Source organism: Pseudomonas cistanchae (assembly GCF_054483635.1).
Map to the genome: position 1 here is coordinate 1 of NZ_JBTLWN010000002.1, position 113765 is coordinate 113765.

The 113765-nt window shown below is 59.4% G+C and carries 98 protein-coding genes, 4 tRNA genes, 1 rRNA gene and 3 pseudogenes; 42 read left to right on the forward strand and 64 right to left on the reverse strand.

Annotation, left to right across the window (positions count from 1 at the left end; translation table 11 throughout):
- Positions 1 to 81 (forward strand): 5S ribosomal RNA (rrf, locus tag ACX0MV_RS06955); the annotation flags it as partial.
- Positions 82 to 227: 146 nt separating this feature from the next.
- On the opposite strand, the gene queD is transcribed toward rrf, so the two are convergent.
- From queD to ACX0MV_RS06980, 5 genes are all read right to left on the reverse strand, one after another.
- Positions 228 to 584 carry a 6-carboxytetrahydropterin synthase QueD gene (queD, locus tag ACX0MV_RS06960; protein WP_458981784.1) on the reverse strand — a complete coding sequence of 119 codons (357 nt, stop codon included), beginning with the start codon at positions 582 to 584 and terminating at the stop codon, positions 228 to 230.
- 101 nt (positions 585 to 685) lie between these two features.
- The gene (locus ACX0MV_RS06965; protein ID WP_458981785.1) at positions 686 to 1831 is read right to left on the reverse strand and encodes a catalase family protein; all 1146 of its coding nucleotides are present in this window, start codon (positions 1829 to 1831) and stop codon (positions 686 to 688) included.
- A 47-nt stretch (positions 1832 to 1878) separates the two neighbouring features.
- Positions 1879 to 3750: a di-heme-cytochrome C peroxidase gene (locus tag ACX0MV_RS06970; RefSeq protein WP_458981786.1), complete on the reverse strand. Its 1872-nt coding sequence runs from the start codon at positions 3748 to 3750 to the stop codon at positions 1879 to 1881.
- A 149-nt stretch (positions 3751 to 3899) separates the two neighbouring features.
- Positions 3900 to 4505, reverse strand: a complete 606-nt coding sequence (locus ACX0MV_RS06975) for a hypothetical protein (protein WP_458981787.1) — start codon at positions 4503 to 4505, stop codon at positions 3900 to 3902.
- Between the two features lie 15 nt (positions 4506 to 4520).
- Positions 4521 to 6155 carry a methyl-accepting chemotaxis protein gene (locus ACX0MV_RS06980; RefSeq protein ID WP_458981788.1) on the reverse strand — a complete coding sequence of 545 codons (1635 nt, stop codon included), beginning with the start codon at positions 6153 to 6155 and terminating at the stop codon, positions 4521 to 4523.
- A 291-nt stretch (positions 6156 to 6446) separates the two neighbouring features.
- Between ACX0MV_RS06980 and ACX0MV_RS06985 the strand changes: the two genes are divergently transcribed.
- Together ACX0MV_RS06985 and ACX0MV_RS06990 are read left to right on the forward strand one after the other, a co-directional pair.
- Positions 6447 to 7277 (forward strand): undecaprenyl-diphosphate phosphatase, encoded by an 831-nt coding sequence (locus tag ACX0MV_RS06985; protein WP_458982328.1) that lies wholly within the window; start codon positions 6447 to 6449, stop codon positions 7275 to 7277.
- Positions 7278 to 7332: 55 nt separating this feature from the next.
- A complete protein-coding gene (locus tag ACX0MV_RS06990; protein WP_458981789.1) occupies positions 7333 to 8298 on the forward strand; it encodes an alpha/beta fold hydrolase in 966 nt (321 codons plus the stop codon).
- Positions 8299 to 8371: 73 nt separating this feature from the next.
- Here the strand turns inward: ACX0MV_RS06990 and ACX0MV_RS06995 are convergent, their stop codons facing one another.
- On the reverse strand, positions 8372 to 9958 hold the full coding sequence (locus ACX0MV_RS06995) for an ABC-F family ATPase (protein ID WP_458981790.1): 1587 nt from the start codon (positions 9956 to 9958) through the stop codon (positions 8372 to 8374).
- A gap of 477 nt (positions 9959 to 10435) precedes the next feature.
- Here ACX0MV_RS06995 and ACX0MV_RS07000 point away from each other — a divergent pair.
- The 5 genes and pseudogenes from ACX0MV_RS07000 (at position 10436) to ACX0MV_RS07020 (ending at position 23453) form a co-directional block, all read left to right on the forward strand.
- Positions 10436 to 12585: pseudogene (locus tag ACX0MV_RS07000) on the forward strand (type I secretion system permease/ATPase).
- The gene (locus ACX0MV_RS07005; RefSeq protein WP_458981791.1) at positions 12582 to 13997 is read left to right on the forward strand and encodes an HlyD family type I secretion periplasmic adaptor subunit; all 1416 of its coding nucleotides are present in this window, start codon (positions 12582 to 12584) and stop codon (positions 13995 to 13997) included. Before ACX0MV_RS07000 ends, ACX0MV_RS07005 begins: the two are co-directional and overlap by 4 nt.
- Positions 13998 to 14124: 127 nt before the next feature.
- Positions 14125 to 14568 (forward strand): hypothetical protein, encoded by a 444-nt coding sequence (locus ACX0MV_RS07010; RefSeq protein WP_458981792.1) that lies wholly within the window; start codon positions 14125 to 14127, stop codon positions 14566 to 14568.
- 203 nt (positions 14569 to 14771) lie between these two features.
- On the forward strand, positions 14772 to 18815 hold the full coding sequence (locus ACX0MV_RS07015; RefSeq protein ID WP_458981793.1) for a calcium-binding protein: 4044 nt from the start codon (positions 14772 to 14774) through the stop codon (positions 18813 to 18815).
- Positions 18816 to 18833: 18 nt separating this feature from the next.
- Positions 18834 to 23453: a calcium-binding protein gene (locus tag ACX0MV_RS07020; RefSeq protein ID WP_458981794.1), complete on the forward strand. Its 4620-nt coding sequence runs from the start codon at positions 18834 to 18836 to the stop codon at positions 23451 to 23453.
- 236 nt (positions 23454 to 23689) lie between these two features.
- On the opposite strand, the gene ACX0MV_RS07025 is transcribed toward ACX0MV_RS07020, so the two are convergent.
- Complete coding sequence (locus tag ACX0MV_RS07025) at positions 23690 to 24694, reverse strand: LacI family DNA-binding transcriptional regulator (protein ID WP_458981795.1); 1005 nt, start codon at positions 24692 to 24694, stop codon at positions 23690 to 23692.
- 302 nt (positions 24695 to 24996) lie between these two features.
- Here ACX0MV_RS07025 and ACX0MV_RS07030 point away from each other — a divergent pair, with 302 nt between their 5' ends.
- Genes ACX0MV_RS07030 through ACX0MV_RS07040 form a run of 3 tightly spaced genes read left to right on the forward strand, consistent with a single transcriptional unit; the run spans position 24997 to position 28486 of the window.
- Positions 24997 to 26124 (forward strand): Gfo/Idh/MocA family protein, encoded by a 1128-nt coding sequence (locus tag ACX0MV_RS07030; protein WP_458982329.1) that lies wholly within the window; start codon positions 24997 to 24999, stop codon positions 26122 to 26124.
- Positions 26125 to 26158: 34 nt separating this feature from the next.
- Positions 26159 to 27217, forward strand: a complete 1059-nt coding sequence (locus tag ACX0MV_RS07035; RefSeq protein WP_458982330.1) for a sugar phosphate isomerase/epimerase family protein — start codon at positions 26159 to 26161, stop codon at positions 27215 to 27217.
- Positions 27218 to 27247: 30 nt separating this feature from the next.
- Entirely contained in the window at positions 27248 to 28486 is a 1239-nt protein-coding gene (locus ACX0MV_RS07040) for a nucleoside permease (RefSeq protein ID WP_458981796.1), read from the forward strand.
- 75 nt (positions 28487 to 28561) lie between these two features.
- Here the strand turns inward: ACX0MV_RS07040 and ACX0MV_RS07045 are convergent, their stop codons facing one another.
- The 4 genes from ACX0MV_RS07045 to ACX0MV_RS07060 form a co-directional block, all read right to left on the reverse strand.
- Positions 28562 to 29752, reverse strand: coding sequence for an MFS transporter (locus tag ACX0MV_RS07045; RefSeq protein WP_458981797.1), 1191 nt, complete (start codon positions 29750 to 29752; stop codon positions 28562 to 28564).
- Positions 29753 to 29841: 89 nt separating this feature from the next.
- Positions 29842 to 30783, reverse strand: coding sequence for a LysR family transcriptional regulator (locus ACX0MV_RS07050; RefSeq protein ID WP_458982331.1), 942 nt, complete (start codon positions 30781 to 30783; stop codon positions 29842 to 29844).
- A 63-nt stretch (positions 30784 to 30846) separates the two neighbouring features.
- Complete coding sequence (locus tag ACX0MV_RS07055; RefSeq protein WP_458981798.1) at positions 30847 to 31194, reverse strand: MmcQ/YjbR family DNA-binding protein; 348 nt, start codon at positions 31192 to 31194, stop codon at positions 30847 to 30849.
- Positions 31195 to 31199: 5 nt separating this feature from the next.
- Positions 31200 to 31478 (reverse strand): peptidylprolyl isomerase, encoded by a 279-nt coding sequence (locus tag ACX0MV_RS07060; RefSeq protein ID WP_458981799.1) that lies wholly within the window; start codon positions 31476 to 31478, stop codon positions 31200 to 31202.
- Positions 31479 to 31625: 147 nt separating this feature from the next.
- Between ACX0MV_RS07060 and ACX0MV_RS07065 the strand changes: the two genes are divergently transcribed.
- Complete coding sequence (locus ACX0MV_RS07065) at positions 31626 to 32840, forward strand: PilT/PilU family type 4a pilus ATPase (RefSeq protein ID WP_458981800.1); 1215 nt, start codon at positions 31626 to 31628, stop codon at positions 32838 to 32840.
- A gap of 15 nt (positions 32841 to 32855) precedes the next feature.
- Here ACX0MV_RS07065 and ACX0MV_RS07070 read toward each other — a convergent pair whose 3' ends face one another.
- Complete coding sequence (locus ACX0MV_RS07070; RefSeq protein ID WP_458981801.1) at positions 32856 to 33263, reverse strand: bleomycin resistance protein; 408 nt, start codon at positions 33261 to 33263, stop codon at positions 32856 to 32858.
- A gap of 27 nt (positions 33264 to 33290) precedes the next feature.
- On the reverse strand, positions 33291 to 33764 hold the full coding sequence (locus ACX0MV_RS07075) for an OsmC family protein (protein ID WP_458981802.1): 474 nt from the start codon (positions 33762 to 33764) through the stop codon (positions 33291 to 33293).
- A gap of 136 nt (positions 33765 to 33900) precedes the next feature.
- On the opposite strand from ACX0MV_RS07075, the gene ACX0MV_RS07080 reads away from it, so the two are divergent.
- Both ACX0MV_RS07080 and ACX0MV_RS07085 read left to right on the forward strand, forming a co-directional pair.
- On the forward strand, positions 33901 to 34830 hold the full coding sequence (locus ACX0MV_RS07080; RefSeq protein WP_458981803.1) for a ZIP family metal transporter: 930 nt from the start codon (positions 33901 to 33903) through the stop codon (positions 34828 to 34830).
- Between the two features lie 91 nt (positions 34831 to 34921).
- Positions 34922 to 35359: a hotdog fold domain-containing protein gene (locus tag ACX0MV_RS07085; RefSeq protein WP_458981804.1), complete on the forward strand. Its 438-nt coding sequence runs from the start codon at positions 34922 to 34924 to the stop codon at positions 35357 to 35359.
- An 18-nt stretch (positions 35360 to 35377) separates the two neighbouring features.
- Here ACX0MV_RS07085 and ACX0MV_RS07090 read toward each other — a convergent pair whose 3' ends face one another.
- The 3 genes from ACX0MV_RS07090 to ACX0MV_RS07100 all read right to left on the reverse strand — a co-directional run bounded on the left by ACX0MV_RS07090 (position 35378) and on the right by ACX0MV_RS07100 (position 37593).
- On the reverse strand, positions 35378 to 36415 hold the full coding sequence (locus ACX0MV_RS07090) for an RNA methyltransferase (RefSeq protein WP_458981805.1): 1038 nt from the start codon (positions 36413 to 36415) through the stop codon (positions 35378 to 35380).
- Between the two features lie 78 nt (positions 36416 to 36493).
- Positions 36494 to 37102 carry a hypothetical protein gene (locus ACX0MV_RS07095; protein WP_458981806.1) on the reverse strand — a complete coding sequence of 203 codons (609 nt, stop codon included), beginning with the start codon at positions 37100 to 37102 and terminating at the stop codon, positions 36494 to 36496.
- Positions 37103 to 37119: 17 nt separating this feature from the next.
- Positions 37120 to 37593 carry a hypothetical protein gene (locus ACX0MV_RS07100; protein WP_458981807.1) on the reverse strand — a complete coding sequence of 158 codons (474 nt, stop codon included), beginning with the start codon at positions 37591 to 37593 and terminating at the stop codon, positions 37120 to 37122.
- Positions 37594 to 37739: 146 nt separating this feature from the next.
- On the opposite strand from ACX0MV_RS07100, the gene ACX0MV_RS07105 reads away from it, so the two are divergent.
- Positions 37740 to 38042 (forward strand): DUF1883 domain-containing protein, encoded by a 303-nt coding sequence (locus ACX0MV_RS07105; protein WP_411185349.1) that lies wholly within the window; start codon positions 37740 to 37742, stop codon positions 38040 to 38042.
- 286 nt (positions 38043 to 38328) lie between these two features.
- Here ACX0MV_RS07105 and ACX0MV_RS07110 read toward each other — a convergent pair whose 3' ends face one another.
- Complete coding sequence (locus tag ACX0MV_RS07110; protein ID WP_458981808.1) at positions 38329 to 38982, reverse strand: potassium channel family protein; 654 nt, start codon at positions 38980 to 38982, stop codon at positions 38329 to 38331.
- Between the two features lie 75 nt (positions 38983 to 39057).
- Entirely contained in the window at positions 39058 to 42774 is a 3717-nt protein-coding gene (gene metH, locus ACX0MV_RS07115; RefSeq protein WP_458981809.1) for a methionine synthase, read from the reverse strand.
- 216 nt (positions 42775 to 42990) lie between these two features.
- Here metH and nfuA point away from each other — a divergent pair, with 216 nt between their 5' ends.
- The 3 genes from nfuA (at position 42991) to ACX0MV_RS07130 (ending at position 45871) form a co-directional block, all read left to right on the forward strand.
- The gene (gene nfuA / locus ACX0MV_RS07120) at positions 42991 to 43575 is read left to right on the forward strand and encodes a Fe-S biogenesis protein NfuA (protein ID WP_275962763.1); all 585 of its coding nucleotides are present in this window, start codon (positions 42991 to 42993) and stop codon (positions 43573 to 43575) included.
- A gap of 332 nt (positions 43576 to 43907) precedes the next feature.
- Positions 43908 to 44906 carry a response regulator gene (locus tag ACX0MV_RS07125; RefSeq protein ID WP_458982332.1) on the forward strand — a complete coding sequence of 333 codons (999 nt, stop codon included), beginning with the start codon at positions 43908 to 43910 and terminating at the stop codon, positions 44904 to 44906.
- Positions 44907 to 44908: 2 nt separating this feature from the next.
- Entirely contained in the window at positions 44909 to 45871 is a 963-nt protein-coding gene (locus ACX0MV_RS07130) for a sensor domain-containing diguanylate cyclase (RefSeq protein ID WP_458981810.1), read from the forward strand.
- Here ACX0MV_RS07130 and ACX0MV_RS07135 read toward each other — a convergent pair.
- The 7 genes from ACX0MV_RS07135 to ACX0MV_RS07165 form a co-directional block, all read right to left on the reverse strand.
- Positions 45868 to 47052, reverse strand: coding sequence for an MFS transporter (locus ACX0MV_RS07135; protein WP_458982333.1), 1185 nt, complete (start codon positions 47050 to 47052; stop codon positions 45868 to 45870). The two genes, ACX0MV_RS07130 and ACX0MV_RS07135, sit on opposite strands and share 4 nt — an antisense overlap.
- A gap of 12 nt (positions 47053 to 47064) precedes the next feature.
- On the reverse strand, positions 47065 to 47310 hold the full coding sequence (locus ACX0MV_RS07140) for a DUF1272 domain-containing protein (RefSeq protein ID WP_458981811.1): 246 nt from the start codon (positions 47308 to 47310) through the stop codon (positions 47065 to 47067).
- Positions 47311 to 47334: 24 nt separating this feature from the next.
- Positions 47335 to 48330 carry a GlxA family transcriptional regulator gene (locus ACX0MV_RS07145; protein ID WP_458981812.1) on the reverse strand — a complete coding sequence of 332 codons (996 nt, stop codon included), beginning with the start codon at positions 48328 to 48330 and terminating at the stop codon, positions 47335 to 47337.
- Between the two features lie 109 nt (positions 48331 to 48439).
- Positions 48440 to 49477, reverse strand: coding sequence for a DNA topoisomerase IB (locus ACX0MV_RS07150; protein WP_458981813.1), 1038 nt, complete (start codon positions 49475 to 49477; stop codon positions 48440 to 48442).
- A 13-nt stretch (positions 49478 to 49490) separates the two neighbouring features.
- A complete protein-coding gene (locus ACX0MV_RS07155) occupies positions 49491 to 50183 on the reverse strand; it encodes a DUF421 domain-containing protein (RefSeq protein WP_458981814.1) in 693 nt (230 codons plus the stop codon).
- A gap of 329 nt (positions 50184 to 50512) precedes the next feature.
- Positions 50513 to 50782, reverse strand: coding sequence for a hypothetical protein (locus ACX0MV_RS07160; protein WP_458981815.1), 270 nt, complete (start codon positions 50780 to 50782; stop codon positions 50513 to 50515).
- Between the two features lie 355 nt (positions 50783 to 51137).
- Positions 51138 to 52217: a patatin-like phospholipase family protein gene (locus tag ACX0MV_RS07165; protein WP_458981816.1), complete on the reverse strand. Its 1080-nt coding sequence runs from the start codon at positions 52215 to 52217 to the stop codon at positions 51138 to 51140.
- Between the two features lie 192 nt (positions 52218 to 52409).
- On the opposite strand from ACX0MV_RS07165, the gene ACX0MV_RS07170 reads away from it, so the two are divergent.
- Genes ACX0MV_RS07170 through ACX0MV_RS07185 form a run of 4 tightly spaced genes read left to right on the forward strand, consistent with a single transcriptional unit; the run spans position 52410 to position 55037 of the window.
- The gene (locus tag ACX0MV_RS07170) at positions 52410 to 52718 is read left to right on the forward strand and encodes a PepSY domain-containing protein (protein ID WP_458981817.1); all 309 of its coding nucleotides are present in this window, start codon (positions 52410 to 52412) and stop codon (positions 52716 to 52718) included.
- On the forward strand, positions 52718 to 53035 hold the full coding sequence (locus ACX0MV_RS07175) for a PepSY domain-containing protein (RefSeq protein ID WP_458981818.1): 318 nt from the start codon (positions 52718 to 52720) through the stop codon (positions 53033 to 53035). The genes ACX0MV_RS07170 and ACX0MV_RS07175 overlap by 1 nt, the downstream gene beginning before the upstream one ends.
- Entirely contained in the window at positions 53035 to 53703 is a 669-nt protein-coding gene (locus tag ACX0MV_RS07180) for a response regulator transcription factor (RefSeq protein ID WP_458981819.1), read from the forward strand. Before ACX0MV_RS07175 ends, ACX0MV_RS07180 begins: the two co-directional genes overlap by 1 nt.
- Positions 53700 to 55037 (forward strand): sensor histidine kinase, encoded by a 1338-nt coding sequence (locus tag ACX0MV_RS07185; RefSeq protein ID WP_458981820.1) that lies wholly within the window; start codon positions 53700 to 53702, stop codon positions 55035 to 55037. The genes ACX0MV_RS07180 and ACX0MV_RS07185 overlap by 4 nt, the downstream gene beginning before the upstream one ends.
- Positions 55038 to 55051: 14 nt before the next feature.
- On the opposite strand, the gene ACX0MV_RS07190 is transcribed toward ACX0MV_RS07185, so the two are convergent.
- The 3 genes and pseudogenes from ACX0MV_RS07190 to ACX0MV_RS07200 form a co-directional block, all read right to left on the reverse strand.
- The gene (locus ACX0MV_RS07190; protein ID WP_458981821.1) at positions 55052 to 55648 is read right to left on the reverse strand and encodes an NADPH-dependent FMN reductase; all 597 of its coding nucleotides are present in this window, start codon (positions 55646 to 55648) and stop codon (positions 55052 to 55054) included.
- Between the two features lie 85 nt (positions 55649 to 55733).
- On the reverse strand, positions 55734 to 56489 hold the full coding sequence (locus ACX0MV_RS07195) for a methyl-accepting chemotaxis protein (RefSeq protein ID WP_458982334.1): 756 nt from the start codon (positions 56487 to 56489) through the stop codon (positions 55734 to 55736).
- Between the two features lie 102 nt (positions 56490 to 56591).
- Positions 56592 to 57878 (reverse strand): annotated as a pseudogene (locus tag ACX0MV_RS07200) (methyl-accepting chemotaxis protein); the annotation flags it as partial.
- 231 nt (positions 57879 to 58109) lie between these two features.
- On the opposite strand from ACX0MV_RS07200, the gene ACX0MV_RS07205 reads away from it, so the two are divergent.
- From ACX0MV_RS07205 to ACX0MV_RS07220, 4 genes and pseudogenes are all read left to right on the forward strand, one after another.
- Positions 58110 to 59426 carry a Na+/H+ antiporter family protein gene (locus ACX0MV_RS07205; protein WP_458981822.1) on the forward strand — a complete coding sequence of 439 codons (1317 nt, stop codon included), beginning with the start codon at positions 58110 to 58112 and terminating at the stop codon, positions 59424 to 59426.
- Between the two features lie 111 nt (positions 59427 to 59537).
- Positions 59538 to 60062: pseudogene (locus ACX0MV_RS07210) on the forward strand (cache domain-containing protein); the annotation flags it as partial.
- A gap of 78 nt (positions 60063 to 60140) precedes the next feature.
- Positions 60141 to 61220 (forward strand): methyl-accepting chemotaxis protein, encoded by a 1080-nt coding sequence (locus tag ACX0MV_RS07215; RefSeq protein ID WP_458982335.1) that lies wholly within the window; start codon positions 60141 to 60143, stop codon positions 61218 to 61220.
- A 190-nt stretch (positions 61221 to 61410) separates the two neighbouring features.
- Complete coding sequence (locus ACX0MV_RS07220) at positions 61411 to 62469, forward strand: AI-2E family transporter (protein ID WP_458981823.1); 1059 nt, start codon at positions 61411 to 61413, stop codon at positions 62467 to 62469.
- 50 nt (positions 62470 to 62519) lie between these two features.
- On the opposite strand, the gene nuoN is transcribed toward ACX0MV_RS07220, so the two are convergent.
- From nuoN to ACX0MV_RS07340, 24 genes are all read right to left on the reverse strand, one after another.
- The gene (gene nuoN / locus ACX0MV_RS07225) at positions 62520 to 64013 is read right to left on the reverse strand and encodes an NADH-quinone oxidoreductase subunit NuoN (RefSeq protein ID WP_458981824.1); all 1494 of its coding nucleotides are present in this window, start codon (positions 64011 to 64013) and stop codon (positions 62520 to 62522) included.
- A gap of 14 nt (positions 64014 to 64027) precedes the next feature.
- A complete protein-coding gene (gene nuoM, locus ACX0MV_RS07230; protein WP_458981825.1) occupies positions 64028 to 65563 on the reverse strand; it encodes an NADH-quinone oxidoreductase subunit M in 1536 nt (511 codons plus the stop codon).
- Between the two features lie 38 nt (positions 65564 to 65601).
- Positions 65602 to 67449: an NADH-quinone oxidoreductase subunit L gene (gene nuoL / locus ACX0MV_RS07235; protein ID WP_458981826.1), complete on the reverse strand. Its 1848-nt coding sequence runs from the start codon at positions 67447 to 67449 to the stop codon at positions 65602 to 65604.
- Positions 67446 to 67754 carry an NADH-quinone oxidoreductase subunit NuoK gene (nuoK, locus tag ACX0MV_RS07240; RefSeq protein WP_458981827.1) on the reverse strand — a complete coding sequence of 103 codons (309 nt, stop codon included), beginning with the start codon at positions 67752 to 67754 and terminating at the stop codon, positions 67446 to 67448. Before nuoK ends, nuoL begins: the two co-directional genes overlap by 4 nt.
- Positions 67751 to 68260, reverse strand: a complete 510-nt coding sequence (gene nuoJ / locus ACX0MV_RS07245; RefSeq protein WP_458981828.1) for an NADH-quinone oxidoreductase subunit J — start codon at positions 68258 to 68260, stop codon at positions 67751 to 67753. The genes nuoK and nuoJ overlap by 4 nt, the downstream gene beginning before the upstream one ends.
- 11 nt (positions 68261 to 68271) lie before the next feature.
- Positions 68272 to 68820, reverse strand: a complete 549-nt coding sequence (gene nuoI, locus ACX0MV_RS07250; protein WP_458981829.1) for an NADH-quinone oxidoreductase subunit NuoI — start codon at positions 68818 to 68820, stop codon at positions 68272 to 68274.
- Between the two features lie 10 nt (positions 68821 to 68830).
- Positions 68831 to 69823 (reverse strand): NADH-quinone oxidoreductase subunit NuoH, encoded by a 993-nt coding sequence (gene nuoH / locus ACX0MV_RS07255; RefSeq protein WP_458981830.1) that lies wholly within the window; start codon positions 69821 to 69823, stop codon positions 68831 to 68833.
- Positions 69820 to 72549 carry an NADH-quinone oxidoreductase subunit NuoG gene (nuoG, locus tag ACX0MV_RS07260; RefSeq protein ID WP_458981831.1) on the reverse strand — a complete coding sequence of 910 codons (2730 nt, stop codon included), beginning with the start codon at positions 72547 to 72549 and terminating at the stop codon, positions 69820 to 69822. The genes nuoH and nuoG overlap by 4 nt, the downstream gene beginning before the upstream one ends.
- A gap of 94 nt (positions 72550 to 72643) precedes the next feature.
- Positions 72644 to 74005: an NADH-quinone oxidoreductase subunit NuoF gene (nuoF, locus tag ACX0MV_RS07265; protein ID WP_458981832.1), complete on the reverse strand. Its 1362-nt coding sequence runs from the start codon at positions 74003 to 74005 to the stop codon at positions 72644 to 72646.
- A complete protein-coding gene (nuoE, locus tag ACX0MV_RS07270; RefSeq protein ID WP_458981833.1) occupies positions 74002 to 74514 on the reverse strand; it encodes an NADH-quinone oxidoreductase subunit NuoE in 513 nt (170 codons plus the stop codon). The genes nuoF and nuoE overlap by 4 nt, the downstream gene beginning before the upstream one ends.
- 1 nt (position 74515) lies before the next feature.
- Positions 74516 to 76297: an NADH-quinone oxidoreductase subunit C/D gene (gene nuoC, locus ACX0MV_RS07275; RefSeq protein ID WP_458981834.1), complete on the reverse strand. Its 1782-nt coding sequence runs from the start codon at positions 76295 to 76297 to the stop codon at positions 74516 to 74518.
- 60 nt (positions 76298 to 76357) lie between these two features.
- Positions 76358 to 77035, reverse strand: coding sequence for an NADH-quinone oxidoreductase subunit B (locus ACX0MV_RS07280; protein ID WP_458981835.1), 678 nt, complete (start codon positions 77033 to 77035; stop codon positions 76358 to 76360).
- A 10-nt stretch (positions 77036 to 77045) separates the two neighbouring features.
- Positions 77046 to 77459 (reverse strand): NADH-quinone oxidoreductase subunit A, encoded by a 414-nt coding sequence (locus ACX0MV_RS07285; RefSeq protein WP_458981836.1) that lies wholly within the window; start codon positions 77457 to 77459, stop codon positions 77046 to 77048.
- A 456-nt stretch (positions 77460 to 77915) separates the two neighbouring features.
- Positions 77916 to 79907: a PhoX family protein gene (locus ACX0MV_RS07290; RefSeq protein ID WP_458981837.1), complete on the reverse strand. Its 1992-nt coding sequence runs from the start codon at positions 79905 to 79907 to the stop codon at positions 77916 to 77918.
- A 193-nt stretch (positions 79908 to 80100) separates the two neighbouring features.
- Positions 80101 to 81696 (reverse strand): isocitrate lyase, encoded by a 1596-nt coding sequence (locus ACX0MV_RS07295; protein WP_458981838.1) that lies wholly within the window; start codon positions 81694 to 81696, stop codon positions 80101 to 80103.
- 501 nt (positions 81697 to 82197) lie between these two features.
- The gene (locus tag ACX0MV_RS07300) at positions 82198 to 83007 is read right to left on the reverse strand and encodes a secretin N-terminal domain-containing protein (RefSeq protein WP_458981839.1); all 810 of its coding nucleotides are present in this window, start codon (positions 83005 to 83007) and stop codon (positions 82198 to 82200) included.
- Positions 83004 to 83645 carry a DUF7931 domain-containing protein gene (locus tag ACX0MV_RS07305; protein WP_458981840.1) on the reverse strand — a complete coding sequence of 214 codons (642 nt, stop codon included), beginning with the start codon at positions 83643 to 83645 and terminating at the stop codon, positions 83004 to 83006. The genes ACX0MV_RS07300 and ACX0MV_RS07305 overlap by 4 nt, the downstream gene beginning before the upstream one ends.
- A gap of 17 nt (positions 83646 to 83662) precedes the next feature.
- Positions 83663 to 84088, reverse strand: coding sequence for a GNAT family N-acetyltransferase (locus ACX0MV_RS07310; protein ID WP_458981841.1), 426 nt, complete (start codon positions 84086 to 84088; stop codon positions 83663 to 83665).
- Positions 84081 to 85247, reverse strand: a complete 1167-nt coding sequence (locus ACX0MV_RS07315; RefSeq protein WP_458981842.1) for a ribosomal protein uL16 3-hydroxylase — start codon at positions 85245 to 85247, stop codon at positions 84081 to 84083. The genes ACX0MV_RS07310 and ACX0MV_RS07315 overlap by 8 nt, the downstream gene beginning before the upstream one ends.
- A gap of 78 nt (positions 85248 to 85325) precedes the next feature.
- Positions 85326 to 86696 (reverse strand): adenylosuccinate lyase, encoded by a 1371-nt coding sequence (gene purB, locus ACX0MV_RS07320; protein ID WP_458981843.1) that lies wholly within the window; start codon positions 86694 to 86696, stop codon positions 85326 to 85328.
- A gap of 86 nt (positions 86697 to 86782) precedes the next feature.
- Positions 86783 to 87640: a DMT family transporter gene (locus ACX0MV_RS07325; protein WP_458981844.1), complete on the reverse strand. Its 858-nt coding sequence runs from the start codon at positions 87638 to 87640 to the stop codon at positions 86783 to 86785.
- Positions 87641 to 87642: 2 nt separating this feature from the next.
- Entirely contained in the window at positions 87643 to 88263 is a 621-nt protein-coding gene (gene hflD / locus ACX0MV_RS07330; RefSeq protein ID WP_458981845.1) for a high frequency lysogenization protein HflD, read from the reverse strand.
- Positions 88260 to 89378, reverse strand: a complete 1119-nt coding sequence (mnmA, locus tag ACX0MV_RS07335) for a tRNA 2-thiouridine(34) synthase MnmA (RefSeq protein ID WP_458981846.1) — start codon at positions 89376 to 89378, stop codon at positions 88260 to 88262. Before mnmA ends, hflD begins: the two co-directional genes overlap by 4 nt.
- A 69-nt stretch (positions 89379 to 89447) precedes the next feature.
- Complete coding sequence (locus ACX0MV_RS07340) at positions 89448 to 89888, reverse strand: NUDIX hydrolase (protein WP_458981847.1); 441 nt, start codon at positions 89886 to 89888, stop codon at positions 89448 to 89450.
- Between the two features lie 320 nt (positions 89889 to 90208).
- On the opposite strand from ACX0MV_RS07340, the gene icd reads away from it, so the two are divergent.
- Complete coding sequence (gene icd / locus ACX0MV_RS07345; protein WP_458981848.1) at positions 90209 to 91465, forward strand: NADP-dependent isocitrate dehydrogenase; 1257 nt, start codon at positions 90209 to 90211, stop codon at positions 91463 to 91465.
- Positions 91466 to 91535: 70 nt separating this feature from the next.
- On the opposite strand, the gene cspD is transcribed toward icd, so the two are convergent.
- A complete protein-coding gene (cspD, locus tag ACX0MV_RS07350) occupies positions 91536 to 91799 on the reverse strand; it encodes a cold shock domain-containing protein CspD (RefSeq protein ID WP_458981849.1) in 264 nt (87 codons plus the stop codon).
- 225 nt (positions 91800 to 92024) lie between these two features.
- On the opposite strand from cspD, the gene clpS reads away from it, so the two are divergent.
- Complete coding sequence (clpS, locus tag ACX0MV_RS07355; protein ID WP_458981850.1) at positions 92025 to 92387, forward strand: ATP-dependent Clp protease adapter ClpS; 363 nt, start codon at positions 92025 to 92027, stop codon at positions 92385 to 92387.
- 29 nt (positions 92388 to 92416) lie between these two features.
- Positions 92417 to 94687 carry an ATP-dependent Clp protease ATP-binding subunit ClpA gene (gene clpA, locus ACX0MV_RS07360; RefSeq protein WP_458981851.1) on the forward strand — a complete coding sequence of 757 codons (2271 nt, stop codon included), beginning with the start codon at positions 92417 to 92419 and terminating at the stop codon, positions 94685 to 94687.
- A gap of 111 nt (positions 94688 to 94798) precedes the next feature.
- On the opposite strand, the gene infA is transcribed toward clpA, so the two are convergent.
- From infA to trxB, 4 genes are all read right to left on the reverse strand, one after another.
- Positions 94799 to 95017: a translation initiation factor IF-1 gene (gene infA, locus ACX0MV_RS07365; protein ID WP_002553999.1), complete on the reverse strand. Its 219-nt coding sequence runs from the start codon at positions 95015 to 95017 to the stop codon at positions 94799 to 94801.
- Between the two features lie 100 nt (positions 95018 to 95117).
- Positions 95118 to 95825, reverse strand: coding sequence for an arginyltransferase (locus ACX0MV_RS07370; RefSeq protein ID WP_458981852.1), 708 nt, complete (start codon positions 95823 to 95825; stop codon positions 95118 to 95120).
- Between the two features lie 54 nt (positions 95826 to 95879).
- On the reverse strand, positions 95880 to 96560 hold the full coding sequence (aat, locus tag ACX0MV_RS07375; RefSeq protein WP_458982336.1) for a leucyl/phenylalanyl-tRNA--protein transferase: 681 nt from the start codon (positions 96558 to 96560) through the stop codon (positions 95880 to 95882).
- Between the two features lie 50 nt (positions 96561 to 96610).
- Positions 96611 to 97561 (reverse strand): thioredoxin-disulfide reductase, encoded by a 951-nt coding sequence (gene trxB, locus ACX0MV_RS07380; RefSeq protein ID WP_458981853.1) that lies wholly within the window; start codon positions 97559 to 97561, stop codon positions 96611 to 96613.
- A gap of 239 nt (positions 97562 to 97800) precedes the next feature.
- Here trxB and ftsK point away from each other — a divergent pair, with 239 nt between their 5' ends.
- The 6 genes from ftsK (at position 97801) to cysG (ending at position 105470) form a co-directional block, all read left to right on the forward strand.
- The gene (gene ftsK / locus ACX0MV_RS07385) at positions 97801 to 100212 is read left to right on the forward strand and encodes a DNA translocase FtsK (protein ID WP_458981854.1); all 2412 of its coding nucleotides are present in this window, start codon (positions 97801 to 97803) and stop codon (positions 100210 to 100212) included.
- A 42-nt stretch (positions 100213 to 100254) separates the two neighbouring features.
- On the forward strand, positions 100255 to 100881 hold the full coding sequence (lolA, locus tag ACX0MV_RS07390) for an outer membrane lipoprotein periplasmic chaperone LolA (RefSeq protein ID WP_458981855.1): 627 nt from the start codon (positions 100255 to 100257) through the stop codon (positions 100879 to 100881).
- A 19-nt stretch (positions 100882 to 100900) separates the two neighbouring features.
- Positions 100901 to 102226, forward strand: coding sequence for a replication-associated recombination protein A (locus ACX0MV_RS07395; protein WP_458981856.1), 1326 nt, complete (start codon positions 100901 to 100903; stop codon positions 102224 to 102226).
- A complete protein-coding gene (gene crcB, locus ACX0MV_RS07400) occupies positions 102223 to 102603 on the forward strand; it encodes a fluoride efflux transporter CrcB (protein WP_458981857.1) in 381 nt (126 codons plus the stop codon). Before ACX0MV_RS07395 ends, crcB begins: the two co-directional genes overlap by 4 nt.
- A 104-nt stretch (positions 102604 to 102707) precedes the next feature.
- The gene (gene serS, locus ACX0MV_RS07405; protein WP_458981858.1) at positions 102708 to 103988 is read left to right on the forward strand and encodes a serine--tRNA ligase; all 1281 of its coding nucleotides are present in this window, start codon (positions 102708 to 102710) and stop codon (positions 103986 to 103988) included.
- Between the two features lie 78 nt (positions 103989 to 104066).
- Positions 104067 to 105470 (forward strand): siroheme synthase CysG, encoded by a 1404-nt coding sequence (gene cysG / locus ACX0MV_RS07410; protein WP_458981859.1) that lies wholly within the window; start codon positions 104067 to 104069, stop codon positions 105468 to 105470.
- On the opposite strand, the gene ACX0MV_RS07415 is transcribed toward cysG, so the two are convergent.
- The 7 genes from ACX0MV_RS07415 to ACX0MV_RS07445 form a co-directional block, all read right to left on the reverse strand.
- A complete protein-coding gene (locus ACX0MV_RS07415; RefSeq protein WP_458981860.1) occupies positions 105457 to 106467 on the reverse strand; it encodes a glutathione S-transferase family protein in 1011 nt (336 codons plus the stop codon). The genes cysG and ACX0MV_RS07415 overlap by 14 nt on opposite strands.
- 85 nt (positions 106468 to 106552) lie before the next feature.
- Positions 106553 to 107536 carry a glycosyl transferase family protein gene (locus ACX0MV_RS07420; RefSeq protein ID WP_458981861.1) on the reverse strand — a complete coding sequence of 328 codons (984 nt, stop codon included), beginning with the start codon at positions 107534 to 107536 and terminating at the stop codon, positions 106553 to 106555.
- Positions 107533 to 107868 (reverse strand): TusE/DsrC/DsvC family sulfur relay protein, encoded by a 336-nt coding sequence (locus ACX0MV_RS07425; protein ID WP_458981862.1) that lies wholly within the window; start codon positions 107866 to 107868, stop codon positions 107533 to 107535. Before ACX0MV_RS07425 ends, ACX0MV_RS07420 begins: the two co-directional genes overlap by 4 nt.
- Positions 107865 to 108164, reverse strand: coding sequence for a sulfurtransferase complex subunit TusB (gene tusB / locus ACX0MV_RS07430; RefSeq protein ID WP_458981863.1), 300 nt, complete (start codon positions 108162 to 108164; stop codon positions 107865 to 107867). The genes ACX0MV_RS07425 and tusB overlap by 4 nt, the downstream gene beginning before the upstream one ends.
- A complete protein-coding gene (gene tusC / locus ACX0MV_RS07435) occupies positions 108164 to 108523 on the reverse strand; it encodes a sulfurtransferase complex subunit TusC (RefSeq protein ID WP_458981864.1) in 360 nt (119 codons plus the stop codon). Before tusC ends, tusB begins: the two co-directional genes overlap by 1 nt.
- Before the next feature lies 1 nt (position 108524).
- Complete coding sequence (gene tusD, locus ACX0MV_RS07440) at positions 108525 to 108917, reverse strand: sulfurtransferase complex subunit TusD (protein ID WP_458981865.1); 393 nt, start codon at positions 108915 to 108917, stop codon at positions 108525 to 108527.
- A gap of 109 nt (positions 108918 to 109026) precedes the next feature.
- On the reverse strand, positions 109027 to 109695 hold the full coding sequence (locus tag ACX0MV_RS07445) for a Bax inhibitor-1/YccA family protein (protein ID WP_458981866.1): 669 nt from the start codon (positions 109693 to 109695) through the stop codon (positions 109027 to 109029).
- Positions 109696 to 109829: 134 nt separating this feature from the next.
- On the opposite strand from ACX0MV_RS07445, the gene ACX0MV_RS07450 reads away from it, so the two are divergent.
- From ACX0MV_RS07450 to ACX0MV_RS07480, 7 genes are all read left to right on the forward strand, one after another.
- Positions 109830 to 109919 (forward strand) — tRNA-Ser (locus tag ACX0MV_RS07450).
- A gap of 149 nt (positions 109920 to 110068) precedes the next feature.
- On the forward strand, positions 110069 to 110713 hold the full coding sequence (gacA, locus tag ACX0MV_RS07455; RefSeq protein WP_458981867.1) for a response regulator transcription factor GacA: 645 nt from the start codon (positions 110069 to 110071) through the stop codon (positions 110711 to 110713).
- A complete protein-coding gene (gene uvrC, locus ACX0MV_RS07460; protein ID WP_458981868.1) occupies positions 110700 to 112538 on the forward strand; it encodes an excinuclease ABC subunit UvrC in 1839 nt (612 codons plus the stop codon). The genes gacA and uvrC overlap by 14 nt, the downstream gene beginning before the upstream one ends.
- Positions 112539 to 112571: 33 nt before the next feature.
- On the forward strand, positions 112572 to 113132 hold the full coding sequence (gene pgsA / locus ACX0MV_RS07465) for a CDP-diacylglycerol--glycerol-3-phosphate 3-phosphatidyltransferase (protein WP_458981869.1): 561 nt from the start codon (positions 112572 to 112574) through the stop codon (positions 113130 to 113132).
- A 65-nt stretch (positions 113133 to 113197) separates the two neighbouring features.
- Positions 113198 to 113273: transfer RNA gene (locus ACX0MV_RS07470), tRNA-Gly, on the forward strand.
- Positions 113274 to 113312: 39 nt separating this feature from the next.
- A tRNA-Cys gene (locus ACX0MV_RS07475) sits at positions 113313 to 113386 on the forward strand.
- 112 nt (positions 113387 to 113498) lie between these two features.
- Positions 113499 to 113585, forward strand: a tRNA-Leu gene (locus ACX0MV_RS07480).
- The last annotated feature ends 180 nt before the right edge of the window (positions 113586 to 113765 follow it).

Consider the following 113765-nt stretch of genomic DNA (forward strand, 5'->3'; position numbering starts at 1 on the left):
CATACCGAACTCAGTAGTGAAACGATGCATCGCCGATGGTAGTGTGGGGTTTCCCCATGTGAGAGTAGGTCATCGTCAAGCTTCTAACACCAAACCCCCCATCTGCTTACGCAGATGGGGGGTTTGTCTTTGGGCTGCGAAAAAATGCCGCAATAGATTCGACTACACTTAGCTATTTCCGAGGCGTTAAAAAGCCACCCTTGGGTGGCTATTGTTTTGCTGTGCCATCAGTCGCCGCGGTATTCGCATCCACTGGTGCATGTCTCATGTATTCGGATGCGTGAAAGCTCTGGGAGCAGAGGCTTGAGCTCCTGCCATATCCACTTTGCAAGCACCTCACTGGTCGGGTTTTCCAGGCCGGGAATGTCGTTCAGATAGTTGTGATCCAACTGCTCGTAAAGCGGTTTGAAGATTGCTTTAATCTCTGAAAAGTCGCGAATCCAACCCGTGTAGGGATCAACTTCACCTTCGATATACACCGCAACGCGGAACGAATGACCATGCAGGCGCCCACATTTGTGGCCTGCGGGGACATGAGGAAGGCGATGAGCTGCCTCGAAAATAAACTCTTTGAACAGTTCCACAATGGTCTCTCTGCAAATACGCCTCTCACTAGAGGCAGCTCGATAGACCGCAATATTACCAGCTAGGGCGCTGCTTTAACCAATGGATGGGCTTACCGCGGTCAGTCAGATGCGCCTTGGCTGTTTCTGTCGAGCCGATAGGCACTCACTGCTTCATAAACAGCCTTCCTTAAGCGATTTATACCGCCAATTGGTCGGTGTTCTGGTAACGAGTGCCAAGGGTTGAAGGAGAGGTTGTCGCAGAAGAGATTTTGCTCGCGACTGTCGAAGTCTTGGCCTGGGAGTCGAATGTCGGCGACTGTCTGGTAATCGGAAATCGATTCCTCCCATTCAACGCTTGGGTCTTCGATAGGCATGTAATGAGCGGCGTTTTGCCGCTGCACTTGCAGAGCAAAACAGGCCGGCATCCGATCAAGAGAGAGTTGCTGATACAGCGAATTGCGCAAGAAATTGGGTAGATCCCGGTTTTGTTCTGCCAGCTCGTAGCGTGGGCAGTTTTCCGGAGTCGGGATGACTCGATACTTGATATTAAGAGGACCGAGTTTAAAGGGTGCGATGGAATTGTAGGTTGTCAGAACAGGGCTTTCAGGTGCGGGTGACAGGGTTTTCAACGCAATGATCAAGTGGCGAATTTCCCAGCTACGCGGGTCCCAGCTAGGCAAAAAGGCGAGAATCTTCTTGCCTTCCGCTTGAGCAGCAAAGTTGCTCTTGTACTCCGCGACATCGCGAACGAAGAATGTCGGGTGATTGAACATGACAAAGTCTTGTTCAGTAGCATGGCGAGCGCTTTGAGTGAGTTTTAAAGCAGGCACATCCAGCAGCTTGATAGCCATGCCCCGAGCATCTCGCGCGCGATCAAATTGCGGGTACGCATTGCCATTGGACAAGCGGACCCAGGCTTGCCAGGTTTTGCCGGGTTCGCTGAAAACACCATGTCGTAACGCATTGTCTATGTCAGCGCTAACGGTTACCTGCGCCTTTACGCAACCATGCGCCTTGGCGTGGGCATCGCGTAGTACCCGGGTGTTATCGCGGTGTTGTTCCACGACGCGAATGGCGTCTTCGATGATGCTTTGTGTAAGCGCAGGCTCTTCCGGTGGAATCTGTTCCTCGCTTGAAACAGGCCCGGAGAACTTCCAGGCGTAGTAGGCTGCCCCGATGGCCCACCCTGCTAAGGCGATAAAAAGAAGCACCAGTAATAATTTGCCGAGCAAGCGGCCGAACGAGAGCCAGAGCTTTTTGATCATGTCGAGCAATCCTTGTGGTTGTCCGTTACGCCAACTGTTGAGTTGCGCTACTGACACGCTGGGCCTGGAGACCAGGCTTTCCCTTCGATATTTGCCAATTGCGCTTCTAGCTTGGCATCGCCCAATACTTTCAGATACTCCACCAGCGCCCAGCGCTCATGGGGCTGTAGCGCCCTGCCAATAACGCCATCCTGGCGACAACCTGCACGAAACTCATGGCCGCGATTGCTGTTACCGGTAATCGAGGTGTCGAATAAGAAGGCACCTTTAAAAGGTCCGGTATCGAAGCCGACTTGGCGGGGGTTGAATTCAAAATTGCCAACCCAGAATTGCGACTGTCGCTCGGAAACAGGGGAGAGCAACTGAAACAAGGTAGGGACCGAGCCATTGTGCAGAAATGGTGGAGTGGCCCAGATACCGTCCAACGGGCGAGCTTTGTATCCGCGCTTTTCCTGTACGCCGATGGGCAGGCCGAAGCCGTCCATGCGCGCGCGTTCATTAGCTTGAATACCGGCATCCCGATAGGCACGGTTTTCAACATAGGCAGTGATGTAAGCCAAGCCCTTCGCGCTCGAAACATTTCGCAGATCGACATCATCCAACGTCGACCCGAACAAACGTACATCCAGATTGCTCAGTTCACTTTTGCTCCAGCCGAGTCGGCTGATGTCGAAGCGATGATCGGCGATATTGTCTGCGGTGGTTGAATCCGTGCCCACGATAGTGGTCGGTACAACGCGCATCTGCCACTCGGGATCGCGCTGCGGGGCGTAGCGCTTATCGAGAGGCTTCGGGTTCGGCGCATGGCAATAGGCGCAGTTTTCATTGAATAACGCTCGACCCTGGCTGGCCAGTTCAATATCGACCTTGCCAAAAACCGCCTCCGGCCAACTCGGCGGTTTGAGCTGCTTAAGCGTTTCTTCCAGCGTGTACAAATCCCGCAGGCGTACGCTGGAGACGTAACGGTCCGCTTCGGCGACAGGTTTCCCATCGGCAGTGAGCAGGTGGACAGTCGCGCCAACCCCGAGCGCTTCGCCAACATTGCGTGCCATGGGCTGCATGGCCGATCCATTCCACTGGACCCAGTCAAATTTCCAGATGTCCCAGATCTGCGGGTAACTCACCGGCGCATTGGCGACGCGGTAGTTGCTTTGATCTATTGCATCGCCAAACACCGTATTGGCGATGCGACCAAAGGCATCGGTGCGGCCAAAGCCTTCTTCGGTAGGGTACAGCCCGCGATGCCAATCGTTGAATGCGGTACCCAGCATACGATCCAGCACCACCTTGAAGTCGCGTCTGAGCTGGGCGTGGCCTATCTCGTACTGATCACCCAACACCGCTTTGGCGAAGCGTTTGAACTTGAACGGGTTGTAGTACGTGAATGCCATGCTCATGCCGAGTGCCTGGCCGAAACTGCCGCCTTTCAAGGTCGGCACGGTGGACGCCAGGGAATGCAGCGCTGCACCGCCATCAATGCGTACTGCTTGACCTTGATAGCGCAACTGTCCTGTATGACAGGCCGCGCAGCTTATGTCGAGGTACTCGATGCCGCTCTCGTTGTCTGCGTGACGGGTGAAGCCGACAGGCAGATTGGCAGGGTTGAGCGCGGACGCCTGTTGTTGTGGATCAACGAGAAAGCCGAAACGGGCCAGGTACGCAGGGTCGGCAAATTTATCTGCACTCATCGGCATTTCAAGAGCTGCGAACCACTCATAGTGCAACCCTTTAACCTGAGTTCCTTGGGGGGTGTAGTAAAACGTTTCGCGCGCCTCAGAGCTCCATTGATCCAGGTAATGGAGTTTTTCCGGTTGTTGGTAAGTGGGCAGGTTGGGGTTGGCCACGAAGTACAAGGCAACACCAAGAGCTGCAACCACGAGGAATATGAGCCCATAAAGGGCCGAGCGAAGCACGCGCATATAAACATCCTTGTAGCTTTTTATTGTTGGTCTTTATGCCAATAGAAGCGCGCAATGGCAAGCTGCCATTATTTGGCGGCGGTGGCCTTTGATTGAACCCGCTTGGCTTTCATCGACGCTTAATCAGCCCCTGAACCACGCATATCCACTCAGCAGTTAAGGCTGTCTGCCTGGCGGTACAGCATGAGCAGTTTATGGGTGATGCTTTGCTGAATATCGTCGCGCTCGAAGCTGGAAAGTCGTGTAAGGGCACTGACCTGCAGGCGGTGAAGGTGGATATAAGGCATCTGTTGATCGAACTCGCGCAAATCGCCCTTCATCATGATGGGCAGAAAGACATCTCCGGCCTTTTTCTGATTGCTGATGATCTGTGCAAGCGCAGCTTTGAACGGCATGGTCTTGGGGGCGGGGCCGCCACCTTTTATGTGGGTGGTCAGCAACAGGCCCGGTTTACCCAGCACCGCGCCGGGCAATACGCACAGTCCGGTTTTGCGCACAGCGTGCATTTCTATGCCATGCAGGGTGTCGTGGAAGGCATAGGGGTTGGGCAACACCACCATCTTGCGGCCCATATCGCTTGGGAAGTGCAAGTTGTAGTTGGTGTAGAGCTGCCGCACCGACTCCGAATATACGCAGAGGCGATTTTCGAACAGCTTGATAAAGCGCTCGGCGAGTTCGCGTCGAGCGATGTTGTCCATGTCCCAAATAAGATCCTGGTTTTGCGGCTTACTGAGGTCAACTTCTTGATGTTCCATGCTGCAGGCTTTTCCCTAGACGCGAAATTGACCGAGTAGCTTGTTGAGTTGCTCAGCCAGTTGCCCCAACCGCTGGCCGGCCGTGCTGGATTGTTCGGCAGCCATGGCATTGTTATGGGCCAGGCCGGCCGCCTGGGTAACATTCTGGTTGATATCTTCGACCACGTGGGACTGCTCCAGAGTGGCACTGGCGATGGAAGCATTCAAGCCAGTCAGGTTGCGCAGCGACTGGGTGATCTGGCTGAGGCTTTGCCCGGCCTGGCTGGCCTGCTCGATGGTCAGTTGTGAAGCACGGCTGCTTTCATTGATGACTTTCACCGCTGCCTCCGAGTTGCCCTGCAGGCGCTCGATCATGCCATGGATTTCTGCCGTGGATTGCTGCGTGCGCTGGGCCAGCAAACGAACCTCATCGGCCACCACTGCAAAGCCTCGCCCTTGGTCGCCCGCGCGGGCGGCCTCGATGGCGGCATTGAGGGCAAGCAGGTTGGTTTGTTCGGCAATCGAGCGAATCACCTCGAGGACGCTACCGATTTGCGTGCTTTCCTGGGCCAGGGTCTGGATTACCTCAACCGCCTGATCGATGGTGCCGGACAACTGAGTGATCTGCCGCAGGCTGGCGTCAATGTTCTGCTGGCCCTGGGCCGCTTGCTCTTCAGCGGTGCGCACCTCGGTCGATGCGTGCTCGGCGTTCTTCGCCACGTCTTGCACGCCGTAGGTCACCTGGTTGACGGCAGTAGCGACCAATTCCATCTGCTGGGATTGTTGTTGGCTGTGTTGCCGGGCCTCGTCTGCAACGGTGCCCAGTCCCCGTGCCGCCTGATCCAGCGCACCGGCGGATTCCAGCGACTGGCGAATGACGTATCGCAGCTTCTCGGTAAAGGCATTGAAATGGCCCGCAAGAGCAGTCAGCTCGTCGCGTCCTGCGCTGTCCAGGCGACGGGTGAGGTCGCCTTCGCCGCTGGCGATACTGGCCATGGCGTCGACGGCTTCTTGAAGGGGGCGAGCAATGCTGCGGGCGATCAGCGTTACTAGCACGCCCATTAGCAATGCGATCGCGAAGCCGATGCCAAGCGCACGCAGCGCCTGCGCCTTGAACTCGACGTCTACGTTATCAGTGTAAACGCCGGAGCCAACGATCCAGCCCCATGGCTGGAACAGCTCGACATAGGAAATTTTTGGCACCGGTTCGCTGGAGCCCGGTTTTGGCCAGCGATAATCAACCTGCCCAGCGCCTTTTGCTTTGGCGATCTGCACCATGTCGTTGAACAGCGCCTTGCCGTCCGGGTCCTTGAAGCCGGAGAGGTTCTGCCCATCGAGCTTGGGATTGGTCGGGTGCATGATCATCGTGGGCGTCAGGTCGTTGATCCAGAAGTATTCCTGGCCGGCGTAACGCAGCCCCCGGATGGCATCTTTCGCCTGCTTCTGCGCGTCGTCACGGCTTAGGATGCCCGCCGTTTCAAGGCTGTGGTAGTGCTTGAGAATGCCAGCTGCGCTTTGCACGACATGCTGGGTCTTTTCCGCTTTGGCTGCGAACAGATCGCCATGGATTTGCTGCAGCATCAGCGCACCAAGACTGAACAGCATGACAATGGCGACGACCAGAATGAGCAACAGGCGGCGACTGATAGCGAGGTTGCGAAGGCTGTTCATAGGGGCGATTCCCAGTTTTTATTGTTCGGGGGCAAGCTATTTGTAGATCAAGCGGCGCCAGGATCGGCCCTTGGTGAACGCCTGTGTTCGACTACCGACGGCATGAATGACGCGGTTACGCCGAAAGAGCCTAGTTCTCTGATAGCATTTCGGCCCGAAGTCGGCAAACCTGAGCGCTATTCGACATTGCCGTCGATTTGCTCCTTGGTATTAGCTGAAAGAAAAATGCGGTACGTCGCCGCGCAGTCGTTAGATTTTCCGTGCGGTGATGCTGCGCGTAGAGGAGTTTTGATGGATTTGTGGGCGGCCATGCAGGCCTTTATTTTGGGCGTGGTGGAGGGCATCACCGAGTTTCTGCCGATTTCGAGCACCGGACACCAGATTATCGTCGCGGACCTCATCGGCTTCGGCGGCGAGCGGGCGATGGCGTTCAATATCATCATCCAGCTCGGAGCGATTCTTGCGGTGGTCTGGGAGTACCGGCGCAAAATTCTGGAAATCGTGATTGGCCTGCCGAAAGAGCGGCAGGCGCAGCATTTCACCCGCAATCTGTTGATCGCCTTTTTCCCCGCCGTGATCCTTGGTGTCGCATTCGCCGACCTGATTCACGCGTACCTGTTCAACGCCGTCACGGTTGCGACCGCGCTCGTGGTCGGTGGCGTCATCATGCTGTGGGCCGAGCGACGGACCCACCTCGTGAAGGTTGAGACGGTCGACGATATGCATTGGAGCGACGCCCTCAAGATCGGCTGCGCACAATGCCTGGCGATGATTCCCGGAACCTCGCGTTCTGGCGCGACCATCATCGGCGGCTTGTTGTTCGGGCTGTCGCGCAAGGCCGCCACCGAGTTTTCGTTTTTCCTGGCGATGCCGACCATGGTCGGTGCAGCGGTGTATTCCGGCTATAAGTACCGGGATCTGTTCCAGCCTGCCGATCTGCCAGTGTTCGCCATCGGCTTCGTTACATCCTTTATTTTCGCCATGATCGCCGTGCGCGCGCTGCTCAAGTTCATCGGCAACCACAGCTACGCGGCTTTTGCCTGGTACCGGATCGGCTTTGGTTTGTTGATTCTGGCCACCTGGCAGTTGAACCTGATCGACTGGAGCACGGCCCAGGGCTGAACAGGGGCAAGCAGGCTCGCTGTTGTCGCTTAAAAGCTCGACCCAAGGAGGCTCTATGAGCGGCTTCGACCACCAATTGCTCGACGTCAACGGTATTACTCTCAGCCTTTACAGCGCCGGTCCTGCTGAAGGTCGGCCGCTTTGGCTGCTGCATGGTTTTCCCGAGTGCTGGTACTCATGGCGCAAGCAGGTCGGCCCTTTGGTGAGTGCCGGCTATCGGGTACTGATTCCGGAGATGCGTGGCTATGGGCAGAGCGGTGCGCCGCATGAGCCAGCGGCCTATGATGTGGTGACTATCTGCGCCGACATCCAGGGCGCGATGGATCAGCTGGGTCAGCGGCAGGTCTGCGTCATTGGTCACGATTGGGGCGCCCCCATCGCCTGGCACCTTGCGCTTCTTGAGCCCGAACGGGTCAAAGCCGTGGTCGGCATGGCCGTGCCCTTTGCAGGGCGACCCAAGCAGCCAGCCATTACCACCATGCGTCAGCTGTATGCCGGGCGCTTTCATTACATCCTGCATTTTCAGCAGCCCGGCGTCGCCGAGGCAGAAATGGACGCCGACCTGCCGCGGACGCTGCGCATGATGATGCACAACACCTCGGCCGCTGTGCCTCGAGACTTTTTCCTGCAGGAGAAACCCGCTGACGCCGGATTGTTCGATGGCATGCAGGACCCCGGCCGGTTGCCTGACTGGTGCGATGAAGAAGCGTTTGCCCGCTACCTGGACACCTTCCGTGGTCGTGGCTTTTACGGTGCGCTGAACTGGTACCGGAACTTCGAGCGTAACTGGCAGCGCACCGAGATTCTGGCGGATCGCCAGGTCGAGCAACCGGCATTGTTTCTGCTTGGCGACCAGGACCCGGTTGGGACGCTGGAGGCTTACACACTCAAGCAAATGCCCAAGCGCGTGCCACACCTGGAGCAGCATGTGGTGAAGGCGTGCGGGCACTGGATTCAGAGTGAGCAGGCGGGTCAGGTCAATCAGCTGCTGCTGGATTTTCTGAGTCGCCATTACCCCTGAGCAACGGCTCGAGCGCATACGAAAACGCCCCGTTCACATCGCTGCGAACCGGGCGTTTTCATAAGTGCAGCGCTTAGACGATCACGCCCTGACTGCGCAGGTAATCATCGTAGGTACCGCTGAAGTCGGTGATGCCGTTGGCCGATAGCTCAATGATGCGGGTGGCCAGGGAGCCGACGAACTCGCGGTCATGGCTGACGAAGATCAGCGTGCCCGGGTAGTTCTCCAACGCCAGGTTGAGCGCCTCGATCGATTCCATGTCCAGGTGGTTGGTCGGTTCGTCCATCACCAGCACGTTGGGCTTTTGCACGATCAGCTTGCCAAACAGCATGCGACCTTGCTCACCGCCGGAGATGACCTTGACAGACTTGAGGATCTCATCGTTGGAAAACAGCATGCGCCCGAGGGTGCCGCGCACCATCTGCTCGCCCTGGGTCCACTGGCTCATCCAGTCGAACAGTGTCACGTCGTCTTCGAAGTCGTGGGCGTGGTCCTGTGCGTAGTAGCCCAGCTCGGCGCTGTCGGTCCATTTGACGCTACCGGCGTCCGGGGTCAGTTCGCCGACCAGGGTGCGCAGCAGGGTGGTCTTGCCGATACCGTTGGGGCCGATGATGGCCACACGCTCGCCGGCTTCAACCTGGAAGCTGAAGTTCTTGAACAGCGGCTTGCCGTCGAAGCCCTTGGCCATTTTCTCGACCATCACGGCCTGGCGGTGCAGCTTCTTGTTCTGCTCGAAGCGGATAAACGGGCTGACGCGGCTCGAAGGCTTGACCTCGGCCAGCTGGATCTTGTCGATCTGCTTGGCCCGCGAAGTGGCCTGCTTGGCTTTCGAGGCGTTGGCCGAGAAGCGGCTGACGAAATTCTGCAGTTCGGAAATCTGCGCCTTCTTCTTGGCGTTGTCCGACAGCAGCTGCTCGCGGGACTGGGTCGCGGCGGTCATGTACTCGTCGTAGTTGCCAGGGAACAGGCGCAGCTCGCCGTAATCCAGGTCGGCCATGTGGGTGCAGACCGAGTTCAGGAAGTGACGGTCGTGGGAAATGATGATCATGGTGCTGTTACGCACCGTCAGAATGTTTTCCAGCCAGCGGATGGTGTTGATGTCCAGGTGGTTGGTCGGCTCGTCTAGCAGCAGCACGTCCGGATCGGAGAACAGTGCCTGCGCCAGCAGTACGCGCAGTTTCCAGCCAGGGGCGACTTCGCTCATCGGACCGAAGTGCTGCTCCAGCGGAATACCCAGGCCAAGCAGCAGCTCGCCGGCGCGTGACTCGGCGGTGTAGCCGTCCATCTCGGCGAACTCGCCTTCGAGCTCGCCAACCTTCATGCCATCTTCTTCGCTCATCTCCGCGAGGGAGTAAATGCGGTCGCGTTCGGCTTTGACCTTCCACAGCTCTTCATGACCCATGATCACGGTGTCGATCACGCTGAATTCTTCGTAGGCGAACTGATCCTGGCGCAGCTTGCCCAGGCGTACGTTCGGCTCCAGCATCACCTGGCCGCCGGACGGCTCCAGATCACCACCGAGAATTTTCATAAAGGTCGACTTGCCGCAGCCGTTGGCCCCGATCAGGCCGTAACGGTTGCCGTTGTTGAACTTTACGGACACGTTTTCAAATAGCGGCTTGGCGCCGAATTGCATGGTGATGTTAGCGGTGGAGATCACGAATCTGAGTCCAGATAAACGGGCGCACGTGCGCGAAAGGGGCGCGATTGTAGCGGTTTACGGCCAGGAAGGGCAGCGGATGGGACAGGCGGCGAGCTGACAACGTGCTAAGAATTTACGCGCTGAGCAGTGAATGGCGGCTTCTTTATAATCAACTTTATACAACTGATCACAAGGACCCTTAAAGTTCGACGTAGAGGAGTAGCGATTTTCATCGCTGTGTACATCAAGCGATAAAGCATACTCAGAGTCTGCCAGTACGATCAGCCCCTCCGTCGAGGATCGCGGTGATATAGCGCATATACCAGCTCTGAAGACGTTAATGCTTAAGGCCCCACTTACAAATGAGACCGCTTTCACAATTGCTCGGAGACGCTCTATCTCGGTACTCACGTAACTTGCAGGGGTCTCTGTGATGCGCTAGTTTCTCGGGTCAAACGACCGTTTGCCTAACGGTATCTGTGCCAAGGATTGCTAATGACAGATGAACACCCGGGAATGGGTGCTACTCCTACCGTGGATAGCGGCCTTGCTTGCTTGGTCATGCTCGCGCGTTTCCACAACGTCGCTGCGTCACCTGAACAACTCGCCCACGAATACGCCGAAGACGGCCGCCTGTTTGGCCGTGCCAAATGCTGTTGGCTGCCAAGAAACTCGGTCTCAAAGCGAAGTCTGCACGCAGTTCTCTATCTCGTCTGAGCCATACACCACTGCCGGCGATTGCCGCAGACAGCGAAGGGCGCTTCTATATCATTGCCCGCCTCGATGATGGCAAAGCGCTTATTCACGACCCGCGGGCACAGCGTCCCGAGGTGTTGAGTTTCGAGGAGCTGGAGGCGCGCTGGACCGGCGAGCTGATCCTGATCCGCTCCGAAGCCTCACTTGCCGGCGACCTGGCGCGTTTCGATTTCAGTTGGTTTATCCCCGCCATTGTTAAGTACCGCAAGCTGCTCGGCGAAGTGCTGCTGGTGTCGTTCGTGCTCAATATTTTCGCCCTGCTCACGCCGCTGTTTTTCCAGGTGGTGATGGACAAGGTGCTGGTGCACCGCGGCCTGACGACCTTGGATGTGATAGCCATCGGCCTGCTCGGCATCATGATCTTCGAGACGCTGCTCAGTGGTTTGCGCAGTTATGTTTTTGCCCACACCGCCAGTCGCATCGACGTGGAACTGGGCTCGCGCTTGTTCCGCCATCTGGTAACCCTACCGCTGGCCTACTTCCAGGCGCGCCGTGTCGGCGACTCGGTTGCACGCGTACGCGAGCTGGAAAACATCCGCAGCTTCCTCACCGGCAACAGCATCACCCTGATTCTGGATGTGCTGTTCTCGGTGGTGTTTATCGCCGTGATGTTTATGTACAGCGGTTGGTTGACCCTGGTGGTGATTTTGTCGCTGCCGCTGTACTTCATCGTCTCTCTGCTGATCACGCCGGTGCTACGCGCCCGCCTCAACGAGAGCTTTACCCGTGGTGCAGAGAACCAGGCCTTTCTGGTGGAAACCATTAACGGCATCGACACCCTGAAGTCGATGGCAGTTGAGCCGCAGATCAACCGCAAGTGGGACAACCAACTGGCCGGATATGTGGCTGCCAGTTTCAAAACCCAAACCCTCTCGACCATCGCCAATGAAAGCGTTGGCTTTATTGGCAAGCTGGTGACCGTGACCACTCTGTGGCTGGGCGCGCGCTTAGTGGTTGAGGGTGATCTAAGTGTCGGTCAGTTAATCGCGTTTAATATGCTCGCTGGCCGGGTATCGCAGCCGATCATGCGCCTGGCTCAGCTGTGGACCAACTTCCAGCAGACCGGCGTTTCCGTACAGCGCTTGGGCGATATTCTGAATACCCGCACCGAGTTGTCTCAGGATTCACGCAGCGCGCTGCCGCCCCTGCGTGGCGATGTTGAATTCGACCAGGTGCACTTCCGCTATCGTCCAGATGGTTCCGAAGTGCTGCGCGGTATCAGTCTGACCATCCAGGCGGGTGAAGTAATTGGCGTAGTGGGGCGCTCCGGCTCCGGCAAAAGCACCCTGACAAGACTATTGCAGCGCCTCTATACCCCCGAGCGCGGCCGGGTGCTGGTGGACGGCATGGACCTGGCCCTGGCCGACGTGTCTTCGCTGCGCCGGCAGATCGGCGTGGTCCTGCAGGACAACATGCTGTTCGCCCGCAGCATCCGCGAGAACATTGCCCTGGTCGATCCTGGTACGCCCATCGAAGCGGTGATGCATGCCGCCAAGATGGCCGGCGCCCATGACTTTATTCTGGAGCTGCCCGAAGGCTACGACACCGTCGTTGGCGAACATGGCGCCTCGCTGTCCGGTGGCCAGCGCCAACGTATCGCCATCGCCCGCGCGCTGATCGGCAATCCACGCATCCTCATCTTCGACGAAGCGACCAGTGCTTTGGACTACGAGTCCGAGCGCATCATCCAGCAGAATATGCAGGCCATCTGCAAAGGTCGCACGGTGATCATCATCGCCCACCGACTGTCTGCCGTACGCGATGCCAACCGTATTCTGGTAATGGATCGCGGCCAGATCGTCGAGCAGGGCAACCATGCCGAACTGTTGGCCCATCAAGCCGGGCACTACTCACGTCTTCATCGCCTACAGCAAGGCGGTGCGGCATGAGCGCCAAACGCGACTTGATGAACCGCTACCGGCAGGCCTGGCGACATTCCTGGAAAAACCGCAAGGCCATGGACGCACCTGCACGGCTAAATCATGAAGTGCAGTTTCTGCCGGCTGCCCTGGCGCTGCAGGAGCAGCCTGTTCACCCGGCGCCACGTATCATCCAGTGGACGCTTATGGTCTTCGCTGCCCTGGCCCTGCTGTGGGCCTGTGTCGGCGAAATTGATGTGGTGGCCACCGCCAGCGGCAAGATCGTGCCCAGCGGTAAGAGCAAGGTTATCCAGCCTAGTGAAGTGGCGGTGGTTAAAGCCATTCACGTGTACGACGGCCAGCAGGTGAAAGTCGGTGACCTGTTAATTGAACTGGACACCAGCATGACCGGCGCCGATGTCGAGCGTCTCAACAGCGACCTGCTCGCCGCTCAGGTCGACAGCGCCCGCGCCCAGGCACTGCTCGATGCCATTCAGCATAACCGTGCTCCGACAAGCTTGGCGCAACTGATCCCTCAGGCCAGCGCCGAACAGCAACTGGCGGCGCAGCGCTGGCTGCAAGGCCAGTACCTGGAACTGCAAAGCACTCTCGAGCAAAGCGCCGCCACCATCGAGCAACGCACTGCCGAGATCCAGGCTGCACAGAGCACGGTAGCTTCACTTGAACTAAGCCTGCCTATTACTCGCGAGTTGGCTGCTGACTACAAGCGCCTGCTCGAACGACAATTTGTCGCCAAACACGCCTACCTGGAAAAGGAACAGATCCGCCTCGACCAGGAGCGCGAGTTGAGCATCCAGCAATCGCGTGTACGCGAACTCACCGCGGCGAAAAAGGCTGCGCAGAGCCAACAAAACAGCGTAATCGCCCAGACCCGCCGCGCCATGCTCGACCTGCAGCATGAGTCTCAACAGCGCGCCGCTGCACTCACCCAAGAGCTGAAAAAGGCTCAACAGCGTGACAGCCTGATGCGACTGACCGCCCCAGTGGATGGCACCGTGCAGCAATTGGCCATACATACCAATGGCGGCGTAGTCACCGAAGCCCAGCCGCTGATGGTTATCGTCCCCAGCGACCAGCCTGTGGAAGTGGAAGCCATGCTTGAGAACAAAGACATCGGCTTTGTGAGGCCAGGTCAAACCGTCGAGATCAAGGTCGAGACATTCAGTTTCACCAAGTACGGCGTAATTGATGGCGTCGTGCAAAGCATCTCCAACGACGCCATCGAAGATGAACGCTTGGGGTTGGTGTATAGCGCGCGGATACAGCTAAAGAAGAACACGATTCAAGTGGGTGAGAACTTGATTTCGTTGTCACCGGGTATGGCAGTGAGGGCAGAAGTGAAGACGGATAAGAGGAAGGTGATTGATTACTTCCTTAGTCCGTTACAGCAGTACATGGACGAGAGTTTGGTTGAGCGTTAAGTAACGATGTCTTTCTATCTGCTCTTTATGGTTAATAAGGCAGAAGTTCAGTCTGCAAAGCAGTCTTAATCGGATTAAGAGATTTAACTTGAGATTTTTAATTAGTTAATATGGGGTGTTGGGAAATATGGACTTGGTCTATCAATACAGGGTCTGGTTGCGCTTTGTACTGACTGGAGTGCTGTTTGCATTTTGGGTTATACAGTACGAACCATCTGGCTCTCTAAGATCTCAAAGAATAGTCACTGAGCGCGTCGGGTTTGCTAGCTATCAAGCTATCTACATAATTACTGAGACCGATAAATATGCAGTTCTTTTTGCAGACGATAAAGTTAGAAGCTTTCTTCGAAGCCTAAAAAAAGGCGATGTTTTGAATGCCGTTGTTAGGCAGGACAACGGAATAGTTGAGGCTCACTTCAATGGGGAAAAAATATACGGGCAAGAAAGTTATAGAAGAGCCAAGGATGTCGACAAGAAAATTGGGCAGCAAGGGATGTCTATAACTTTCCTATTGTTACTCCTCACCTTTCTGATTAAGAGCAGGGCGCCAAATGAGCGAAAAGCTAACTAATTTTGCAGATATAGTAACTTCTGTTGTTAAATTTGAAGTCTGGGACTACAAGTATGAGGGTGGTGTTTATTCTGGCACATCTGATAGAGCGGTTGTCGATCTAGCGGATGTAACCCTTGGGGTCGCTAACGCACTCAAAGACTCAGATTGGTTGAAAAAAATGGGGGGGGGCAGCGTCAGCTGCATCTTTCGCGTATTCTTCGATGGACGCTGTCAAGAAGGCACAGGCTGGCACTCTGACTTCTATGGAGCTTGGGGCGTTTATTATAGAGGCAGCATCTTTTGCTTCGGGTTTATATACGCTCGTTATGAGTTCAGCCTCGAAGGTGCCATTGCCCTATGCGCGCACTCTTAGCGTTGCATTGGCATTTGCTTCAACGGCTATGGATTACATTGTAAACACTGGCACGGTTGATGAAAACGCAAAGCAGAAAGCTGCGGAGATTGCTCAAAAGCAGGCTGAATTTGAAGCAAAGATTGAGCAGCTAAACCAAATTCAAACCGCAGCTATTACAGAGCTAAATGAGAATGTTATAGATATATTCTCCAGTTTTGCGGAGCTTTATGATCCTGCGAAACAGAAATTGGAAATTCTATCCGACTACCACGAGGGGGCTGGTAGAACCTCGTCTCTTATTGATAAGTTTACTCGTGACATGGTGGCAGAGATCAACGATTCCGGGATTCTTACCAAGGGAGAGACCGCGAATTTGCTGGCAATGTTCTATCAGGACTTCGATTGGCTTAATACTCTGCGTGGTGAGGGAGTTGAACTTGGGCTTGCTGAGGGATGGTATAACTTCATTGTTGATGATATTTCCGCAAAACTAGAGTCCATAGTTTCAGTATATAGAGATAAATTCGAGACAATTCTTTCGCGGGACGGCTTTCTGTTGGGGTCTTACTCCAGTGACGGTAACGACTTCATTCTCGCCTCTGGCGCAGCGGATGTGCTAGACGGTGGAAAAGGCGACGATACCTTCGTGCTGGATGGTATCGCTGAGCACAAGTTTATCTACGACCCCCAAGGTAACAACAGAATTCAAGTAAATGGGTCTCTAGTATCTGAGATTAAACGATCAATTGGAAATGATGCTGCTGGGGGCCTGTCTTATTTGGACGATGCGCGTAACGTTTACACCTTGGTGCCTTCTAGTCGAGGTGCGGCTTTCGATTTAGTTATCTCTCTCGCATCGGGCGGTAAAGTCACCATAATTCGCTGGAGCGAATCCCAAGGATCATTCGGTCTACGCCTTAGCGGAGCCGAAGAGACTGAAAAACCTGCCCAGCCGGAACAATCTTCATCTGCATTCGTTGTAGGTAACGGCGTGCTTGATAAGCACTCTTGGTTTGATTCAGATGGCAATGAGATTACCGATAAGCTTAAGGTTTTATTTACATATGATGAGCGTGAGGATTCTGTCGGCGAGAAAGATGATGGTGATTTTGATCACGATCAATCTTATATAAATGACAAGGAAATTGTGTTTGACGTCACTGCTTTGGAGGGAATGGGGCCTGCAAGTAACATTGATTTTGAGGGGGCTGATCATAATGACCGCCTGACTGGTAGTAATGGTGCGAACCGTTTAGTTGGGCGTGATGGGGATGATTTTATAGACGGTCGTGGCGGCGTAGATCTACTTGTCGGTGATGATGGGGACGATTACATACTTGGCGGTGAAGGGAAAAACTTTATCTTCCTTGACAAACTTGATTCGAAAGACACTGGGGATGGTAGTGACTTTGGCCAAGGCGGATCAGCGCAAGACTATATTAGTGCTGGTGGTGGGGATGATGTTATTGATGGTGGAGAAGGCGAAAATTTCCTTGCTGGGGGGGCAGGTAAAGATACCATTAGGGGGGGGAGTGGGGTTGACCGGATCTTTGGTGACGGGTACTTGGAGTATATTGAAGGCACCAATGAATATGGCGTCACTAGTCATTTACAACAGGATCAATCATCTTCTAAAGAAAAGTACGATGATGTAATTGATGCAGGTGATGGTGATAATGAGGTAGTTGGAGGTGCTGGTTCTGATCGGATCTTAACTGGATCCGGTAACGACTTGATCCATGCAGATCTCGCGTTGATAGATAGTTATGGAGAGCTTCTACGGGATACCTATGTCGCTTTGCCCGCCAATTTGCATGGAGACGATATTGTCGACTCAGGGGCTGGCGATGATCGGGTCCAAGGGGGGGGCGGCAACGATGTCATTGCCGGAGGAGAAGGCAGGGACCTGCTCTGGGGTGACGAAATCGACGGCGATGATTCGCAGATCGTTGGTAATGATGTGCTTTATGGGGGGGGCGGGAATGACCAACTCGTGGGAGGTGGTGGCCAAGACCATCTCTACGGCGAAGACGGCCAGGATAACATCTGGGGCAATGCGGGCGATGACGTTCTCAGTGGTGGGGCGGGCAATGACAATCTGTTAGCTGGTGACGGAGACGATTCACTAGATGGGGGCGCTGATAGTGATGAGCTTCAGGGCGGCAATGGTGATGACTCCCTCAAAGGCGGTAGTGGTGATGACCGTCTCTTTGGGCAGAACGGCAACGATGTGCTCCACGGCGACGCTGGCAATGACGAACTGGTAGCCGACAAAGGTGATGACACCCTCTATGGTGGTGATGGTGATGACCGCCTCTTTGGCATGGCGGGCAGCGACTCCCTGCACGGGGGAGAAGGAGATGACTGGATTCAGGACTGGATCGATGCCAGCACCTCCGATGAAAACGTGCTGCGTGGCGATGGCGGTAAAGATGTACTGATCAGCAGCAAGGGGCAGGATACGCTCTACGGGGGAACGGGAGATGACCACCTGCAGGGCGGTGCCAGTAACGACGTGCTCTATGGCGGGACCGGCGGTGATGTTCTCTTTGGAGAGTCCGGTGAAGACAACTTGGTTGGTGGAACCGGTGACGATCGCATGTATGGCGGCTCCGGTGACGATACCTATGTGTTCGATAGGGGCGACGGGTACGACTACATCCTCGACAATACCGGAGAGTTGGTTCTCGTCTTCAACAAGGGCGTCACTAAGGACAATCTTATTGTTCAGCAAAGCCCGAACACGACCTATATCCACTATGGCCTGAACGACAAGATCGCCATAGCGAACTCTTCCTTGATCAATCTGCGAGAGGTTCGCTTTGTCAACGGTGAAACCCTTGATATCGAAGGCATTGGCCAACTGATCCAGTCTTCGCGGCGCAAAGGGGCGACCACTCTGTCGGAACTCGTATCAACCGGATTCAGTCTCGGAATTTCCGCTGATACGTTCGGCTGGTTTGGCGGGCAGCTACTGGGCGTTAGCTCCAGTGGTGGTGTGCTAGATCTGAATAACCCCGCCAGTTGGTTGGCCAGTGGCGCCATCTCTCTGTCGGGCCCGCTGCTCTATTACAAGGATGCGAATGGAAACATTCTCGCGCCCGTTCCTGACGCCAACGGCAATCCGCAGGTTCCCGCCAATGCAGTCACCGAGTACGTCCTTTGGCCAGATGGATCTGTAAGCACACAACAGGCCATTAAAACCGGTGAAGGCGACCTTAAATCCGCAGACCCTAATGCGAACCAGCCTAGCCCAGGCGGTGCAGCGGGTGACACTTCCGGTGTCGACACCCAGGATGAGGTAATCAAGGGCAGTGAGGGGGACGACAACCTGTCAGGCAATGCTGGCAGTGATCTAATTCGAGCTGGTGCCGGCAATGACAACGTATCGGGTGGCTTAGATCACGACCTGATTTTCGGAGAGGCCGGTGACGACACTCTCAATGGAGACTCCGGTGATGATGTGATCAATGGCGGTCAAGGCAATGACATCGTCAACGGCGGTGATGGTCATGACATCCTCTCCGGCGCTGATGGAGAGGACCAGCTTGTTGGTGGTGCAGGAGATGACCAGCTCGCGGGTGGCAAAGGCACTGACATTTTGAAGGGCGGTGCGGGAAATGATACCTACCAGTTTTCTCTAGGGGATGGCACTGAGTCCATTGACAACTTCGACCCGTCCAACGGCCGCGATACCCTGGCATTCCAAGAAGACATCTACCCAGAAGATGTGAGCGTTCGTCGGATCAACAACGACCTGATACTGAGGGTGGTCGGCACGAGTGATAGCGTCACCGTGCAAGGCTTCTTCGAGAACGACGCGACCACCTCTAAGTCCATAGACCAAGTGACCTTTGCGTTTACCGGGACTACTTGGTCGATTGAGGACCTCAAGCGCATGGCCCTTTAGGGCACTGCCGAATCCGAAGTGCTGATTGGTTATGAGTCTTCTGGAGACATCATCAATGCCCGCGGAGGAGATGACCGTGTGCTCGGCGGTGCAGGCGCCGATACACTAAATGGTGGGCAGGGAAGTGACGAACTAAACGGCGGATTGGGCAACGACACCTACTTGTTCGGTGTGGGGGACGGTGCAGATCGCATCATCGATATCGCTGGAGAGTCGAATATACTGCGCTTCCTGGAGAGCGTCTCAGTAGATCAAGTCAAGGTCCGACGAGTAGCCAATGATCTGGTCCTGAGCCTTTCAGGAGGCTCTGATTCGGTGACGATGACGGGTTTCTTCGCCAACGGAGCAGCGAACCTTTCCAGGGTTGAGTTCGCCGATGGCACATTCTTGGATTCGGAGGCACTTAAGGCCCTAGCCCTGATCGGTACCGATGCTTCCGAAGAGTTGATCGGTTATGAGAGTAACGATCTTATCCAAGGCGGGAAAGGCAATGACCACCTGCAAGGACTGGGCGGCAGCGATACTTATGTCTTCCAACAGGGTGACGGGCAAGATGTGATCGTCAACCAGGACGCAGGATCAGCTTCGGTGGATAGCCTGAAGTTCGGTGCCAGTATTCAGCCTGCCACACTAACGGCAAGCCGAACTGGCCAGGACCTCGTACTGGCGTATAGCGCCACTGACATGCTCACCATCAGAGGCTTCTTCGATAATGACGGCGATTCGCCGGCCTCGATCGATCGCGTTGAATTCGCTGATGGCACGCTGTGGAATAAGCAAGACTTGCTCAACTTGGTCCTGCAAGGCACGGTTGGCGACGACACGGTGTTGGGTTATGGGAGCGGCGACCAGTTGGTCGGTGGCAAGGGCGACGACCTGCTCAAGGGCCAGGGTGGCAACGATACCTATGTCTACCGAGCAGGGGATGGCCATGATGTGATCGACGAACTGGCCGGCTTCGATACATTGGTGCTCGCCGATCTGAAGCCCAACCAAGTCATTTTGCGCCGCGAAGGCAATGATCTACTGGTGAAGAACCAGGCCGATGGCCAAACCATTCGAGTCCTGAATCATTTTTCCTCGACTTCCAAGGCTGCTACCGCTGCAGCGCTGGAGCAGGTCCGCTTCGCCGACGGGACGACTCTGGATACAGACGGCATTGCTCTGGCCACCCTGGCTGGAACTGATGGCGATGACGTGCTCAACGCCCACCCGGACGCCGACTTTATTGAGGCCTTGGGCGGCAATGATAAAATTCACGGACTTGATGGGGATGATGAAATCGACGGCGGGGCTGGCGACGATCAGATCCTTGGCGGGGATGGCAACGATCTCATGTTTGGCGGATCGGGTATCGACGTTCTCGACGGTGAGTATGGCGATGACGAACTTCGCGGTGGCGAGGACAACGACACGCTGAATGACTTCTCCGGCGATAACCGACTGTTTGGCGAAGGTGGTGATGACACGCTCAGCGGATACGGTCTTCTGGACGGTGGCGACGGCAGCGACGTGCTGGAAGGTTCGGGTACCCTGATTGGTGGCGCAGGCAACGACACCCTAAAAGGCCAAGGCTTCGACACCCTGCAGGGCGGCGCTGGCGACGATCTGATTGAGGCATACAGCAATGCGTGGAATCAGGGCACTAATACTATCGAGGGCGGTACTGGTAACGACACCATCTACGGCTCGTTCGGTGAAGACACCTATGTCTTCAACTTGGGCGATGGTAACGACCTGCTGATCGAACGTCGTGCAAACGAAGCTTTTAGCAACGTTGAGCCGACTGCCGATACCCTGAGCTTCGGTGAAGGTATTGCCGCCAGCGATTTGAGCTTCCACCGTCGTGGCCTGGACATGATTATTGAGCATGCCAACGGCACTGACTCGATCACTGTGCAGAACTGGTTCAAGGAGCCCAACGATCACTTCAAGCTTGAGCATTTCGTGTTTGCCGATGGCAGCGAATTGAGCCAGGCCGAAGTAGAAGGGCAAGTGATCTGGCACGGTACCGAGGTTGCGGACAGCTTTATCGGTTACCGCGACCTCAACGACAGCATGCGTCTTGGCGCGGGTGATGACAAAGCCTGGGGCCGCGCCGGTGATGACGTGATCCATGGTGAGGGTGGTAACGACTATCTGGACGGTGAGGCTGGTGACGACACTGTCTATGGTGGTGCTGGAAACGACCAGTTGATGGGCGGTGTTGGCAGTGACCAGCTTTTCGGCGGCACTGGCGACGACAAGTACGTCTACAAGTTGGGCGATGGTGTCGACACTATCGACAATACCGGTGGCGGCAATGATGGCGTGTTCTTCAGCGGTGGTATCGATGAGGAGCGTCTGACGTTTACCCGCGATGGTGATGACTTGTTGATTCTGGTGGACGGCGATGCAGAGCAATCTGTGCGTGTGCAGGGTCACTTCCTGGGCGGCGACAAGGCCATCAGCTATGTTCAGCCCGATGGCGGTTTCCTGATTAACGCCACACGTATCGCCCAGATCGTTGCAGCCGGCAACGTGCCTGGCGGCTTCGATACTCTCGTAGAAGGCACTGCGGCAGGCGAGCAATTGGCCGGCGGTCAGGAGCGCGATTTGGTACGTGGTCTCGCGGGTAACGACACCCTGTTTGGTATGGGCGGTAACGACCAAATTGAAGGCGGTGACGGCAATGATTACCTGTCCGGCGGCAACGGCTCGCAGAGCGGTTCGGGTGATGACATCCTGATCGGCGGCATTGGCAACGACGTGCTCGACGGTGAGGATGGCGATGACCAACTAACCGGCGGCGCAGGTGATGATAAGTACTACTACCGTGCCAACGGCGGTGTCGATGTAATCGACAACTCCGGCGGCGGTTTCGACGGCGCCTTCTTTATCGGTATCGCCCGCACTCGCTTGAGCTTCCATCGCGAGGGCGACGATCTGCTGATTCTGGTGGATGGTGATCTTGAGCAGCAGGTAAAAGTAACTGATCACTTCTTGGGTGGTGATTTCGCCATTGATTATGTTCAGCCTGATGGTGGTAGCTACATCACGACTGCTCAGATTGTCGGCCTGTTGACTGCGCTGCCTGATGGCGGCACTGGTGAGCCGGGCGATGGTGGCAATCCCGGTGATGGGGAAGAGCCGGGTGATGGCGGTACCAATCCAGGCGGTGGAGACCAGCCTCCAGTTGCAGGTGTTGGCGGTGATGATGTTCTCACCGGAACTGCAGCCAATGAGGTGCTGATTGGTGGTGCCGGTAAGGACACCCTCAACGGCGGCGCAGGTAATGACCGGTTGCTGGGTGGCGTTGGTGACGACACCTATGTCTACACAGCCGGCCAGGATGTGCTTGAAGAACTAGGTGGCGTCGACACTCTGCGCTTCGCGAATGGCATTACCTTTAACCAGGTGGCTTCTGGCTTGGGCAAGTCGGGTAACGACCTCGTCCTCAAAGTGAATGGCAGCACTGCCAACCAAGTGACCCTGAAAGACTTCTTCCTGGGTGGCGACAACCTGGTTGAAACCATCAGCTTCGAAACGGGCGGACAGTTGACTGCATCGCAGATCTTTGGGGCATTTGGGCTGCCTGTACCGACAGCACCTGCTGCAGCGTTTGACAGTGTTGTGCAGGGCACCAGTGGCAACGATGCTGCACTGAATGGCACTGCTCAGCGTGACTTGCTGCAGGGCTTCAATGGCAATGATCAGCTTTCTGGTGCTGCCGGTAATGATCGCCTTGAGGGTGACAACGGCAACGATACGCTCAACGGTGGTGCCGGGAACGACACCCTGTTCGGTGGCCGTGGCGACGACACCTATGTGTTCGCTGCGGGTGGTGGCCAGGACGTTATCGATAACATCGGTGGCGGTTTCGACACCTTGCGCTTCGACGGCATTGCCTTCAACCAAGTCTCCAGTGGGCTGATGAAAAGCGGCAACGATCTGGTGCTTAAGGTCAGCGGTGGCAGCGATCAGGTCACCCTGAAGAACTGGTTCTTGGGCGGTGACCATGTTGTTGATGTGATCAGCTTTGCCTCAGGCGGCCAACTAACTGCAGCTCAGCTGTTTGGCGCGTTCGGCCTGACTAACCCTGATACCGCGGGCTCGCCGAACTACCAGGGAGTGCCGGATGAACGTGCCTTCGGCACCATCCTGGCGGGGCAGGCGGGCGATCAGAGCATCATGGGTTCGTCCGATGCTGATCTGATTGACGGTGGCGCCGGTAACGACAAGCTGCGCGGCGGCAAGGGTAATGACTACCTGCTCGGTGGCGACGGCAGTGATACCTACTACTTCGCTGCGGGTGATGGTCAGGACAGCATCAACAACTTGTCCAATACTCCGGCTGACAACGACATCCTGAGCATCGAAGGTATCACTCGTGACAACCTCTGGTTGTCGCGCCAAGGCGACAGCCTGGTGATTGACGTCCGGGGCTCGGAAGACAGCGTTACCGTGCAGGATTGGTATGCAAACTCGGCCCAGCGTCTGGATGCCGTCCAGGCAGGCGGTTCGACTTTGTACGCCAACCAGGTCGACAACCTCGTCAGTGCTATGGCCGCCTTCGGCGCGCCAGCAGGCGGGGAAATCAACCTGAGTCAGGTGCAGCGTGACCAACTCAACGCGGTCATCGCAGCAAACTGGCAGTAGTACAACGCGCTAACAAACAGCCCGCCTTAATGGCGGGCTGTTTGTTTGTGGTAGTTATTAATCTTGTTATTGAGTTGCTGTTCGCCAACGCCACCAGGCAGCCCGAGAACCTCAGGCTTTGAGTGTTATTGTCGCTGCGATTGTTATCCCCGACATGGAGTCACTTAGAGACTCGTAAAAATTGGGCTGGCGGCTATCGCGCCTACTACCGGTTATCACCTTGAACTTACCCCGGACTAACGGACCACAGCTGCAGTGCTAGCGCGTATCACCAATTCAAAGGGCAGGACCAGGTGCCGCGAGGGGAGGGGCAGGTTTTCCGACACGGCCACCAGCATCTCTACGGCATGCCGGCCAAAGTCCTCGGCGGGTTGGGCGATGGTGGTCAGCGGTGGGTCGCAATAGGCGGCGAATGAGATGTCATCGAAGCCTGCCACCGAGATGTCCTGAGGAACGCGCAGCCCGGCCTGGCGGATACGCTGGATTGCGCCAATGGCCATTTCATCGTTCTCACAGAAGATCGCTGTCGGCCGGTCCGGGTGTTCAAGTAATGCGGTGGCGGCGGCGTAGCCCGACTGCAGGCTGAAATTTCCGCGACACAGCAGGCTTGGATCCGGCTCGATGCCGGCGCAGCGCAGCGCGTCTTCGTAGCCGGCGATCCGTTCGCGAGTCAGCGGGCTGCCCTGCGGCCCCTTGATCAAGCCGATGCGTTGGTGGCCCAGGCTGAGAAGATGCTCAGTCATGGCGCGGGCGGCGGCACGGTTGTCCAGGCTGATGGTTGGGCAGGGCGCATCGTCGAGCACTTCGCAAGCGTTCACCATCGGTGGCAGGCCTTCGCCATGCAGACTTGCCTCTTGGAACGGATTGAAGGCCCGCAACTGGATCACGCCGTCGGCCTGGTGCGCATGAACGAGTTCGGCATATTCCGTTTCCACTTCTTCGCGGCCGAGGGTGTTGCACAGCAATACGCGGTAGCCGAATGCCTGGGCTTTTTCCTGAATGCCGCTTATCACCCGGGCAAAGAACACGTTGGCGATCGCCGGTACCAGAACCACCAGATTGCGGGTTTTACGCGAACGGAACTGAACGGCCATCAGGTTCGGCCTGTAACCGGCCTTGTCGACGGCGGCGAGAACTCGTTCGCGAGTATCCGGCGACACTACATCCGGTGTTTTCAGCGTGCGCGACACCGTGGCGACAGAAACGCCGGCAAGTTCGGCAACCTTGCGAATGTTTGACATAGCCCCTCGTCATCGAACCTTGGTCAAGCTCACTGCCGGCATAGATAGAACGCTGTTCGGTCAGCTCAGCGGTATTGGCGGCTAGCTTACCGCAGCTAGATTCAACCACACGCATGGCTGTCGAGCGCGCTCGTGCACTGCCAGAAGATTCAGAATGACGCCCTGCACGAGCCCCGTTCGGTTGACATCACATTTCACTCTGCTAGATTCACGCTCAATGTAACCGGTTACATACGCTTATGTTCAAGGTTTAGCAGCGAAGAATTGGAGCATTTTTTATGGCGTCACCCCGTAAAGTCCGCATGGCGATGGTCGGTGGCGGCGAAGGTGCGTTTATTGGTCAGGTGCATCGCCAGGCCGCAGGTCTGGACGGACAGATCGAGCTGGTGTGCGGCGCCTTCAGCCGCGACCGGGAAAACAATCGCCGCACCTCTGACGCACTGGGATTGCCGGCGGACCGCTGTTACGACTCCTGGCAAAGCCTGCTGGATGAAGAGCGCAAGTTATCGGCGGATGAGCGCGCGGAATTCATTGCCATCGTCACGCCCAACCATCTCCACGCGCCGATCGCCGAGGCTGCGTTGCAGGCGGGTTTTCATGTGTTTTCGGAAAAGCCGGCCGCGCTATCGCTTGAAGAGGTTCGGCGTCTAGCGCAGACGCTGGCAGGTAGTGACCGGCTGTATGGCCTGGCACATACCTACCTCGGCTACCCGATGATCTGGCAAGCGAGAGAGCTGGTCAGTTCCGGCGCGCTGGGGCGATTGCGCAAGATCTTTGTCGAATACTCACAAGGCTGGCTCAGCGAGGATCAGGCCGCCCAGGGCAACAAGCAGGCAGGCTGGCGTGGCGAGCCGCAGCAGGCCGGGCCGAGTGGCTGTATGGCAGACATCGGTACCCACGCATTCGGCCTCGCCGAGTTTGTAAGCGGCCAGCGCATTCAACGCGTTTGCGCAAGTCTCGGGACGCATGTGGATGGTCGGCGGCTGGACGATGACGGCGCCATGTTGTTTGAAACAGCAGAGGGTGCAACCGGCGTCTTGTTGGCCAGTCAGGTTTGCGCAGGCGAGGAGAACGCATTGAGCATCCGCATCTATGGCGAAAAGGGCGGGCTCGAATGGCGTCAGGAAGAACCCAATAGCCTGATTCACCGATCGCTTGGCGAACCGATGCGCGTGCTGCGCGCGGGCGCTGGTCAAACCTGGTTGTGTAGCGAGGCCCGTCGGCGCCTGCGCCTGCCCGCCGGCCACCCCGAGGGGTATTTAGAGGCAATGGCCAATCTCTACCGCGAGTTCGCTGGGGCGATTCGTGGGTCAGGCAACCACGGTTATCCAGGTATCGAAGCCGGCCTTCGTGGCATGGCATTTATCGAGGCGGTGATCGCCAGCCATCACAGCGACAGCAAGTGGACGCCATTGGCGGACATTGGCTAGGAGAAATCCCATGCAGCAAACATCCACCGGCAACATGCGCGGGCCAGGCATCTTCCTTGCGCAGTTTCTGTCTGCCGAAGCACCGTTCAATAACCTCACCAATATCGCCCAATGGGCTGCTTCGCTGGGCTATCGCGGCTTGCAGCTACCGACCCTGAATACCCAGTGCCTGGATCTGCGTCTGGCGGCGCAAAGCCAGACCTACTGCGACGAGCTCAAGGGGCTCTGCGCCGAGGCCGGCGTCGAGATAAGCGAGCTGTCGACGCACCTGCAAGGCCAGCTCGTTGCGGTGCACCCAGCGTTCGACGCGCTGTTCGACGACTTCGCGCCGGTCGAGTTGCGTGGCAAACCCAAGGCGCGCACCGAATGGGCGATTGATCAGTTGAAGCTCGCCGCACGTGCCAGTCAGCGGCTCGGGCTGCAGGCCCATGCGACGTTTTCCGGTGCGCTGCTCTGGCCTTATATGTATCCGTGGCCGCAGCGCCCGCACGGGCTGGTGGACGAGGGGTTCAAAGAGCTGGCGAGGCGCTGGCGACCGATTCTCGATGCGTTCGATGACGCAGGCGTCGACCTCTGCTACGAGATCCATCCTGGCGAGGACCTGCACGACGGCGCCACCTTCGAACGCTTCCTCGACGCCGTTGGCGGCCATCCGCGGGCGAAGATTCTTTACGACCCCAGCCATCTGCTCCTGCAGCAGATGGATTACCTCGGTTTCATTGATCGCTACCACGCGCGCATCGGCATGTTTCACGTCAAGGATGCCGAGTTCCGCCCGGATGCCCGTTCCGGGGTGTATGGCGGCTACCAGAGCTGGATCGACCGTCCCGGGCGTTTCCGCTCGCTCGGTGACGGGCAGATCGACTTCAGGCAGATATTCAGCAAGCTCACCCAATACGGTTACCGGGGCTGGGCGGTGCTGGAGTGGGAGTGCTGCCTGAAGGATGCCGCGCAAGGCGCCGAAGAGGGCGCGCGTTTTATCCAGGAACACCTGATCGACCGCGTCACCCGAGCCTTCGACGACTTCGCCGGCATTGCAGCAAGCGACGCGCGCAACCGCCAACTGCTGGGTCTGGATGACGCTTCCCATTGACCTGATGTGCACTAAAACAAGGACAAGATAATGAGCACTCTGAATGCACGGCTGAGCCTGATGATGTTTCTCCAGTTCTTTATCTGGGGCGGATGGTTCGTCACCCTCGGCACCTTTCTCGGCAGCACATTGGGCGCCAGCGGCGGGCAGATCGGCATGGCCTTCGCTACGCAATCCTGGGGCGCGATTCTGGCGCCTTTCATCATCGGGCTGATCGCCGACCGCTACTTCAACGCCGAGCGCATCCTCGCCATTCTCCATCTGGCTGGCGCCGTGCTGCTGTACCTGTTGTATCGCAGCGAGGACTTCAGCACCTTTTACCCTTACGTGCTGGTTTACATGATTCTCTACATGCCGACCCTGGCACTGGTGAACTCGGTGGCTTTTCGGCAGATGCGCGATCCGGCGCTCGAATTCTCGCGGATCCGGGTGTGGGGCACGGTGGGCTGGATTATCGCCGGTCTGGTGATCAGCTTCGTGTTTGCCTGGGACTCGCAGAAGGCCATTGCGGCCGGTGCGCTGCGCAACACCTTTTTGATGTGCGCGATTGCGTCCTTGCTACTTGGCCTGTACAGCTTCAGCCTGCCAGGCACGCCGCCGCTGGCCAGGAGCGGTCAGCGAAACGGGCTTAGCCAGGTGCTGGGGCTCGATGCGCTGAAGTTGCTGAAGGACCGCAGCTTCGCGATCTTCTTCGCCTCTTCGGTGCTGATCTGCATTCCACTGGCGTTCTATTACCAGAACGCCAACCCCTTTCTCGCCGAGATCGGCGTCGCCAACCCCACCGGCAAAATGACCCTCGGGCAGATATCCGAGGTGCTGTTCATGCTGTTGCTGCCATTGTTCATCCAGCGTTTCGGGATCAAGAAAACGCTGCTGCTGGGCATGCTGGCCTGGGCGCTGCGCTACGCGCTGTTCGCTTACGGTAACAGTGGCGACCTCATGTTCATGCTGATCACCGGCATTGCGTTGCACGGCATCTGCTACGACTTCTTCTTCGTTTCAGGGCAGATCTACACCGATGCCAAAGCGGGGGAGCACTTCAAGAGTTCGGCGCAGGGGCTGATTACGCTGGCCACCTACGGGGTTGGCATGTTGGTCGGCTTCTGGGTGGCTGGGCGGATTACCGACCACTTTTCAACGAGTGCCGGTCACGACTGGCAAGGCATCTGGCTGTTTCCCGCAGTGTTCTCGCTGGGGGTGCTGCTGGTATTTCTGTTCGCTTTCCGCGAGCGGCGCGAGGTCAAGTTGCCTTCGGCCAAATATTCCTGAGATTGGCAAAGCGCTGCTGGTGGACCGCTGTTTGCCAATGATGTCAAGTGCTCGCAGGTCGCACTTGTCACGACGTCACCTGCGGGCTGCCAGGCGGTTCACCAGCGGCATCACCAGCAACGCAAGACCCGCAACGGCCGCCGCTACATAGCCAACGCTGGCTATGCCGGCGGTTTGGATGGTCAAACCGCCGATGATCGCGCCGATACCTATACCGGCGTTGGCCGCCGAAACGTTGGTCGTCCCGGCAAGGGCTTGGGAATGGCTCACCGAGTTCATGACTCGCACCTGGCAGATCGGATACAGCGCTGTATTGGCAATGCCCCACAGTGCGAGCGCGATACAGACGAGTAGACCTGAACTCGCTAACGGTGTGACGGCAGCCATGCCCGCCGCCAGCAGCACCACAAACAGGGCCGTGGCCTTGAGGGGCGAGCGGTCCACTGCTTTGCCGCCAATCCAGTTGCCAACCAGGCCTATGGCGCCGAAGCCCATCATCCACCAACCCACATGCGCGGGGGCCACGCCGGCGATGCGCTCCAGCATATCGGCCAGGTAGGTGTAGGCAACGAACATGGCGCTGAAGATGATGATCGACAGCGCGACGTTGGCCAGAAACAGCGGCTCTTTGAAAATGCGCGCTTGCTTGAGGAAGTCGACCCGAGCGCTGCGAGCGATTGTGGGCATGTAGAGCGCGATGGCAATCGCCATCACCAGTGACAGGCCCGCCAGCAGCCAGAACGCTCCCCGCCAGCCGATGCCGTTGGCAGCCAGTGTGCCAAGGGGGATACCCAGCAGGAGCGCGGCAGTGATACCCAGATAGACCCGGGCAATCGCCTGGCCGCTCTTTGCCGGGCCGGCCAGCTGGGCTGCCGTTTCACTGGCGGTGCCCCAGAAGACAGGCAGCATCAGCGCCGGGATAAAACGCGCGATGGCCAGTACCCAGATGTTTGACGACAGCGCCGCCAGGCCATTGGCGAAGGCGAACACCAGCAGGATCGCGATAAACAGCTTCTTCCTGTCCAGGTGGGCGAGGGCGGCGGTCAGCGGTGGGCCAAAGAGCATGACAGTGAAGGCAAACAGCGTGACCAGCTGACCGGCTGCGGCAATCGAAATGCCAAGGTCTCGGGCCAGGGCCGGCAGCAGGCCGATAATCAGGAATTCTGTAGTCACGATCAGAAAGGCCGAGATGGCCAGGATGGTGATGCTCAGCGTGGAGCTACCAGCAGTGGAAACCAGTGGCCGGGGTAATTCGATAGCACTCATGACGCCGCTCTTTAGCAAGGAAGGCGTCATGGTATTGGTTCTTTCTATTCCTATTTCTGGCGTTTTTTCTGGCTATTGCTGAGCTGAATTCACTTATCTGTTTGCGTAGGCAAACTGTGGCCTGCGGGAACTAGGCAGGCCGCGAGCGCTTCCAGCAGGACGCTGACCTTGGGCAGCGCCTCGCGTTTCTTCAGCCAGACCAGGTTCATCGGCAGGCCATCGGTGGCGAGCTGAGGCAGCACTTCGACCAGTGCTCCGCTATCCAGATGCCCCTGCACCAGCCAGGTGGGCAGTTGCGCGATGCCATAACCCGCCAGGACAGCCAGTACTTCTCCTTCGCCATCGCCGACAGCGATTCGCGCCGGCATGATTCGCCGCTTCTTGTCGCCAGGCTCAGGGCCTTCCCGATACCAGGGGCTGACTTGTCCATCGCTATGGCCGTAGAGCACGCAGTCATGTTGCTCAAGCTCCACTTCGTTTGCCGGCGTACCCCGCCTGGACAGGTACTCGGGCGCAGCGCAGTAGATCAGGCGCTCGGCGCCCAGGTAGCGGTGGCCCAGGGTAGCCGGCCAAATATCCGAACCGCCGATGCGCACCAGAATGTCGATGCCCTGATCAGCGGGGTCGACAAAGCTATCGGTAAAGGAGATATGCGGCATCAGCAGCGGGTGCTGCTTGGCCAGCTGCAGAATCACCGGTAGCACGTGCATACGGCCGTAGGAGGCCGGCAGATCGATACGAATCCGCCCGCGAGGCTCGAAGAGCTCGGCATGCAGTGACAGCTCCGATTCTTCCAGGTCGTCGAGCACTCGCGTGCAGGTTCGGTAGAAGGCCGTGCCCGCATCCGTCAACACCAGCCTGCGCGTGGTGCGTTCGAAAAGGCGTATGCCCAGGCGGGTTTCCAGGCGCGCAATGCCTTTGCTCACCGCCGAGCTGGTGAGGCTCAGGCGTTCGGCCGCCGCGGCAAAGCTGCCGAGTTCGGCGACGCATACGAATACATCGATGCCTTTCAAACGCTCAGAGGAGAACACGGCATGGCCTTGAATAACTGTGTGAGTCACAAAATAACGAGTCTTGTTGATCCTGAATGCTGCTTAGAGCAACAGGCCGAGTTTCAGCCGTTTAGGCAGTTTGGCAACTACCAGTTGATGGGAGCGCGTCAGCAACTCTTGCAGCTCGTCATCGCCCAGCGGGTAGGGCGCCGCCATGCTGACCCAGCGCGCACGTGCCAGATAGGGCGCCGGGCGGATGCCGGGGCGGTCGCAGTAACCGAGAAACAGATCGGCATCGACTTTGAAGGCCAGGCCGTTCTGGGTACTCAGATGGAACAGGGCAAACATTTTGCTCTCGGCCACGGAAAATACCCGCACGCCACCCCATTTTATGTCCTCGCGGGCCCCAGGCAGGCTCAGGCAGAACGCAGCAACTTGGTCAGGCGTCACGGTGCTTACTCGCGGTAGAAGACTTGCACCAGATGATAGCCAAACGTGCTCTTCACCGGGCCGTGTACTTCGCGTACCGGCTTATTGAAGATGACCTGGTCTATAGCCCGGACCATCTGTCCTGGGCGCACTTCCCCTAAATCACCGCCACGTTTACCGGACGGGCAGGTCGAATACTTGCGAGCCAGTACATCGAAGGCTTCGCCTGCAGCGATACGCTGTTTCAACGCAGCCGCTTGCGCTTCGGTCTTGACCAGAATGTGGCGGGCCATCGCCTTTGCCATGACAGGTTCCTCACTGTGATCGAGGCGCTATTGTGCCGCGAATGCATCGCCAACAGAATGGCGTCAGTTTTTCGTTGGATCGGTAAGCGGAAGCAATACCGATCTTGACCTAACGTATTAACTCCAACTTGAACGGATCGGCTGCCCATGGACCTTCCCGCAATGCTGAAAATACTGTCCAGCCAGGACGGTTCAGATCTCTACCTGTCTACCGGCGCGCCGCCTTGTGCCAAGTTCAACGGCGTGCTCAAGGCCATCAGCGGCGAACCTTTGAAAGCCGGGGAAGTGGCCGACATTGCCGCCTCGGTAATGGACAGTGCTCAGCGTGACGAATTCGAGCGCGAACTGGAGATGAATCTGGCGATTTCGCTGCCGGGAGTCGGTCGTTTTCGGATCAATATTTTCAAACAGCGCAACGAGGTGTCTATCGTGGCGCGCAACATCAAGCTCGACATTCCCAAGTTCGAGGACCTGAAGCTGCCTGAGGTGCTGCTCAAGACCGTCATGGAAAAGCGCGGCCTGGTGCTTTTCGTAGGCGGCACCGGGTCGGGGAAGTCCACCTCGCTGGCCGCGCTGATCGATTACCGCAACCGTAACAGCGGCGGACATATCATCACCATCGAAGACCCGGTCGAGTACGTGCACCGGCACAAGAAGTCGATCATCAACCAGCGTGAGGTCGGCGTGGATACCCGCAGCTTCCATGCTGCGCTGAAAAACACCCTGCGCCAGGCGCCTGACGTGATCCTGATCGGCGAAATCCGCGACCGCGAAACCATGGAGCACGCCTTGGCCTTCGCCGATACCGGTCACTTGGCGATCTCGACGCTGCACGCCAACAACGCCAATCAAGCACTGGATCGCATCATCAATTTCTTTCCGGAAGACCGCCGCCCGCAACTGCTCAATGACCTGGGCAACAACCTCAAGGCGTTCGTTTCCCAGCGCCTGGTGAAAACCGTCGACGGCAAGCGTCGCGCCGCGGTGGAAGTCTTGCTAGGCACGCCCACCATTCGCGACCTGATCAAGCGCAGCGATTTCGGCGATATCAAGGAGATCATGGAGAAGTCGAAAAACCTGGGGATGCAGACGTTCGACCAGGCGCTGATCGATCTGGTCAACGAAGGCGTCATCGACGAAGAGGAGGCGGTGAAAAACGCCGACTCGGCCAACAACGTGCGTCTGAAGCTCAAGCTCTATCGCGAAACGCCACCTGCTGCCACACCGGTAGCGGCGACTCCGGCGGCGCCAGCACCGGTTCCGCTGAAGCCGGCCGAAGCCGCCGACTGGGGGTTGGAGCTCAAGCTGGAAGATCTCGAAGAGGACACACCACCAGAGGACCCTGGGCGCACCGGGATCTGACCGCAGGGCGCTGCGTCACGCCACGGCGCGTTCGCCGATGTATTCATAGAAGCGGAACAAGTAGCCGTCGGGGTCGGCAACGAAGAACTCGCGCTGGCCGTATTCGATGTCGTCGGCTCGGTACCAGGCCTCGGTAACCGGCGCCTGCAGTTCAATCGAGGCCGCCATCAGTCGCTCAAGCACGCCGGTGATCGCCGCGACCTCGACCTGAAAGTGCAGGCCGCTGCCGGCGCGACTGAGCGCCTGGTGTTGCGACGCATCCGCCTGCAGCAGCATGACTTGAGCGCCATCGAGGTCGAAGTAACCGAAATTGTCTTCGGCACGCTCGAAGTGCAACTTAAAGCCAAACAGGTTCTGGTAGAAGTCCTTGGAGCGTGGGTAGTTCGCCACCAGCAGTTCCGGGACCAGTTTGTTCCATTCCATGGGCAGTTTCCTTTTTGAGCGCAACGATCAGTCGTGCGGCAGCACCGGCTCGCAGCGCAGGGTGGTTTTGACCGAGTTGGCGATAAAACATTCCTCGTGCGCCAGGTGATGCAGCGCGCGCAGCTGTCGCTCATCTGGGCGGCGGGTGCCGCCGAAGCGGACCCGCGGGCGTAACAGCACCTCCGTCATGGCCAGGCGACCTTCGTCGTTGCGGGCCATGGTGCCAAGGGCATGGTCGACATACTCATCTACCTGGAATCCCTGTTTCGCCGCCAGTGACAGAAACCACAGCATGTGACAGCTCGACAGGGACGCGACAAAGGCTTCCTCCGGGTCGACCGCTTCAGCGTCGGACCAAGGCAGCGGCACCACATGGGGCGAAGAGGAGGCGGGTATCTCCACACCGCCGTCGAAGCGCCAGCGGTGCGCGCGGCTATAGCGGTTGGCGAGAAAATCCTGCTCGCCGCGCTGCCAGAGAATTTCAGCAGAATGTTGCGCCATGGTGGTGGTCTCTAACAGGGGGTAGCAAGGGTAATCATGGCCGAGAAGCCATGGATCCTGATCGCCCCTATAGCTTGTTCCAACATGCAGCTCATTGGATAGTCTGCGCCACCGCCAACCTGCGAAGCGACACTCTATGGATACGTTACAGAACCACTACGCGACTTTTCGCAGCGCCTGGGTTGCCCAGGCGCGCGCCAATCCGGTCATCGCATCGGGGCTGGGCATTGCCGTACTGGCGATCCTTGCGCTGTTGATCGGCAGCGCCATCAATGCCTTTGAAGGGCAGACGTCGGAGCGCCTGCGGTACGCCTTCTACGGCGGCAGCGCAGGCTTTGCCGCGACCGCGCTGGGCGCGCTGCTGGCGTTTGGTCTGGGCAACATCAGCGTACGCACCCAGGACAGCATGCTCGGCTTTGCGGCAGGGATGATGCTCGCCGCGAGTTCCTTTTCGCTGATTCTGCCTGGCCTGGCAGCAGCCGAAACGATCGTGAACAGCAGTTTTCTTGCCGCTGCAACAGTGGTGCTGGGACTGGGACTCGGTGTGTTGCTGATGCTGGGGCTGGACAAATTCACCCCGCACGAGCACGAAAGCACCGGGCCCTGTGGCCCGGATTACGAGCGCTTCAACCGGGTCTGGCTGTTTGTCTTCGCCATCGCCTTGCACAACCTGCCCGAAGGCATGGCGATTGGCGTCAGCTTTGCGGGGGGCGACCTGAATGTCGGCATTCCCTTGACGACCGCGATCGCCATTCAGGATATCCCCGAGGGCCTGGCGGTTGCACTGGCGTTGCGCACCACCGGTTTGTCTGCGCTGTCCGCCGCGCTTGTTGCGGTGGCGAGCGGGCTGATGGAGCCAATTGGCGCGCTGGTGGGATTGGGCATCTCCAGCGGGTATGCGATCGCTTATCCGGTGAGCATGGGGCTGGCGGCCGGCGCGATGATCTTCGTCGTTTCCCACGAAATCATCCCCGAAACCCATCGACATGGTCATCAGACCTCAGCCACCGTCGGCTTGATGGGTGGCTTCGCGGTGATGATGTTCCTCGACACGGCCCTGGGTTGATCTGTTTATAGAAATATATTCTAGAAAATACTTCTGAGGTGTTTCATACTGGCTCGGCGCGCAAAACCATTCCAGCCAGTAGGAAAATCCGATGAGCCAAACCTTGCAGCTATACAAATCCGTGGGCGCAAAGCAGTTCAGCGCCATGATCCGTCAGGTCGCCCCGTACTTCGCCAGCATCGATCCGCTGTTTGTCGAGTTGCGTGCGGGCTACGCGGAGGTCACTTTCGCCAAGCGCCATGAGGTGCTCAACCACATCGGCACCGTGCATGCCATCGCTCTGTGCAACGCGGCCGAGCTGGCTGCCGGCACCATGACCGACGCGTCTATCCCTAAGGGATGTCGCTGGATTCCGAAAGGCATGAGCGTGGAATATCTGGCCAAGGCCGATGGCGATGTTCGCGCGGTTGCCGATGGCAGCGCAGTGGACTGGGCAAGCCTCGGTGACGTCAAGGTGCCGGTGATGGCGTATGTTGGCGACAAGCCGGTGTTTCGCGCTGAAATCAATATGTACGTCAGCCAGGCCTGATCGCGGTGTTTGTGCTGGTCAGGACGGCGATGGCGCTTTTCGGTTGTTGAGCAGGTGGGCCGCCCTGGCCCGCAACTGCCCACAACCGCCGTCGATATCCTGACCGGCGGAATTGCGCACCTTGGTCAGCAAGCCGCGGCTGTGCAGGTAACGCACGATCTGCACGATACGGTCGCCATCAGGCCGCTGGTATTCATCGGCTTCCATGCTGTTGTAGGGGATCAGGTTCAACAGCGCGTACTTGCCTTTGAGCAACCGCAGGATGGCGTCCATTTCTTCCTGACTGTCGTTGATGCCCTTGAGCAGCGTCCATTGATACTGGATCGGGTAATCGATGAGGCGGGCATAGCGCTCGCCCAGCTCGACCAGCTCTTCGGGATCGATCCGAGGCGCACGTGGCAGCAACTGCTGACGCAGGTCGGCATTGGTGGTGTGCAGCGAAAGGGCCAGTGCCGGCTTGATCTGCTGGTGCGGAAGACGCTCGAACACCCGCGGATCGCCAACGGTGGAAAACACCAGATTACGCTGGCCAATGCCGCCGTCAGTGCCAAGCAGGTTGATCGCGTCCAGCACGTTATCCAGGTTATGCGCCGGTTCACCCATCCCCATGAATACCACTTTCTTTACCGGCCGGAAGCGTCGCGCCAGTACCACCTGAGCGACGATTTCCGCGGTGCTCAACTGGCGCAGCAGGCCGCTTTTGCCGGTCATGCAGAATACACAGCCTACTGCGCAGCCGACCTGGCTAGAAACGCACAGACCGTCGCGCGGCAGCAGCACGCTTTCCACCATCTGCTGGTCAGCCAGTTGTACCAGCAAGCGCGCCGAGCCGTCAGCCGCAGGGTGCTCGGAACTGAGACGGGCGAGGGCGTCGAGCTCTGCCGTCAATTGCGGCAGCGCCTGCCGCACGGCAAGCGGCAGAAAGTTCTCGGTCTTCTGATTGCGTGTGCCGGTATCGAGGGGCAGGCCGCGAAGCCAGAAACGGCTGATCCGCCCGATATGCATAGGCTTGGCGCCGAGATCGGCTAGGCGTTGGTGAAAGTCGTGAATATGCATGGGGCGCGCATGCTATCACTGTGAGCGGGGGCGGCGTAGTGGGTGGCTCGGTGGCTCTACGCCCGCCGAGCGGGCGAATTACTGTGCTTGTACGCGGATGGCAAGCGCCGAGCTCAGACGAATCACTACCTGGCGATTGAGGTAGTCGGTTTCGAGTTGGACGTCCGGACGTACCTTGACGACCCTGCGGGTGCCATCGAGGAACTCGAGCGTGGCGGTATGTAGGGTGGTATCGATGGCTTTCACCACTGCGATGACCTCGACGCTGTCGGCAACCACCATGCCCGGTTTGGCGCCGACAGGCGTTGCGACTAGCACGCCGGTGCGGCTGGCCGTGCCGGCTGCCCCGGCCTCTCGCAGATACACCACCTGTTCGAGAACGACGGTAGCATTGACCCGGTCGCCCACTTTCAATTGCGGGAAGTTGATCATTTCAGGACTGGCTTTGAAGCTGTGCTGATTGCTCAGCGCATCTTCCAGGGTAACGCTGTTGGTGGCGTAGTTGATGGCGCTGACGACGGCGTTGATCTCTTCAACTTGGGTTGCCACGCCACCGGGGATGCCTTCCTGGGTGACTTGAACGGAGCGCGCGTCGCTGGTTAGCGCTTTGTTCTGCTCCTGAGTGCTGCAGGCGGTGAGCAGTGCAAAACTGAACACCAGAAGCCCCAGACTTTTGATTGTGCGCATGCCGGTTTTCCTAAGGGTTATTGTGGCTTGGTATGGCGAATCTCGTAGACCGCGTCTTCGTTGCACATCGGGGTCAGGTGGATGCTGTAGCGGGGCTCGGGTTGGCCGAGCATCATTTCATCCAATTGATACTGCACATTCAGCTTCAGGTATGCGATTTGCGCCGGTCTGAGCGTGAGCGATTGCTCGATATCACGCGGCTCCCATTTGGCTCCCGGAGTTAGGCCGGTTATGCGCACGCTGTGTTTGCCCGGTGCCAGTTCGACATGCTGGTGGCTGTTGAATTTCAGCGTGCCAATGCTCTGACCATCGATGAAAACTTCCGGGTAGTTGTAGCGCAGTGGCTGCATTAGGCCGGGATTGCTCGCTTCCGGGCGATACAGATAGAGCATCGAACGTTGCGGGCTGGACGGTTGTACTGCCTCAAAATAGCTGGGCGAGCTGCAACCGGTGATAAACAGGGGTAACAGCAGCAGTTCGCGCAGGTGCATGGGGCATCCTTGTCCGGGCATGGTTGATAGAGAGGGTATCGCCGCTAAGGTACTACCGACCAACTAAGGTTAGCTGGCAATCCTTCAGCTTGCCTGGGCGTGGCTGTGCTATGGTCGCGCCCCGGAAAAATGTGTGGGGACACACTATGAAATTCATACACCAGCGCGAGCACCTCAACGAAGACGACGTGGTTGTCATCGAATGCTCGCAGACCTGCAATATCCGCCTGATGAGCGATGCGAACTTCCGCAGCTTCAAGAATGGCGGCCGGCACACCTATCACGGTGGTGCGTTCGACACCTTTCCGGCGAAGATCACCGTCCCCAGCAGCGGTTTCTGGAATATCACCATCGACACGGTCAGCCGCAAGGCTATCAGCGTGACGCGCAAGCCGACGCTCAAGCACTCGATCAAGATCATCCGCAAGTCGACCTCGCGCCTGAGTTGAGTGCGCCACGCCACGCCACGCTAGGCGTTGCGAGTTGTGATTGCCCTGGCGAACTGGTCCTTGCCGCGGTTCTGGTCTACAGATCACACTTGAGTGATCGGCGCCATGCGCCGTATAGCTGGCGGGCGCGCGCAGGAAAACCGTTAGCCATCCGACAGATCCTCGTGCGGGACTCGCTTTTTCGGCTACCCGCAGTTGCTCAAAGTCAAGACCGGCGACGGTGGCAACGTGCACCACAAGCATAAAAGTCCGCTTCTGCAGGCTTCTTTCGTCCTGAACCAAGGGTTCAGCGTTTGCTGACTGACAGGGCAATCAGGCGCGATACCACCAGCGCCAGGTACATGACCCCGGCGAACTCCTCGATCATTACCAGGGAGCGGGCCATGGGCGTGACAGGTAGGATATCGCCCAGGCCGACCCCAGAAAGGGTGGTGAAACTCAAGAACAGCAGTTCCATCCAGGTGCGCGCCGCCTGCGGTTCGATCATTGCCACGAAGCTGCCAGGCAGTAGCAACTGACAAACACTGAAGAGATAGGCAAAGGCCCAGGCCAGCAGGGTGAAGGTCGCACCGGCCGCGTACAACTCATCGGTGGTGGCGTGCTGGTCGGCCGTCATGTAGGCAATCAGGCTGGCCGCCGCATAAAAGTAGAACGCCGCTTCCACCATAGCGATCAGCCATTCCAGCATGGGGGTGGGGCGCAGCATATCGATTGCGGACAACGTCAGTACCAGCAGGGCCAGTAACATGGCTACCCAGCTCTGTACCGGACTGCGCTTGACCACATGCAACGCAAGGCCAAGCACCACCAGACCGAATGCACCGAACAGCGCCCTGCCGAGTGGTGTGCCCTCCATCCAGGGATAGAGCAACACCCCCAGCAACTGCACAAACAGCAGGCCGGCGGAGGGATGGCGTGTGATATAGGTGATGGGCGACATGCAGTCCTTGTTTATCAGTGGCTGTCTGTTTTTAACAAAAAAGCCCGCGTCTGCGGGCTTTTATCTGTCGAAGCCTTAGTTGTCATACCCCAGATTAGGCGCCAGCCAGCGTTCGCTGACGTTGAGATCCTGTTTCTTGCGCGCGGTGTAGCTTTCTACCTGATCCTTGTCGATCTTGCCGACGGCGAAGTACTGCGCCTGTGGGTGGGCGAAGTACCAGCCGGACACGGCTGCCGCCGGGAACATGGCGTAGTGCTCGGTGAGAAACACACCGCTGGCACCCGTCTTGTTGAAATCGGCCGCTGGGTCGAGCAGGGTGAACAGGGTCTTCTTCTCGGTGTGATCCGGGCACGCTGGGTAGCCGGGAGCGGGGCGGATGCCTTTGTAGGCTTCCTTGATCAGCTCATCGTTGGAAAGTTGCTCTTCCGGGTCATAACCCCAGTAGTTGGTGCGCACTTCGCGGTGCAGCCATTCGGCGCAGGCTTCGGCCAGGCGGTCGGCCAGGGCCTTGACCATGATCGAGTTGTAGTCGTCACCAGCGTCCTGATAGGCCTTGGCCACTTCCTCAGCGCCGATGCCGGCGGTGGTGATAAAGCCGCCGACGTAATCGGTAATGCCGCTGTCTTTTGGCGCGACGAAGTCGGCCAGGGAGTAGTTCGGCTTGCCGTCAGGCTTGATGGTCTGCTGGCGCAGGTGGTGCAGGGTGGCCAGCTTCTCGCCGTTGTCGGCGTAGACGTCCAGATCGTCATCGTTCACCTGGTTGGCTGGCCAGAAGCCGAAGACGGCGCGGGCACTGATCAGCTTCTCGTCGATCAGCTTGTTCAGCATTTCCTGGGCGTCGGCATGCAGCGCGGTGGCGGCTTCGCCCACTACCTCGTCGGTGAGGATGCGCGGGAACTTGCCGGCCAGGTCCCAGGAGATAAAGAACGGCGTCCAGTCGATATATTCGGCCAGCACCTTGAGGTCGATATTTTCCAGCACCTTGACGCCGGTAAAGCTCGGCACGGTCGGCTGATACGTCGCCCAGTCGAATTTAGGCTTGTTGGCGACCGAGGCGGCGTAGCTTAAGCGTTCGGTGCGGGCGCTGCGGTTGGCGGTACGTTCGCGCACTTCGATGTAGTCGAGGCGGGTGCGCTCGACAAAGTCGGCCTTGAGTTCCTTAGACAACAGCTGAGTGGCCACACCCACAGCGCGCGAGGCGTCGGTGACGTAGACCACTGCGTCGTTCTGGTACTTGGGCTCGATCTTCACCGCGGTGTGGGCTTTCGAGGTGGTCGCGCCGCCGATCATCAGCGGCAAGCTAAAGCCCTGGCGCTGCATCTCGCGGGCGACATGCACCATCTCGTCGAGCGACGGTGTGATCAGGCCGGACAGGCCGATGATGTCGCACTTCTCGGCGATCGCGGTTTGCAGAATCTTCTCCGCCGGCACCATCACGCCCAGATCGACGATGTCGTAGCCGTTACAGCCCAGCACCACACCGACGATATTCTTGCCGATATCGTGCACGTCGCCTTTTACAGTGGCCATCAGGATCTTGCCCTTGGCTTCCGGCTTGTCGCCTTTTTCCAGCTCGATAAAGGGGATCAGGTGGCCGACCGCCTGCTTCATCACTCGGGCGGATTTCACCACTTGCGGAAGGAACATCTTGCCGGCGCCGAACAGGTCGCCGACCACGTTCATCCCGGCCATCAGCGGCCCTTCGATGACTTCGATAGGCCGCGCGCATTGCTGACGGCATTCCTCGGTGTCTTCGATGATATGGCTGGTGATGCCCTTGACCAGCGCGTGCTTGAGGCGGTCGACCACGTTCCAGGTGCGCCACTCTTCGGTTTCGACTTCCTTGACGCTGCCGTCGCCCTTGTAGTTGTCGGCAATCGCCAGCAGCGCTTCGGTGGCGCCTTCGTGGCGGTTGAGCACCACGTCTTCCACCGCATCGCGCAGCTCTTTGGGAATCTCGTCGTAGATTTCCAGCTGACCGGCGTTGACGATGCCCATGGTCAGGCCGTTCTGGATCGCGTAGTAGAGGAACACCGAGTGAATGGCTTCACGCACCGGGTTGTTGCCACGGAAGGAGAACGACACGTTGGACACGCCGCCGCTCGACAGGGCGTGAGGCAGGTGGTCGCGGATATAGGCGCAGGCCTCGATAAAGTCGACGGCGTAGTTGTTGTGTTCCTCGATGCCGGTGGCCACGGCAAAGATGTTCGGGTCGAAGATGATGTCTTCCGGCGGGAAGCCCACTTCATTGACCAGAATGTCGTAGCTGCGCTGGCAGATCTCGCGCTTGCGCGCGGCGGTATCGGCCTGGCCAGCTTCGTCGAAGGCCATTACCACCACGGCGGCGCCGTAGCGCTTGCACAGTTTGGCGTGGTGCTTGAACTGCTCGACGCCTTCCTTCATCGAGATCGAGTTGACGATGCCCTTGCCCTGGATGCACTTCAGGCCGGCTTCGATCACTTCCCATTTGGAGGAGTCGATCATGATCGGCACGCGAGAGATATCCGGCTCGCCGGCGATCAGATTCAAGAAGGTAACCATGGCCTTCTGCGAATCGAGCATGCCCTCGTCCATGTTGATGTCGATCACCTGGGCGCCGGCTTCCACCTGCTGCAGGGCGACTTCGAGGGCTTCGGTGTAGTTGTCCTCGCGGATCAGCCGGGCGAACTTGGCCGACCCGGTGATATTGGTGCGCTCGCCGACGTTGATAAACAGCGAGTTGCGGTCGATGGTGAAGGGTTCCAGACCCGACAGGCGGCAGGCTTTGGGGATATCCGGTATGGCGCGCGGCGGGTATTTGCTCACCGCTTCGGCAATCGCCTGGATATGCGCAGGCGTGGTGCCGCAGCAGCCGCCGACGATGTTCAAAAAGCCCGAGGCGGCGAATTCTTCAACCACCACGGCCATTTCCGCCGGGGTTTCGTCGTATTCGCCGAAGGCATTCGGCAGGCCGGCGTTGGGGTGAGCGGAGACGTTGGTTTCCGCCTTGGCTGCCAGCTCTTCCAGGTACGGGCGCAGGTCCTTGGCGCCGAGGGCGCAGTTCAGCCCCACGGAGATCGGGTTAGCGTGGCGCACCGAGTTCCAGAAGGCTTCGGTGGTCTGCCCCGACAGGGTGCGGCCGGAGGCGTCGGTGATGGTGCCGGAGATCATGATTGGCAGCTCGAAACCTTGCTGCTCAAAGACTTCCTGCACGGCAAAGATCGCCGCCTTGGCGTTCAGCGTGTCGAAGATGGTTTCGATCAGGATCATGTCCGCGCCGCCTTCGATCAGGCCGCGGGTGGCTTCCACATAGTTTTCCACCAGCTCGTCGAAGGTGACGTTGCGGTAGCCGGGGTTGTTTACGTCCGGGGAGATCGAGCAGGTGCGGCTGGTAGGGCCGAGCACGCCTGCAACAAAGCGCGGGCGATCTGGGGTTTCCAGGGTCTTGGCATCGGCCACTTGACGGGCCAGGCGTGCGCCTTCGACGTTCAGCTCATACACCAGGCTTTCCATGCCGTAGTCGGCCTGGGAGACCTGGGTCGCGTTAAAGGTGTTGGTTTCGAGGATGTCCGCGCCGGCATCCAGGTAGGCCTTCTCAATCGCGCCGATCACGTCCGGGCGGCTAAGGATCAGCAGGTCGTTGTTGCCTTTTACATCCTGCGGCCAGTCGGCGAAGCGCGCGCCGCGGTAGTCCTCTTCTTCCAGCTTGTAGCTCTGGATCATGGTGCCCATGCCGCCATCGAGGATCAGGATGCGTTCCTTGAGGGCTTGCTGAAGTGCTTGGAGACGGGCGCTGCGATCGGACAGGGACATGGACGCGATTACCTGGGAGAAGCCAATACAAGAGGGCGCGATAATAACAAAGCTGCAAGCTTTTGCAGCGACCGGAGGGTTTGCATGAATTTCGCTCACGTTGAGCGCAATGCAATGTTCTTATTTCGATTCCAACCCTTTTCCGACTAAAACACTAGGACTTTTCCGTCTTGGCGGACTGGCGTACACTGCCGGCATGTTTTGCGAGGAGTTGCCATGAGCACTATCACCATTACCGATGCCGCCCACGATTACCTGGCTGATCTGCTGAGCAAGCAGAGTACCCCCGGCATTGGCATCCGCGTCTTTATCACCCAGCCTGGCACCCAGTACGCGGAAACCTGCATCGCCTACTGCAAGCCCGGCGAGCAAAAAGCCGAAGACACCGCGTTGGGGTTGGCCAGCTTTACTGCCTGGATCGACGCGGTCAGCGAGCCATTCCTGGAAGACGCGGTGGTCGATTACGCCACCGACCGGATGGGCGGCCAGCTGACCATCAAGGCACCGAACGCCAAGGTGCCGATGGTCAATGAAGACAGTCCGATCAACGAGCGCATCAGCTATTACCTGCAAACCGAGATCAACCCCGGGCTGGCCAGCCATGGTGGTGAAGTCAGCCTGATCGACGTGGTCGAAGACGGTATCGCGGTATTGAAGTTCGGCGGCGGTTGCCAGGGCTGTGGTCAGGTGGACCTGACGCTCAAGGAAGGCATCGAGAAAACCTTGCTTGAACGCATTCCCGAACTCAAGGGCGTGCGCGATGTGACCGATCACAGCATCAAGGAAAATGCCTACTACTAAGCAACAGGCGTATTAAACAAGGCACCCTCGGGTGCCTTTTTTTATGGCTGGCAATGATCAGCACGCCTGTCGCTTATCTGGTTCGAGATAGAACATGCAGATAAACGTTGATTAAAAACATAGTGTTGAAGATCAGTGGCTAGACTCAGTCTAGGAGTGAGTCGGCGATAGCCGATGGCCTTGCCTTCAGGGGTAGTATTTTTTCGCAGTATTTCCGGGCGCGCGTGGTCGAAGTTCAATCGGCGCTCGCCCGCCTGAGTTTTGCTGCGATCAAACCGTGAAGCCCTAACCGCTGGCCGTACAGCGTGAAAAAACAACAAGACGTGGTGCCAATGACCGTCATTTCTCTGCTTATCTGTGACGACTCGAACATGGCGCGCAAGCAGTTGCTGCGCGCGCTGCCCGCCGACTGGCCGGTTTCGGTGGCGCAGGCCGCCAATGGCTCTGAGGCGATGGATATCCTGCGCCAGGGCTCGATCGACGTGATGCTGCTTGATCTGACCATGCCGGAAATGGACGGCTATCAGGTGCTGGCTGCAATCAGGGCTGAAGGCCTGGTGTGCAAGGTCATCGTGGTCTCTGGTGATGTACAGGCGCAGGCAATTGAACGGGTGATGGGGCTTGGCGCGATGGCGTTCGTGCAGAAGCCGGCAGATCCCGATCAATTGAAGAACACCCTCGACGAGTTGGGCTTGCTACAGGGTAGTGCGGCCAAGGCTGTCGCCCGTTCCCAGGCTGAAAACGCGCCCATCAGCTTTACCGATGCGTTTCGCGAGGTGATCAACGTCTCCATGGGCCGCGCGGCGGCGTTGCTGGCGCGCGTGCTGGGGGTCTTTGTGCAGCTGCCGGTACCGAACGTGAACGTATTCGAGGTCGGCGAATTGCACATGGCCTTGGCGGATGTCCAGCGTGGCAGCGGGCTCACTGCGGTATGTCAGGGCTTTATCGGCGGCGGAATAGCCGGCGAGGCGCTGCTGATCTTCCATGACTCGGAAGTGGGCGACATGGCCAAGCTCATGCACTGGTTCTCCCATGATTATTCCGAAATTGAAATGCTGCTGGACCTGTCCACGGTGCTCATCGGTGCATGCCTGAGCGGCATTGCCGGCCAGGTAGACGTCAATTTCTCCCAGAGTCATCCCACTGTGCTGGGCGAACACAGCTCGATCGAAGAGCTAATCTGCCTCAATCAGTCGCGCTGGAAAAGCACCCTCGCCGTGGAGGTCAGCTACAGCATCGAAGGGCATGTCATTCATTTCGATCTGCTGTTGCTGTTCACCGAGGATTCGGTAGAGCTGCTTACCAAAAAACTTGATTACCTGATGAACTGACCATGAGCAATAGCCTTGATTTGACTGAATTCCACTGGCTGCTGGCGATCGTGCAGAGCATCGACGTCGGCGTGGTCGTCCTGGACCGCGAATACCGCGTTGAAGTCTGGAACACCTTTATGGAGAACCGCTCCGGCCGCCAGCCTGGCGAAGTCCACCAGCAATCGTTTTTCAGCATTTTTCCGGAAGTCGAGCAGGAATGGTTTCGCCACAAGGTAGAAAGCGTCGTCACCCTGGGCACTCCGGCGTTTACCATCTGGGAGCAGCGGCCGTATCTGGTGCGATTCAAGAACTACCAGCCGATCACCGGGCAGGAGGAGTTCATGTACCAGAACACCACCATCCTGCCGCTGCGCTCGACCAACGGAAAGGTCGAACATATGTGCCTGATCATCTACGACGTCACCAACGTGGCGACCAACAAGCAGCAACTGCAGACGCTCAACCAGCAGCTTAAGCACCTGTCTCGCACGGATCGCCTGACGGGGCTGAACAACCGCGGCTACTGGGAGGAATGCCTGCAGCATGAATACGCCAGGCACCGACGTTATCAGAGCATGGCAGCCTTGGTGATGTTCGATATCGACCACTTCAAGAAGGTCAACGACACCTTTGGTCACCCGGCCGGTGACAAGGTGATTCAGGTCGTGGCCGAGGTGGTTCGCGAGCAGATTCGCGATACCGATTACGCCGGGCGTTATGGCGGCGAGGAATTCGTGATTCTGCTGCCGGACATCGACAGCTCGGGCGCGATGCTGTTTGCCGAACGCCTGCGCGCGCGCATCGAGTCGCTGCTGGTGACCTACGAGGGGCAGAGCATCCCGTTTACCATCAGCCTCGGCGTTGCCGACCTGAGCCACCAGACCGATGAACACAAGCAGCTCATCGAGCGCGCCGATCAGGCGCTGTACCTGTCCAAGCAGGGCGGTCGTAACCGCGTGACCTGCTACCAGGGCCCGAGCTAGGACGTCTGGTTCGGCTCACGGGCAGCCGCCTTGCCGCGTAGGGGCAGCAGCATCAGCAGGGCAACTGCCACCATCGGCAGAATGACAACGTTGACCGCGCCCCAGCCCACCGAACTGATCAGCGCCCCGGACGCGAATGATGCGCTTGCCGCGACCGTGCCGTTGCTGAGCTCCATCAAACCCTGCGCATTGCCCCGTTCGGCGCTGCGGTGTGCAGCGGAGAGCAGGGTGGTACCGGCGATCAACATCAGGTTCCAGCCCAGGCCGAGGAAAAAGGAACTCGCCAGAAAATGCCCCTGGCCTAGGCCGCTCAAGGCGATGCAAGCGCTGACCAACAGAATCAGACCTCCCAGCACCGCAACTCGCCCACCACCAAACCTGTCGACCATGGGGCCCGCCACAAATGCAGGCAGGAACATGCCGAGCATGTGCCACTGGATGACTCGAGAGCCGTCGGCCAGCGAGAAACCACACCCCTGCATCGCCAATGGCGTGGCGTTCATCACCAGAATCATCAGGCCATGGCCGATGGCCGTAGTCGCAATAGCGGCACGGATTGCCGGGCGCCCCAGCAATTCGCGCATCGCCGCGAAGCTGCCTCCGTTGGGCGCAGGCACGCTGCCTTCGCGCAATTGCGCCATCAGCGGCACCGCCGCGGCGGCAAGGGTTGCAATGGCCAGGTAAGCACCGACAAACGGCGTACTCACAGCGTTTTGCGACCAGAGCGTGAGGCTCGGGGCGAGCAGGGCGGCAACCACGCCGCCGCCGATCACATAGGCAGTCGCCCGTCCCTGTTGCTCGGCAGGCACCGCCTCAAGCGCGGCAAAGCGGTAATACATCGCCGATGCCTGGTAGGCACCCAGTGGCAGCGCCCCCAGGCAGAACAGGCTGAAGTCGCCCAGCCACACCCCCAACGCGCTGATCAGACCTCCGGCGATACCGCAGCCGGCGCCCAGCACCAGCCCCGGCCGACGGCCATGGCGCTGCATGAACATCGACAAGGGCTGTACCGAAAGGAGATTGCCCAGGACCAGCAAGGCCAGTGGCAAGGTTGCCAGGATGTTCAGCGGGGCCAGTTGCAACCCCACCAAGGAGGTAAGGGTGATGCCGATCATGTTGCAGCTCCAGTACAGAGCCTGGCCGATGAACAGACGCAACACGGTGGTATTGGTGAGCAGCAACATGAGGATGACCTAAGCCGAGGTGCAGGGCAGGGCCGCGTGAACGCGGGTGGTGGATGCGGGTGCATTCAGCAGTTTCGCGGCGGGCCGGCGTGGGCGCTGGAGCAGCTCGCCGCCGCAGTTCGGGCAGCGCCCTGACAGCCGTTGCTCGGCGCAGTCGCGGCAAAACGTGCACTCGAACGAGCAGATCAGCACATCGGGCGAGTCGGTGGGCAAGTCGCGGTCGCAGCATTCGCAGTTTGGGCGTAATTGCAGCATGGGGGTCGCTCCGTACGGTGGGGTTCAGGCAAAGCGATCGGCGTATTCCTGAGGGCTGATCGCCAGGTGTTTGTGAAAGGTGCGACGTAGATTTTCCGGATGGCCGAAGCCGGTCAGCCGCGCTACCGTGCTGATCGAGGCATTGGCGCTCTGCAGCAGGTTGCGGGCGGCTTCCAGGCGCACCCGTTCGACATAGCGTCCTGGCCCCATGCCAAGCTCCTGAGCGAATACCCGGGACAGGGTGCGCGGGGTCATCTTTGCCTGCTCAGCCAGCGCTTCGAGTGAAAGCTGATCGCCCAGGTGATTGGGAATCCAGTCGAGCAGAGCGGCCAGGCGGGGCACCCGGCTCGGCTCTGGCGCCAACAGTGCGCTGAACTGCGCCTGGCCGCCTGGGCGGCGCAGGAACATCACCAGACGCCGCGCAACCGCCAGCGCAATGGCTCGGCCGAGGTCGGCTTCAACCAGGGCCAAGGCCAGATCAATCCCGGCGGTAACCCCGGCCGAGGTAAAGATATGGGCATTGCCGCCCTCGTCTGCAGGGTCGTAGGTGTGCAGGCAGTCGGCGAGCACCTCGACCTGCGGGTAGTCCTGGCGCAGGGTTGGCGCATCGGCCCAGTGGGTGGTTGCGCAGCGACCGTCGAGCAATCCGGCTGCCGCCAGGATCAACGCGCCGGAACAGACAGAGCCGAGGCGACGGACCTTGGGCTCGGCAGCGCGCAACCAGCCCAACAATTGAGGGTTTTTACACTGCGCTTGCTCGCCAACGCCGCCAGGCACCAAAAGCGTATCGAGTGCGCCTGCATCCAGATGCGGCCATGTCTGCTCGGCAACCAGCTGGAAACCGGCCGAGGTCGTGACCGGTCCCAAGCATTCGCCAAGCAGTTGCAGGCGATAGAAGGGTTGCAAGCCCTGCCGCTGGCGTTCGACGTTCGCCGAGGCGAACACCTGCAGCGGCCCGGTTACATCCAGGCTCATGACATCGTGATAGACCAGGCAGGCCACCGTGCGCAATGCATCCATCCGCGTATCTCCAGGAACGTTTCACCAGAAACAATGGAGGCAGTCTGCACGCGACGCGCTTATGGCGACAATGACAATAAACCCACAGATATAGCCACGCTGGCAGCGGCTAAGAGGCTTCGAGCTGCTCAGTGCGGCGTTGCAGAAACTGCAGCAAGGCCACCTCTTCGCGGTTGAGGTGTTTCCGGCTGCGGCTTCTCGGCAACTGCGCCAGCTCGCCATTGGCAAAGGCTTCCAGAATTGCCGGGTGGATGTAGCAGCTGCGGCAGACCGCAGGGGTGTTGCGCAGCTGGCTTGCAACCTGTTTGACCATCTCGACGGTGTGCTTCTTCGCAGTCGTCTCCGGCTGCCATTCCAGCTCCTGCAACAGCGCCAATGCCAAGGCGCTGCCGGCCCAGGTGCGGTAATCCTTGGCGGTGAAGTCGGCGCCGGTCATTTCGCGCAGGTAGGCGTTGATGTCGGAGGAGGTCACAGGGTGGCGCTGGCCCTGCTCGTCGATATACTGAAACAAGTGCTGGCCCGGTAATTCCAGGCATCGCCGGATGATGCGCGCCAGCCGCGGGTCGGTGACCTTCACCTCATGTTCGACACCGCTTTTGCCGCGGAAGTGAAACCGCACCGCGTTGCCCTTCACATCGACATGCCGGTTACGCAGGGTGGTCAACCCATAGGATCGATTTTCCTTGGCATAACGCGCGTTGCCGATGCGTATCAGGGTTTCGTCGAGCAGGGTGATCACCGTCGCCATGACTTTTTCCCGACCGTGGTCGGTCAGCGCCAGGTGCAGCTGCAAGGTTTTGCGCAGCTTGGGCAGGGCCAGGCCGAACTGGATCATCCGCTCGTATTTGTTGGTATCGCGAATCTCGCGCCAGCGCGGGTGATAGCGGTATTGCTTGCGCCCACGGGCGTCCCGGCCGGTTGCCTGAAGATGGCCGTTTGGGTCGGTGCAGATCCAGACGTCGCGGTAGGCAGGCGGAATTGCCAGGGCATTGATGCGAGCAATCTGCTGTTCGTCGCGAATGCGCTGGCCCTGGGGGTTGAAATAACAGAACTTGCCGCGCAGCAGTCTGCGGCTGATCCCAGGTTGACTGTCGTCGACGTAGTGCAGGTCACGGGGAAGCTCGGGTAGTTGCCGGACATCAGCCATCGAATACTCCTGATCAGCTAATGCGCTGGGTGTGCAGGGCTTCGGCCCATTCGTTCTTGCCACAACGCGGACACTCCAGCTGTTCCTGTGCATGCAGCTGCTGCAGCGCGCCGCAATGTTCACAGGCGCACAGCGCGTCGCGTGGCGCCTGGGTAAACACTGACTTGTAGTTGCGCGGCATTACCGAACGGCCGGGCCGAGTGTATTCCCGGTCATAGAACAGCAGGCTGATGTCGCCGTTGACCTCGACAATGCCCAGGCGCACCTGCCCCAGGTGCTCGACGCCATGCTGACGAAACTCCATGAGAAATTCGTCTTGAGCGATGTTGCCTTTCGTCAGGGTTTCCAGTTCGAATTGCCCGTCGCGCACCAAGACGAAGGGCTCTCCCTCGACCCAATCTTGAAAATGCCGACTTTTGCCCATCAGGGAGGTGGTGGCACGATAGAGAAGACTCATCGCGATAAAGACCATCAGTACCGGCAACAGCGGGACGTCTTCGTAGAAGGTCATGTCCCCGGCGGCGGAGCCCAAGGTCAGAATGATGACCAGCTCGAACAGCGACAGCTGGCGGACGCCGCGACGCCCGGCAGTCTTGAGGAAAAGGAATACGACGATAAACGCGAGGAGGGTACGAAAGGCGACTTCGCCAAGAAAACCCAGGGTGACTTCATCCAATAGCATCCGCTGCCAGTCAAACGCATTCATAGGAATTATCCCAATGTCGATGACTCAATTGGCTGCTGAAGGCGCGTAGAAGTTCCGCCTCTTTCGTGTCGGCAGCTGTAGCGAACGGGAGAAAGGGCGTGCGCAAAGTCCATGGCAGAACGCATGGCTTTAACGCATGGCTTTAATGTGCGGGAAAGAGGATGGGCAGTTGAAGAGGATATGAAAGGGCTGCGAATAGCCGCAGTTAGTTGCGACGCCCAACTCTAAAAACTGGCTGCCCCTAAAACTACTCCGGAAACTTGCAGCAGGTCAGGCTGTGCCGCTAACAACGATAATGAAGTTGCACAGCCTATGACCCGAGCTGCGAGTTACTCCGGCATGCTCCAGGGTTCCAGATTAAAACCTTGTTGGCTTAGTTCATCCCGGGATTTTTTTAGAACGCTCGCCAGCTTGATAGGGTCGCTATAGGTATTGCAGGAAAGCTGGGTCCGCCCGAGCAGGCGCGTCGTGGTGCGATCCATGACGGTGAGACTCAGCTCTCCGCTACCATCCTGGGGAGCCCAGGCCACGCACTGAAAAGGTTGAAAGGCGCGATCGGCGATCAGTAATGCTTCATTGAAACGCAACGGGGCGTCCATGGGGTGGGTTTCTCCGAGTAATCCCAATATCGTTTTGGCCTGCAGTAAACACATGCTGGCCCGTCGTAAGTGTTGATGGTTCGGTCAGACAGTTAAGTCACATCGTTTGCGAAAAAAATAACTTATTTAAGAAAATAAGTTGCAGACGGTGAACTGCGTAACGATGGACAAGCAAATTCCGCGATCATTCCGCACAGCCTGAAAGTATTAAACGAAGAAAAGAGTCAGCGCATCGGGTGCGTTTTTTCTACTTGGGCTCGGCTTAGTTCGGGACGCCCGGCAAAACGATAGGCGATCTGCTTGCCAGATCGCACTTGAACAGTATTAGAACGTGGACCGTTATCCGCGCTGCGTTTTAAAGCGGTTGCATACGGTCGGCCAAGCGGCCGCTGTCAGCCAGGTCGAGAAATTCGTCGCCAAGTCGGCGGCTTTCATCCATGGCCTTGCGCCAATACCGCTCGCGCCCGGCATCATCGCCGAGGTAGCGGCTGAAATCCTTGCGGTCCGGCAATTTGCCGTGGGGCAGGCGCGCCAGATAGTCGGTCGAGGGCGCCAGCAACAGCACATTCTGCAGGCGTGTGTTGCAGCCACGGCGCCAGGGCATGCCTTTATCGAACCAGCCCGGGATGACCCTGTCGGTGAAGTGCGGATACAGCACCACGTCATCGCCGCTGTAGGGCAGGTCGAGGTGATAGTCGAGCAGGCCGCCATCGCGGTAAGTGCCGGGCCCTGCGCCCGGCAGATCGCGCACGCCTTGCATGACCATCGGGATCGAGCCGGATGCCAGCAGCGCCTGGCGCAAGTTACCGGCATCAAGCGCGAGGTAGCGCGAGGGAAAGTCATTGAGCGCGCCAAGCGGCGGTGGCAAGCGCGAGTCGTGCAGGATCACCCGTTCGAAATGCCGTGCCAGGCGTGGTCTGCCAAGCAGGTTGCTGCCGATCACCGACGACAAGCCGATGCCCAGTGCGCCACGGTGATCGTGCTGGAGCAAACCATGGCTTTTGACCACGACGATGTTCAGACGGTAATGGGTGTTGGCCAGGACCTGGCTGTCCTGATCTTCGAGAAGCTGTTCGAGCATCAGCCGGCAGCTGACGGTCACCTGCGCCATGCTGACGCCTTTGGCAAAGCGTTGTGCTGTATACAGTTCGCCCAGGCGGCGAATGCCGGCTGCCGCGTCAGGCAGACAGGCACTGGCGAAACGCCAGGAACCGATGGACGCGCCGATCAGCGAACGCTCGCGGGGCGCCCGCGGCAGCCACTCGCCAAACAGCGCGAGGTCTAGGCCCTGAATGCCCAGCGCCTTGGGGCCACCCGCAGCACCTGGCAGAATGCCGACATCCGCTGGCCGCAGGCCATGCTCGCGAATATGCTTTAGCGCACGCGGACCGGCTTTGATCGTCAGGGCAGGGGACTTGATTAGGATGGCGCTCATGCTGCTCTCCAACTCGCGAGGCAGCGATTATAAAGGGCGGTAGCCCCACGCCAAGCCACTTCAAGCCGTGAATGATGCGCCTGCGCCTGCTTAGGTGCGGGGCATGCCTGGCGTGGCCTTCAGCAAATTCAGGTTGGCTTAAGTCCGCTGAAGTAACGTAAGGGGCGTCAAAGCAATCGCAGGAGATTGAACATGAACGCAGTTACGTCGCTCGTTACCGCCCTGGCACTGACCTTCACTGCTGTCACCGTTCAGGCGCGCGACCTGGGCCCGGATCAGGCGCTTGAGCTTCGCGATGCGGGCACCATTCAGTCATTCGAAAAGCTCAACGCCACCGCGCTGGCGCTGCATGCTGGCGGTACCGTGAAGGACACCGAGCTGGAAGAGGAATACGGTCGCTACGTCTACCAGGTGGAAGTGCGCGATGCTCAGGGCGTGGCCTGGGATATTGAACTGGATGCCACCAATGGCCAGGTGCTGAAGAACCAGCAGGACGATTGATGAAGAAAACCCTCATAGCTACCCGCAGCCTTGTCGCGCTGTCTCTGGTCGTTCTGACGTTTGGCAGCGCTGCACGCGATCTGGATCAGGACGAAGCCCTGAGCCTGCGCCGCGATGGCTTGATTCTGCCGCTTGAGCGCCTGATGCAGAGCGCGCTGGAACGCTACCCCGGTGCGGTGCTGCTGGAGGTCGAGCTGGAGGAAGAGGACGACGTGCTGATGTACGAAGTCGAGCTGGTGACGACCCAGGGCATCGTTCGCGAACTGGAACTGGACGCCAACAGCGGCCAGATACTCAAAGATGAAGTGGAAGACTGATGCGCCTGTTACTGGTTGAAGACCACGTGCCGCTGGCGGACGAGTTGACCGCCAGCCTGACGCGTCAGGGCTACGCGGTCGACTGGCTGGCCGACGGCCGCGACGCCGCCTACCAGGGCGCCAGCGAACCCTACGACCTGATCGTGCTGGACCTCGGCCTACCCGGCAGGCCGGGGCTCGAAGTGCTCAAGGAGTGGCGCGCTGGCGGCTTGCTCACGCCCGTGCTGATTCTGACCGCACGCAGCTCCTGGGCGGAGCGCGTCGAGGGGCTCAAAGCTGGCGCCGACGACTACCTGAGCAAACCCTTTCATCCGGAGGAACTGCAGCTGCGCATCCAGTCGCTGTTGCGGCGCGCCCGCGGCTTGGCCAACCAGCCGCAGTTGCAGACCGCAGGGTTGCAGCTCGACGAGGGTCGCCAATGCGTATCCCGCGGTGCAACGGAGATACAACTGACCGCCGCCGAGTTCCGGCTGCTGCGCTATTTCATGTTGCACCCTGGTCAGCTGCTTTCCAAAAGCCATTTGGCCGAGCACCTGTATGACGGCGAAACCGAGCGTGACTCCAACGTCATCGAAGTGCACGTCAATCACCTGCGCCGCAAGCTCGGCCGCGAGGTGATCGAAACCCGCCGCGGCCAGGGTTATCGTTTTGCCGGAGATGGCGCTTGAGATCGATCCAGCGCCGGCTGAGCCTTGGCCTGGTCAGCGTGCTGCTGGTGATCGGCTTGTTGTTCGCGCAGACCAGCGTGTGGTTGTTCGACAACAGCCTGCGCCGCTACCTGCAGGCCGGTCTCAAGGATGACGCCGAAACGCTGCTGACCGCCTTGGTTCGTGGGCCCAACGGCGTCCAGTTGAATGAGCAACGGCTCAGTGCGGCCTATCAGCGACCCTATTCGGGGTCGTATTTTCGTATCGAGTTCAGCGACGAATCCTGGCGCTCACGCTCGCTGTGGGACCGCGAGCTGCAACTCGCCAATACTCCTGGGCTGCAAGCCGAGCTGGGCGACGGGCCTCACGGCCAACTGCTGCTGACCTATCGCGCCGACTACCGGCGCTTCGGCCAGCCGTTGTCGATCTACGTGGCGCGCGACTATCGCCCGGCGCTGGAAAGCTTTCGTCGCGTTCAGCACATTGCGCTGGCGCTCGGGGTCGGCGCCCTGATTCTGGTACTGCTGCTGCAACGGCTGACCGTGCGTCGCGCGTTGCGCCCCCTTGAGCAGGTACGTCGGCAGATTGCCCAGCTCCAGCAAGGCCAGCGCAGCGACCTCGACACCCAGGTGCCCGAAGAGCTCGAGCCGCTGGTGCAGCAGGTCAACCACCTGCTGGCCCATACCGAAGAAAATCTGAAGCGCTCGCGCAACGCCCTGGGCAACCTTGGCCACGCCCTGAAAACGCCACTTGCGGTGTTGGTCAGCCTAGCCTCGCGCGATGCGTTCGACGCGCAACCTGCGTTGCGCGCGAGCATGATCGAGCAGTTGCAGCAGATCGAACAGCGCCTGGCGCGTGAACTGGGCCGTGCCCGATTGGCCGGCGAGGCGCTGCCGGGTGCGCATTTCGACTGTGCGGCGGAGTTGCCGGGGCTGTTCTCGACCTTGGCCATGATCCATGACCGCGGTTTGCAGCTCGACTGGCGGTCCGCGCCTGGCCTGCGCCTGCCGTGGGACCGCGAGGACTTGCTGGAGCTGCTTGGCAATCTGCTGGACAACGCCTGCAAATGGGCGAGCGGGCAGGTGCGCCTGGATATCGAACGCCGGGAAAAGGCCTATGTGCTGAAGATTGAAGATGACGGCCCCGGTATTGATGCTGAACTGCGCAGCGAGGTCATGAGCCGGGGCAGCCGTCTGGACGAACAGGTCGCCGGCCACGGCCTGGGCCTGGGTATCGTGCGGGACATCGTCGATGCCTGGGGCGGCCAGCTGGCGCTGCTCGACAGCGAGCTGGGCGGCCTGTGCGTGCGCATCGAGCTGCCCGCGCGCAGCTTGTCATCCGGTGCACTGCGGTAGCCAAGCGGCCCCGCTTACATGCCGTTGGTGAAGGCCGGATTGCTCATGTCGACGGCCTCACGCACCGGTTTCAGGGCGTGGGCATACCTAACCAGAATATCCAGCGCATAGTCGATGCGAGCATGCAGACGCTGATCATCCTCACCGGAAGGTTGCGGCGTATTGAGCACTTGCTCGACGTGGCGCACGATCAGATGCTCGGGCAGGTAGCACAGCCGGCAATTCTTGTAGCTGGAGGCGCGCAGTTCGCTGATCGGATAGGCGCCGCCAACCCCGGACGAGACACCAACCAGCAAGCCTGGCTTGTGGGCCAACTCGGCCTTGCTCGCATAGATGAAGAAATTCTTGATCGCCGGACAGGCCATGCCGTTCCACTCCGGTGAAACGATGACGACTGCATCGGCGTTTTTCAGCTGCTGGCGGTACATGTCCCAGTGACCGGTATCGTCGGCCGGCCAGAGTGGCAGCGGCGCCAGGCCGAGGTCGATGATGCAGCTGGCCTCGTCGCTGGTCTGGCCCAGCTGGATCAGGCGTTGACGGAGAAAACGGGCAACCTTGCCGGATTGGCTGTTGCTGCGGCCGGAGCCGGCTACCAGGGCGATATTGATCATGTGGCGCTCCCATAAAAACCAGCGCTCAGGCTAACCAGGGTAAGCCTGAGCGGCAAGTCAGCCGCGCGACTTAGCTCAGCAGTGATTAGACGCGGAAGTGATCCATCAACCCCTGCTGATGGTTGGCCAGCTGGTTGAGGTTCTGGCTGACTTGCGCCGACTCGTCGGCTTTGCCGGAGATCGCTTCGGTCACGTCGCGGATCGAGGCGACATTGCGGTTGATCTCTTCGGCCACCGAACTCTGCTGTTCGGCGGCGCTGGCGATCTGCATGTTCATGTCGGTGATCACGCTGACTGCCTGGCTGATCCGCTGCAGGGCGGCAACCGCCTGCTCGACCTGCTCGACACTGCCCTGAGCCTGGCGATGGCTGCTGTGCATGGTGCTGACCACTTCGCGGGTGCCGCTCTGCAGGCCTTCGATGACCTGACGGATTTCCTCGACAGAGTCCTGGGTGCGCTTGGCCAGGTTGCGCACCTCATCGGCCACTACTGCAAAGCCGCGGCCCGCTTCGCCGGCACGGGCCGCTTCGATGGCCGCATTGAGGGCGAGCAGGTTGGTTTGCTCGGCGATCGACCGTATCACCTCCAATACCGAGCCGATCTTGTCGCTGCTGGTGGCCAGGCCTTCCACTTCCTGCATGGCGACGTTCATCTCGTTAGCGAGCAGTTCGATGCTGGCCGTGGTCTTGTCGATGACCCCCAACCCTTCGCGGGTTGCCGTGTCCGCGCTACGCGCCGCTTCCGCGGCCTGGGCGGCGTTGTGTGCCACATCATGGGCGGTTGCGCTCATCTCTTGGAAAGCGGTGGCGACCTGATCGACCTCGCGGAACTGCTGCTGCATGCCGGCGCTGGTCTGACTGGCGATGGCAGCCGACTGGTCCGCCGTACTGCGGGCATCCTGAACGCTGGTTTTGACGTCGGCGATGATCGGCTGCAGCTTGTCGAGGAAGCGGTTGAACCAGCCCGTTAGCTCGCCCAGTTCGTCCTTTCGGGCGTAATCGAGGCGACGGGTCAGGTCGCCTTCGCCGCTGGCGATGTCCTTGAGCATGGCGGCGACACCCAGGATCGGTCGGGTGACGCCAAGGGCGGTCAGCCAGATCAGCAAGATGCCAACCACGCCAACGGCCAGGCCGATGCCGAGGGACACAGCACTGTTGCGGCCCCGCAGAGCGTCCAGCTGATTTTCCAGTTGCGCAGCGGGCTCCAGCAGCACGCTTTCAGGCACTTCCACCAGGACTCCCCAGGGTTTGGACTCCGGGATCGGCAGCAGCGGCATCAGCACCTGCAAATTGCCATCGTGGTGCACGACCTCTGGGCGATTGCTGCCGATCATCCGGACCATCTCGCTGTGCTGGTCGGCAAAGGCCGCATCCAGTTTGCCGCCAAGCAGGCTGCTGTCGCGGCTGTGGCCGGCGAGCAGACCGGCGGGGCTGATGATGCTGACATGGCCCTGGCCGTCGAACAGCTCGCGGTTGGCCTGCATGCTGATTTCCTGCAGGTTGGCGAGGCTGATGTCGACACCCAGCACGCCAATCACCTTGCCGTCCTGTTGCAGCGGAAAGGCAATGCTGGTCATCAGTATCTTCTCGCCGTCGACCTCGTCCATGTAGGGTTCGAGCAGGCAGGCCTGCGCGGTTTTCAGCGGGCAGGTGTACCAGGTGTTGTAGGGCGCGCCGCTGATGCCCGGAGTGGCATCGCTGAGGTTTTCTTCGGTCATCGCTTCGGCGGCCAGCTCGCCGCTTTTGCTCTGCGACCAGTACAGGGAAAACCGCCCGGCTTCGTTACTGCCCAGTTCCGGCATGTCGCCGAACAGGCTGTCCTTGCCATCCAGCGCATTGGGTTCAAACGTCACGTAGATGCCGAGCAGGCTGGAGTTGGCTTCCAGCGCGCTGCGGATCTGCCGGCTGAGGTCTTCGCGCAGGTCGAAGGCATCGAGAAAGCGCTTTTCCGCCTGCTCGCGAATGAACAGCACCTGGGTCGCGGCGCCTTTGCCGTATTGGTAGGCGTCCATGAAATAACGCTGCATCCGCAAGGCCTGCGCTTCGCCGCGGGCCTCCATGCGCAATTGCGCCGATTGTTCGAGCATGCCGCTGCTGACCTGTTTGACCAGGCTGGAACTGCGCGAGGCCTGGATGACCGAGGCCCCCACCAGTACCGCCACCACGCCGAGCAGACAGAGGCCGGCGAGCAGGGTGATTTTCAATTGGATCGAGAGTCGGCTGAGCAGCATCGTTACTACCTTATTTGTTCAGTCAGGCTTAGAGGCCCTATCGGCGGGGTGCCAGGTTTCTTGAGCAAGCGTAGCAACTGTGCCTCGGGTTGTTATGGGCGATAGGCAGTCGTCGCGTTTTGACAGCCGCAGTCGCTTTCGGCAGAGTACGCGCCCTTTGTCGCCCAGGCCGCTGATCGCGCCGCGCTCTAGCGCCGCGCCAGCCTATCTATAAACGCTGGAGTTAGTGAAATGAATGCAGTTATCGCGGCGGTCGGCGTCATGCTGATCCTCAGTTTGTGCCGCGTGCACGTGGTGGTAGCCTTGATCGTCGGGGCACTGGTTGGCGGTCTGCTCGGCGGTCTGGGCATCGAAGGCTCGCTGCAGGCGTTCAATAACGGCCTGGGCGGTGGCGCCAAGGTGGCGTTGTCCTATGCGCTGCTTGGTGCCTTCGCCGTAGCGATTGCCAAGTCAGGCTTGGCCCATGCCTTGGCGGACCGGGCGCTGGCGCTGCTCGGCGCGCAGCAGGGTGGAACCGGTGCGACGCTCAAGTGGATGCTGATCGCCCTGTTGCTTGCGGTGGCGGTGGCATCGCAGAACATTCTGCCGATTCACATCGCATTCATTCCGCTGCTGGTGCCGCCGCTGCTGTTCGTATTGAGCACGCTGCAACTGGACCGACGTCTGATCGCCTGCGTGCTCACATTCGGCCTGATCACCCCGTACATGCTGCTGCCGGTGGGGTTTGGCGGCATCTTCCTGAATGACATCCTGCTCGGCAACGTGGCCAAGGGCGGCGTCGACGTCAGCGGTGTGAATGTCAGCGAAGCCATGGCGATTCCCGCGCTGGGCATGCTGTTCGGCCTGGCGGTAGCGCTGTTCAGTTACCGCAAGAAGCGTGTTTATGACCTGAGCAGGATCGAGCAGGCCGAAGCCACCACTCGCACCTACAACCCGCTGAGCCTGCTGATCGCGGGGGTTGCCATCGTCGCGGCGTTTATCGTTCAGCTGTGGCTCGACTCGATGATCATCGGGGCGCTGCTGGGGTTCGTGATCTTCTCGGTATCCGGCGTGGTGCGCTGGAAGGAAGCGGACGGGCTGTTTACCGAAGGCATGAAGATGATGGCGATGATCGGTTTCATCATGATCGCCGCCGCCGGGTTCGCCGAGGTGATGCAAGCCACTGGCGAGATCAAGACCCTGGTCGACGGTTCGGCCGAATTGATCGGCCACGACAAAGCCGCAGGCGCGCTGCTGATGCTCCTGGTCGGCCTGTTGGTGACCATGGGTATCGGTTCGTCGTTTTCGACCGTGCCGATCATCGCGGTGATCTTCGTGCCGCTGGGCCTGCAGCTGGGCTTCAGCCCGATGGCAATCGTCTGCCTGGTGGGTACCGCAGGCGCCCTGGGCGATGCCGGGTCGCCAGCGTCCGATTCGACCCTGGGCCCAACCTCCGGGCTGAACGTCGATGGCCAGCACAACCATGTATGGGACAGCGTGGTACCGACCTTCCTGCACTACAACCTGCCGCTGCTGGCGTTCGGGTGGCTGGCTGCTATGGTCCTGTAAGGCAGGGCAGCCGCAGGCGATAAATTTTCCTGCCAAAAAGTCGTTTTAGCTTTGCCGGGGCTGCCGATACATGGGTAGCCCCGTTTTGTTTGGCCTATGAGGAAAACAACAATGCGCCTGACATTGAAGTCGAAGGTGGTTCTGCTTGCCCTGGTTCCGGTCATCCTGTTCGCTGTCGTGCTCAGTGGCGCCGCCGCCAAAGTCCTGCAGAACCTGGCCGCCGAGGAAATCGCGGAAACCCGCGAGCGCTTGATCGAGCAAAAACGCGCAGAGCTTGAGAGCTACATGCAAATTGCCCTGGGCGCGGTGCAGGGCCTGTATGACGAGGCGAGTGCCGGCGACATGGCCAGCCGCGAACAGGCCATCGCCATTCTGTCGAAGATCAAGTTCGGCAAAGACGGTTATTTCTTCGGCCACGACTCGAATGTCGTGCGGCTGTTTCGCAGCTCAAGCCCGGTCGATGTCGGCAAAAGCCTGGCGGACCGCCGAGACCCGAATGGTGTCTACATCAACCGCGAGCTGGTCAACGTCGCCAAGAACAACACCTATTACGTGAATTATTCGTCGCCATTGCCGACCGATGACTCGGTGCTGGTGCCCAAGCTGGCGTACAGCTATTACCTGCCGAAGTGGGATATGGCCGTGGGGACTGCGGTCAACCTCGACGGCGTTGAGGCGGCGGTGGCCAATGTGCAGGCCGAGATCGATCAGCGCATCGGCACCATTATTACCAGCATCCTGATCATTGCCGGGGTTCTGCTGGCCATTTTCGGCGTCGTCGGGGTGGTCCTCGCCAACACCTTCCTGCGGCCGTTGCAGCAGATCAAAGACAACCTGGATGACATCGCCGCGGGCGAGGGCGACCTGACCCGCCGCCTGCCGGTCAGCGGCAATGACGAACTGGGCCAGCTCGCTGGCTCGTTCAACCGCTTTGTCGAGAAGATTCACACCCTGGTCGGGCAGATCGTCGAGATGACCGGCCAGCTGTCCGGGCTGGTCGGCGAAGTGTCGGCCCAGGCGCAGCGCTCCGAGCAGGCCATGGAGCGTCAGCGGCATGAGACCGATCAGGTTGCCACGGCGATCAACGAAATGTCGGCGGCCGCTCAGGAAGTGGCGCAAAGCGCCCAGGGCGCGGCCGAAGCAGCGCAGAAAACCGATACCGAAGGCCAGGCCGCCAAGCGGGTGGTGGATGGCAGCATCGAGCGCATCCACACGCTGGTGCAGGATATTCGCGGCAGTGGGTTGTCGCTGGATAGCCTGCAGCAGGATGTACTGTCGATCGTCAGCGTACTGGACGTGATTCGCTCGATTGCCGAGCAGACCAACCTGCTCGCACTGAACGCGGCGATCGAAGCGGCCCGCGCCGGCGAAGCAGGCCGCGGCTTCGCGGTAGTGGCCGACGAGGTGCGTGCGCTGGCCAGTCGAACCCAGCAGAGCACCCAGGAAATCCAGGGCATGATCGACCGCCTGCAAAAGGGCACCAATGCGGCGGTAAGTGCGATGCGCCAGTCGAGCGACGCCGGCGAGCAAACCAGCGAGCAGGCTAACAAGGCCGGCGCCTCGCTGGATGCCATCGCTCAACTGATCGCCACTATCAATGCCATGAACGCCCAGATCGCCAGCGCCGCAGAGGAACAGACCGCGGTGGCGGAAGAAATCAATCGCAGCGTCCATCAAATTGCCGTGGCGGTGGACAGCGTGGCGGATGAAACCAAGCAGAGTGCGCAAACCACGCGCAGCCTCGCTCAACTGGGTGAGCGCCTGGGGGCCCTGGTGCGGCAGTTCAGGATCTGAACGGCGCCGCGCGCCACCTGCTGGCGCGCGGCTCAATGGGTTGCGCAGATTGACGCGCAGCCTCTGGAAAGGCGCTTCGGCGCCTTTGTCGTTTTGCGGTGACGCCGCCTGGCGAAGCGAAAACAGCAGGCACTTGTTGAGGGGAAAAGCAGACTAAACAGCACAGTCTTCCTTAACTCGCGGTTTACCCATGCCCTCGGCCTCGCTCGAATACAAAACCTTTCTGTTGCTGCTCGTCATCGTCACCGTGGCATTCGGCTGGATCCTCCTGCCGTTCTACGGCGCAGTGTTCTGGGCGGTGGTGCTCGCCGTGGTGTTCAACCCGGTACAACGCCGTCTGGCGCCACGGTTAGGCGGACGTGGCAACCTGTCCGCGCTGATTACCCTGGGCGTGTGCATGGTGGTGGCCATTCTGCCAATGATCGCCATTACCGGCATGCTGGTGGAAGAGGGCTCCACGCTGTACAAGCGCATCGAATCGGGTGAGCTGGATGTCGGCGCTTATGTTGCGCAACTGCGCGAGATGCTGCCGTATGCCGTGCAGCGCCATTTGGACCGCATCGGCCTGGGCAGCAACGATGGGCTGCGTGATCGCATATCGGCCGCGGCAATGGCCGGCAGTCAGTTTCTCGCGACGCGGCTGTTCGCCATCGGCCAGGGTACGTTCGAGTTCGTCATTGGCTTCTTCGTGATGCTCTACCTGCTGTTCTTTTTCCTGCGTGACGGCCAGGCGCTGACGCGTCAGGTGCGCATGGCGGTGCCGTTGGGCGATACGCAAAAACGCAGGCTGCAGATCAAATTCACCCGTGTGGTGCGCGCCACGGTCAAAGGCAATATCGTCGTCGCGGCGGTGCAAGGGGCGCTTGGCGGGCTGATCTTCTGGGCGCTCGATATCCCCAGCGCCTTGCTCTGGGGCGTGATGATGGCGTTCCTGTCGCTGCTGCCGGCAATCGGTGCCGGCATCATCTGGGCACCCGTGGCGCTCTATCTGCTGCTCAGCGGCTACGTTTGGCAGGGCGTCACCTTGATCCTGTTCGGCGTCCTGGTAATCGGTCTGGTCGATAACATCCTGCGCCCCATTCTGGTCGGCAAAGACACGCGCATGCCGGACTATCTGGTGCTGATCTCGACCCTCGGCGGGATTGCCTTGTTCGGCCTCAACGGCTTTGTCATCGGCCCGCTGATTGCGGCCCTGTTCATCTCTAGCTGGAACCTGTTCAGCAGCAAGAAAACCATCCAGCTGCCCTGAGCGCAGCCATAAAAAAACCGGCGAGAGCCGGTTTCTTTATGCATGGGTTTCTATCGAACGAGGCTGGCCAGCCCGGCCTGTTGCACAATATCCAGCAGCGGCTGCGGATAGACGCCGAGGAAGAACGCGAGCAGAGCGACTACCAGCAACATGATGCCGCCCGCACGCTGCCCCCAGTTGAAGGGCGCATCGTGACGGCGCAGGTTGGGTTCGTTGAGGAACAGCGTCACCACGACCCGCAGGTAATAGAACACGGCGATGGCGCTGCCGAGTACCAGCGCGCCGAGCAACCACCAGAGCTGGGCCTGCACGCCTGCGGCCACCACATAGAACTTGCCGATAAAACCGGCGGTCAGCGGGATTCCCGCCAGCGACAGCATCATCACGGTCAGAACGGCCGTCAGATAAGGGCGGCGCCAGAACAGGCCCCGGTACTCGTAGAGTGCGTCGGCGTCGCGGCCGTTGTAAGGCGTGGACATCAGCGTCACCACGCCGAACGCGCCGAGGCTGGTCAGCACATAGGTGGCCAGGTACACGCCAACCGCCTCGACAGCCAGCCCCTTGCTGGCGATCAGTGCCACCAGCAGGTAGCCGAAATGCGCGATCGATGAATAACCGAGCAGGCGCTTGAGGTTGCTTTGCAACAAGGCCAACAGGTTGCCGAACAGAATCGAGGCAATCGCGATGACTGTCAGCAGGTCGTTCAGCCAACCGCCCGCGGTCGCCGGCGACAGTTGATAAAGCCGCAGCAGCACCGCAAACACCGCAACCTTGCTGGCGGTGGCGAGGAATGCCGCCACCGGTGCAGGCGCGCCTTCGTAGACGTCTGGTGTCCACAGGTGGAAGGGCACCAGCGACAGCTTGAAGGCCAGGCCGATCAACATCATGCCGATGCCAATCTGCACCAAAAGGCCGCTGCCCCCAGTCGCCAGGCTGGCGCCGATTCCGGCAAAGCTCAGGCTGCCCGATTCGGCATACAGCAGCGCCATGCCAAACAGCAGGAATGCACTGCCCGCGGCCGACAGCACCATGTACTTGATCCCGGCTTCCAGCGAACGCTTGTTGAAGAAGGCGTAGGCGACCATGCCGTACACCGGCACCGACAGCAGTTCCAGGCCGATGAACAGGCCGGCCAGGTGCTGAGCGCTGACCAGCACCAGGCCGCCCGTCGCCGACAGCAGCATCAGCAGGTACATCTCCTCGCGGTTGCCGGGGTAGCCCGCCTTCGAGGTTTCGCCGCTGCTGACAGTCGCTTCACCCAGGTAAGCATGGGTCAGCGTCACACACGCCAAGGTGGCGGCAAGCACCATCGCCATGTAGTAGAAGGCGAAGTTGTCGATCAGCAATAGCGGCGTGACCTGCAGCGGCGTGACCTTGATCGCCGGAATGATCGACAGCAGGGCCAGGTTGAGCCCCAACACCGAGAGCACGAAGGTGAGGGTGTGATTGCGCTTCCAGGCGATCGCCAGCATCACCACGATGACCGTGGCACTGGTGACCAGCAACGGCAGCAGAGCGATGAAGTGTTGAACAGTAAATTGCATATCGCTGCTTTCCTTTACAGGCTACCGGGCCGGGCGAGTTGATTGAGGGCGCCGCTCATCCACTGCTGCACGCCTTGCATGCTGGCGGCGGAGGTATCGAGCACCGGCTGCGGATAAATGCCGAGCAGAATCAGCAGCACCGCCAGCAGCAGCACCATGCCCAACTCACGGGCTTTCAGCGCGAACAGCGGTTCTTCGGATTTCACCGGGCCGAAATAGGCGCGGTGGATCATGATCAGCGAATAGACCGAGCCGAATACCAGACCGCTGGTGGCGATGACGGTGATCCAGGGCGCTGCCGGGAAGCTGCCGATCAGAATCAGGAACTCGCCGACGAAGTTCCCGGTACCCGGCAGGCCCAGCGCCGCCGCGGCGAAGAACAGGCTGAGCGCGGGCAGCCAGGGTAAACGCGCCCAAATACCGCCCATCTCGCGCATGTCGCGGGTGTGCAGGCGCTCGTACAGTTGACCGCAGAGGATGAACAGCGCAGCCGCCGACAGACCGTGGGCAAGCATCTGCACCACCGCGCCCTGCAGGGCGATCTGGCTGCCGGAGTAGATCGCGATCAGCACGAAGCCCATGTGCGACACGCTGGAGTAGGCGACCAGGCGCTTGATATCGGTCTGGGCGAATGACAGCAACGCGCCATAGAGAATGGCGAACACCCCCAGGCCCATGGCAATCGGCGCGAACTCCGCCGACGCATTGGGGAACAGCGGCAGGGCGAAGCGCATCAAGCCATAGGCGGCGGTTTTCAACAGGATACCGGCCAGGTCCACCGAGCCGGCGGTTGGCGCCTGAGCGTGGGCATCCGGCAGCCAGGAATGGAACGGCACCACCGGAAACTTCACCGCAAAGGCGATGAAGAAACCCAGCATCAGCAGGTATTCGGTGCCAGGTGCGAGTTCGGTACGCAGCAGGTCGGCGTAGTTGAACGTCAGCACGCCGGTCTGGTTGAAGTGCACGAACACCAGCGCCAGGATCGCCACCAGCATGATCAGGCCGCTGGCCTGGGTGTAAATGAAGAACTTGGTGGCGGCGGTGATGCGGGTCTTGCCGGCGCTGCCGCTGTGACCCCAGAGCGCGATGAGGAAATACATCGGCACCAGCATCATTTCCCAGAAGAAGAAGAACAGAAACAGGTCGATGGCCAGAAACACCCCGACCACGCCGCCGAGAATCCACATCAGGTTGAGGTGGAAGAAACCGACGCGGTTCTGGATCTCGTTCCACGAGCAGAGCACCGACAGTACGCCGAGCAGGCCGGTGAGGGTGATCATCAACACCGAGAGGCCGTCGAGCGCCAGGTGCACGCTGATGCCGAAGCGTTCGATCCACGGCACCTGGAATTCCGCCGCCCAGGCCGGATCGGCATCAGGCGCGGGGGCCAGGCTGAAGTCGGCGCTGGCCCAGAGCCACAGGCCCAGGCCGAACAGCAGGGTCATGGTCAGTAGCGCGATCCAGCGCGGCAAGGTATTGCCGAAACGCTCGGCGAGCCAGCACAGCAGGCCGCCGATAAAAGGGATCAGGATTAGCCAAGGCAGAATCATGATGGGCGGGGTTCCTTTCGCAAAATAGGCATAGTCGATCAGGCCAGCAGGACGGCGGCGAGCACCAGCACGGCGCCGCCAACGAGCGATACCGCGTACCAGCGCAGTTGTCCGGTTTCACTGCGGCTCAGCAGGCCGTGTCCGCCACGCGCCAGACGCGGGATGACGCCGATGCTGCCATCGATCGGGTCATGCCCGAGCAGGCGGCACGCCAGCAAATACGGTTTGACGAACAGCTTGTCGTACAGCCAATCGAAGCCCCACGCAGCAAACCACCAGGCGCCGAGGAACCGACCAATGCCGCTCTGGGCCACGGCACTGACAACCCGGCGCTGGCCGAGGAACAGCAGCGCGGCAAGCAGAATGCCGGCGATGGCGATGGCGCCCGAGGCAATTTCCAGGCTGTGCTTGGCGTCGCCGCCAGCATGACCGACGCTCTGCGGCAACACGCCGGCCAGCGGCGGAGTAATCAACGCCCCGATGAAGGTGGAGAGCAGGATCAGCACCGACAATGGCAGCCAGTGGGCGACGCCATGGCCGGCATGGGCCTCGGTCTTCTGCTCGCCGTGGAAGGCGATGAAGATCAGGCGGAAGGTGTAGATCGAGGTCAGGAATGCCCCGGCCAGGCCGGCATACAGCAACCACTGATGGCCACTGGCAAAGGCTTCCCAGAGGATTTCGTCCTTGGAATAGAAACCGGCGGTGATCAGCGGCAGTGCGGCCAGCGCCGCGCCGCCGACGATAAAGCTGGCGTAAGCCAACGGCAGCTTCTTCCACAGGCCGCCCATCTTGAAGATGTTCTGCTCGTGGTGGCAGGCATTGATCACCGCACCGGAAGCGAGGAACAGCAAGGCCTTGAAGAAGGCATGGGTCATCAGGTGGAAGATCGCCGCGTCCCAGGCGCCCACACCCAGCGCCAGGAACATGTAGCCGATCTGGCTCATGGTCGAGTAGGCGAGGATGCGCTTGATGTCGGTTTGCACCAGCGCGGCGAAACCGGCCAGCACCAGTGTCACGCCGCCAACGATGCCGACCAGCTCGAGAATCCCCGGGGTGAGGATGAACAGACCGTGGGTGCGGGCGATCAGGTAGACGCCGGCGGTGACCATGGTTGCCGCGTGGATCAGTGCGGAAACCGGGGTCGGGCCGGCCATGGCGTCGGCCAGCCAGGTCTGCAGCGGCAGCTGGGCGGATTTGCCGACCGCGCCACCGAGCAGCATCAGGGTGGCGATCCACAGCCAGCTATCGCCGGCCACGTATTTCTGCGGCGCCAGCACCAACAGCTCCTGAATGTTCAGGGTGCCGAGATTGAGGAACAGGATGAACAGGCCGATGGCCATGAACACGTCGCCGATGCGGGTGACCACGAAGGCCTTGAGCGCGGCGTTACCGTTATTCGGGTTGCTATAGTAGAAGCCGATCAACAGGTAGCTGCACAGGCCCACACCTTCCCAGCCGAAGTACAGGAACAGCAGGTTGTCGCCGAGTACCAGCAGCAGCATGCTGAAAATGAACAGGTTGGTGTAGGCGAAGAAGCGCGAATAACCCTCTTCGCCGCGCATGTACCAAGACGCGAACAAATGGATTAGGAAGCCCACTCCGGTGACTACGCCGAGCATGGTCAGCGACAGGCCGTCCAGGTACAGGGTGAAGCTTGGGGCAAAACCGTCGACGCTCATCCACTGCCAGAGCAGCTGGGTGTAGACGCCGCCCGGCGGCGGGGCGACGTTGAACTGCCAGATGATCCAGGCCGCCGTCAGGGCGGACAGGCCGACCGAGCCGACGCCGATGATCGCCGCCGTGGTTTCTGTGAAACGTCCGCGCGAGAAGGCCAGGATGAACCAGCCGAGCAGCGGAAAGAGGAAGGTCAGAAATAGAAGATTCATCCGCGCATCTCGCTGGCTGCGTCGATATCGAGGGTGTTGAAACGGCGGTACAGCTGCAGCAGGATCGCCAGACCGATGCTGGCTTCGGCTGCGGCCAGGGTGATCACCAGAATGAACATGATCTGACCATCAGCCTGTGCCCAGCGCGCGCCTGCGACGACGAATGCCAGCGCAGCGGCATTCATCATCACTTCCAGGCTCATCAAGACGAACAGGATGTTGCGGCGCACCATCAGGCCAACCAGCCCCAGGCTGAACAGCACGGCGGCCAGGGTCAGGCCGTGCTCCATTGGAATACCGGTCATGGTTTGACCTCCTTGGCTTCCTGGCGACCTAGGTGGTAGGCGGCCACCAGCGCGGCGAGCAACAGCATCGAGGCCAGTTCGACTACCAGCAGATAAGGGCCGAACAGGCTGATGCCGACCGCTTTGGCGTCAACCGTGGTGTGGCCGATGCCCGCGCCGCTCGGGTTGGCGAAGAGCACGTAGAGCAACTGCCCGAGTAACAGCGCGGACAGCAGCGCCGGGCCGAACCAGATGCCGGGCGTCAGCCATTTCTTTTCCTGCTCGACCGCAGCCGGGCCGAGGTTGAGCATCATCACCACGAACACGAACAGCACCATGATCGCACCGGCGTAAACGATGATTTCCAAGGCGCCGGCGAAGGGCGCGCCCAGGCTGAAAAACACCATGGAAACCGCCAGCAGCGAGATGATCAGGTAGAGCAGGGCGTGCACCGGGTTGGTGCCGGTCACCACCCGCAGGGTGGCCATGACGGCGATGCCTGCGGCGAAATAGAAAGCGAATTCCACGGAACCTCTCCTTACGGCAGCAGCCCTTTAACGTTGATCGGCTCGGCCTCGTTCTGCGCGGCCCCTTTCGGTTTGCCGGCAATGGCCATGCCGGCGACGCGGTAGAAGTTGTAGTCGGGGTTTTTGCCAGGGCCGGAGATCAGCAGGTCTTCCTTCTCGTAGACCAGGTCCTGGCGCTTGAACTCGCCCATTTCGAAATCCGGCGTGAGCTGGATCGCGGTAGTCGGGCAGGCTTCCTCACACAGCCCGCAGAAGATGCAGCGCGAAAAATTGATGCGGAAGAAATCCGGGTACCAGCGACCGTCCGCGGTCTCGGCTTTCTGCAGCGAAATGCAGCCAACCGGGCAGGCCACGGCGCACAGGTTGCAGGCCACGCAGCGTTCTTCGCCGTCCGGGTCGCGGGTCAGCACGATGCGGCCACGGTAACGCGGTGGCAGATAGACCGCTTCTTCCGGATATTGCAGGGTATCGCGCTTGCGGAAACCGTGGGAGAACACCATCGCCAGGCTGCGCAGCTGGGTGTAGGTGCCGATCACGACGTCCTTGATGTATCTGAACATGGGTTTCTCCTTACTGGGCCGCGGCCAGCACGAGTGCGCCGGTCACCAGCAGGTTGATCAGAGTCAGCGGTAGGCAGAACTTCCAGCTGAACGCCATGACCTGGTCATACCGTGGGCGCGGAATGGAAGCGCGCAGCAGGATGAAGATCATGATGAAGAAGCAGATTTTCAGAGCGAACCAGATGAATGGGAGTTGCGGCAGGAGGCCGAACGGGCCGTGCCAGCCGCCGAAGAACAGCGTCACCAGCAGCGCCGAAATGGTCACGATGCCAATGTATTCACCGACGAAGAACATGCCCCATTTCATCCCGGCGTATTCGATGTGATAACCGTCGGCGAGCTCCTGTTCGGCTTCCGGCTGGTCGAAGGGGTGACGGTGAGTGACCGCCACGCCCGCGATGAAGAAGGTACAGAAGCCGAAGAACTGCGGAATGATGAACCACAGGTTTTCCGCCTGGTAATCGACGATGTCGCGCATGTTGAACGAGCCGACCTGCGCGACGATGCCCATCAGCGCCAGTGCCAGGAACACCTCGTAGGAGATGGTCTGGGCGGTAGCGCGCAGGCTGCCAAGCAAGGCGAACTTGTTGTTACTCGCCCAACCGGCGAACAGCACGGCGTACACCGACAAGCCCGCCATGGCGAAGAAGAACAAGATGCCGATATTCAGGTCCGCAACGCCCCAGGTCGGGGTGACTGGAATGATCGCGAAGGCCAGAAGCATGGCGCTCATGGCGATGATCGGCGCCAGGATGAAGATCACCTTGTCGGCGAACGGCGGCGTCCAGTCTTCCTTGAAGAACATCTTCAGCATGTCCGCAGCGATCTGGAACATGCCGAACGGCCCGACCCGGTTAGGGCCATAACGGTCCTGCCACCAGCCGAGCAGACGACGCTCGACGAAGCTGAGCAGCGCGCCGGTAATCACCACCGCCAGGAGGATGACGATGGCCTTCATCACGGCGATGAGGATTTCGCTCATTTCAGGAGTCAGCCAACTCATTGCGCTGCCCCCTCGATCGAGGTGGCCAACGCTCCGCCGACTAGCGGCGGAATGCCCGGCAGGCCTATGGGCAAGCCGATCAAGCCGACTGCCAGCTCGTCGCGCACGCTCAATGGCAGACGCAGCACCTGACCATTCACATTGACCGCAAGCAGCGCGCCGTCGCTGACACCCAGGCGTTCGGCCTCAAGCGGTGCCATGGCTACATAGGGCTGGCCCATGCGCTCCTGAATCGGCGTCGCGCGGGCGGATGTTTCTTCGCTGCCGAACAGCTGATGCAGCGCCACGATCCGCCAGGTACCGGCGGCCGGGCTGAACGGGCTGTTCGGGGTGAACCACGGCAGCGGTTGGCCTTTGGCTTCGATCAGGCGTACGCCCGGATCGCCCGCGCGCAGATGACCGCCAACTTCGTCCTGGAACTTATTCCAGGCCTGCGGCGAGTTCCAGCCTGGCGACCAGGCGAAAGGGATCTGCTGGCGGTCTTCCTTGCTGCCCGAATAGCCTTCCATGGAGAAGGCAAAGGCCGAGTCCTTGTCCTGCGGCTGGCGCGGCTCGTGCACGCTGATGTTTGCGCGCATCGAGGTACGGCCGCTATAGCGGTGCGGTTCGCGGGCCAACTTCATGCCCTTGATGCGGAACGAGGCCGATGGCGCCGCTTCGCGAATGCCAGCGAGCAGTGGGTTGCTGGTCGCACAGGCGGCGGTCACTTCATCTAGCTGAGTCCAGTCGACCGGCTTGCCGAGCAGCGTGCTGTGCAGGGCGTGCAGCCAGCGCCAGCCTTCGCGGATCAGAATCGAGGCATCGTAGTAGGACGGTTCGAACACCTGGAAGAAGCGCTGGGCGCGGCCCTCGAGGCTGACCAGGGTGCCGTCGCCTTCGGCGAAACTGGCGACCGGCAACAGCAGATGAGCCTTGGCTGTGGTGGCGGTTGCCTGGTGATCGGCAACAATCACCACCTTGGCGGCGGCCAGCGCGGCATCGACCTTGGCGGCGTCGGCGCGGCGGTACAGGTCGTTTTCCAATACCAGCAGCGCATCGGCCTGGCCGGAGCTGAGCGCATCCAGCGCAGCGTCAAGGGATTTGCCGGCGAAGTCATCGGCCATCAGCAGGGCAAGACCCATGCTGTTGGCTTCGGGCACGACCAGACTGATGGAGCCATTCTTCTCGCGATTCTTCAGTGCGCTGGCGATGTTGCCCGCGGCTTCGATCAGCGCCTGGCTGCCGAGCGACGCACCGGAAACGATCAGCGGGCGTTTGGCGGCCAGCAAGGCGTCGGCGATACGCTTTACCAGCTCGGCGGCTTCCGGCTCCAGGCCGGTTACGGCCGGCGCGCTCGGGTCGATGGCGTGGGCGACGGCGAAGCCGATACGCGCCAGGTCATCCGGCGCGGCGTGTACGCACTGCTCAGCGATGTCATCCAGGCGCGTGGCGGTAACGCTGGCGATGAACAGCGGATTGAGCGCGACCTGAGCAACGTTCTGCACCGCGGCGATATGCCATTCCTGAATGCGCATGGCGGCGGCCATTTCAGTGGCTTTGCCTTTCACCGCCTGGCGCAGGGCCAGTGCCAGACGTGCAGCGGTCTGGGTCAGGTCCTCGCCGAGCACGAACACCGCGTCGTGGTTTTCCACCTCGCGCAAGGTCGGAACCGGCAGCGGGCCGTTCAACAGCAGGTCGCGAATCAGGTGCAGGTTGTCCTGCTCGTTGGCCTCGACTCCGGAATAGAAGTGCTCGCGGCCTACCAGTTCGCGCAGGGCGAAGTTGCTTTCCAGGCTGGCGCGCGGCGAGCCGATGCCGATGACCGTACGGTTTTTCAGCAAGGCGGCGGCCTGGTCGAGTGCCGAGTCGATGCCCATGGTCATCTTGCTCAGCATCATCACCGGCTGGCGTGGGCGGTCGTCGCGGTTGACGTAGCCGTAACCGAAGCGGCCGCGATCGCAGAGGAAATACTGGTTCACGTCGCCGTTGAACCGGTTCTCGATGCGCCGGATCTCGCCATAGCGCTCACCGGGGCTGGTGTTACAGCCGCTCGAACAGCCGTGGCAGATGCTCGGCGAGAACTGCATGTCCCACTTGCGGTTGTAACGCTCGGAGTGGGTCTTGTCGGTAAACACGCCGGTCGGGCAGACCTCGACCAGGTTGCCGGAAAACTCGCTTTCCAGGGTGCCGTCTTCGACGCGGCCGAAGTAGACGTTGTCATGGGCGCCGAATACGCCGAGGTCGGTGCCGCCGGCATAGTCCTTGTAGTAGCGCACGCAGCGATAACAGGCGATGCAGCGGTTCATCTCGTGGGCGATGAATGGGCCAAGTTCCTGGTTCTGGTGGGTGCGCTTGCTAAAGCGGTAGCGGCGGGTGTTATGACCGGTCATCACGGTCATGTCCTGCAGGTGACAATGGCCGCCTTCCTCGCACACCGGGCAGTCGTGCGGGTGGTTGGTCATCAGCCATTCGACGACGCTGGCGCGAAACTGCTTGGCTTCCTCGTCATCGATGGAAATCCAGGTGTTGTCGGTGGCGGGCGTCATGCACGACATCACCAGGCGACCGCGGGTGTCGTTCTCGTCGGTGTACTGCTTGACCGCGCACTGGCGGCAGGCGCCGACGCTACCGAGCGCCGGGTGCCAGCAGAAGTAGGGGATGTCGAGTCCGAGGGACAGACAGGCCTGCAAGAGGTTGTCTGCACCATCGACTTCAAGGTCTTTGCCGTCTACGTGGATAGTGGCCATGGTTGAGGGTCTTCTTTACCTGCCGAAGCAGGCTTGGCTAATGGAAAACGGTTGTGCCGCGGGGCCAGGTGAGTGGCCGCCGTGGCGCTGATCATTACGCGGGCACGAATTGGCCCGTCGTTAGCGGCGGCGTCTGCTGGGCAACGCCTGCCTCGAATTCGTCGCGGAAATACTTGATGGCACTGCCCAGCGGCTCGACCGCACCCGGTGCGTGGGCGCAAAAGGTTTTGCCTGGGCCCAGGAAGTTCACCAGGCCGAGCAGGGTCTCGATGTCTTCGCGGGTGCCCTGGCCACGCTCGAGGGCGCGAAGGATCTTCACGCTCCACGGCAAACCATCGCGACACGGTGTGCACCAGCCGCAGGATTCACGGGCGAAGAACTCTTCCATGTTGCGCAACAGCGAGACCATATTTACCGAGTTGTCTACCGCCATGGCCAGCCCGGTGCCCATGCGCGTGCCGACCTTGGCAATGCCGGCGGCATACATTTGCGCATCAAGGTGTTCGGGCAGCAGGAAGCCGGTGCCGGCGCCGCCCGGTTGCCAGCACTTGAGGGTGAAGCCGTCGCGCATGCCCCCGGCGTAGTCTTCGAACAGCTCGCGGGCGCTGATGCCGAACGGCAATTCCCACAGCCCTGGGTTTTTCACCTTGCCGGAGAAGCCCATCAGCTTGGTGCCGTGGTCTTCGCTGCCCGGTTGGGCGAGGGATTTGTACCAGTCGACGCCCTGGCCGACGATGGCCGGCACGTTGCACAGGGTTTCCACGTTGTTGACGCAGGTCGGTTTGCCCCAGACGCCGACTGCCGCAGGGAAGGGCGGCTTGGCGCGCGGGTTGGCGCGGCGACCTTCCAGGGAGTTGATCAACGCGGTTTCTTCACCGCAGATATAACGGCCGGCGCCGGTGTGGACGAACAGTTCGAAGTCGAAACCGCTGCCGAGGATGTTCTTGCCAAGCAGGCCGGCGGCCTTGGCTTCGTCGACCGCGCGGTTGAGGTTGCGCGCCGCGTCGACATACTCGCCACGCAGGAAGATGTAGCCGCGGTAGGCCTTTAGTGCCCGTGCGCTGATCAACATGCCTTCGATCAGCAGGTGCGGCAGCTGCTCCATCAGCATGCGGTCTTTCCAGGTGTTGGGCTCCATTTCATCCGCGTTGCACAGCAGGTAGCGGATGTTCATGGATTCGTCGGTGGGCATCAGGCCCCACTTCACGCCGGTGGGGAAGCCGGCGCCGCCCCGGCCCTTGAGGCCGGAATCCTTGACGGTTTGCACGATATCGGCCTGGGTCATTTCGCCCAGGGCCTTGCGCGCTGCGGTGTAGCCATTCTTCTGCTGATATTCGTCGAGCCATACCGGTTGCGCGTCGTCGCGCAGGCGCCAGGTCAGCGGATGGGTTTCCTCGCTGCGCGCGATACGGTTGGCCGGGCCTATGGAGGTCAGAGCGACCGTCGAACTCCTCATGAGTAGGCCTCCAGCAGTTGCGCGACGTTGTCCGGCTGGACATCGCCAAAGGTGTCATCGTCGATCATCACCGCCGGCGCCTTGTCGCAGTTGCCCAGGCAGCAGACCGGTAGCAGGGTGAAGCGGCCGTCCGTGCTGGTCTGCCCAAGGCCGATCCCCAGTTGCTGCTGGATCGATGCCACCACGGACTCATGACCGCCGATAAAGCAGGTCATGCTGTCGCAGACGCGAATGATGTGACGCCCCACTGGCTGGCGGAAAATTTGGCTATAGAAGGTTGCGACCCCTTCGACGTCGCTGGCCGGGATGCCGAGAACTGCACCGATGGCATCGGCGGCGCCGTCCGGCACCCAGCCGCGCGCCTTCTGCACGATTTTCAGGGCTTCGATGCTCGCTGCCCGGGGGTCTTCATAATGATGCATTTCGTGCTCGATGGCCGAGCGCTCGGTTTCGCTGAGCGTGAAACGGTCACTCTGGATAAGCGTGCTGCTATTGGTTGTCTGGCTCATATCAGCGGTCCACGTCGGCCATAACGAAGTCGATACTGCCCAGGTACGCAATCAGGTCGGCGACCATGCTGCCGCGGATCACCGAAGGGATCTGCTGCAGGTGCGGGAAACTCGGGGTACGGATGCGGGTGCGGTAGCTCATGGTGCTGCCGTCGCTCGTCAGGTAGTAGCTGTTGATGCCCTTGGTCGCTTCGATCATCTGGAAGCTCTCGTTGGCCGGCATCACCGGCCCCCAGGAAACTTGCAGGAAGTGAGTGATCAGGGTCTCGATGTGCTGCAGCGTGCGCTCTTTCGGCGGCGGCGTGGTCAGCGGATGATCCGCCTTGTACGGGCCCTCCGGCATGTTGCGCATGCACTGGTCGATGATCCTGATGCTCTGGCGCATCTCCTCGACGCGAACCATGCAGCGGTCATAGGCATCGCCGTTGTGCGCCAGCGGTACGTCGAACTCGAAGTTCTCATAGCCCGAATACGGACGCGCCTTGCGCAGGTCGAAATCGAGACCGGTGGAGCGCAGGCCCGCACCGGTGACGCCCCATTCGAGCGCTTCCTTGGTGTTGTACTGCGCCACGCCAATGGTCCGGCCTTTGAGAATGCTGTTCTTCAGCGCCGCTTTTTCATACTCGTCGAGACGCTTGGGCAGCCAGTCGACGAATTCCTTGACCAGGCCGTCCCAGCCGCGCGGCAGGTCATGGGCAACGCCACCGATGCGGTACCAGGCCGGATGCAGACGAAAACCGGTAATGGCCTCGATCACCTTGTACGCGCGCTGGCGGTCGGTGAAGGTGAAGAACACCGGGGTCATCGCGCCGACGTCCTGAATATAGGTGCCGAGGAACAGCAGGTGGCTGGTGATGCGGAAGAACTCGGCCATCATGACGCGGATGACGTCGACCTTCTGCGGCACCTTGATGCCGGCCAGTTTCTCGACGGCGAGCACGTACGGCAGGTTGTTCATTACCCCGCCGAGGTAGTCGATACGGTCGGTATAGGGAATGAAACTGTGCCAGGACTGGCGCTCGGCCATTTTCTCGGCGCCGCGGTGGTGGTAGCCGACTTCCGGCACGCAATCGACGATCTCCTCGCCGTCCAGCTGCAGGACAATACGAAAGGCGCCGTGGGCAGATGGGTGGTTCGGGCCGAGGTTGAGGAACATGTAGTCCTCGTGCTCGCTGCCGCGCTTCATGCCCCAATCTTCCGGGTTGAAGCGCGCGGCTTCTTCCTCGAGTTGCTGCTTGGCCAGGTTCAGGCTGAACGGGTCGAATTCGGTGGCGCGGGCCGGATAGTCCTTGCGCAAGGGATGACCTTCCCAGGTGGGCGGCATCATGATGCGGGTCAGGTGCGGGTGACCCTGGAAGGTGATGCCGTACAGGTCCCAGACTTCGCGCTCGTACCAGTTAGCGTTCGGCCAGATGCCGGTGACGGTGGGCAGGCTCAGGTCACGCTCGTTGAGGGCGACCTTGATCATCACGTCGCTGTTACGCTCGATCGACATCAGGTGATAGAACACCGTGAAATCGGCATCAGGCAGGCCGCGGCGCTGGGTGCGCAAGCGCTCGTCGACACCGTGCAGGTCGTACAGCATGACGAAGGGGCGCGGCAGGTTGCGCAGGAAGGTGAGCACTTCGATCAGCTTTTCCCGGGCGACCCAGATTACCGGCATGCCCGTGCGGGTGGCTTGCGCGGTAAAGCTTTCGGCGCCAAAGCGGGAATTGAGCTCAACGACGACATCTTGGTCGTCAGCCTTGTACGGCGGAATAAACAGAGCGGTGTCTGCAGTCATGGTCTCGGTCGCTATCGGTCAACGTAGAGAATGAATCGGCCTTCTTGTGGAAGGGATGACTCAGACTTCGTCTGGGCTGCGCAGGTTGGTGACAGCTATGCGCTGTTCGCGTCGCTGCTCCTTTTGCGAAGGCATCTCGGCGCGGTAGACGCCTTGGTCGCCAACGACCCAGGACAGCGGACGACGCTCCTTACCGATGGATTCCTGCAGCAGCATCAAGCCTTGCAGGAATGCCTCGGGGCGGGGCGGACAGCCCGGTATGTAGACGTCCACGGGAAGGAACTTGTCCACGCCCTGAACGACCGAGTAAATATCGTACATGCCGCCGGAATTGGCACAGGCGCCCATGGAAATAACCCATTTGGGTTCCAGCATCTGCTCGTACAGGCGCTGAATGACCGGCGCCATTTTGATGAAGCAGGTGCCGGCAATGACCATGAAGTCGGCCTGGCGGGGAGACGCCCGAATGACTTCCGCGCCAAAACGGGCGATATCATGGGGGGCGGTGAAGGCGGTGGTCATTTCCACATAACAGCAGGAAAGACCGAAGTTATACGGCCACAGCGAATTCTTCCGGCCCCAGTTGACCGCGCCGTTCAGCACGTCTTCCAGTTTGCCCATGTAGATATTCTTGTGGACTTGATCATCTAGCAGCGGGTCAGAAACAGTCTCCCGCTGGCCAATCGGATAGTCCTCATTCGGAGCATCCGGGTCGACCCGAGTAAGTTTGTATTGCATCGCCAAAGCCTCATTGTTTTAGCTTCGCCTGCCGCTTGCGACGACCTTCGGGAGCCCAATCGAGCGCCCCGATACGCCAAAGGTAGACAAGACCTGCCAACAGAATTGCTATAAAAACGGTAGCTTCGATGAGCCCGGCCCAACCGCTTTCACGGACGGACACGGCCCAGGCAAAGAGAAAGAGGGCTTCGACGTCGAAGATCACGAAGAGCATCGCGACCAGATAGAATTTTGCCGAGAGGCGCAGGCGCGCACTGCCGGTAGGAAGCATGCCGGATTCGAACGGTTCGTTCTTGCTGCGACCCCAGGCCTTGCTGCCCAGCAAGCTGGAGACGCCCAGCATGAATGCGCAAAGACCCACGACGCCGAGCAGGAAAACGGCCAGCGCCCAATTGTGGGAAAGAACGGTTGTTGCTTCCGACATGCCTGAAATCCTCGGCGCAAGGAACGGCGTTCGCTTGGATTTGAATGAAGTAGGTGGGGCGTCGAATCGGTGACGCCAATCTGCGTGCGCAATATTATGCAGGTATTGGGGTGTAAGTAAATTTTTCAGCTTTAGAAAATTAACTTCAAAGCCAAGATTTTTGAAATTTTCCAATGTCCGTTGGGCGTGTTGTAAGTACTTGAACAGAAAAAGTATTTATTTTCAGCGAAGCGTTTTCGTGGCGATTGGCTTAAGCAACAGACGCGCAATGCCATCTATAACAGCGCAATCGAATGCGCAGTGTCGCTTGCCTGTAACTGTTTGACGCTATTGCCGGAGTTTGCAATGACTCGCGCAACTCAGAGCCGCGGGCATTGCCGAGCCCGAGCCATTCCCATTGGCTGAAACTGAAAATAAAAAAACCGGCCCTGTAGGCCGGTTTTTTTTAGGCTCGAATTACAAGAGCCGCTTACGGTCCTCGCGGGTGATGACTACGGTTGCCGAGCGGGGGCGCTTGCCAGGGCCGTCGGGCCAAGTGCTGCCGTCATCAGGGTGTTGAATGTTGACGAACATCGTCTTGAAGTCCGGCGTCTGGGTGATGCCTGTCACTTCGGCGCCGACCGGCCCGACCAGGAAGCGCTTGACGATACCGGTACGTGGATCTGCCACCAGCATCTGGTTATTGCCGAAGGGGCCGGCGCCCAGCTGGCTGCCGCTCATGTCGGTTTGAATCCACAGCCGACCTTCATCGTCGAACCACAGCCCATCCGGGCTGGCGAAGATATTGTCGTCATTCAGAGCGCGTCCACGTGGGTCACGGCTGTCATCCTGGGGGCCTCCCAGCAGGAAAATGTCCCAGGCAAAGCGGTTGCCGGTGAAGTCCTTGCTGGCCTCGCGCCACCGGATGATATGTCCGTATGGGTTGGGGCTGCGGGGGTTGGCCGCATCACTGGTGGTTCGGCTGCTGTTATTGGTCAGGGTGAAATACACATCGCCGGTGTCCGGATTGACCGCGCCCCATTCCGGGCGGTCCATCTTGGTAGCACCGACGATATCGGCAGCCAGACGGGTATTGACCAGCACGTCGCCCTGGTCGGCGAAGCTAACGCCAGCTGCCGCGCACGCTGCCTGGAAGTTGGCGTCCGCGTAGTCCAGCGCCAGCCAGGTGCCGGTGCCATCGGCATCGAAACGGGCTACGTAGAGCGTGCCAATATCGAGCAGGTAGTTTTTGGTCTTGCTGGTGTTGCGCTGGTACTTGTCACGGCTGACGTACTTGTAGATGTATTCGTTTTGCGAGTCATCGCCGGAGTAGCACACCAGACGCCTGCCCGGTTTCACGGGTGCGAACACCAGGCCTTCATGGGCGAAGCGGCCCAATGCGGTGCGCTTCATGGGCACCGACTGCGGGTCGAACGGGTCGATCTCGACGATCCAGCCAAACTGATTCGGTTCGTTGCGGTAGTCCTCGGTCGCGTCGGCGCCGCGAATGCTCGCGTCGAAGCGACGGAATTCGTTACCCGACAAGGTATCCCAGCCATAGCGGCTGGTTTTCGGAATGCCGTAGCGACGATGCTCGCGTGGCTGCTCGGCGTCCTTGTTGACGAAGTAACCCGCCCAGTTTTCTTCGCACGTCAGGTAGGTGCCCCAGGGCGTATGGCCATTGCCGCAGTTGTTCTGCGTGCCGCGGGCCCAGGTACCGCTTTTGCTGTGGCGGGTTTTCATCAGCGCATGGCCGCGAGCCGGGCCGGTGATGATCATCGGCGTGGCTGCGGTGATGCGACGGTTACGCGGGCTTGCAACGACTTTCCATTCGCCCTTGGCGTTACGGCGAATTTCGACAACCGACACGCCGTGCGCGTTGATTTCTTTGCGCACTTCGTCAGCCACGGTGCGTTTGCCGTCGACCACCGTAGGGCCGTTGGGGTGCAGCAGATCGACATCGATGTATTCGTGGTTGAGCACCAGCAACCCGTGATTGGAACGCAAGCCCTTGCCGAACTGCGCGTCGATGGGGAAGAAGTGCATGCCGTCATGGTGCATGCCGAGCTGCTCAGCCTGGTCCTGGGCGGTGTTGCTGCCATCTTCGGCAAACTGTGGGTAGCTGCCGGTAATTGGCGTCCCCCACGGAATGAAGGGTTTGGCGTCGAAGCCAACCGGTACGGTGATAGTGTCGGCGCGGGTAACTGCAACCGGAGAGAACGGCAGACGGTTGCGTTTGAAGGACATCCCCTCGAGGCGCTCGCCAAGCGTATCGGCGGCTTCGACGCTGCCCGGTAAGGTCACCCCGAGAAATGCCAGAAGACTGAACGCAGCGCCGCCGGCTACCACTTGGCGGCGACCGACGCCCTGGCTGATCAGCTCGTTGATGTGCGGGTTATAGGAGTGATTGCTCGGCAGCTCATCGCCATTGCCGAACAGAACATTGTTGTTGTCATCGAGGGGGCTCATGCAGGGCTCCTTTAAGGGGAAATCGACGGAGCCTTGACGCTACCCAACGAAAACGACGAAACAATGACAGTCGGTGTGCTGAAGTGCACAAAACGCTCGTTTCTGCAGGCGAAAAAAAACCCCAGCATCGCTGCTGGGGTTTTTTCTCAACACACTCAACCTTGATCGTGGCCTCGGTTGAGTGAACCGGTTCTTAGCTGAACTGGTTCATGGTGTTGTCTTTACCGCCGGCTTTCAGGGCTGCTTCACCCGCGAAGTACTCTTTGTGAGCGTCGCCGATGTCGGAACCGGACATGTTCTGGTGCTTGACGCAGGCGATACCTTGACGGATCTCCTGACGCTGAACGCCTTTCACGTACGCCAGCATGCCCTGGTCTGCGAAGTAACCTTTGGCCAGGTTGTCAGTGGACAGCGCGGCGGTGTGGTAGGTCGGCAGAGTGATCAGGTGGTGGAAGATGCCGGCGTTGGCCGAACCATCGCGCTGGAAGGTGCGGATCTTCTCGTCAGCAACTTGGGCCAGCTCGGTTTCGTCGTATTCGACGCTCATCAGCTTGGCGCGGTCGTAGGCGGAAACGTCCTTGCCTTCGGCTACGAATGCGTCGTATGCCTGCTGACGGAAGTTCAGAGTCCAGTTGAACGACGGGCTGTTGTTGTAAACCAGCTTGGCGTTCGGGATGACCTTACGGATTTCATCAACCATGCCTTTGATCTGGCCGACGTGTGGCTTCTCGGTTTCGATCCACAGCATGTCAGCGCCGTTCTGCAGCGAGGTGATGCTGTCCAGTACGCAGCGTGCTTCACCGGTGCCTGCACGGAACTGGAATAGGTTGGACGGCAGACGCTTAGGACGCAGCAGCTTGCCTTCGCGGTTCAGAACCACGTCGCCGTTCTTCAGGTCGGCAGGGGACACTTCTTCGCAATCCAGGAAGGAGTTGTACTGGTCGCCCAGATCACCTGGTTTGTTGGTAACCGCGATCTGCTTGGTCAGGCCGGCACCCAGGGAGTCGGTACGCGCAACGATCACGCCGTTGTCGATGCCCAGCTCAAGGAATGCGTAGCGAACAGCGTTGATCTTGGCCAGGAAGTCGGCGTGAGGAACGGTCACTTTACCGTCCTGGTGGCCGCACTGCTTCTCGTCGGAAACCTGGTTTTCGATCTGGATGCAGCAAGCACCTGCTTCGATCATCTTTTTAGCCAGCAGGTAGGTGGCTTCCGGGTTACCGAAGCCAGCGTCGATGTCGGCGATGATTGGCACTACGTGGGTTTCGTAGTTGTCGATCTGGTTCTGCAGGTCAGCAGCTTTGGCGTTATCGCCAGCAGCGCGGGCAGCGTCCAGAGCGGTGAACAGCAGGTCCAGCTCACGGGCGTCAGCCTGGCGCAGGAAGGTGTACAGCTCTTCGATCAGGCCGGAGACCGAGGTCTTCTCGTGCATGGACTGGTCCGGCAGCGGACCGAAATCCGAACGCAGAGCAGCAACCATCCAGCCCGACAGGTAGAGGTAGCGCTTGTTGGTGGTCTTGAGGTGCTTCTTGATCGAAATCAGCTTCTGCTGACCGATGAAACCATGCCAGCAACCCAGGGACTGGGTGTAGACGGAGGAGTCAGCGTCGTACTCGGCCATGTCCTTGCGCATGATGTCGGCAGTGTACTGGGCGATTTCCAGACCGGTTTTGAAGCGGTTCTGAGCACGCATGCGGGCCACGGACTCAGGGTCGATAGCGCTCCAGCTGCTGCCGGCGGCGGCTTTGAGAGCGGCAACGGCTTTGATGTCGTTTTGATAAGCTGACATGGTCAATCCTTCAAAGTATGTGTTTGGTTGAGCACCGACTTCCCCACTGCACACCTGTGTTGCCGGAGGTCGTTGTAGCTCACTGCAGAACGTCGAGAAATCGACTTGAGACGGAATTGATCCGGGAGGAGGGTGACGAGCTAACAGTTCGCGGGTTCAGCTGCTGCAAATGAGCGGGTCATTTGGCGTCTACCGGATCCAGGATGCCGTTCAACGACTCAGTTAAGCTGCGACTTGCGGGCTGATGCTAAACGCTTCCCCGTCCCTCAGGACAACTTCGTTCCAGTCGCAATCTCATCGAACGGCCTTGTGGGCTTTACAACGCAAATCGGCTCTGACGGTAAGCTGGAGCACGATCCGGAGGCCCTTACGGAACCTCTGATTAGCGGGAGCGGGGCCATGATGCCTCTGCTCAAAGTGTTCGTCAATTATTTTGTAGTGCTTTTTGGGTGACTACTACATAATTCCAGGACGACCGGCGAGTCAGCTATTTGGCGGGTCTCAATCGACCACTTCAACCTTTACCCGCAGGCTCATGTCATCGCGACCCTGGGTCGAGCGCCGCTGCATGAAACCGCCCTGGTCGGCCTGATTCTGTTCGCTCACGCCGCCGATACTGATCCATTCGCCGAGTCGACCGCTTACCCGGGTGTCGGTGCTCTGCACGTCGATATTGCCGGGCACGGTCTGGCTCACGCGGTCGCGGTTGCTGCTGATACTGATATGGACGAGCTCACCGCTCAGGCTCGCGGTTACGTAAAAGCCGCGGGTGACGTCGCGGTATTGGGTGGTGCTGTAGGGCTGCCCATAAGGATCTACTCCCTGACTAGTCAGGGGCACGCTTTGACCCACCTGAATCAGCGCTGGATAGCCTTCGGTAGCTTGCACCTGCTGAGTGCCGCCGCCGCGGCTATCCGTGCTGCGCCGAATGATGCGCACCTGGTCACGGCCCTGGACTTCGCCTCGGCCAATCTCTACTTCGGCATCACCTGCGCTGATGCTGCCGTCAGCGCGGTAGCCACGATCGTCCTGATAGCTGGACTCGCTGGTGTCAACGCTGATCAGCAAGCGCCGTGGCTCGGTATCCAGTTGCGCAAGCAACGCGCGCACCTCTTCGACCTTTTCCGGCGGTGCGTTGACGATCAATTGATTGCCATAGGCATTCACCCGTCCATCGGCGCCCAGCACCGACTGCACCACAGAGAGGATTTCGTCCGCCGTACGGTAGTTGAGCGGGATGACTTCGGTCGCGGCGCTGAGCGAAAGACTGCAAAACAACAGCGCAGCTGAAAGCAGGACAGCAACCTTCATAGCAGAAAACTCCGTAAGTCCGCGTCTGAGACGCTGGTGTCCCAGCATTGATCGAATTGGGTCTGGCGCAGGCGTACGCGCGCCGGATCCTGATAAAGCGCGTAGCCGCTGAACTGACCGTGTTCGGGTAACAGCAACAGGCCTTTGTCATCGGCGAGCAGGAATGCCACGTCCTCGATTGGGTAATCAGGGTTCAATTTGCGAATATGCAGATTGCTTGATAGCCGCCGCGAGAGACTGAGCAGGCGGTGACCTTCCTTAACCGCGCGGGTGGTGTCCTTGAGCAGGATGCGTAACTGATTCCTGGGGCTGGCCAGCAGGAACTGGGTACAGGCCTCCTGCACGCTACTGCGGTGGTAAAGCCAGGGCTCCAGGTCGTTGCTGTAAATGCTCAGGCTGCGCCGGGCTTGCTGAAGCAAGGCGAGTGCATGGGCGCGTGCTTCGTCAGGGTGATTGAATCGCTCCAGCGCCTGGTGCTCGCCCAGCAAGAACGGAGCAGGTTCGGCATGGGCGCCATCGTTGTTAGGTGTCGCGGGGTTGTGAATGGCGAAACGCCCCGGGGACTGAAACTCGAGGGCGGGAAGCTCAATCGGCTCGCTGCTTTCGGGCAGGTCTGGCGGGGCGTTGTCGTCGTTCATGATGGCCTCTGTAGAGACTAGTGGCGGCTGCGTACCATGTCGACATGGGGGATGCCGGCATCCAGGTATTCGCCGCTGACGATGGCGAAGCCAAGCTTTTCATAGAATGCCGTGGCCTGCACCTGGGCACTGAGCATCTGCTGGTCTAGGCCGCGTTTTTCCGCTTCCTCGATGACCGCATTGATCAGCGCGGCGCCCACATTCATGCCGCGCCAATCCTTCAACACCGAGACCCGGCCAATATGGCCGTCTGGTAACAGCCGTGCGGTGCCGATCGGATAATCACCTTCGAGCGCCAGAAAGTGCACGGCATCTGCGTCTTCGGCATCCCATTCGAGTTCAGGCGGCACCGCTTGCTCGGCGATAAAAACGGTCTCTCGGATACGGCGCAAATCGGCGTTGTCTTTCTGCCAATCGGCGACACGGACATGAATCTCACTCATCAGCAAACTCCAGGCTGCCTTGTTTGACCAGTTCCACGAGCAGGTTACGCCCTTCGTCATCAGCGAGCCACGGGCCAAGGTTGTCGATATGCATGGCATCGGCCGAGCAGACCAGTTTCAGTAGTTCGCGCAGCCCCGCGGAAAGCAAACGACTCTGGCCGCTGGCGAACAGCACCAGGTCGTCACCGACTTCCGACCAGGCCATGCGCGCGCTGGGGTTGCGGATCAGCACCGCGCCGTCTTCCAGGCTGCCAAGGAAATTCTCGTCGTCGATCTCGATACCGGCGATCAGCTCCGGGTAGCGCGGCTCGGTCATGAACTGGCCGAACCAAGTCATCAGCAGGCGCTCGTCGCTCATGTGCTCTGTGAGCAGCGCCTTGAGGCGATCCAGCGCGTCGCGCTGGATCTGCGTCGGGTCGCTGGTCGGCTGCGCGTCGGCGTCGCTATAGCGCTCTTCGTCAGGCAGGAACTGGCCGAGAAAATCGGTGAAATGGGTCAGAACTTCAGCGGCGCTTGGCGCACGGAAGCCTACGGAATACGTCATACAGTCATCCTCAGCGGTACCACAGTGGGCCAGAAGCGGCGGCAGATAGAGCATGTCGCCAGGTTCCAGAACCCATTCTTCAGTTTTAACGAATTCAGCAAGGATCTTCAGATCCGCATGTTCCAGCATCGGGCTATCGGAGTTGCACATCTGGCCGACCTGCCAGCGGCGCTTGCCGAAGCCCTGCAGGAGGAACACGTCGTAATTGTCGAAGTGCGGGCCGACACCGCCGCCGGGTGCGGCGAAGCTGATCATCACGTCATCAATGCGCCACTTGGGTAGAAACTTGAACTCTTCCAGTAGCTCGGCCACTTCCGGGACGAATTGATCGACCGCCTGCACCAGCAGGGTCCAGTCGCGCGCTGGCAGCTGGCTAAAGGCGTCTTCGGCGAACGGGCCGCGGCGCAGTTCCCAGGGGCGTTCGCCATGCTCGATGACCAGGCGCGACTCGATTTCTTCTTCCAAGGCCAGACCGGCCAGCTCGTCCGGCGAGATCGGGCTTTCGAAGCCGGGAATGGCCTGGCGTACCAGCAGCGGTTTCTTTTGCCAGTAGTCACGCATGAACTCACGAGCAGTCAGGCCGCCCAGCAGTTGTAGCGGAGTATCAGGATTCATCGCTAAGCCCTTGAAGTAATTAGATGCCCATAAATAAAAACGCCCGGCGCAGCCGGGCGTCTGGGAGGCTGTCGCCGATTAGATGCGCTTGGCCTGGGCGACCGCGTTGCCGATGTAGCTGGCTGGGGTCAGAAGCTTGAGCTCGGCCTTGGCGGCGGCTGGCATGTCCAGGCCGTCGATAAAGGTCTGCAACGCCTCGGGGCTGATGCCCTTACCGCGGGTCAGCTCTTTGAGCTTCTCGTAGGGGTTCTCGATGGCGTAGCGGCGCATGACGGTCTGGATCGGCTCGGCGAGGACTTCCCAGCAGGCGTCCAGATCTGCGGCGATGCGTACTTCGTTCAGCTCCAGCTTGCCGATGCCCTTGAGGCTGGCTTCGTAAGCGATAACGCTGTGGGCGAAACCGACACCGAGGTTACGCAGCACGGTGGAGTCGGTCAGGTCGCGCTGCCAGCGCGAGATCGGCAATTTGCTGGCCAGGTGCTGGAACAACGCGTTGGCGATACCCAGATTGCCTTCGGAGTTCTCGAAGTCGATTGGGTTGACCTTGTGCGGCATGGTCGAGGAACCGATTTCGCCAGCAATGGTGCGCTGCTTGAAGTAGCCCAGGGAAATATAGCCCCAGATATCGCGATCGAAGTCGATCAGGATGGTGTTAAAGCGGGCGATGGCGTCGAACAGCTCGGCGATGTAGTCGTGCGGCTCGATCTGCGTGGTGTAGGGATTGAACTGCAGGCCCAGGTCACCTTCGATGAACTGGCGCGCGTTGGCTTCCCAGTCGATCTGCGGGTAGGCCGAAAGGTGGGCGTTGTAGTTGCCCACCGCGCCGTTGATCTTGCCCAGTAGCGGCACTGCTGCAACCTGAGCGATCTGGCGCTCCAAGCGGTAGACCACGTTGGCCAGCTCCTTGCCGAGCGTAGTCGGTGACGCCGGCTGACCGTGGGTGCGCGAAAGCATCGGCACGTCGGCGAATTTGATCGCCAGCTCGCGGATGGCTTCGGCAGCCTGACGCATCAGCGGCAGCAGCACGCTGTCGCGGCCTTCACGCAGCATCAGCGCATGGGACAGGTTGTTGATGTCCTCACTGGTGCAGGCGAAGTGGATAAATTCGCTGACCTTGTCCAGCTCAGGCAGCTTGGCCGCTTGTTCCTTGAGCAGGTATTCCACGGCTTTAACGTCGTGGTTGGTGGTGCGCTCGATTTCCTTGACGCGCTCGGCGTGCTCGACGGCGAAGTTGTCCGCCAGCTCATTGAGCACGGCGTTGGCTTCGGCGGAGAAGGGCGCAACTTCGGCAACACCTTCGTGGGCGGCCAGGCGCTGCAACCAGCGGACCTCAACCAGTACGCGGAAACGGATCAGGCCGTATTCGCTGAAAATTGGGCGCAGTGCGCTGGTTTTGCCGGCATAGCGGCCATCAACGGGGGAAACCGCGGTGAGCGAGGAAAGCTGCATGGGAGGCGTTCTCGGACAATCGGGCATTGAAAAGGGCGCACATCATACATGAAATCAGCGGCTGGCCGTGCCGTCTCGGCAGCCGTTCAGCGCGGGCGGCGGGCGATCGCAAGCAGGCTGGCGGTAAAAATCAGCGCGGCGCCCAGCAATGAAGACGGATCGGGAGTTTCGCCCCAGCGCAGCCAGGCGATAACGCCGGCAAAGACGATGGCCAGATAGGCGAAGGGCCCGATCAGGCCGGGCGGCGCCATGGCATAGGCCTTGGACATCACAATCTGGCTGGCAGTGGCAAGCAAGCCAATCACCAGCAGCAACTCCAGTTCAGGCTGGGCGATAGATTGCCAGGTCAACGCCATCGGGATTGCCGAGATCAGCGCGCTGAACAGGGAAAAATAGAACACGATGCGAAACGCTGGCTCGGTGTCACTCATTTCCCGAATCGAGACAAAAGCGAAGGCAGCAAGAACACTCGCGGCCATTCCGATCAGCGCCTGGCTGTCGAGTAGCGCTGCAGACGGTTTGGCTACCAGCAGCACACCGATCAGGCCTAAGCCGGTGGTCAACAGCATGCGTTTGCTCAATGGCTCTTTTAGCCACCACCAGGCGATCAGCGGTGTGAATAGCGGCGCCGAGTAAGTGAACAGCATGGCGTCGGCCAGTGGCAAATGAGCGATGGCGTAGAAAAAGCAGTACATCGCTGCCAGGCCATAGGTGGTGCGCCACAGGTGCGATTTGAGGCGAGTCGTGGCCAGTGGGCGCAGACCTTTGAGCAGAATCAGCGGCATGAAGAACAGCACGCCCACGAGGTTGCGGAAAAACACCACGGATTCGTTGTTGACGCTATCCGACACTTCGCGAATGCCGACCGCCATCAGGGAAAACAGCAGTGCCGACAAGGCGAGCAGCGCTGCGCCTTGTACGGGCTTGACCAGGCGTATGCCCATGTTCAGCCGCGCAACAGCGGGTAGAGGTCCTTGAGCAACTTGCTGCGGCTGAACACCAGTTGCCAGCGGTGGCCGCCGAGTTGCCGCCACAGTCGCGCGGAGCGAATGCCGGCCAGCAGAAGCGCCCGTATTTTCGAGGCATTACTTGGCTGCTGCAGATGGCGCATGTCGCCCTGCACCTGAATGCGCTGGCGGAAAGTGCTGATGGTGTCCTGATAGAGACTGCCGCACGAAGCGACGACATTTTCGTGGGTCAGGCCGAAGTGGCCGACCTGCTGTTGAATCTGGTCGAGGCGACTACCCATGACCTGCAACATGTCGTCGCGCTTGGCAAGCTGGCGTTCGAGGGCAAGCAGCGCCAGGGCATAGCGCAACGGTTCTCGTTGCAAGCTGGTCGGGTCCCGTTCCAGCGAGCTCACCAGGGCGCGATAGCCATCGCGCAAGTTGAGGTCGTCGCCACCGTAGACGTCCAGGGTGCTTTTGGGATCGCGCACCAGTAGGCTGCCGAGCATGCAGCTCAGTGCGGGCTCGCCGACTTGCCCGGTTTTCGCCAGTTTGTCGACCAATACGGCGGACTCGAAAACCGCACCCAGTGCAATCAGTTGTTCCTGCATGGGCGTCATGGTTGTTGATCCTTGCTGCGCCATGGCTCGGCGACTTCAATCACGCCGCCACCTAGGCATACTTCGCCATCATAAAAAACCACCGATTGGCCAGGTGTCACCGCGCGTTGCGGCATATCGAAAATGGCCCGATAACCCTGACTGGTCTTTTCGAGGGTGCACGTCTGGTCGCCCTGGCGGTAGCGTACTTTTGCGCTCAGCTGGCGCGGGCCGCTGAGGTCGATCGGATTGACCCAGTAGATGTCAGAAGCCAGCAGGGCGCTGGAAAACAACCAGGGATGGTCGTTGCCCTGGCCGACGACCAAGACGTTGCGCTGGAGGTCTTTCTGTAGCACGTACCAGGGTTCGTCACTGGCATCCTTCAAGCCACCAATGCCGAGCCCCTGACGTTGACCAATGGTGTGGTACATCAGGCCGTGGTGACGGCCGATCACTTCGCCCTCGGTGGTTTCGATATCGCCGGGTTGCGCTGGCAGGTATTGCTTGAGGAAGTCGCTGAAGCGTCGCTCGCCGATAAAGCAAATGCCGGTGGAATCCTTTTTCTTCGCCGTGGCCAGCTCGTATTTTTCGGCGATGGCGCGCACTGCTGGTTTTTCCAGCTCGCCCACCGGAAACAAGGTCCTGGCAATCTGCTCGCCGCCGACGGCGTGCAGGAAGTAGCTCTGATCCTTATTCGGATCCAGCCCCTTGAGCAGCTCGGTGCGCCCGTCGATATCGCGACGGCGCACATAGTGACCGGTGGCGATCAGGTCCGCGCCGAGCATCAGGGCGTAGTCGAGAAAGGCTTTGAACTTGATTTCGCGGTTACACAGGATGTCCGGGTTCGGCGTGCGTCCGGCCTTGTACTCGGCCAGGAAGTGTTCGAACACGTTGTCCCAGTATTCGGCGGCAAAATTGGCGGTGTGCAGCTTGATACCGATCTTGTCGCAGACAGCCTGGGCGTCCGCCAGGTCATCCATGGCGGTGCAATAGTCGGTGCCGTCGTCTTCGTCCCAGTTCTTCATGAACAGACCTTCGACCTGATAGCCCTGTTCGAGTAGCAACAGAGCGGACACCGAAGAATCGACGCCACCAGACATGCCGACGATGACGCGAGTAGTAGTTGGATCTTGCATGGGTGTGCTGTGCATAGACTGAAAGGGAGCGAGTCTAACAGGAGGCGAGGTGCGCCGGGCTAACCACGCTCAGTCTCGGATCAGTGTTAAAGGAAATGTCGGGCCGCTTAGGTAATCATCTATGCAGCGCATGACCAGCTCGCTGCGCCAGCGTTCGGGTTGCGCGGCCAGTTCGTCACGGGTTAGCCAGCGCGGACCAATGATGCCCTCGTCCAGACGATAGGCCGGCCGCTTTTGCACGGCCCTCGCCGCGAAGCAGACGCGTTGATAGGTGACCCCGTTGCTTGGCGCGGTGTACAGGTAAATTCCCGTTACCGCGGTGAGTTCGACATCCCAGCCGGTTTCCTCAAGGGTTTCACGCACTGCGGCCTGTATGAGACTTTCGTCGGCTTCCAAGTGGCCGGCCGGCTGATTAAATACTGCGCGGCCATCCGCCATCTCTTCGACCAGCAAAAATCGACCCTGGTCCTCGATTACAGTGGCGACGGTGACATGTGGAATAAAGCGCATTCGATACAACCTTTGACTGGGTGGCGGTGCGCTCAGCCGCGCGCAATTTGGCGATAGCTGAAGCAATTGAGTGTTGAGCTGCTAGGCTGATGGCACCTGAAATCAGGACTTGTAGCGTCGCTGTAGTTTGACTACAGCTGTTTGTTTGCGTTTAGCTACACGCCGCTTGTAACGGGCTATTGCAGTGTTTGTCGACGGAAAAGTGCGTGACATTTTGTAGAAAAACTACAAAAATGGCCCGCCTTTCCGAGACCCAAGATCTATTCCGTTGCGCTATACATGCAGCGGGATGTCAGACCACGAGAACAACGGAGTCCAGCATGGGATACCAAAAGATCCAAGTGCCAGCAACCGGTGACAAAATCACCGTCAATGCCGATATGTCGCTTAACGTTCCGAACAACCCAATCATTCCCTTCATCGAAGGCGATGGCATCGGCGTTGATATCAGCCCGGTAATGATCAAGGTCGTTGACGCCGCTGTCGAGAAAGCCTACGGCGGCAAGCGCAAGATTTCCTGGATGGAAGTGTACGCTGGCGAAAAAGCCACTCAAGTTTATGACCAAGACACCTGGTTGCCTAAGGAAACTCTGGACGCAGTCAAAGACTATGTCGTTTCCATCAAAGGCCCTCTGACCACTCCGGTCGGTGGCGGTATCCGTTCGCTGAACGTGGCGCTGCGTCAGCAGCTCGACCTGTACGTCTGCCTGCGCCCGGTGCGCTGGTTCGAAGGCGTGCCTAGCCCGGTTAAGAAGCCCGGCGACGTTGACATGACCATCTTCCGTGAGAACTCCGAAGACATTTACGCCGGCATCGAGTGGAAAGCAGGTTCGCCTGAAGCCAACAAGGTCATCAAGTTCCTCAAAGAGGAAATGGGTGTTACCAAGATTCGCTTCGATGAAAACTGCGGTATCGGCGTCAAGCCGGTCTCCAAAGAAGGCACTCGTCGTCTGGCGCGCAAGGCCCTGCAGTACGTTGTCGACAACGACCGCGACTCGCTGACCATCGTGCACAAAGGCAACATCATGAAGTTCACTGAAGGTGCCTTCAAAGAGTGGGCCTACGAGATTGCGGCCGAAGAGTTCGGCGCAACCCTGCTTGATGGCGGTCCTTGGATGCAGTTCAAGAACCCGAAAACCGGCAAGAACGTCATCGTCAAAGACGCCATCGCAGACGCCATGCTGCAGCAGATTCTGCTGCGCCCGGCCGAATACGATGTGATCGCGACCTTGAACCTGAACGGTGACTACCTGTCCGACGCCCTGGCAGCGGAAGTAGGCGGTATCGGTATCGCACCTGGCGCGAACCTGTCCGACACCATCGCCATGTTCGAAGCCACCCACGGCACTGCACCCAAGTACGCAGGTAAAGATCAGGTGAACCCAGGTTCCTTGATTCTTTCTGCCGAAATGATGCTGCGCCACATGGGCTGGGTCGAAGCAGCGGACCTGATCATCAAGGGTACCAATGGCGCGATTTCGGCCAAGACCGTGACCTATGACTTCGAGCGCCTGATGGAAGGTGCCAAGCTCATGTCTTGCTCGCAGTTCGGCGATGCGATGATCTCTCACATGTGAGCTGATCAACGATAAAAGAAAGGCCGGTCATTTGACCGGCCTTTTTTATGAGCGATTGAAATGCTCAGAATCAGACTTCAACCGCCGCACCCTGAGGGTATGTTACCGCTACGGGAGCTTCGGCAGTAACCGAAGGCGCGCTGATATTCACGGCGTGGAGTCCTTTAGGACCTTGAATAATATCGAAGCTTACCGGCTGACCAGCTTTTAGCGTTTTATAGCCGTCCATCTGTATGGCCGAGTAATGGGCGAACAGGTCCTCATCTCGGCCGTCAGCCAGGATAAACCCGTAGCCTTTAGCGTTGTTGAACCACTTGACCTTACCGCTAACCATGCTGATATCCCTCTGCAAAGGACTCCATCACTGGAGTATCATCCACTTTGATTCCGCGCACGACCAACGGTTGGACGAGGGCGCGGAACCCCTCTATACCCACAATTGGGTATTCATTGTTTGTAACACCGTTTTGCCGATAGTCAAGGCCGTGCTGTAACTGGCTGAGAACCCGGTCAAACTCCTTCTATCATCAGACTCGTCTAACCAAGATCGTTATCCAGCATGCATGCAAGTAGCCAGATTCGACTAACATTCAATCAGGACCGCCCAGCAACGCATGAGGACGATTCCTCCGGTGTAGCTGTTCAGGAATCCAAACCATTATTGCAGGCACCACCGCTGTACAAAGTGGTCATATTTAATGACGACTACACCCCGATGGATTTTGTAGTCGAGGTGCTTGAGGTGTTTTTCAACCTAAATCGGGAAATGGCAACCAAACTAATGCTGACCGTCCATACGGAGGGGCGGGCGGTTTGCGGATTGTTCACCCGAGACATCGCAGAGACCAAAGCGATGCAGGTAAATCAATACGCGAGAGAGAGTCAGCATCCGCTACTCTGTGAAATAGAGAAGGACGGTTAACGCCGGCCGCTTGGGCATGAGGTGCAGCTATGTTAAATCGAGAGCTCGAAGTCACCCTCAATCTGGCCTTCAAGGAGGCTCGCACCAAGCGTCATGAATTTATGACGGTTGAGCACCTCCTTCTTGCGCTACTGGATAACGAAGCCGCTGCTGGCGTTTTGCGCGCCTGCGGCGCCAACCTCGACAAGTTGCGACATGACTTGCAGGAATTTATCGATTCAACCACGCCGTTGATTCCCCAGCATGACGATGAGCGTGAAACCCAGCCTACCCTGGGTTTCCAGCGCGTCCTGCAGCGCGCCGTATTCCACGTACAGAGCTCCGGCAAACGCGAAGTAACGGGCGCCAACGTTCTGGTCGCGATCTTCAGCGAGCAGGAAAGCCAGGCGGTATTTCTGCTCAAGCAGCAGAGCGTTGCACGTATTGATGTAGTCAATTTTATTGCTCACGGCATCTCGAAAGTGCCTGGACATGGCGGCCACTCCGAAGCAGAGCAGGAAATGCAGGATGAGGAGGGCGGTGAGTCTTCAGCGTCGAGCAATCCGCTGGATGCCTATGCCAGCAACCTCAATGAGCTGGCCCGCCAAGGTCGGATTGACCCTCTGGTTGGTCGTGAGGTCGAGGTTGAGCGCGTCGCGCAGATTCTGGCGCGTCGTCGCAAGAACAACCCGTTGCTTGTTGGTGAAGCCGGAGTTGGCAAAACCGCTATCGCAGAAGGCCTGGCAAAACGCATCGTCGATAATCAGGTTCCCGAGTTGCTAGCGAATAGCGTCGTGTATTCGCTGGACCTGGGAGCGCTGCTTGCCGGAACCAAATACCGTGGCGACTTCGAGAAGCGCTTGAAAGCACTCCTCAACGAGCTCCGCAAACGCCCCCAGGCGATTCTGTTCATTGACGAGATTCACACCATCATCGGCGCAGGAGCAGCCTCTGGGGGCGTCATGGATGCCTCAAACCTGCTTAAGCCAATGCTTTCCTCCGGCGAGATTCGCTGCATTGGCTCGACGACCTTTCAGGAGTTTCGCGGCATTTTCGAGAAGGACCGGGCGCTGGCGCGGCGCTTTCAGAAGGTGGATGTCAGCGAACCGTCCGTGGACGATACCTACGGCATCTTGAAGGGGCTGAAAGGGCGTTTCGAACAGCATCACGGCATCGAGTACAGCGACGAAGCCCTGCGTGCCGCGGCTGAGCTTGCTTCGCGCTACATCAATGATCGGCACATGCCTGACAAGGCCATTGACGTAATTGACGAAGCGGGGGCTTATCAACGTCTGCAGCCTGAAGACAAGCGAGTCACTCGTATTGATGTGGCCCAGGTCGAAGACATCGTTGCGAAAATAGCGCGCATTCCTCCGAAGCACGTCAACAGTTCGGATAAGGAGCTGCTGCGTAATCTGGAGCGTGATCTAAAACTGACGGTCTTCGGTCAGGATGCGGCCATTGATTCGCTTTCGACGGCAATCAAGTTGTCCCGTGCTGGCCTCAAGGCCCCTGACAAGCCGGTCGGCTCGTTCCTGTTCGCTGGTCCGACAGGCGTGGGTAAAACCGAGGCTGCCCGGCAGCTGTCGAAATCCTTGGGCATCGAATTGGTACGCTTCGACATGTCCGAGTACATGGAGCGGCACACGGTTTCTCGTTTGATCGGTGCGCCACCCGGTTATGTTGGCTTTGATCAGGGTGGCCTGCTAACCGAGGCCATAACCAAAACGCCCCATTGCGTGCTCTTGCTCGATGAGATCGAGAAGGCTCACCCGGAAGTCTTTAACTTGCTGCTGCAGGTAATGGACCACGGCACCTTGACCGACAACAACGGACGCAAGGCGGATTTCCGCAACGTTATCTTGATCATGACCACCAACGCCGGTGCCGAGACTGCTGCGCGGGCTTCGATCGGTTTCACCCATCAGGACCATTCATCTGATGCCATGGAAGTGATCAAGAAGAGCTTCACGCCGGAGTTCCGCAATCGGCTCGATACCATCATCCAGTTTGGTCGCCTCAGCCATGAGATTATCAAGAGCATCGTCGACAAGTTTCTCACCGAGTTGCAGGCGCAACTTGAGGACAAGCGCGTCACGCTTGAGGTTACCGATGCTGCTCGCGGCTGGTTGGCTGAGCAGGGTTATGACGTGCAGATGGGGGCTCGGCCCATGGCGCGTTTGATTCAGGACAGGATCAAGCGGCCTCTAGCAGAGGAAATCCTGTTTGGCGAGCTTGCCGAGCATGGTGGCGTGGTACACATCGACCTGGAAAGCGGTGAGTTGACCTTCGACTTCGAGACCACGGCAGAAATGGCTTAATAACCAGGAGAGCGTCTAGCGACGCTTTTCCATCGCAAACAAAAACGCCCGGCATGCCGGGCGTTTTCATTGTGGCTTGGCTTGCAGAGGCCAAAACTGAGTTTCGGCCCGTTAGCGAGCGCGGTAGGTGATACGACCTTTGCTCAGGTCATAAGGCGTCAGTTCAACGCGCACCTTATCGCCAGTCAAAATACGGATGTAATTTTTGCGCATTTTTCCGGAGATATGCGCGGTTACGACGTGCCCATTTTCCAACTCCACACGGAACATGGTGTTGGGCAGGGTGTCGACGACAGTGCCTTCCATTTCGAAGCTGTCTTCTTTCGACATGCAGTAAAGCCCTCGGTATCCAATGAATGGCCCGGCGCAACTGGCCCCAGGCAAAAGCGGCGAGCATTGTGCCCGAAAACAGCGCCTAGCGCCAAGACCTTCAGGAAAGTGCGACCCAGCGTTGATTGACAAACAGCTCGATAGGCCGGTATTGGGTCTTGTAGTTCATCTTTCGGCAATTCTTTATCCAATAACCGAGATAGACCGCGTGCAGGCCCAGGCGCGTGGTTTCCGCAATCTGCCAGAGAATGGCAAAACGACCCAGGCTGCGACGCTCTTCAACAGGATCGTAGAAGGTATAAACGGCTGAAAGTCCGTTGGGTAGTGCATCGGTTACCGCAATCGCAACCAGCCGGCCGTCCTTGCGGAACTCGTAGAACCGTGAAAACGTGAGGTCACGTACCAGAAAAGTCGAAAATTGTTCGCGACTCGGTGGGTACATGTCGCCATCGGCATGGCGTTTTTCGATGTAGCGGACGTAAAGGTCGTAGTACTCCTCGGAGAAAACCGGGCGCACCATTCGCACTACCAGATCGCGGTTACGTTTGAAAATACGCCGCTGTTGCCGGTTGGGGTGAAAGTCAGCTGCCGGAATGCGCGCTGGTACGCAGGCTGAGCAACGCTGGCAATGTGGGCGATACAGGTGATCACCGCTGCGACGAAAACCCATCTCCGAAAGTTCGGCGTAGACCTGCGCATCCATCGGCTGACTGGGATCGAGGAATAGGGTGGTGGCCTGTTCATCGGGCAGATAGCTGCATGGGTGGGGCTGTGTGGCATAGAACTTGAGACGGGCCAGCTCGGTCATGTTCGACTCTCGGAGGAAGTCTGCAACAAGTGTATGCCAGGCTGCCGCACTCGCCTAGGCAAGCCAATTGGCATCGCTGGGCTGGTCAAGATGCCGACGCAGGTAATCTGCAAAGGCGTCGCGGGAGATGGGGCGCGCACCGAAACTGTGCAGGTGTTGGGTCGGCATCTGGCAGTCAATCAGCACGAACCTCCACGTTTTCAGGCGCTCGACCAGGGTAACGAAGCCGACCTTCGATGCATTATCGGCGCGACTAAACATGGATTCGCCAAAAAATAAACGGCCTATGGCCAGGCCATAAAGGCCGCCAACCAGTTCATCGTTGTTCCAGACTTCGACTGAATGGGCGACCCCGCGCTCGTGGAGCTGCAGATAGGCCTGTTGCATTGGCGTGGTAATCCAGGTGCCGTCGGCATAATCCCGCGGCGCTGCGCACGCCTGAATGACCGCAGCGAATGCCTGGTCGAAGCTGACGCGGTAATGCCCCTGGCGTAACGTTTTTTGCAGACTGCGCGAGGTGTGCAGCTCATCTGGGAATAACACGGTGCGCGGGTCTGGCGACCACCACAGAAGCGGCTGGCCATCCTGGTACCAGGGAAAGCAACCGTGTCTATAGGCCTGGATAAGGCGCTCCGGCTTCAGGTCGCCGCCTGCGGCAAGCAGCCCATTAGGCTCCCGAAGCGCTTTGTCGAGGGAAGGAAAATCCAGCGAGTCGCGTTGTAGCCAAGTCAGCATTGGGCAAGCCGTGAGAGGGTATGGCGAACGCAGCGTTCGCCCCAGGGTCATCAGTTGTCGTCGAGGAACTTCTCGACGTCCAATGCGGCCATGCAGCCCGCGCCGGCCGAGGTGATTGCCTGACGGTATACATGGTCAGCCACATCGCCCGCAGCGAAGACGCCCTCGATGCTGGTGGCGGTGGCGTTGCCTTCGCTGCCGCCTTTGATCATCAAATAACCATCGCGCATCTCGAGCTGACCCTGGAAAAGCTCAGTATTGGGCTTGTGCCCAATGGCGATGAACACGCCTGCCAGCGGCAATTCCTTGCTGACGCCGCTGGTGGTGTCTTGCAAGCGCACACCTGTCACTCCGCTTGCATCGCCGAGTACCTCGTCTAGCTTGTGATTCCAGTGCAGCTTGACGTTGCCATTGGCAGCCTTGTCAAACAGCTTGTCCTGCAGAATCTTCTCGGAGCGTAACTTGTCCCGGCGGTGCACCAGGTGCACTTCTTTGGCGATATTGGAAAGGTACAGCGCTTCCTCAACAGCCGTATTGCCGCCACCGATCACTGCCACCACTTGATTGCGATAGAAGAAACCGTCGCAGGTGGCGCAGGCCGATACGCCCTTGCCAGCGAAGGCTTCTTCCGAGGGCAGGCCGAGGTATTGGGCCGAGGCGCCCGTAGCGATGATGAGCGCATCGCAGGTGTAGGTGCCGCTGTCGCCCTTGAGGGTAAATGGGCGGCTTTGCAACTCTGCGGTGTGGATGTGATCGTAGATAATCTCGGTATCGAAGCGTTCGGCGTGCTTCTGCATGCGCTCCATCAGTGACGGACCGGTCAGCCCCTCCACATCACCCGGCCAGTTGTCGACCTCGGTGGTGGTGGTCAGCTGGCCGCCGGGCTGAATGCCGGTGATGACGACAGGCTTCAAATTGGCGCGAGCGGCATAGACTGCTGCACTGTAACCGGCGGGACCGGAGCCCAGGATGATCAGGCGTGAATGCTTGACTTCGCTCATAAAAACACCTCATAAGCCTTTGTCACGAAAGAGAATGCATGCTCCAATTGAGCCGCACGGAAGATCTTGGCCGGTATGCTACACCGAAGCAGGTTGCGAACGGGAGCGCGGCATACGCACCGGCTCGGCCGCCAAGGCGTCGCCGTTTTGCCTGGCATGCCAGCAGTTGAGTAAAGCCGTACAATACGGCCAATTTCACCGTCAATCGACCACTCGGCCATCCGCCGACGCAGGAACAGATGCGTTTGAAGAATTCTAGTCCCACCGCTCAGCCCCCCCTCTGGCGCCAGCAGCTGCCTTATCGCCTGAAGGAAGGTGCTCTGATTGCTCTCGGAGCGCTGTGCCTTTATCTGTGGATGGCATTGCTGACTTACGACCCAGCCGATCCGGGTTGGACGCACACCAGCACCGTCGAGCAGGTGCACAACGCCGCTGGCCGTGCAGGCGCCTGGTTCGCCGACATCATGTTCATGGCGTTGGGCTATTTCGCTTACCTATTTCCGCTATTGCTCGGGGTGAAGACCTGGCAGGTGTTTCGCGCTCGCCATCAGCCATGGCAATGGAGTGGCTGGCTGTTTTCCTGGCGATTGATCGGGCTGGTCTTTCTGGTGCTGTCTGGGGCGACCCTGGCTTACATCCACTTCCATGCCGGCGCCGATATGCCGGCGTCTGCGGGCGGAGCACTGGGCGAGAGTCTTGGCCAGCTCGCCGTGAACTCGCTGAATGTGCAGGGCAGTACCCTGCTGGCGATCGCGCTGTTTCTGTTCGGGTTGACGGTTTTTACCGATCTGTCCTGGTTCAAGGTGATGGACCTGACCGGAAAAATCACTCTCGATCTGGCAGAGCTGATCCAGAGCTTGGTCAATCGCTGGTGGAATGCCCGGGCCGAGCGCAAGCAACTGGTCGCCCAGCTGCGCGAAGTAGATGAACGGGTGACAGAAGTCTCTGCGCCAATCGTGCTCGACCGCCGCGAGCAGGCAAAGGTCAAAGAACGTCTGATCGAACGCGAGGACGCGCTGAACAAGCACATGAGTGAGCGCGCCAACCGTCCGGCGCCTGTCATCACGCCGCCAGCCCCTGCCAAAGCGGCAGAGCCGAGCAAGCGCGTATTTAAGGAAAAGCAGGTAACGCTGTTCGAAGACAGCGCGCTGGCCGGTAGCCTGCCGCCGATCTCCCTGCTGGATGTCGCCGAGAAGATTCAGAAAAAGTATTCGCCCGAGTCCCTGGAGGCCATGTCGCGCCTGCTTGAGATCAAGCTCAAGGAGTTCGGAGTGGAGGTTATCGTCGAGTCTGTACATCCAGGCCCGGTGATCACCCGCTTCGAAATTCAACCGGCCGCTGGGGTGAAAGTCAGCCGTATTTCCAACCTGGCCAAAGACCTGGCGCGTTCGCTCGCCGTGATCAGCGTGCGGGTGGTGGAAGTGATTCCAGGCAAAACCACGGTCGGTATCGAGATTCCCAACGAAGATCGGCAGATCGTGCGTTTTTCCGAAGTGCTGTCATCCACCGAGTATGACGAAGCCAAGTCACCCGTGACCCTAGCCCTGGGTCATGACATTGGCGGCAAGCCCGTGATCACTGATCTCGCGCGCATGCCCCATCTGCTGGTAGCCGGTACTACCGGCTCCGGTAAGTCGGTCGGGGTCAACGCGATGATCCTGTCGATCCTGTTCAAGTCCACGCCTGAAGAGGCGCGGCTGATCATGATCGACCCGAAGATGCTTGAGTTGTCGATCTACGAAGGCATTCCGCACCTGCTGTGCCCGGTCGTTACCGACATGAAGGAAGCGGCCAACGCCCTGCGTTGGAGCGTGGCGGAGATGGAGCGCCGGTACAAATTGATGTCGAAGATGGGGGTGCGCAACCTCGCCGGCTTCAACCGCAAGGTCAAGGATGCGGAAGAGGCGGGCGAGCCGCTGAGCGACCCGCTGTACAAGCGTGAGAGCATGCATGATGAAGCGCCGCTGCTGAAAACCCTGCCGACCATCGTGGTGATAGTCGACGAATTCGCCGACATGATGATGATCGTCGGCAAGAAGGTCGAAGAGCTGATTGCTCGTATCGCTCAGAAAGCCCGCGCGGCGGGTATTCACCTTATTCTGGCGACCCAGCGGCCATCGGTGGACGTAATCACCGGCTTGATCAAGGCCAACATTCCCACCCGTATGGCATTCCAGGTATCGAGCAAGATCGACTCGCGCACCATCCTTGATCAAGGCGGCGCAGAGCAGCTGCTGGGGCATGGCGACATGCTCTATATGCCGCCGGGTACCAGCTTGCCGATACGCGTGCATGGCGCGTTCGTCTCCGATGAAGAGGTTCATCGCGTCGTTGAAGCCTGGAAACAGCGCGGCACACCGGACTACATCGAAGATATTCTCGCCGGTGCCGAGGAAGCGGGCAGTGGCTTCGATGGTGGTGGCGGTGAAGGTGGCGGCGAAGGCAGCGAAGAAGACCCGCTGTACGATGAAGCCATGCGTTTCGTCACCGAAAGTCGGCGCGCATCCATTTCCGCTGTGCAGCGCAAACTGAAGATCGGCTACAACCGGGCAGCTCGCATGATCGAAGCCATGGAAATGGCCGGTGTAGTGACCTCGATGAACACCAACGGCTCCCGCGAAGTCATAGCACCGAGCCCGGTTCGCGATTGATAACTCCAGCCTGTTGATCACACCCCATTAATGAGGAGTCCCATGCGCCTGATTCGCATGTTGTTGCTAACGGTTTTAAGCCTGTCGAGCATTTGCGCCATGGCCGACGACGAAGTCGCCGTGCAGAAGCTGACTCAGTTGCTCAATCAGGCGCAAACCATCACTGCGCGCTTCTCCCAGCTGACCCTGGACGGCAGCGGCACTCAGTTACAGGAAACCGCGGGTCAGCTGGCCCTGAAGCGTCCCGGGCTGTTTCGCTGGCACACCGATGCGCCCATGGAGCAGTTGCTGGTTTCCAACGGCGAGAAGGTCTGGCTGTACGACCCAGACCTTGAGCAAGTGACGATCCAGACGCTGGATCAGCGGCTGACCCATACGCCGGCGTTGCTGTTGTCGGGCGATGTGTCGAAGATCCGCGAGAACTTCGACATCACCTTCAAGGAGGGCGGCAACGTCATCGACTTCATCCTGAAGCCAAAGTCCAAGGACACCCTGTTCGATAGTTTGCGCCTGTCCTTCCGTGGCGGCGTGCTGAACGACATGCAGCTGATCGACAGCATTGGTCAGCGCACCAACATCCTGTTTCTCAACGTGAAGATGAACGAAGCCCTCGACGACGGACAATTCACGTTCGAGATTCCGGAAGGCGCGGACGTCATTCAAGAGTAAGAGGTTTACGCCCGTAGCCATGGATCTGTTCCGCAAGGCCCCTGTCGCCCAACCCCTGGCTGCTCGTTTGCGGGCGGCCAGTCTGGACGAGTACGTCGGCCAGGAACATCTCCTGGCGCGTGGCAAGCCGCTGCGTGAAGCGCTCGAGCAGGGCGCGCTGCACTCGATGATCTTCTGGGGCCCGCCCGGGGTTGGCAAAACCACCCTGGCGCGCCTGCTAGCCCAAGTGTCGGATGCTCACTTCGAGACCATTTCTGCGGTGCTGTCGGGAGTCAAGGAAATCCGCCAGGCCGTGGAAATTGCCCAGCAACATGCCGCGCAATATGGCCGCCAGACCATTCTGTTCGTTGATGAAGTGCACCGCTTCAACAAGTCGCAACAGGATGCATTTTTACCCTACGTGGAAGATGGCACCCTGATTTTCATTGGTGCGACCACGGAAAATCCTTCCTTTGAATTGAACAACGCGTTGCTATCGCGTGCGCGCGTCTATGTCCTGAAGAGCCTGGACGAGACCGCGTTGCGCAAGTTGGTCAACCGCGCACTGAGTGACCCCAAAGGCCTCGGTGAGCGCAACCTGAGACTGCCGGACGACAGCTTCAAGATTCTGCTGAGCGCTGCCGATGGCGATGGGCGGCGCCTGCTCAACTTTCTTGAAAACGCCGCTGACCTTGCTGACGACGGTGGAGAGATCAGCACCGCGTTATTGCTTGATCTGCTTGGCGACAGTCGCCGGCGTTTCGACAAAGGCGGCGAGGCTTTTTACGACCAAATATCCGCGCTGCATAAATCCGTGCGTGGTTCCAGCCCGGACGGCGCGTTGTACTGGTTTGCGCGGATGCTCGATGGCGGCTGCGATCCGCTGTACATCGCGCGGCGGGTGGTCCGCATGGCCAGCGAAGAAATCGGCAACGCCGACCCCCGCGCGCTGACCCTGTGCCTCAACGCCTGGGATGTGCAGGAGCGCCTGGGCAGCCCGGAAGGCGAACTGGCGGTGGCTCAGGCGATCGTTTATCTCGCCAGCGCGCCGAAAAGCAACGCGGTCTATACGGCATTCAAAGCCGCCATGCGCGATGCCGCCGAGCATGGTTCTCTGGAAGTGCCGCTGCACCTGCGTAACGCGCCGACCAAATTGATGAAGGAGCTGGGGTACGGCGATGAATACCGTTATGCCCACGACGAGCCAGATGCCTATGCAGCCGGCGAAGACTACTTCCCCGAACAACTGGCGCCACGTCAGTATTACCAGCCGGTGCCCAGGGGGCTGGAGTTGAAGATTCGGGAAAAACTGGCCCACCTCAAGGTACAGGACGCTGCCAGTCCGAAGCGGCGGAGGGCGCCGTGACCCGCCTGTTAGTCGCCGTTGCAGTGGGCGGTGCCTTAGGCTGCGTGCTGCGCTTTCTAACGTCTAGCTGGATGGTAGCGCACTGGCCGCGGCATTTTTACCTGGGCACCCTGGCGGTCAATCTGATCGGGTGCCTGTTGATCGGCCTGCTTTCCGGCCTGTTTCTGCTGCGCACCGACTTGCCGCTGGAGCTGCGCACGGGACTGACGGTGGGGCTGTTAGGCGGCTTGACCACGTTCTCGTCGTTCAGCCTGGAGGTGCTCAAACTGCTGGAGCACGGCCGCTTGGCTGAAGCGGCGGCTTACCTGATCTGCAGTATGTTGGGCGGTCTGTTGGCCGCATGGGCGGGGCTCGGACTTGCGCGGCTCTACAGCTGAACGCTACCGATTGGCACTCGCCCCGACGAAAGCCTTAAACTGCGCCGCATTGCGCGCCATGGCCACGAGCCATGCAACCCTTAGTGATGTATAGAGACCAGACCATGCTCGATTCCAAACTCGTCCGGACCCAGCTCCATGAAGTCGCTGAGCGCTTGGCTACACGCGGCTTCACCCTTGATGTCGTCCGTCTCGAAGCGCTTGAAGCCCAGCGTAAAGAGGTGCAGACCCGCACCGAACAATTGCAGGCCGAGCGCAACAGTCGCTCCAAGGCCATCGGCCAGGCCAAGCAGCGTGGCGAAGACATCGCGCCGCTGCTTGCCGATGTGGACCGGATGGGGACGGAGCTGGAGCAGGGCAAGCACGAGCTGGACGCCATTCAGGTCGAGCTGGATGCCGTATTGCTAGGTATTCCGAACCTGCCCCACGAATCGGTGCCGGTCGGCGCTGATGAAGAGGGCAACCTGGAAGTGCGCCGGTGGGGCACGCCCAGAACCTTCGATTTCGCCATTCAGGATCACGTCAGCCTCGGTGAGCAGCATGGCTGGCTGGACTTCGAGACCGCGGCCAAGTTGTCCGGTGCTCGCTTTGCGCTGTTGCGTGGCCCGATTGCGCGTCTGCATCGCGCGCTGGCGCAGTTCATGATCAATCTGCACACCAGCGAACACGGCTATGAGGAGGCTTATACGCCGTATCTGGTACAGGCGTCTGCGTTGCAGGGAACGGGTCAATTGCCCAAGTTCGAGGAGGATCTGTTCAAGATCAGTCGCGAAAACGAAGCCGATCTGTATCTGATCCCTACGGCAGAAGTGTCGCTGACCAATATCGTCGCTGGCGAAATCCTCGATGCCAAACAGCTGCCATTGAAGTTCGTCGCCCACACGCCTTGTTTCCGCAGTGAGGCCGGCGCCTCTGGGCGCGACACCCGTGGCATGATCCGTCAGCATCAGTTCGACAAGGTCGAAATGGTTCAGATCGTCGAGCCGGCTACCTCCTATCAGGCGCTGGAGGAATTGACCGGTCACGCCGAGAAGATCCTGCAGCTGCTGGAGTTGCCGTACCGCGTTCTGGCGCTGTGCACGGGCGACATGGGTTTCGGCGCAAGCAAAACCTATGACCTGGAAGTCTGGGTGCCAAGCCAAGACAAGTACCGCGAGATTTCTTCCTGTTCCAACTGTGGCGACTTCCAGGCCCGGCGCATGCAGGCGCGCTACCGCAACCCGGAAACCGGCAAACCCGAACTGCTGCACACCCTCAACGGTTCCGGCTTGGCAGTTGGGCGTACGCTCGTGGCGGTGCTGGAGAACTACCAGCAGGCCGACGGCAGCATCCGCGTGCCTGAAGTTCTCAAGCCCTACATGGGCGGAATCGAGGTGATCGGCTAGCCATAGCCTGTCATGGCCGCGGCCGCGCGGCCTGACAAGAACAGCGCCTGAATCTTCATTCCCTAACGAGCCGCCGCCATGGATTTCCTTCCTCTGTTCCACACGTTGCAGGACCGCCTGGTATTGGTGGTCGGCGGCGGTGAAGTGGCGCTGCGTAAAGCGCGGTTGCTGGTCGACGCAGGTGCCCGCTTGCGGGTCGTGGCGCCCGAAATCCGCAGCGAACTGCAAGCGCTGGCAGGCCCTGACGGTTTCAGCGTGCGCGGTTTTGAATCGACGGATGTTCAAGGTGTGGCGCTGATCATTGCCGCCACCGACGACGAGCCGCTCAACGCGCGAATATCCGAACAGGCCCAGGCATTGGGCATCCCGGTGAACGTGGTGGACGCGCCGAAGCTGTGTAGCGTGATTTTCCCCGCCATCGTCGACCGCTCCCCGCTGATCGTTGCAGTCAGCAGCGGCGGCGATGCGCCGGTACTGGCGCGCCTGATCCGGGCGAAGATCGAGACCTGGATTCCGGCAACCTACGGCCAACTGGCAATGCTCGCCAAGAGGTTTCGCGCCCAGGTCAAAGGCTTGTTTCCCGATGTTCAGCAGCGTCGGGTGTTCTGGGAAGAGGTCTTCCAGGGACAGATCGCCGAAAGCGTTTTCGCCGGCAAGCGCCAGGAAGGCGAACGCCTGCTCAAGGAAAAAATCGCCGGTATCGCACCGCGCGCCCTGGGCGAGGTTTACCTGGTCGGTGCCGGGCCAGGCGACCCCGACCTGCTGACATTCCGGGCTCTGCGATTGATGCAGCAGGCCGACGTCGTGCTGTACGACCGCCTGGTGGCACCGGTAATCATCGAGCTGTGTCGCCGCGATGCCGAGCGAATCTATGTCGGCAAACAACGTTCCGAACATGCCGTGCCGCAGGAGCAGATCAACCAACGCCTGGTCGACCTGGCTAAGGAGGGCAAGCGTGTATTGCGCCTGAAAGGCGGCGATCCTTTTATCTTCGGTCGCGGCGGCGAGGAAATCGAAGAGTTGGCCGCCCAGGGCATTCCCTTTCAGGTGGTGCCTGGGATCACCGCCGCCAGTGGCTGCGCGGCTTACGCCGGGATTCCGCTGACCCACCGCGACCACGCCCAGTCGGTGCGTTTCGTCACCGGTCACCTGAAAGATGGAAGCTGCGATCTACCCTGGGCGGAGCTGACCGCAAGCAGCCAGACACTGGTGTTCTACATGGGCCTGGTTGGCTTGCCGATGATCTGTCAGCAGCTGATCGCCCACGGCCGTTCGGCGCAAACGCCGGCTGCCTTGATCCAGCAAGGCACCACGCAGAACCAGCGCGTGTTCACTGGTACCCTGGCAGATTTGCCCGAGTTGGTTGCGCAGCACGAGGTGCACGCGCCCACCTTGGTCATTGTCGGTGAGGTGGTGCAGTTGCGCGCCAAGCTCGCGTGGTTCGAAGGTGCCCAGAGCACCGCCAGCCTTACATCCGACTAGCGTTCTTGTAGATTCCACGCCCCGCCAGGCGCTGCCGATCATAGGCTTGGCCGAAGGTTTGAGCGGGGCCTGCGGGTACGATGCCGGTCGGGTTTATGGTGTTGTGGCTGCGGTAGTAGTGGTTTTTGATGTGTTCGAAATTCACCGTATCGGCAATGCATGGCCACTGATAAAGCTCGCGCAGCCAGTTGCAGAGATGGCGGTAATCATCGATGCGCCGCAGATTGCACTTGAAGTGGCCGTAATAGACCGCGTCGAAGCGAATCAGCGTGGTGAACAAGCGCCAGTCCGCCTCGGTGAGGTACTCGCCAGCCAGATAGCGTCGTTCGCCCAGTAGTCCATCCATTTCATCCAGGGCTTCGAATAGCTCGCTGAAGGCTTCCTCATAGGCCTGTTGAGTGGTTGCGAACCCGGCGCGGTAGACGCCATTGTTTATCGCTGGATAGACGCGTTCGTTCAGCCTGTCGATCTCGCTGCGAAGCGTCTCGGGGTAGAGATCCACAAGACTGCCTGTCAGTTCATCGAACGCCGAGTTGAACATGCGGATGATATCGGCGGACTCGTTGCTGACGATGCACTGGCGCTGTTTGTCCCAGAGTACCGGGACCGTTACCCGGCCAGTGTAGTGAGGGTCATCGACGGTATAGCGCTGGTGCAGGTAGTCGAAACCATCCAAGTGGTCGCCGCTAGAACCCTGGCTTGAATCGAACGTCCAGCCGTTTTCCCCCATCAGCCAGCTGACCACTGAAACCTCGACCAGCGATTCCAGGCCCTTGAGGCTGCGGGTGATCAACGTGCGGTGTGCCCATGGACACGCTAGTGAGACGTACAGATGGTATCGCCCGGCCTGCGCTTCGAAGCCCCCATCGCCACTTGGCCCTGGCTGGCCATCGGCGGTTACCCAGTTTCGTCGCTGGGCATTCTCGCGTTTGAAATGACCACCTTCAGCGGTGTCGTACCATTGATCCTGCCAGCGCCCGTCAATCAGCAAACCCATACGTGACTCCCAAGCCATTAGCCAAGAACTCAGTCTAGCGCCGGGGGTTGTTGAAAACGGGCAAATACTTGGCAGGTTTAATCGCCTATTTCGATAGGTGGCGGTTATCCCAACGCAACTGCGCTTGAGCGAATGCATCTTCACGGGGCAGACCAAGTGCTCGCAGTGCCAAGGCCATGGTGCTGAGCACCGCCAATTGGCCATAAGCGTCGTCGCTGTCCGCGCGCCAGAAGGCGGACAAACGCTCAGGCACCAGCGACTCCGGTTTGACGTGGCGTTGCGGCGACAGCGCTGGCCAGTCCTCGTCCCAGTTCTCGCCATTGGCAGTACCGAACAGATGGCTGATGGCGTCCGGGTTGATTTCGATTTCGCCGCCTTCGCCTTTGATCACCAGCGCGTTATCGCCTAGCAGCTGGCTGGCTTCGCGATGCACTGTCTGGTAGCCCGGATGGAAAATGCTTTGCAGCCCGCAGCGCGCATTCAGCGGGTTGAGGATGCGAGCCAGCGAATGAATCGGCGAACGCAGGCCGAGGATGTTGCGCAGGTCGATCATGTGCTGCAGGCGCGGCATCCAATCGCCCAGTGCAATGAACGCCAGGTTTCGGGTATCGATCGCACGCTCGACTTCGACCCAGTCACGGCAGACGGGGATGTCCAGCGATTCCAGCAGTTGCTCGCTGTACATGCGTCCGGCCGTGTGGGCGCCGCCACCATGCATGAGAATCTTCACGCCACTGTTTGCCAATGCTTTAACCGCAAGGAGAAACCAGGGGAGATGGCGTTTTTTGCCGGCGTAACTTGGCCAGTCCAGGTCGACTTGGATTGAAGGTGGCTGCAAGCGCGCGCGCACTGCGTCGGCGAAGCCGGCCATTTCTTCGGCACTCTCTTCCTTGTGCCGCAGCAGCATCAAGAAAGCCCCGAGCTGACTTTCTTCCGCCTGGCCATCGAGCAGCATGCCCATCGCTGCCCGCGCTTCCTCGCGAGTCAGGTTGCGCGCGCCACGTTTGCCCTTGCCGAGAATGCGCACGAACTGAGCGAAAGGATGTTCTGCTGGGGTCACGAGGTTCATAGGCAATTCGTCGGTTTGGGCAGGCCTGCCAGCTTGGCGGCAAGTTTGGCGGGAGCGCCGTTGAACAAGCGATTCAGGTGCAGGCCGTTGCCTTTTTCCGGCCCCAGCTTGAGTGCCACGTATTTGATGAGCGGGCGATTGGCCGGCGACAGCTGGAATTCGCTATAGAAGGCTCGTAACAGCGCGAGTACTTCCCAGTGCTCGCTGCTCAGTTGGATCTGTTCGCGCTGCGCCAGCGCCTCGGCGACCGGCTGCGACCAATCCGCCAGGGCGACCAGATAACCGTCCTTGTCCAGTTCGATTGAGTGGCCGTCCACGATGAGTGTGCTCATAACCAGCTGTTGACCTTGTCGAAGCGGTAACTGAGCGCAACGAATGCCGGATAGTCGACCACCTGAACCCTGTTTGGCGCTTCGATGGAGCGGGCGACCAGATCTTCTTCGAGAGCGAACAAGCCGATGCCTGCGGGCATTAATTCGATGGCCTGCCACTGTGGTGTTCCAACCTGCAGCGCATAGACCGCATCACCGGCAAGCAATAGGCCATCGGCTGGCCCCAGCAGACGCAGGCAGCTTATCAGGCGACTGTCGGTGAACGGAGAGTGGGAATGCATGTGCAGGGTAGCCATCAGAGTGTGATCACCTGGTCATATCGATCAATCAGTGCAGCTAGTGCGTCATCCTCCAGCACCTCAGCGGCCAGGATCAATGCCTGAGCATCGAGGCCACGTTCCTGCACGCTGCGGGCTGAAACATACAGCGCCTCCACACCGAACATGGGCAGGGCCTGCAGATTTGCGCTCAAATCTTTCTGCCGTAACGTTGCCGCGTGCTGCACGGGAACCAGCTGCAGCACACCGTCGTCCAGAAACAGCACGCCAATCGGCAGGTCGAAAGCGCCGCCGGCCAGTGCAATGTCCAGCGCCTCGCGAGCACTTGGCCCGCTCCAAGGCGATTGACGGCTGATGATCAACAGCGATTGACGCATTTCAAGGCCCTCCGAAGCAGATCAGGCGGTCGGCCATCTGCGCCGCTTCGTGCAGTTGGCCCAAGCCGGACAAGTCCCAAGGCGACTCAAGGTTGGCAGCAGGGCGGTTGTAACGCTGCGCTTCCTGCTCGTTAAGTACGCCGCGCCGCAGCGCTGCGGCAATGCACACCACGGCATCCAGTTGTTGCTCGCGGACGAACTCGCGCCACTCGCGGGGTAGATCATGTTCGTCCTGGGCGGTAACTACATTGCTTGCCGCGTTATGCACGCCTTCCTGATAGAAAAACAGCCGCACGATCTCATGGCCTTCGGCTAATGCCGCCTTGGCGAAGAGCAAGGCGCGGCGAGAGGAGGGCATGTGGGGCGCGGCGAACAGGGCGATGGCGAATTTCATGGGAAGCCCGATATGAATACCTGGCGTAATGATAAAGGCTCAATGCGCGCGATGCCCATCACAGACATGAAAAAGCCCGCCGAAGCGGGCTTTTCATTGCACTCAGGGATCAGTCGTCGCTGCCCATGATGCCGAGGATCTGCAGCAGGCTCACGAACAGGTTGTAGATCGATACGTACAGACTGATGGTCGCCATGATGTAGTTGCGCTCGCCACCGTGGATGATGGCGCTGGTCTGGTACAGGATGCAGGCCGACGAGAACAGGACGAAACCTGCACTGATCGCCAATTGCAGGCCGCTGATCTGGAAGAAGAAGCCAGCCACCATTGCGCCGATCAGTACAAAGAAGCCTGCAGTGATGAAGCCGGAAAGGAAGCTCATGTCCTTGCGGGTTGTCAGCACGTAAGCCGAAAGGCCACAAAATACCAGTGCGGTCATGGCAAACGCCGAGCTCACCACTTCGGCACCATTGGCCATGCCCAGGTAACGATTCAGAATCGGACCGAGGGTATAACCCATGAAACCCGTCAGTGCTAAGGTCGAAACCAGTCCCCATGGCGAGTTGCGCAGTTTCGCGGTCAGGAAAAACAGGCCGTAAAAGCCGATCAGCACCACAAAGAAGTTCGGGTAAGGTACGTTGGCACGCTGCGCCAAGAAAGCAACCAACCCACTGAAAGCCAGGGTAATAGCCAGAAGGCCATAGGTGTTGCGCAGTACGCGACTGACTTCTTGCTGCTCAACCTGCACATGATTGAGTGCGTAATCTTGTTCTTGCATGGCGACGCTCCTGTAGAGGCGGATGGTTCCGTGACCAGAGTCGGAACCGATAATAACAGAGCACTGGATTGTTCCAAACCGCAGAGTTTGACAGTGTGTTGCGTTCGGGTAAGATTGCCGCCCGCACTAACGCCGGAAGCGTGGCAGAGCGGTTGAATGCAACGGTCTTGAAAACCGTCGAAGGGGAAACTCTTCCGTGAGTTCGAATCTCACCGCTTCCGCCATCTTCACGTCAAAACAGCGTTCTAGCTATATTTGACGCTTGCTGTTTGACGGTTTTGCACCAAGCTAGGTTCAACCATACCTTCGTTGCAAGGTTCCGAATGTCCACAGGACTGCTGCGCTTGGCGGCTGATGAAGAACGAGGTGGCGCTTGATTAGGGTACTGGTGGTCGACGACCACGATCTGGTTCGCACAGGTATCACGCGCATGCTGGCCGATATCGACGGTTTGCTGGTAGTCGGTCAAGCGGAGTCCGGTGAGGAGTCACTGAAAAAAGCCCGCGAGCTGAAACCAGATGTCGTACTGATGGACGTCAAGATGCCGGGTATCGGCGGCCTTGAAGCAACCCGCAAGCTGATCCGCAGTCACCCCGACCTGAAAGTCGTCGCTGTTACCTCCTGTGAAGAAGATCCATTCCCCACGCGCCTGTTACAGGCCGGTGCGGCCGGGTACCTGACCAAAGGCGCCGCCTTGACCGAGATGGTCCAGGCTATTCGCCAGGTGTTTGCCGGGCAGCGCTACATCAGTCCGCAAATTGCCCAGCAACTGGCGCTGAAGTCGTTTCAGCCACAGAGCAATAAATCCCCCTTCGATATGCTGTCTGAGCGTGAAATCCAGATCGCGTTGATGATCGCTGGCTGCCAGAAAGTACAGAGCATTTCCGACAAGCTTTGCCTGTCGCCCAAAACGGTAAATACCTACCGCTATCGAATTTTTGAGAAGCTTGCGATCACCAGCGACGTGGAACTGGCGCTGCTGGCGGTACGTCACGGCATGATCGATGCCTCCAGCTGAGACCAGTGGCGCGTTTGATTCAAGCGCGTTCCTGGCTACCTGCAGCGGACGACCTGGTGTCTACCGCATGTTCGATAGCAGCGCCAAGCTGCTGTATGTCGGCAAAGCCAAGAACCTGAAGAAGCGTCTCGCCAGCTACTTTCGCAAAAGCGGGCTGGCGCCGAAGACTGCTGCCTTGGTTGGCAAGATTGCCCAGGTCGAAACGACCATCACGGCCAACGAAACCGAAGCCTTGTTGCTAGAGCAGACGTTGATCAAAGAGTGGCGCCCCCCTTACAACATTCTGCTGCGTGACGATAAATCCTACCCTTATGTTTTTTTATCGGACGGCGACTATCCGCGCCTAAGCATTCACCGTGGGGCCAAGAAGCAGAAGGGCAAGTATTTCGGCCCTTACCCCAGCGCTGGGGCGATCCGCGAGAGTCTCAATCTGCTGCAAAAGGCGTTTCTGGTTCGTCAGTGCGAAGACAGCTTCTTCAAGAACCGTACCCGGCCGTGCCTGCAATATCAGATCAAACGGTGTAAAGCCCCCTGCGTCGAGCTGGTCGAGCCCGCGGAGTATGCCAAGGACGTGCGCCACTCGGTGATGTTCCTCGAAGGGCGCAGCAACGCGCTGAACGCCGAATTGTCGGGCGCCATGCAACAGGCCGCCATGGATCTCAACTTCGAGCGCGCCGCCGAACTGCGTGACCAGGTGTCTCTGCTGCGTCGTGTGCAGGATCAGCAGAGTATGGAAGGCGGCACGGGCGACGTGGATGTGGTGGCCGCCATGGTCAATCCCGGCGGCGCGTGCGTGCACTTGATCACTGTCCGCGGCGGGCGGGTGCTCGGCAGCAAGAACTTCTTTCCGCAAGTGGCGATTGAGGAGGAGGGCAGTGAGGTACTGCTGGCATTCCTGGCTCAATACTATCTGAGCAGCCATGAGCGCGATCTGCCGGGCGAACTTATCGTTAACGCCCAGCATGAAGACTTCCCGACGTTGATCTCGGCCATTGATGAAATGCGTGGTCGTGAACTGAGTATCAGCTATCGCGTGCGCGGCACCCGCGCGCGCTGGCAGCAATTGGCCGTGACCAATGCCGAACAGGCGCTCGGCGCTCGCCTGGCGAATCGTCAGCATGTTGCTGCGCGCTTCGATGCGCTGGCAGAAGCGCTGAATATGGACGAAGTGCCGCAACGGCTTGAGTGCTTCGATATCAGCCATTCCAGCGGCGAAGCGACCGTAGCCTCCTGTGTGGTGTTTGGTCCGGAAGGGCCGCTCAAATCGGACTACCGCCGCTATAACATCGAAGGCATTACCCCAGGCGACGATTATGCGGCGATGCATCAGGCATTGACGCGGCGTTTTAGCAAGGTAAAGGAAGGCGAAGGCAAGCTGCCTGATATTCTGCTGGTAGATGGCGGCAAAGGTCAGCTCGCGATGGCCCGCGAGGTTCTGGAAGAGCTGGCGGTTCCCGATCTCATCCTGCTTGGCGTAGCCAAAGGCACGACCCGCAAGCCAGGGCTCGAAACGCTCTATCTAAACGATGCCGCGCATGAATTCACGTTGCCGGGCAATTCGCCTGCGCTGCACCTGATCCAGCAGATACGCGATGAGTCGCATCGCTTCGCTATCACCGGGCACCGCGCTCGGCGTGGCAAGACCCGCCGCACATCGACCCTGGAGGAAGTCGGAGGGGTTGGACCGAAGCGGCGCCGCGAGCTGCTCAATCATTTCGGTGGGCTGCAGGAATTGTCCCGTGCCAGCGTCGAAGAAATTGCTAAAGCGCCAGGAATCAGCAAAAAGCTCGCCGAGCTGATTTATGCCGCATTGCACAGCGAGTAGACTACCGGCTCACCCTGCTGCCAAGTTGTGTCGATGAATATCCCCAACCTGCTTACCGTCCTCCGCGTCCTGCTGATTCCGGTTTTTATCCTCTTGTTCTATCTGCCGTTTACTTGGAGCTATTGGGCTGCCAGTGCGGTCTTCGCCATCGCGGCCGCCACCGACTGGCTGGATGGTTACCTGGCCCGCCGCTGGGAACAAAGCACGCCCTTTGGCGCGTTTCTCGACCCTGTAGCAGACAAGCTGATGGTGGCGGTTGCGCTGGTTCTGTTGGTGGCCGAGCATGCGAATCTGTGGCTGACTTTGCCGGCCGCGATCATCATCGGGCGTGAAATCGTGGTATCCGCCTTGCGGGAGTGGATGGCGGAGTTGGGCGCGCGCGCTCAAGTCGCTGTCAGCAATCTGGCTAAATGGAAAACCGCAGCCCAGATGGTTGCCTTGGTTACGTTGCTGGCGAACCCGCCGACTTTTACCTTCTGGGTCCTTCTCGGCTACGCGCTGCTGATTATCGCGGCGGTACTGACCCTATGGTCGATGGTGCAGTATCTGCTCGCCGCCTGGCCGCATCTGCGCATCACTTCCGAGAAGAAATAAGTTTTTGAATCAAGGGGTTGACGCGACGGTTTGAAACTATAGAATGTCGGCCGTCAGCAAGACAAGCGGGAATAGCTCAGTTGGTAGAGCACGACCTTGCCAAGGTCGGGGTCGCGAGTTCGAGTCTCGTTTCCCGCTCCAGTTTCAACGGGCCGTTTCAAACGGCCCGTTTAGTTTCAAGGCTGAGTAGCAGAGTGGTTATGCACCGGATTGCAAATCCGTGAACGCCGGTTCGATTCCGACCTCAGCCTCCATATAGAAAGCCTCGTAGATCAGTGATTTACGAGGCTTTTTTATTGAGACTTGATCATCTTGCGAGGCAGGCTAAGCCTGTATATAGTCCAGGCCTTGCTTTATGGCGCTACCGCCCGAATGGCGAAATCGGTAGACGCAAGGGACTTAAAATCCCTCGGGGGTAACCCCGTGCCGGTTCGATTCCGGCTTCGGGCACCATCTTTATGCGTTCTTGCGAACTCATGCCTTCATTGGCTTTTTCGCAACTCCTAAAGTCGTTCCGCAATTGCTTATTCCGTCAGTTATCTTGTTGCCATCGTGGTGCAAGCTGCTTTGCGCCTGCCTAATCTCCTCCCGTTTTAATCTGCTTTTTTGTAAGCATTCGCTCAGGGTCGTATC

What these genes read in the sequence shown, in the direction of transcription:
- ftsK (WP_458981854.1), top strand. Translation starts at nt 97,801, where the DNA reads ATGCGTTTGAAGAATTCTAGTCCCACCGCTCAGCCCCCCCTCTGGCGC.
- clpS (WP_458981850.1), top strand. Translation starts at nt 92,025, where the DNA reads ATGCATGCAAGTAGCCAGATTCGACTAACATTCAATCAGGACCGCCCA.
- nuoH (WP_458981830.1), bottom strand. Translation starts at nt 69,823, where the DNA reads ATGAGTTGGCTGACTCCTGAAATGAGCGAAATCCTCATCGCCGTGATG.
- metH (WP_458981809.1), bottom strand. Translation starts at nt 42,774, where the DNA reads ATGTCCCTGTCCGATCGCAGCGCCCGTCTCCAAGCACTTCAGCAAGCC.
- ACX0MV_RS07100 (WP_458981807.1), bottom strand. Translation starts at nt 37,593, where the DNA reads ATGCACCTGCGCGAACTGCTGCTGTTACCCCTGTTTATCACCGGTTGC.
- ACX0MV_RS07415 (WP_458981860.1), bottom strand. Translation starts at nt 106,467, where the DNA reads ATGGGTTTGCTGATTGACGGGCGCTGGCAGGATCAATGGTACGACACC.
- ACX0MV_RS07010 (WP_458981792.1), top strand. Translation starts at nt 14,125, where the DNA reads ATGGACTTGGTCTATCAATACAGGGTCTGGTTGCGCTTTGTACTGACT.
- tusB (WP_458981863.1), bottom strand. Translation starts at nt 108,164, where the DNA reads ATGGCTACCCTGCACATGCATTCCCACTCTCCGTTCACCGACAGTCGC.
- nuoM (WP_458981825.1), bottom strand. Translation starts at nt 65,563, where the DNA reads ATGATTCTGCCTTGGCTAATCCTGATCCCTTTTATCGGCGGCCTGCTG.
- ACX0MV_RS07195 (WP_458982334.1), bottom strand. Translation starts at nt 56,489, where the DNA reads ATGCAGCAGCAGTTCCGCGAGGTCGATCAGGTCGCCACCGCTTTCCAA.
- trxB (WP_458981853.1), bottom strand. Translation starts at nt 97,561, where the DNA reads ATGAGCGAAGTCAAGCATTCACGCCTGATCATCCTGGGCTCCGGTCCC.
- ACX0MV_RS07280 (WP_458981835.1), bottom strand. Translation starts at nt 77,035, where the DNA reads ATGCAATACAAACTTACTCGGGTCGACCCGGATGCTCCGAATGAGGAC.
- purB (WP_458981843.1), bottom strand. Translation starts at nt 86,696, where the DNA reads ATGCAGCTTTCCTCGCTCACCGCGGTTTCCCCCGTTGATGGCCGCTAT.
- ACX0MV_RS07190 (WP_458981821.1), bottom strand. Translation starts at nt 55,648, where the DNA reads ATGATCAATATCGCCCTGGTAGCCGGCTCCGGCCGCAGCAACAGCCAA.
- ACX0MV_RS07160 (WP_458981815.1), bottom strand. Translation starts at nt 50,782, where the DNA reads ATGGACGCCCCGTTGCGTTTCAATGAAGCATTACTGATCGCCGATCGC.
- ACX0MV_RS07445 (WP_458981866.1), bottom strand. Translation starts at nt 109,695, where the DNA reads ATGCAAGAACAAGATTACGCACTCAATCATGTGCAGGTTGAGCAGCAA.
- ACX0MV_RS07015 (WP_458981793.1), top strand. Translation starts at nt 14,772, where the DNA reads ATGGACGCTGTCAAGAAGGCACAGGCTGGCACTCTGACTTCTATGGAG.
- ACX0MV_RS07175 (WP_458981818.1), top strand. Translation starts at nt 52,718, where the DNA reads ATGAAGAAAACCCTCATAGCTACCCGCAGCCTTGTCGCGCTGTCTCTG.
- ACX0MV_RS07095 (WP_458981806.1), bottom strand. Translation starts at nt 37,102, where the DNA reads ATGCGCACAATCAAAAGTCTGGGGCTTCTGGTGTTCAGTTTTGCACTG.
- lolA (WP_458981855.1), top strand. Translation starts at nt 100,255, where the DNA reads ATGCGCCTGATTCGCATGTTGTTGCTAACGGTTTTAAGCCTGTCGAGC.
- ACX0MV_RS06965 (WP_458981785.1), bottom strand. Translation starts at nt 1,831, where the DNA reads ATGATCAAAAAGCTCTGGCTCTCGTTCGGCCGCTTGCTCGGCAAATTA.
- ACX0MV_RS07065 (WP_458981800.1), top strand. Translation starts at nt 31,626, where the DNA reads ATGGACCTTCCCGCAATGCTGAAAATACTGTCCAGCCAGGACGGTTCA.
- ACX0MV_RS06980 (WP_458981788.1), bottom strand. Translation starts at nt 6,155, where the DNA reads ATGAACAGCCTTCGCAACCTCGCTATCAGTCGCCGCCTGTTGCTCATT.
- aat (WP_458982336.1), bottom strand. Translation starts at nt 96,560, where the DNA reads ATGCTGACTTGGCTACAACGCGACTCGCTGGATTTTCCTTCCCTCGAC.
- ACX0MV_RS07075 (WP_458981802.1), bottom strand. Translation starts at nt 33,764, where the DNA reads ATGGCGCAACATTCTGCTGAAATTCTCTGGCAGCGCGGCGAGCAGGAT.
- ACX0MV_RS07290 (WP_458981837.1), bottom strand. Translation starts at nt 79,907, where the DNA reads ATGAGCCCCCTCGATGACAACAACAATGTTCTGTTCGGCAATGGCGAT.
- cysG (WP_458981859.1), top strand. Translation starts at nt 104,067, where the DNA reads ATGGATTTCCTTCCTCTGTTCCACACGTTGCAGGACCGCCTGGTATTG.
- ACX0MV_RS07420 (WP_458981861.1), bottom strand. Translation starts at nt 107,536, where the DNA reads ATGAACCTCGTGACCCCAGCAGAACATCCTTTCGCTCAGTTCGTGCGC.
- ACX0MV_RS07295 (WP_458981838.1), bottom strand. Translation starts at nt 81,696, where the DNA reads ATGTCAGCTTATCAAAACGACATCAAAGCCGTTGCCGCTCTCAAAGCC.
- ACX0MV_RS07080 (WP_458981803.1), top strand. Translation starts at nt 33,901, where the DNA reads ATGGATACGTTACAGAACCACTACGCGACTTTTCGCAGCGCCTGGGTT.
- ACX0MV_RS07180 (WP_458981819.1), top strand. Translation starts at nt 53,035, where the DNA reads ATGCGCCTGTTACTGGTTGAAGACCACGTGCCGCTGGCGGACGAGTTG.
- infA (WP_002553999.1), bottom strand. Translation starts at nt 95,017, where the DNA reads ATGTCGAAAGAAGACAGCTTCGAAATGGAAGGCACTGTCGTCGACACC.
- ACX0MV_RS07425 (WP_458981862.1), bottom strand. Translation starts at nt 107,868, where the DNA reads ATGAGCACACTCATCGTGGACGGCCACTCAATCGAACTGGACAAGGAC.
- nuoN (WP_458981824.1), bottom strand. Translation starts at nt 64,013, where the DNA reads ATGCAATTTACTGTTCAACACTTCATCGCTCTGCTGCCGTTGCTGGTC.
- tusD (WP_458981865.1), bottom strand. Translation starts at nt 108,917, where the DNA reads ATGAAATTCGCCATCGCCCTGTTCGCCGCGCCCCACATGCCCTCCTCT.
- ACX0MV_RS07025 (WP_458981795.1), bottom strand. Translation starts at nt 24,694, where the DNA reads ATGTCAAACATTCGCAAGGTTGCCGAACTTGCCGGCGTTTCTGTCGCC.
- nuoE (WP_458981833.1), bottom strand. Translation starts at nt 74,514, where the DNA reads ATGAGCCAGACAACCAATAGCAGCACGCTTATCCAGAGTGACCGTTTC.
- ACX0MV_RS07030 (WP_458982329.1), top strand. Translation starts at nt 24,997, where the DNA reads ATGGCGATGGTCGGTGGCGGCGAAGGTGCGTTTATTGGTCAGGTGCAT.
- ACX0MV_RS06975 (WP_458981787.1), bottom strand. Translation starts at nt 4,505, where the DNA reads ATGGAACATCAAGAAGTTGACCTCAGTAAGCCGCAAAACCAGGATCTT.
- ACX0MV_RS07130 (WP_458981810.1), top strand. Translation starts at nt 44,909, where the DNA reads ATGAGCAATAGCCTTGATTTGACTGAATTCCACTGGCTGCTGGCGATC.
- ACX0MV_RS07205 (WP_458981822.1), top strand. Translation starts at nt 58,110, where the DNA reads ATGAATGCAGTTATCGCGGCGGTCGGCGTCATGCTGATCCTCAGTTTG.
- ACX0MV_RS07090 (WP_458981805.1), bottom strand. Translation starts at nt 36,415, where the DNA reads ATGCATATTCACGACTTTCACCAACGCCTAGCCGATCTCGGCGCCAAG.
- hflD (WP_458981845.1), bottom strand. Translation starts at nt 88,263, where the DNA reads ATGACGCCCATGCAGGAACAACTGATTGCACTGGGTGCGGTTTTCGAG.
- ACX0MV_RS07310 (WP_458981841.1), bottom strand. Translation starts at nt 84,088, where the DNA reads ATGAGTGAGATTCATGTCCGTGTCGCCGATTGGCAGAAAGACAACGCC.
- nuoL (WP_458981826.1), bottom strand. Translation starts at nt 67,449, where the DNA reads ATGAATCTTCTATTTCTGACCTTCCTCTTTCCGCTGCTCGGCTGGTTC.
- ACX0MV_RS07370 (WP_458981852.1), bottom strand. Translation starts at nt 95,825, where the DNA reads ATGACCGAGCTGGCCCGTCTCAAGTTCTATGCCACACAGCCCCACCCA.
- ACX0MV_RS07005 (WP_458981791.1), top strand. Translation starts at nt 12,582, where the DNA reads ATGAGCGCCAAACGCGACTTGATGAACCGCTACCGGCAGGCCTGGCGA.
- ACX0MV_RS07285 (WP_458981836.1), bottom strand. Translation starts at nt 77,459, where the DNA reads ATGTCGGAAGCAACAACCGTTCTTTCCCACAATTGGGCGCTGGCCGTT.
- ACX0MV_RS07155 (WP_458981814.1), bottom strand. Translation starts at nt 50,183, where the DNA reads ATGAATGCGTTTGACTGGCAGCGGATGCTATTGGATGAAGTCACCCTG.
- ACX0MV_RS07305 (WP_458981840.1), bottom strand. Translation starts at nt 83,645, where the DNA reads ATGAACGACGACAACGCCCCGCCAGACCTGCCCGAAAGCAGCGAGCCG.
- ACX0MV_RS07220 (WP_458981823.1), top strand. Translation starts at nt 61,411, where the DNA reads ATGCCCTCGGCCTCGCTCGAATACAAAACCTTTCTGTTGCTGCTCGTC.
- ACX0MV_RS07395 (WP_458981856.1), top strand. Translation starts at nt 100,901, where the DNA reads ATGGATCTGTTCCGCAAGGCCCCTGTCGCCCAACCCCTGGCTGCTCGT.
- nfuA (WP_275962763.1), top strand. Translation starts at nt 42,991, where the DNA reads ATGAGCACTATCACCATTACCGATGCCGCCCACGATTACCTGGCTGAT.
- nuoG (WP_458981831.1), bottom strand. Translation starts at nt 72,549, where the DNA reads ATGGCCACTATCCACGTAGACGGCAAAGACCTTGAAGTCGATGGTGCA.
- ACX0MV_RS07165 (WP_458981816.1), bottom strand. Translation starts at nt 52,217, where the DNA reads ATGAGCGCCATCCTAATCAAGTCCCCTGCCCTGACGATCAAAGCCGGT.
- nuoK (WP_458981827.1), bottom strand. Translation starts at nt 67,754, where the DNA reads ATGACCGGTATTCCAATGGAGCACGGCCTGACCCTGGCCGCCGTGCTG.
- ACX0MV_RS07170 (WP_458981817.1), top strand. Translation starts at nt 52,410, where the DNA reads ATGAACGCAGTTACGTCGCTCGTTACCGCCCTGGCACTGACCTTCACT.
- cspD (WP_458981849.1), bottom strand. Translation starts at nt 91,799, where the DNA reads ATGGTTAGCGGTAAGGTCAAGTGGTTCAACAACGCTAAAGGCTACGGG.
- ACX0MV_RS07150 (WP_458981813.1), bottom strand. Translation starts at nt 49,477, where the DNA reads ATGGCTGATGTCCGGCAACTACCCGAGCTTCCCCGTGACCTGCACTAC.
- ACX0MV_RS07145 (WP_458981812.1), bottom strand. Translation starts at nt 48,330, where the DNA reads ATGGATGCATTGCGCACGGTGGCCTGCCTGGTCTATCACGATGTCATG.
- ACX0MV_RS07325 (WP_458981844.1), bottom strand. Translation starts at nt 87,640, where the DNA reads ATGGGCATACGCCTGGTCAAGCCCGTACAAGGCGCAGCGCTGCTCGCC.
- serS (WP_458981858.1), top strand. Translation starts at nt 102,708, where the DNA reads ATGCTCGATTCCAAACTCGTCCGGACCCAGCTCCATGAAGTCGCTGAG.
- ACX0MV_RS07040 (WP_458981796.1), top strand. Translation starts at nt 27,248, where the DNA reads ATGAGCACTCTGAATGCACGGCTGAGCCTGATGATGTTTCTCCAGTTC.
- ACX0MV_RS07340 (WP_458981847.1), bottom strand. Translation starts at nt 89,888, where the DNA reads ATGCGCTTTATTCCACATGTCACCGTCGCCACTGTAATCGAGGACCAG.
- tusC (WP_458981864.1), bottom strand. Translation starts at nt 108,523, where the DNA reads ATGCGTCAATCGCTGTTGATCATCAGCCGTCAATCGCCTTGGAGCGGG.
- ACX0MV_RS07085 (WP_458981804.1), top strand. Translation starts at nt 34,922, where the DNA reads ATGAGCCAAACCTTGCAGCTATACAAATCCGTGGGCGCAAAGCAGTTC.
- mnmA (WP_458981846.1), bottom strand. Translation starts at nt 89,378, where the DNA reads ATGCAAGATCCAACTACTACTCGCGTCATCGTCGGCATGTCTGGTGGC.
- ACX0MV_RS07110 (WP_458981808.1), bottom strand. Translation starts at nt 38,982, where the DNA reads ATGTCGCCCATCACCTATATCACACGCCATCCCTCCGCCGGCCTGCTG.
- ACX0MV_RS07070 (WP_458981801.1), bottom strand. Translation starts at nt 33,263, where the DNA reads ATGGAATGGAACAAACTGGTCCCGGAACTGCTGGTGGCGAACTACCCA.
- ACX0MV_RS07045 (WP_458981797.1), bottom strand. Translation starts at nt 29,752, where the DNA reads ATGAGTGCTATCGAATTACCCCGGCCACTGGTTTCCACTGCTGGTAGC.
- uvrC (WP_458981868.1), top strand. Translation starts at nt 110,700, where the DNA reads ATGCCTCCAGCTGAGACCAGTGGCGCGTTTGATTCAAGCGCGTTCCTG.
- ACX0MV_RS06990 (WP_458981789.1), top strand. Translation starts at nt 7,333, where the DNA reads ATGAGCGGCTTCGACCACCAATTGCTCGACGTCAACGGTATTACTCTC.
- nuoF (WP_458981832.1), bottom strand. Translation starts at nt 74,005, where the DNA reads ATGAGGAGTTCGACGGTCGCTCTGACCTCCATAGGCCCGGCCAACCGT.
- clpA (WP_458981851.1), top strand. Translation starts at nt 92,417, where the DNA reads ATGTTAAATCGAGAGCTCGAAGTCACCCTCAATCTGGCCTTCAAGGAG.
- ACX0MV_RS07125 (WP_458982332.1), top strand. Translation starts at nt 43,908, where the DNA reads ATGACCGTCATTTCTCTGCTTATCTGTGACGACTCGAACATGGCGCGC.
- ACX0MV_RS07300 (WP_458981839.1), bottom strand. Translation starts at nt 83,007, where the DNA reads ATGAAGGTTGCTGTCCTGCTTTCAGCTGCGCTGTTGTTTTGCAGTCTT.
- ACX0MV_RS07105 (WP_411185349.1), top strand. Translation starts at nt 37,740, where the DNA reads ATGAAATTCATACACCAGCGCGAGCACCTCAACGAAGACGACGTGGTT.
- ACX0MV_RS07060 (WP_458981799.1), bottom strand. Translation starts at nt 31,478, where the DNA reads ATGGCAAAGGCGATGGCCCGCCACATTCTGGTCAAGACCGAAGCGCAA.
- ACX0MV_RS07315 (WP_458981842.1), bottom strand. Translation starts at nt 85,247, where the DNA reads ATGAATCCTGATACTCCGCTACAACTGCTGGGCGGCCTGACTGCTCGT.
- icd (WP_458981848.1), top strand. Translation starts at nt 90,209, where the DNA reads ATGGGATACCAAAAGATCCAAGTGCCAGCAACCGGTGACAAAATCACC.
- nuoI (WP_458981829.1), bottom strand. Translation starts at nt 68,820, where the DNA reads ATGTTCAGATACATCAAGGACGTCGTGATCGGCACCTACACCCAGCTG.
- nuoC (WP_458981834.1), bottom strand. Translation starts at nt 76,297, where the DNA reads ATGACTGCAGACACCGCTCTGTTTATTCCGCCGTACAAGGCTGACGAC.
- pgsA (WP_458981869.1), top strand. Translation starts at nt 112,572, where the DNA reads ATGAATATCCCCAACCTGCTTACCGTCCTCCGCGTCCTGCTGATTCCG.
- ACX0MV_RS06970 (WP_458981786.1), bottom strand. Translation starts at nt 3,750, where the DNA reads ATGCGCGTGCTTCGCTCGGCCCTTTATGGGCTCATATTCCTCGTGGTT.
- ACX0MV_RS07140 (WP_458981811.1), bottom strand. Translation starts at nt 47,310, where the DNA reads ATGCTGCAATTACGCCCAAACTGCGAATGCTGCGACCGCGACTTGCCC.
- ACX0MV_RS07035 (WP_458982330.1), top strand. Translation starts at nt 26,159, where the DNA reads ATGCGCGGGCCAGGCATCTTCCTTGCGCAGTTTCTGTCTGCCGAAGCA.
- ACX0MV_RS06985 (WP_458982328.1), top strand. Translation starts at nt 6,447, where the DNA reads ATGGATTTGTGGGCGGCCATGCAGGCCTTTATTTTGGGCGTGGTGGAG.